At 63.0% G+C, this 112,694-nt stretch carries 117 protein-coding genes and 3 tRNA genes (2 of these 120 running past the window's edge); 65 read left to right on the top strand and 55 right to left on the bottom strand.

Annotation, left to right across the window (positions count from 1 at the left end):
* The 3 genes in view from BV95_RS00250 to BV95_RS00260 are tightly spaced (at most 42 nt apart) and all read left to right on the top strand, a layout consistent with a single transcriptional unit that may run on beyond the window.
* Positions 1-88 carry the final stretch of a GMC family oxidoreductase gene (locus BV95_RS00250; RefSeq protein ID WP_234703069.1) on the top strand. 1,541 nt of this gene lie to the left of the window's left edge, so the window shows 88 of its 1,629 coding nt (coding positions 1,542-1,629); its start codon lies beyond the left edge, outside the window; its stop codon occupies positions 86-88.
* Between the two features lie 42 nt (positions 89-130).
* On the top strand, positions 131-1,102 hold the full coding sequence (locus BV95_RS00255; RefSeq protein ID WP_037446230.1) for a prenyltransferase/squalene oxidase repeat-containing protein: 972 nt from the start codon (positions 131-133) through the stop codon (positions 1,100-1,102).
* 42 nt (positions 1,103-1,144) lie between these two features.
* Positions 1,145-2,587: an aldehyde dehydrogenase family protein gene (locus BV95_RS00260; protein WP_037446232.1), complete on the top strand. Its 1,443-nt coding sequence runs from the start codon at positions 1,145-1,147 to the stop codon at positions 2,585-2,587.
* 200 nt (positions 2,588-2,787) lie between these two features.
* Here BV95_RS00260 and BV95_RS00265 read toward each other — a convergent pair whose 3' ends face one another.
* Complete coding sequence (locus BV95_RS00265; RefSeq protein ID WP_013846988.1) at positions 2,788-3,423, bottom strand: 3-oxoacid CoA-transferase subunit B; 636 nt, start codon at positions 3,421-3,423, stop codon at positions 2,788-2,790.
* Between the two features lies 1 nt (position 3,424).
* Positions 3,425-4,129, bottom strand: a complete 705-nt coding sequence (locus tag BV95_RS00270; RefSeq protein WP_037446233.1) for a CoA transferase subunit A — start codon at positions 4,127-4,129, stop codon at positions 3,425-3,427.
* A 201-nt stretch (positions 4,130-4,330) separates the two neighbouring features.
* Here BV95_RS00270 and BV95_RS00275 point away from each other — a divergent pair, with 201 nt between their 5' ends.
* The gene (locus BV95_RS00275; RefSeq protein WP_234703070.1) at positions 4,331-4,999 is read left to right on the top strand and encodes a GntR family transcriptional regulator; all 669 of its coding nucleotides are present in this window, start codon (positions 4,331-4,333) and stop codon (positions 4,997-4,999) included.
* A gap of 2 nt (positions 5,000-5,001) precedes the next feature.
* Positions 5,002-5,448 carry an acyl-CoA thioesterase gene (locus BV95_RS00280; protein ID WP_037446237.1) on the top strand — a complete coding sequence of 149 codons (447 nt, stop codon included), beginning with the start codon at positions 5,002-5,004 and terminating at the stop codon, positions 5,446-5,448.
* 43 nt (positions 5,449-5,491) lie between these two features.
* On the opposite strand, the gene BV95_RS00285 is transcribed toward BV95_RS00280, so the two are convergent.
* The 4 genes from BV95_RS00285 to dapB all read right to left on the bottom strand — a co-directional run bounded on the left by BV95_RS00285 (position 5,492) and on the right by dapB (position 7,539).
* Positions 5,492-5,568: transfer RNA gene (locus BV95_RS00285), tRNA-Arg, on the bottom strand.
* 74 nt (positions 5,569-5,642) lie between these two features.
* Positions 5,643-6,026 (bottom strand): hypothetical protein, encoded by a 384-nt coding sequence (locus tag BV95_RS00290; protein ID WP_013846977.1) that lies wholly within the window; start codon positions 6,024-6,026, stop codon positions 5,643-5,645.
* Positions 6,027-6,121: 95 nt separating this feature from the next.
* The gene (gene nth, locus BV95_RS00295) at positions 6,122-6,772 is read right to left on the bottom strand and encodes an endonuclease III (RefSeq protein WP_037446239.1); all 651 of its coding nucleotides are present in this window, start codon (positions 6,770-6,772) and stop codon (positions 6,122-6,124) included.
* Positions 6,773-6,774: 2 nt separating this feature from the next.
* The gene (dapB, locus tag BV95_RS00300) at positions 6,775-7,539 is read right to left on the bottom strand and encodes a 4-hydroxy-tetrahydrodipicolinate reductase (RefSeq protein WP_037446241.1); all 765 of its coding nucleotides are present in this window, start codon (positions 7,537-7,539) and stop codon (positions 6,775-6,777) included.
* A 108-nt stretch (positions 7,540-7,647) separates the two neighbouring features.
* Between dapB and BV95_RS00305 the strand changes: the two genes are divergently transcribed.
* Positions 7,648-8,346, top strand: coding sequence for an NAD-dependent deacylase (locus BV95_RS00305; protein ID WP_037446243.1), 699 nt, complete (start codon positions 7,648-7,650; stop codon positions 8,344-8,346).
* 22 nt (positions 8,347-8,368) lie between these two features.
* Here the strand turns inward: BV95_RS00305 and BV95_RS00310 are convergent, their stop codons facing one another.
* From BV95_RS00310 to BV95_RS00320, 3 genes are all read right to left on the bottom strand, one after another.
* Complete coding sequence (locus BV95_RS00310) at positions 8,369-9,394, bottom strand: FecR family protein (RefSeq protein WP_037446245.1); 1,026 nt, start codon at positions 9,392-9,394, stop codon at positions 8,369-8,371.
* Complete coding sequence (locus BV95_RS00315; protein WP_013846972.1) at positions 9,312-9,917, bottom strand: sigma-70 family RNA polymerase sigma factor; 606 nt, start codon at positions 9,915-9,917, stop codon at positions 9,312-9,314. Before BV95_RS00315 ends, BV95_RS00310 begins: the two co-directional genes overlap by 83 nt.
* Before the next feature lie 151 nt (positions 9,918-10,068).
* A complete protein-coding gene (locus BV95_RS00320) occupies positions 10,069-10,260 on the bottom strand; it encodes a hypothetical protein (protein WP_037446435.1) in 192 nt (63 codons plus the stop codon).
* Between the two features lie 142 nt (positions 10,261-10,402).
* On the opposite strand from BV95_RS00320, the gene BV95_RS00325 reads away from it, so the two are divergent.
* The 6 genes from BV95_RS00325 to BV95_RS00350 all read left to right on the top strand — a co-directional run bounded on the left by BV95_RS00325 (position 10,403) and on the right by BV95_RS00350 (position 19,145).
* A tRNA-Leu gene (locus BV95_RS00325) sits at positions 10,403-10,487 on the top strand.
* A 70-nt stretch (positions 10,488-10,557) separates the two neighbouring features.
* On the top strand, positions 10,558-12,159 hold the full coding sequence (tig, locus tag BV95_RS00330; RefSeq protein WP_037446248.1) for a trigger factor: 1,602 nt from the start codon (positions 10,558-10,560) through the stop codon (positions 12,157-12,159).
* A gap of 157 nt (positions 12,160-12,316) precedes the next feature.
* A complete protein-coding gene (locus BV95_RS00335; protein ID WP_037446438.1) occupies positions 12,317-13,294 on the top strand; it encodes a glycosyltransferase family 2 protein in 978 nt (325 codons plus the stop codon).
* A 92-nt stretch (positions 13,295-13,386) separates the two neighbouring features.
* Entirely contained in the window at positions 13,387-14,022 is a 636-nt protein-coding gene (clpP, locus tag BV95_RS00340; protein ID WP_013846968.1) for an ATP-dependent Clp endopeptidase proteolytic subunit ClpP, read from the top strand.
* A 134-nt stretch (positions 14,023-14,156) separates the two neighbouring features.
* On the top strand, positions 14,157-15,425 hold the full coding sequence (gene clpX, locus BV95_RS00345; RefSeq protein ID WP_013846967.1) for an ATP-dependent Clp protease ATP-binding subunit ClpX: 1,269 nt from the start codon (positions 14,157-14,159) through the stop codon (positions 15,423-15,425).
* Between the two features lie 369 nt (positions 15,426-15,794).
* On the top strand, positions 15,795-19,145 hold the full coding sequence (locus BV95_RS00350) for a TonB-dependent receptor (RefSeq protein ID WP_037446251.1): 3,351 nt from the start codon (positions 15,795-15,797) through the stop codon (positions 19,143-19,145).
* A gap of 49 nt (positions 19,146-19,194) precedes the next feature.
* On the opposite strand, the gene mtgA is transcribed toward BV95_RS00350, so the two are convergent.
* The 4 genes from mtgA to BV95_RS00370 form a co-directional block, all read right to left on the bottom strand.
* Complete coding sequence (mtgA, locus tag BV95_RS00355) at positions 19,195-19,893, bottom strand: monofunctional biosynthetic peptidoglycan transglycosylase (RefSeq protein WP_037446253.1); 699 nt, start codon at positions 19,891-19,893, stop codon at positions 19,195-19,197.
* Between the two features lie 123 nt (positions 19,894-20,016).
* Complete coding sequence (locus tag BV95_RS00360) at positions 20,017-20,427, bottom strand: GFA family protein (RefSeq protein ID WP_037446255.1); 411 nt, start codon at positions 20,425-20,427, stop codon at positions 20,017-20,019.
* A gap of 88 nt (positions 20,428-20,515) precedes the next feature.
* On the bottom strand, positions 20,516-21,430 hold the full coding sequence (rpoH, locus tag BV95_RS00365; protein WP_013846963.1) for an RNA polymerase sigma factor RpoH: 915 nt from the start codon (positions 21,428-21,430) through the stop codon (positions 20,516-20,518).
* Positions 21,431-21,505: 75 nt separating this feature from the next.
* Positions 21,506-22,456: an RluA family pseudouridine synthase gene (locus tag BV95_RS00370; protein ID WP_037446257.1), complete on the bottom strand. Its 951-nt coding sequence runs from the start codon at positions 22,454-22,456 to the stop codon at positions 21,506-21,508.
* A gap of 17 nt (positions 22,457-22,473) precedes the next feature.
* Here BV95_RS00370 and BV95_RS00375 point away from each other — a divergent pair, with 17 nt between their 5' ends.
* Both BV95_RS00375 and BV95_RS00380 read left to right on the top strand, forming a co-directional pair.
* Complete coding sequence (locus tag BV95_RS00375; RefSeq protein ID WP_037446259.1) at positions 22,474-22,872, top strand: M67 family metallopeptidase; 399 nt, start codon at positions 22,474-22,476, stop codon at positions 22,870-22,872.
* Positions 22,873-22,969: 97 nt separating this feature from the next.
* Complete coding sequence (locus BV95_RS00380) at positions 22,970-23,623, top strand: histidine phosphotransferase family protein (RefSeq protein ID WP_037446261.1); 654 nt, start codon at positions 22,970-22,972, stop codon at positions 23,621-23,623.
* Here the strand turns inward: BV95_RS00380 and BV95_RS00385 are convergent.
* The 4 genes from BV95_RS00385 to map all read right to left on the bottom strand — a co-directional run bounded on the left by BV95_RS00385 (position 23,620) and on the right by map (position 27,762).
* Positions 23,620-24,672: an NAD(P)H-dependent flavin oxidoreductase gene (locus tag BV95_RS00385; protein ID WP_037446442.1), complete on the bottom strand. Its 1,053-nt coding sequence runs from the start codon at positions 24,670-24,672 to the stop codon at positions 23,620-23,622. The two genes, BV95_RS00380 and BV95_RS00385, sit on opposite strands and share 4 nt — an antisense overlap.
* 164 nt (positions 24,673-24,836) lie before the next feature.
* Positions 24,837-26,249 (bottom strand): type I glutamate--ammonia ligase, encoded by a 1,413-nt coding sequence (gene glnA / locus BV95_RS00390; RefSeq protein WP_037446263.1) that lies wholly within the window; start codon positions 26,247-26,249, stop codon positions 24,837-24,839.
* A 92-nt stretch (positions 26,250-26,341) separates the two neighbouring features.
* Complete coding sequence (locus BV95_RS00395) at positions 26,342-26,680, bottom strand: P-II family nitrogen regulator (RefSeq protein ID WP_007685085.1); 339 nt, start codon at positions 26,678-26,680, stop codon at positions 26,342-26,344.
* Positions 26,681-26,931: 251 nt separating this feature from the next.
* Complete coding sequence (map, locus tag BV95_RS00400; RefSeq protein WP_037446267.1) at positions 26,932-27,762, bottom strand: type I methionyl aminopeptidase; 831 nt, start codon at positions 27,760-27,762, stop codon at positions 26,932-26,934.
* Positions 27,763-27,842: 80 nt separating this feature from the next.
* On the opposite strand from map, the gene BV95_RS00405 reads away from it, so the two are divergent.
* Positions 27,843-28,604, top strand: a complete 762-nt coding sequence (locus tag BV95_RS00405; RefSeq protein ID WP_037446444.1) for a competence/damage-inducible protein A — start codon at positions 27,843-27,845, stop codon at positions 28,602-28,604.
* A gap of 200 nt (positions 28,605-28,804) precedes the next feature.
* Here the strand turns inward: BV95_RS00405 and BV95_RS00410 are convergent, their stop codons facing one another.
* The 12 genes from BV95_RS00410 to BV95_RS00465 form a co-directional block, all read right to left on the bottom strand.
* Entirely contained in the window at positions 28,805-30,487 is a 1,683-nt protein-coding gene (locus BV95_RS00410) for an acyl-CoA dehydrogenase family protein (protein ID WP_037446269.1), read from the bottom strand.
* Positions 30,484-31,359: an enoyl-CoA hydratase gene (locus tag BV95_RS00415; RefSeq protein WP_037446271.1), complete on the bottom strand. Its 876-nt coding sequence runs from the start codon at positions 31,357-31,359 to the stop codon at positions 30,484-30,486. Before BV95_RS00415 ends, BV95_RS00410 begins: the two co-directional genes overlap by 4 nt.
* Before the next feature lie 177 nt (positions 31,360-31,536).
* A complete protein-coding gene (locus BV95_RS00420; protein ID WP_037446273.1) occupies positions 31,537-32,319 on the bottom strand; it encodes an SDR family NAD(P)-dependent oxidoreductase in 783 nt (260 codons plus the stop codon).
* Entirely contained in the window at positions 32,316-33,569 is a 1,254-nt protein-coding gene (locus tag BV95_RS00425; RefSeq protein ID WP_037446275.1) for a CaiB/BaiF CoA transferase family protein, read from the bottom strand. The genes BV95_RS00420 and BV95_RS00425 overlap by 4 nt, the downstream gene beginning before the upstream one ends.
* Positions 33,570-33,701: 132 nt before the next feature.
* Positions 33,702-34,076: a c-type cytochrome gene (locus BV95_RS00430; RefSeq protein WP_037446277.1), complete on the bottom strand. Its 375-nt coding sequence runs from the start codon at positions 34,074-34,076 to the stop codon at positions 33,702-33,704.
* An 84-nt stretch (positions 34,077-34,160) separates the two neighbouring features.
* On the bottom strand, positions 34,161-35,357 hold the full coding sequence (locus BV95_RS00435; RefSeq protein WP_037446279.1) for an acetyl-CoA C-acetyltransferase: 1,197 nt from the start codon (positions 35,355-35,357) through the stop codon (positions 34,161-34,163).
* 109 nt (positions 35,358-35,466) lie between these two features.
* Positions 35,467-36,621: an acyl-CoA dehydrogenase family protein gene (locus tag BV95_RS00440; protein WP_037446280.1), complete on the bottom strand. Its 1,155-nt coding sequence runs from the start codon at positions 36,619-36,621 to the stop codon at positions 35,467-35,469.
* A 22-nt stretch (positions 36,622-36,643) separates the two neighbouring features.
* The gene (locus BV95_RS00445; RefSeq protein ID WP_037446282.1) at positions 36,644-37,468 is read right to left on the bottom strand and encodes an HTD2 family dehydratase; all 825 of its coding nucleotides are present in this window, start codon (positions 37,466-37,468) and stop codon (positions 36,644-36,646) included.
* Positions 37,465-38,673, bottom strand: a complete 1,209-nt coding sequence (locus BV95_RS00450) for a CoA transferase (protein ID WP_037446284.1) — start codon at positions 38,671-38,673, stop codon at positions 37,465-37,467. Before BV95_RS00450 ends, BV95_RS00445 begins: the two co-directional genes overlap by 4 nt.
* A gap of 4 nt (positions 38,674-38,677) precedes the next feature.
* Positions 38,678-39,703 (bottom strand): NADP-dependent oxidoreductase, encoded by a 1,026-nt coding sequence (locus BV95_RS00455; RefSeq protein ID WP_037446286.1) that lies wholly within the window; start codon positions 39,701-39,703, stop codon positions 38,678-38,680.
* Positions 39,704-39,713: 10 nt separating this feature from the next.
* On the bottom strand, positions 39,714-40,859 hold the full coding sequence (locus BV95_RS00460) for an acyl-CoA dehydrogenase family protein (RefSeq protein ID WP_037446288.1): 1,146 nt from the start codon (positions 40,857-40,859) through the stop codon (positions 39,714-39,716).
* A 26-nt stretch (positions 40,860-40,885) separates the two neighbouring features.
* Positions 40,886-42,067 (bottom strand): acyl-CoA dehydrogenase family protein, encoded by a 1,182-nt coding sequence (locus BV95_RS00465; protein ID WP_037446290.1) that lies wholly within the window; start codon positions 42,065-42,067, stop codon positions 40,886-40,888.
* Between the two features lie 251 nt (positions 42,068-42,318).
* Between BV95_RS00465 and BV95_RS00470 the strand changes: the two genes are divergently transcribed.
* Positions 42,319-43,545 (top strand): cytochrome P450, encoded by a 1,227-nt coding sequence (locus BV95_RS00470; protein WP_037446446.1) that lies wholly within the window; start codon positions 42,319-42,321, stop codon positions 43,543-43,545.
* Positions 43,546-43,558: 13 nt separating this feature from the next.
* Positions 43,559-43,750, top strand: coding sequence for a ferredoxin (locus BV95_RS00475; protein ID WP_013846942.1), 192 nt, complete (start codon positions 43,559-43,561; stop codon positions 43,748-43,750).
* A gap of 111 nt (positions 43,751-43,861) precedes the next feature.
* On the opposite strand, the gene BV95_RS00480 is transcribed toward BV95_RS00475, so the two are convergent.
* The gene (locus tag BV95_RS00480; protein WP_037446292.1) at positions 43,862-45,337 is read right to left on the bottom strand and encodes an aldehyde dehydrogenase family protein; all 1,476 of its coding nucleotides are present in this window, start codon (positions 45,335-45,337) and stop codon (positions 43,862-43,864) included.
* 10 nt (positions 45,338-45,347) lie between these two features.
* Complete coding sequence (locus tag BV95_RS00485; protein ID WP_234703071.1) at positions 45,348-46,748, bottom strand: MFS transporter; 1,401 nt, start codon at positions 46,746-46,748, stop codon at positions 45,348-45,350.
* Between the two features lie 347 nt (positions 46,749-47,095).
* Between BV95_RS00485 and BV95_RS00490 the strand changes: the two genes are divergently transcribed.
* On the top strand, positions 47,096-50,134 hold the full coding sequence (locus tag BV95_RS00490; RefSeq protein ID WP_037446303.1) for a TonB-dependent receptor domain-containing protein: 3,039 nt from the start codon (positions 47,096-47,098) through the stop codon (positions 50,132-50,134).
* A gap of 316 nt (positions 50,135-50,450) precedes the next feature.
* The gene (locus BV95_RS00495) at positions 50,451-51,794 is read left to right on the top strand and encodes a UDP-glucose dehydrogenase family protein (protein WP_037446306.1); all 1,344 of its coding nucleotides are present in this window, start codon (positions 50,451-50,453) and stop codon (positions 51,792-51,794) included.
* Between the two features lie 184 nt (positions 51,795-51,978).
* Here BV95_RS00495 and BV95_RS00500 read toward each other — a convergent pair whose 3' ends face one another.
* On the bottom strand, positions 51,979-52,218 hold the full coding sequence (locus BV95_RS00500) for a hypothetical protein (protein WP_037446308.1): 240 nt from the start codon (positions 52,216-52,218) through the stop codon (positions 51,979-51,981).
* 4 nt (positions 52,219-52,222) lie between these two features.
* Between BV95_RS00500 and BV95_RS00505 the strand changes: the two genes are divergently transcribed.
* A complete protein-coding gene (locus BV95_RS00505) occupies positions 52,223-53,419 on the top strand; it encodes a glycoside hydrolase family 16 protein (RefSeq protein WP_409372072.1) in 1,197 nt (398 codons plus the stop codon).
* On the opposite strand, the gene BV95_RS00510 is transcribed toward BV95_RS00505, so the two are convergent.
* From BV95_RS00510 to BV95_RS00590, 17 genes are all read right to left on the bottom strand, one after another.
* Positions 53,404-54,324 carry a glycosyltransferase family 2 protein gene (locus tag BV95_RS00510; protein WP_037446311.1) on the bottom strand — a complete coding sequence of 307 codons (921 nt, stop codon included), beginning with the start codon at positions 54,322-54,324 and terminating at the stop codon, positions 53,404-53,406. The two genes, BV95_RS00505 and BV95_RS00510, sit on opposite strands and share 16 nt — an antisense overlap.
* On the bottom strand, positions 54,324-55,409 hold the full coding sequence (locus tag BV95_RS00515) for an acyltransferase family protein (RefSeq protein WP_037446314.1): 1,086 nt from the start codon (positions 55,407-55,409) through the stop codon (positions 54,324-54,326). Before BV95_RS00515 ends, BV95_RS00510 begins: the two co-directional genes overlap by 1 nt.
* A complete protein-coding gene (locus tag BV95_RS00520; RefSeq protein ID WP_037446316.1) occupies positions 55,406-56,536 on the bottom strand; it encodes an endo-1,4-beta-xylanase in 1,131 nt (376 codons plus the stop codon). The genes BV95_RS00515 and BV95_RS00520 overlap by 4 nt, the downstream gene beginning before the upstream one ends.
* Entirely contained in the window at positions 56,533-57,501 is a 969-nt protein-coding gene (locus tag BV95_RS00525; protein WP_037446325.1) for a glycosyltransferase family 2 protein, read from the bottom strand. Before BV95_RS00525 ends, BV95_RS00520 begins: the two co-directional genes overlap by 4 nt.
* Positions 57,501-58,460: a glycosyltransferase family 2 protein gene (locus BV95_RS00530; RefSeq protein WP_037446329.1), complete on the bottom strand. Its 960-nt coding sequence runs from the start codon at positions 58,458-58,460 to the stop codon at positions 57,501-57,503. Before BV95_RS00530 ends, BV95_RS00525 begins: the two co-directional genes overlap by 1 nt.
* Positions 58,457-59,386, bottom strand: coding sequence for a glycosyltransferase family 2 protein (locus BV95_RS00535; RefSeq protein WP_037446331.1), 930 nt, complete (start codon positions 59,384-59,386; stop codon positions 58,457-58,459). Before BV95_RS00535 ends, BV95_RS00530 begins: the two co-directional genes overlap by 4 nt.
* Positions 59,379-60,773, bottom strand: coding sequence for an O-antigen ligase family protein (locus BV95_RS00540; RefSeq protein ID WP_037446333.1), 1,395 nt, complete (start codon positions 60,771-60,773; stop codon positions 59,379-59,381). Before BV95_RS00540 ends, BV95_RS00535 begins: the two co-directional genes overlap by 8 nt.
* Positions 60,743-62,035, bottom strand: coding sequence for a polysaccharide biosynthesis protein (locus BV95_RS00545; protein ID WP_037446335.1), 1,293 nt, complete (start codon positions 62,033-62,035; stop codon positions 60,743-60,745). The genes BV95_RS00540 and BV95_RS00545 overlap by 31 nt, the downstream gene beginning before the upstream one ends.
* A complete protein-coding gene (locus BV95_RS00550) occupies positions 62,028-62,840 on the bottom strand; it encodes a WecB/TagA/CpsF family glycosyltransferase (RefSeq protein WP_037446338.1) in 813 nt (270 codons plus the stop codon). The genes BV95_RS00545 and BV95_RS00550 overlap by 8 nt, the downstream gene beginning before the upstream one ends.
* The gene (locus BV95_RS00555; RefSeq protein WP_037446339.1) at positions 62,837-63,757 is read right to left on the bottom strand and encodes a P-loop NTPase family protein; all 921 of its coding nucleotides are present in this window, start codon (positions 63,755-63,757) and stop codon (positions 62,837-62,839) included. The genes BV95_RS00550 and BV95_RS00555 overlap by 4 nt, the downstream gene beginning before the upstream one ends.
* Positions 63,754-65,106 carry a GNVR domain-containing protein gene (locus tag BV95_RS00560; RefSeq protein ID WP_234703072.1) on the bottom strand — a complete coding sequence of 451 codons (1,353 nt, stop codon included), beginning with the start codon at positions 65,104-65,106 and terminating at the stop codon, positions 63,754-63,756. The genes BV95_RS00555 and BV95_RS00560 overlap by 4 nt, the downstream gene beginning before the upstream one ends.
* A gap of 2 nt (positions 65,107-65,108) precedes the next feature.
* Complete coding sequence (locus BV95_RS00565; protein ID WP_037446341.1) at positions 65,109-66,515, bottom strand: ATP-binding protein; 1,407 nt, start codon at positions 66,513-66,515, stop codon at positions 65,109-65,111.
* Positions 66,512-67,336 (bottom strand): polysaccharide biosynthesis/export family protein, encoded by an 825-nt coding sequence (locus BV95_RS00570; RefSeq protein WP_037446450.1) that lies wholly within the window; start codon positions 67,334-67,336, stop codon positions 66,512-66,514. The genes BV95_RS00565 and BV95_RS00570 overlap by 4 nt, the downstream gene beginning before the upstream one ends.
* A gap of 27 nt (positions 67,337-67,363) precedes the next feature.
* Positions 67,364-68,566 (bottom strand): hypothetical protein, encoded by a 1,203-nt coding sequence (locus BV95_RS00575; RefSeq protein WP_255265392.1) that lies wholly within the window; start codon positions 68,564-68,566, stop codon positions 67,364-67,366.
* 272 nt (positions 68,567-68,838) lie between these two features.
* Complete coding sequence (locus BV95_RS00580) at positions 68,839-69,036, bottom strand: hypothetical protein (protein WP_156028521.1); 198 nt, start codon at positions 69,034-69,036, stop codon at positions 68,839-68,841.
* Between the two features lie 297 nt (positions 69,037-69,333).
* Positions 69,334-70,725, bottom strand: a complete 1,392-nt coding sequence (locus tag BV95_RS24480; protein ID WP_037446346.1) for a sugar transferase — start codon at positions 70,723-70,725, stop codon at positions 69,334-69,336.
* A 282-nt stretch (positions 70,726-71,007) separates the two neighbouring features.
* Entirely contained in the window at positions 71,008-71,241 is a 234-nt protein-coding gene (locus BV95_RS00590) for a hypothetical protein (protein ID WP_037446455.1), read from the bottom strand.
* A gap of 158 nt (positions 71,242-71,399) precedes the next feature.
* Here BV95_RS00590 and BV95_RS00595 point away from each other — a divergent pair, with 158 nt between their 5' ends.
* From BV95_RS00595 to BV95_RS00615, 5 genes are all read left to right on the top strand, one after another.
* Positions 71,400-71,870, top strand: a complete 471-nt coding sequence (locus tag BV95_RS00595; RefSeq protein ID WP_037446349.1) for an Lrp/AsnC family transcriptional regulator — start codon at positions 71,400-71,402, stop codon at positions 71,868-71,870.
* 301 nt (positions 71,871-72,171) lie between these two features.
* The gene (locus BV95_RS00600; protein ID WP_037446354.1) at positions 72,172-73,464 is read left to right on the top strand and encodes a tyrosine-type recombinase/integrase; all 1,293 of its coding nucleotides are present in this window, start codon (positions 72,172-72,174) and stop codon (positions 73,462-73,464) included.
* Between the two features lie 380 nt (positions 73,465-73,844).
* A complete protein-coding gene (locus BV95_RS00605) occupies positions 73,845-74,054 on the top strand; it encodes a hypothetical protein (RefSeq protein WP_037446357.1) in 210 nt (69 codons plus the stop codon).
* A gap of 131 nt (positions 74,055-74,185) precedes the next feature.
* Positions 74,186-74,434, top strand: coding sequence for a helix-turn-helix transcriptional regulator (locus BV95_RS00610; RefSeq protein ID WP_156028523.1), 249 nt, complete (start codon positions 74,186-74,188; stop codon positions 74,432-74,434).
* A 199-nt stretch (positions 74,435-74,633) separates the two neighbouring features.
* The gene (locus BV95_RS00615) at positions 74,634-75,989 is read left to right on the top strand and encodes an AAA family ATPase (RefSeq protein WP_037446362.1); all 1,356 of its coding nucleotides are present in this window, start codon (positions 74,634-74,636) and stop codon (positions 75,987-75,989) included.
* A 150-nt stretch (positions 75,990-76,139) separates the two neighbouring features.
* Here BV95_RS00615 and BV95_RS23350 read toward each other — a convergent pair whose 3' ends face one another.
* The gene (locus BV95_RS23350; RefSeq protein WP_156028525.1) at positions 76,140-77,129 is read right to left on the bottom strand and encodes a hypothetical protein; all 990 of its coding nucleotides are present in this window, start codon (positions 77,127-77,129) and stop codon (positions 76,140-76,142) included.
* A 285-nt stretch (positions 77,130-77,414) separates the two neighbouring features.
* On the opposite strand from BV95_RS23350, the gene BV95_RS00625 reads away from it, so the two are divergent.
* The 5 genes from BV95_RS00625 (at position 77,415) to BV95_RS00645 (ending at position 79,704) form a co-directional block, all read left to right on the top strand.
* Positions 77,415-78,116: a hypothetical protein gene (locus tag BV95_RS00625; RefSeq protein WP_037446364.1), complete on the top strand. Its 702-nt coding sequence runs from the start codon at positions 77,415-77,417 to the stop codon at positions 78,114-78,116.
* Between the two features lie 212 nt (positions 78,117-78,328).
* Positions 78,329-78,652, top strand: coding sequence for a hypothetical protein (locus tag BV95_RS24975; protein WP_051749584.1), 324 nt, complete (start codon positions 78,329-78,331; stop codon positions 78,650-78,652).
* An 80-nt stretch (positions 78,653-78,732) separates the two neighbouring features.
* Positions 78,733-79,149, top strand: coding sequence for a hypothetical protein (locus tag BV95_RS00635; protein WP_037446367.1), 417 nt, complete (start codon positions 78,733-78,735; stop codon positions 79,147-79,149).
* Complete coding sequence (locus BV95_RS00640) at positions 79,139-79,468, top strand: hypothetical protein (RefSeq protein WP_037446370.1); 330 nt, start codon at positions 79,139-79,141, stop codon at positions 79,466-79,468. The genes BV95_RS00635 and BV95_RS00640 overlap by 11 nt, the downstream gene beginning before the upstream one ends.
* 5 nt (positions 79,469-79,473) lie before the next feature.
* Positions 79,474-79,704 (top strand): hypothetical protein, encoded by a 231-nt coding sequence (locus BV95_RS00645; protein ID WP_037446374.1) that lies wholly within the window; start codon positions 79,474-79,476, stop codon positions 79,702-79,704.
* 601 nt (positions 79,705-80,305) lie between these two features.
* Here the strand turns inward: BV95_RS00645 and BV95_RS00655 are convergent.
* A tRNA-Lys gene (locus tag BV95_RS00655) sits at positions 80,306-80,381 on the bottom strand.
* Between the two features lie 260 nt (positions 80,382-80,641).
* Between BV95_RS00655 and BV95_RS00660 the strand changes: the two genes are divergently transcribed.
* Positions 80,642-82,045: a tyrosine-type recombinase/integrase gene (locus BV95_RS00660; protein ID WP_013846918.1), complete on the top strand. Its 1,404-nt coding sequence runs from the start codon at positions 80,642-80,644 to the stop codon at positions 82,043-82,045.
* A gap of 167 nt (positions 82,046-82,212) precedes the next feature.
* On the opposite strand, the gene BV95_RS00665 is transcribed toward BV95_RS00660, so the two are convergent.
* Positions 82,213-82,551 carry a hypothetical protein gene (locus BV95_RS00665; protein WP_013846917.1) on the bottom strand — a complete coding sequence of 113 codons (339 nt, stop codon included), beginning with the start codon at positions 82,549-82,551 and terminating at the stop codon, positions 82,213-82,215.
* Positions 82,552-82,620: 69 nt separating this feature from the next.
* The gene (locus BV95_RS23355; RefSeq protein ID WP_126516758.1) at positions 82,621-83,067 is read right to left on the bottom strand and encodes a hypothetical protein; all 447 of its coding nucleotides are present in this window, start codon (positions 83,065-83,067) and stop codon (positions 82,621-82,623) included.
* Between the two features lie 34 nt (positions 83,068-83,101).
* Here BV95_RS23355 and BV95_RS22570 point away from each other — a divergent pair, with 34 nt between their 5' ends.
* From BV95_RS22570 to BV95_RS00735, 14 genes are all read left to right on the top strand, one after another.
* Complete coding sequence (locus BV95_RS22570) at positions 83,102-83,449, top strand: helix-turn-helix domain-containing protein (protein ID WP_030540648.1); 348 nt, start codon at positions 83,102-83,104, stop codon at positions 83,447-83,449.
* A 184-nt stretch (positions 83,450-83,633) separates the two neighbouring features.
* A complete protein-coding gene (locus BV95_RS00675) occupies positions 83,634-84,620 on the top strand; it encodes a DUF7146 domain-containing protein (RefSeq protein WP_013846915.1) in 987 nt (328 codons plus the stop codon).
* 36 nt (positions 84,621-84,656) lie between these two features.
* The gene (locus BV95_RS00680; RefSeq protein ID WP_013846914.1) at positions 84,657-86,294 is read left to right on the top strand and encodes a PRTRC system ParB family protein; all 1,638 of its coding nucleotides are present in this window, start codon (positions 84,657-84,659) and stop codon (positions 86,292-86,294) included.
* A 37-nt stretch (positions 86,295-86,331) separates the two neighbouring features.
* Positions 86,332-86,769 carry a PRTRC system protein E gene (locus tag BV95_RS00685; protein ID WP_013846913.1) on the top strand — a complete coding sequence of 146 codons (438 nt, stop codon included), beginning with the start codon at positions 86,332-86,334 and terminating at the stop codon, positions 86,767-86,769.
* A 49-nt stretch (positions 86,770-86,818) separates the two neighbouring features.
* Positions 86,819-87,025, top strand: a complete 207-nt coding sequence (locus BV95_RS00690) for a PRTRC system protein C (protein ID WP_013846912.1) — start codon at positions 86,819-86,821, stop codon at positions 87,023-87,025.
* A gap of 75 nt (positions 87,026-87,100) precedes the next feature.
* Positions 87,101-88,192: a hypothetical protein gene (locus tag BV95_RS00695; RefSeq protein ID WP_013846911.1), complete on the top strand. Its 1,092-nt coding sequence runs from the start codon at positions 87,101-87,103 to the stop codon at positions 88,190-88,192.
* Positions 88,193-88,200: 8 nt separating this feature from the next.
* Positions 88,201-89,031: a PRTRC system protein B gene (locus BV95_RS00700; RefSeq protein ID WP_013846910.1), complete on the top strand. Its 831-nt coding sequence runs from the start codon at positions 88,201-88,203 to the stop codon at positions 89,029-89,031.
* On the top strand, positions 89,028-89,687 hold the full coding sequence (locus BV95_RS00705; RefSeq protein ID WP_013846909.1) for a PRTRC system protein A: 660 nt from the start codon (positions 89,028-89,030) through the stop codon (positions 89,685-89,687). Before BV95_RS00700 ends, BV95_RS00705 begins: the two co-directional genes overlap by 4 nt.
* Entirely contained in the window at positions 89,677-90,435 is a 759-nt protein-coding gene (locus tag BV95_RS00710) for a PRTRC system ThiF family protein (RefSeq protein WP_013846908.1), read from the top strand. Before BV95_RS00705 ends, BV95_RS00710 begins: the two co-directional genes overlap by 11 nt.
* A 112-nt stretch (positions 90,436-90,547) precedes the next feature.
* Positions 90,548-90,823, top strand: a complete 276-nt coding sequence (locus tag BV95_RS00715; protein ID WP_013846907.1) for a hypothetical protein — start codon at positions 90,548-90,550, stop codon at positions 90,821-90,823.
* Positions 90,820-91,104 carry a hypothetical protein gene (locus BV95_RS00720; protein ID WP_013846906.1) on the top strand — a complete coding sequence of 95 codons (285 nt, stop codon included), beginning with the start codon at positions 90,820-90,822 and terminating at the stop codon, positions 91,102-91,104. The genes BV95_RS00715 and BV95_RS00720 overlap by 4 nt, the downstream gene beginning before the upstream one ends.
* A 60-nt stretch (positions 91,105-91,164) precedes the next feature.
* Complete coding sequence (locus tag BV95_RS00725; RefSeq protein WP_013846905.1) at positions 91,165-91,644, top strand: hypothetical protein; 480 nt, start codon at positions 91,165-91,167, stop codon at positions 91,642-91,644.
* A gap of 21 nt (positions 91,645-91,665) precedes the next feature.
* Entirely contained in the window at positions 91,666-92,904 is a 1,239-nt protein-coding gene (locus BV95_RS00730; RefSeq protein WP_013846904.1) for a hypothetical protein, read from the top strand.
* A gap of 121 nt (positions 92,905-93,025) precedes the next feature.
* The gene (locus tag BV95_RS00735) at positions 93,026-98,188 is read left to right on the top strand and encodes a lactate dehydrogenase (RefSeq protein ID WP_013846903.1); all 5,163 of its coding nucleotides are present in this window, start codon (positions 93,026-93,028) and stop codon (positions 98,186-98,188) included.
* A 49-nt stretch (positions 98,189-98,237) separates the two neighbouring features.
* Here the strand turns inward: BV95_RS00735 and BV95_RS00740 are convergent, their stop codons facing one another.
* Both BV95_RS00740 and BV95_RS00745 read right to left on the bottom strand, forming a co-directional pair.
* On the bottom strand, positions 98,238-98,534 hold the full coding sequence (locus BV95_RS00740) for a type II toxin-antitoxin system RelE/ParE family toxin (protein WP_013846902.1): 297 nt from the start codon (positions 98,532-98,534) through the stop codon (positions 98,238-98,240).
* A complete protein-coding gene (locus tag BV95_RS00745; protein WP_013846901.1) occupies positions 98,524-98,775 on the bottom strand; it encodes a type II toxin-antitoxin system ParD family antitoxin in 252 nt (83 codons plus the stop codon). The genes BV95_RS00740 and BV95_RS00745 overlap by 11 nt, the downstream gene beginning before the upstream one ends.
* Before the next feature lie 226 nt (positions 98,776-99,001).
* Here BV95_RS00745 and BV95_RS00750 point away from each other — a divergent pair, with 226 nt between their 5' ends.
* From BV95_RS00750 to BV95_RS23365, 20 genes are all read left to right on the top strand, one after another.
* Positions 99,002-99,478, top strand: a complete 477-nt coding sequence (locus BV95_RS00750) for a hypothetical protein (protein ID WP_013846900.1) — start codon at positions 99,002-99,004, stop codon at positions 99,476-99,478.
* Entirely contained in the window at positions 99,475-99,780 is a 306-nt protein-coding gene (locus BV95_RS00755) for a hypothetical protein (protein WP_013846899.1), read from the top strand. The genes BV95_RS00750 and BV95_RS00755 overlap by 4 nt, the downstream gene beginning before the upstream one ends.
* A gap of 187 nt (positions 99,781-99,967) precedes the next feature.
* A complete protein-coding gene (locus BV95_RS00760) occupies positions 99,968-101,215 on the top strand; it encodes a hypothetical protein (RefSeq protein ID WP_013846898.1) in 1,248 nt (415 codons plus the stop codon).
* Between the two features lie 166 nt (positions 101,216-101,381).
* Positions 101,382-102,191, top strand: coding sequence for a DNA methyltransferase family protein (locus BV95_RS00765; RefSeq protein WP_013846897.1), 810 nt, complete (start codon positions 101,382-101,384; stop codon positions 102,189-102,191).
* A 39-nt stretch (positions 102,192-102,230) separates the two neighbouring features.
* Positions 102,231-103,028, top strand: coding sequence for a DUF5983 family protein (locus BV95_RS00770; protein WP_234703075.1), 798 nt, complete (start codon positions 102,231-102,233; stop codon positions 103,026-103,028).
* 75 nt (positions 103,029-103,103) lie between these two features.
* Complete coding sequence (locus BV95_RS00775; RefSeq protein WP_013846895.1) at positions 103,104-103,751, top strand: hypothetical protein; 648 nt, start codon at positions 103,104-103,106, stop codon at positions 103,749-103,751.
* An 11-nt stretch (positions 103,752-103,762) separates the two neighbouring features.
* A complete protein-coding gene (locus BV95_RS00780) occupies positions 103,763-104,224 on the top strand; it encodes a hypothetical protein (RefSeq protein WP_013846894.1) in 462 nt (153 codons plus the stop codon).
* 43 nt (positions 104,225-104,267) lie between these two features.
* Positions 104,268-105,029: a hypothetical protein gene (locus tag BV95_RS24205; protein WP_013846893.1), complete on the top strand. Its 762-nt coding sequence runs from the start codon at positions 104,268-104,270 to the stop codon at positions 105,027-105,029.
* Positions 105,030-105,196: 167 nt separating this feature from the next.
* Positions 105,197-105,391, top strand: a complete 195-nt coding sequence (locus BV95_RS00790) for a hypothetical protein (RefSeq protein ID WP_013846892.1) — start codon at positions 105,197-105,199, stop codon at positions 105,389-105,391.
* Between the two features lie 131 nt (positions 105,392-105,522).
* On the top strand, positions 105,523-107,004 hold the full coding sequence (locus BV95_RS00795; protein WP_013846891.1) for a DUF3560 domain-containing protein: 1,482 nt from the start codon (positions 105,523-105,525) through the stop codon (positions 107,002-107,004).
* Complete coding sequence (locus BV95_RS24210; RefSeq protein ID WP_013846890.1) at positions 107,001-107,519, top strand: hypothetical protein; 519 nt, start codon at positions 107,001-107,003, stop codon at positions 107,517-107,519. The genes BV95_RS00795 and BV95_RS24210 overlap by 4 nt, the downstream gene beginning before the upstream one ends.
* 2 nt (positions 107,520-107,521) lie before the next feature.
* Positions 107,522-107,962, top strand: a complete 441-nt coding sequence (locus BV95_RS00805; protein ID WP_013846889.1) for a hypothetical protein — start codon at positions 107,522-107,524, stop codon at positions 107,960-107,962.
* Positions 107,963-108,281: 319 nt separating this feature from the next.
* Positions 108,282-109,811: an ATP-binding protein gene (locus BV95_RS00810; protein WP_232037381.1), complete on the top strand. Its 1,530-nt coding sequence runs from the start codon at positions 108,282-108,284 to the stop codon at positions 109,809-109,811.
* A 74-nt stretch (positions 109,812-109,885) separates the two neighbouring features.
* Positions 109,886-110,476 carry a DUF1419 domain-containing protein gene (locus BV95_RS00815; protein ID WP_013846887.1) on the top strand — a complete coding sequence of 197 codons (591 nt, stop codon included), beginning with the start codon at positions 109,886-109,888 and terminating at the stop codon, positions 110,474-110,476.
* 43 nt (positions 110,477-110,519) lie between these two features.
* Entirely contained in the window at positions 110,520-111,056 is a 537-nt protein-coding gene (locus tag BV95_RS22575; protein WP_013846886.1) for a hypothetical protein, read from the top strand.
* Between the two features lie 2 nt (positions 111,057-111,058).
* Entirely contained in the window at positions 111,059-111,529 is a 471-nt protein-coding gene (locus BV95_RS00825) for a hypothetical protein (RefSeq protein ID WP_013846885.1), read from the top strand.
* 84 nt (positions 111,530-111,613) lie between these two features.
* Complete coding sequence (locus tag BV95_RS00830) at positions 111,614-112,042, top strand: hypothetical protein (RefSeq protein WP_013846884.1); 429 nt, start codon at positions 111,614-111,616, stop codon at positions 112,040-112,042.
* Positions 112,039-112,239 (top strand): hypothetical protein, encoded by a 201-nt coding sequence (locus BV95_RS00835; RefSeq protein ID WP_013846883.1) that lies wholly within the window; start codon positions 112,039-112,041, stop codon positions 112,237-112,239. The genes BV95_RS00830 and BV95_RS00835 overlap by 4 nt, the downstream gene beginning before the upstream one ends.
* A 67-nt stretch (positions 112,240-112,306) precedes the next feature.
* Positions 112,307-112,495: a hypothetical protein gene (locus BV95_RS00840; protein ID WP_013846882.1), complete on the top strand. Its 189-nt coding sequence runs from the start codon at positions 112,307-112,309 to the stop codon at positions 112,493-112,495.
* A 28-nt stretch (positions 112,496-112,523) separates the two neighbouring features.
* On the top strand, positions 112,524-112,694 hold the 5' portion of the coding sequence (locus tag BV95_RS23365) for a hypothetical protein (protein ID WP_013846881.1). Its footprint extends 24 nt past the window's final position; 171 of the gene's 195 nt are visible here — the first part of the coding sequence; it begins with the start codon at positions 112,524-112,526; the stop codon falls past the right edge of the window.

The following is a 112,694-nucleotide window of genomic DNA, read 5'->3' on the forward strand; positions in this document are numbered from 1 at the left end:
GCCCACCATGCCGTCGTCCAATACCAACGCCGCCGCCTTGATGATCGGGGAAAAGGGGGCCGAACTCATCCGCCAGGCGGCGGCGTGAGGGCAGGCTGAACCAAAAATTCTAAAATCCTGGAGAGGATCATTGGCAGAGATCGTTCAGCGTTGCGAGGAAGCAATATCGCTCGGCCTGAAATGGCTTGCCGGACGCGTATCCGACAAAGGCGAGCTTGAAGGCAGCGAGTCCATATTGTTCGGCTATTACAAGGCTCTCCTGACCTTCACCGCTACCGGCCGCTATCTGGAGGCGGGACGCGTCGCGCACAAGATCAAGCGGGACTTCTACAAGGACGGCCAGTTCGGCGGCGAACAATATCCCGCCGCGACGGTCGGGCCGATCTACCGGGATTCATGGCTGACCTGGGGAGCGCATCTCGCCGGACGCTACGACATGTCCGTTCCGGCCGCGAACGCGATTCGCAGCCAGCTTTGCGGGATCACGGGCGGCGTCCTTGTCGACGGCCCGGGACGGATCATCGACGCCGGCCTGACATGCTGCGCGCTGACGGCCCTTCTCGCGGCGGGGAAGAGTGATGAGGTGATGAAAGGAGCCGAACTGGTTCGCGCCCTTGTCGAAGATCAGCCTGAACCCGAAGAGGCATTTTATTTCCGCTGGTCGCCTGAGACCGGCTATATAAAACCGGCGGTGGGCGAAGACGGAAAAGGCTGGACGGTCCGGCGGACAGACAGCGGGCAGATTTACTGGTATATCGGATATCTGCTTGCGCTGATGGCCCAGATGAACCTGCTGACCGGCGAGCGCAAATGGATCAATGCGGCGGAGAAGTTGCTGGCGTTCGTGAACGGCTGCCTTCCCGAAATATTCGGATCGACCTCCAACGGCAAGATTGCCTGGGGCTGCGCCGAGTTGTTCGCGGTAACGGGGGACGAAAGGTTCAGGGATGTCGCCGCGCGCATGACGGAATGGATATGCGATGTGCAGGCGGCGGATGGCCGCTGGTACAGATCGCCCGACCAGTCGATTCCTGTCGCGTTCGACGCTACATTTGAACGCGTTTTCTACCTCAGTCGGATTGCGCGGGCTCTCCAGCCGTAAATAAGAGAAACAGGATCCGCGGTGCGCCGGGGATGTGGGAGAATGGCCGTGATCAAACTCAACGACGTCTATCCGCTCTATCTCAACAACAGGGCGGTGCAGCCGAACGCCGACCTGGCGGTGACCGACAAATTCACCGGGGAAGTCGCTTTCCGCACCGCGCTCGCGACGCCGGAGATCATCTCGGAGGCCATCGCCGGGGCCGTGCGCGCTGCCGAGCCGATGGCGCGGCTGGCGAGCTTCGAACGACGCGACGTGCTCACCCATTGCGTCACGCGCTTTCAGGAGCGCTTCGACGAACTCGCCTATGCCTTGTGCGTGGAGGCAGGCAAACCCATCGCCGACAGCGAGGGAGAGGTGGGTCGCCTGATCGACACCTTCCGCATCGCCGCCGAGGAAGCGACCCGCAACTATGGCGAGGTCCAGCCGCTCGACATTTCAGCCCGCGCAAAGGGCTATATGGGGATGTGGAAGCGGGTGCCGATCGGCCCGTGCAGCTTCATCTCGCCCTTCAATTTCCCCCTCAACCTCGCCGCGCACAAGATCGCCCCGGCCATCGCGATGGGCTGCCCCTTCGTGATGAAGCCCGCGTCGCTGACGCCTCTGGGCGCGATCATCATGGGGGAGGTTCTTGCCGAATGCGACATCCTGCCGGAGGGCGCGTTCAGCATCCTGCCCGCATCGCGCGCGGGCGCGGATCTGTTCACCACGGACGATCGGCTGAAGCTGCTCAGCTTCACGGGTTCGCCGGGCGTCGGCTGGGATTTGAAGGCGCGGGCGGGCAAGAAGAAGGTCGTGCTCGAACTGGGCGGCAATGCGGCGGTCGTGGTCGACAAGGACGCCGACCTCGACCATGCGCTCGCGCGGATTATCTTCGGCGGCTATTATCAGTCGGGACAAAGCTGCATCCATGTGCAGCGTGTGATCATCCATGAGGATATTTACGACCGGTTCCGCGACATGCTCGCCGCGAAGGTCAAGGCGCTGAAATCAGGCGATCCCAAGCTTCGCGACACGTTCATCGGCCCCATGATCTCGGTCAATGAGGCCCAGCGGCTGAAAGGCTGGATCGACGATGCGGTCGCCGCGGGCGCGACCTTGCTCGCAGGGGGCGGATGCGAAGGCAATATGCTGGAAGCCGCCTTGCTCGAAAACGTCCCCAGCGGCACCGACCTGGTGCAGGAGGAGGCTTTCGGCCCGGTGGTCATGCTGTCGAAATTCGCCGACTGGAAGGCTGCGCTGGCCGAGGTCAACGACAGCAAGTTCGGACTTCAGGCCGGACTGTTCACGCGTGACATCCACAAGGTGCTGGATGCGTGGGATCATCTCGACGTGGGCGGCATCGTCGTCAACGACGTGTCGAGCTACCGCGTCGACAACATGCCCTATGGCGGGGTCAAGGACAGCGGGCTCGGTCGCGAAGGCGTACGCTTCGCCATGGAGGATATGAGCGAAATCCGGAACCTGGTGATCCGCCGGGCCTGATTGCATAGTCGCTGGGGGGATATGGGCGCGATCCTGCGCCCAATCGGAACCACCCCATCCCGTTTGGGCTGAGCCTGTCGAAGCCCACTCCTTTCCTGAAGGGAAGAACAGCCCCCTTCGGCTCAGGACAGGCTTCGAACAACTCAGGACGAACGGAGTGAGCCAGTTTTTCCCTGGCACCTCCGGATCGCTCCCATACGCTATATGTCGAAATCCGCTTCGGTAAGAGCGCGAACCTGATCGGGATCGACGCCGGGCGCGCATTCGATCAGGCGGAAGCGGGCGCTTCGGTCAGCCCGCGCAAAGACGGCCAGATCGGTTATCAGCATGTCGACGACCGCCGAACCCGTCAGGGGAAGGGTGCAGCTCTTGCGGAACTTGGGCGTTCCGTCCCGCGAGACATGGTCCATCAGCACGATGATGCGCCGGACGCCCGCGACGAGATCCATCGCGCCGCCCATGCCCTTCACCATCTTTCCGGGGATCATCCAGTTGGCGATGTCGCCATTTTCCGCGACCTCCATCGCGCCCAGGACCGACAGGTCGATATGACCGCCCCGGATCATGCCGAAACTGTCGGCTGAAGACACATAGCTGGTGCCGGCGAGTTCGGTGATCGTCTCCTTCCCGGCGTTGATGATGTCCGCGTCGACATGCGCGGCGTCGGGATAGGGACCCAGGCCGAGCATGCCGTTCTCCGACTGGAGCGTCACGTCCATGCCTTCGGGAATATTGTCCGCCACCAGCGTTGGAATGCCGATGCCGAGATTGACGTAGAAACCGTCGCGCAGTTCGCGCGCGGCGCGGGCGGCCATGTCGTTCCGGGTCCAGGGCATGTCAAACCTCTCCGCGCACGATGCGCTTTTCTATGCGCTTCTCATTTCGTTCCGCCAATATCATCCGTTGCACGAAGATACTGGGGGTATGAACATGGTCGGGATCGATCGCGCCCGCCGGGAGCAACTCCTCGACCTCGGCGACCGTGACGCGGCTGGATGTCGCCACCATCGGGTTGAAGTTGCGCGCCGTCTTCCGATAGACGAGATTGCCCTTTTCGTCGCCCCGCCATGCCTTGACGATGGCAAGGTCGGCCGTCAGCCCGGTTTCCAATATATAGCGCTCGCCGCCGAAGATCTTTTCTTCCTTGCCGTCGGCCACGATCGTTCCGACGCCCGTCCGGGTGTAAAATCCGGCGATGCCCGCGCCGCCTGCGCGCAGCCGTTCCGCCAGCGTACCCTGCGGATTGAATTCCAATTCGAGGACGCCGGTTAGATATTGTCGCTCAAACTCCTTATTCTCCCCGACATAGGAGGAGATCATCTTGCGCACCTGCCGGCTCTGCAACAGCAGGCCCAGGCCGAAATCGTCCACCCCTGCATTGTTCGAGATGATGGTGAGATCCTTGACGCCGCTTCGGCGGATCTCGTCGATCAGCGTCTCCGGAATGCCGCAAAGGCCGAAGCCCCCGGCCGCGATGGTCATCCCGTCGAAAAGCAGGCCCGAAAGGGCATCGCGGGCCGTGTCGTGGAGTTTTCTCGCCATGTCGTTGGACTCACATGCTGCTGAGGAAGTGGCCGCCATCGGCGGAGGAGATGTCTAGAGCAACCGATCGGCATGCGTCGACAGCGAGGGCGATCACGGTCCTGCCGCCAGGGTTCAGCAAATTGTCCATAGGCACTCTCCGTGGAAAAGTGTATGGAACATGATTGTAGAACAATCAAGAGGGCTAATATGGAGGCCGGGTTGGAATTCGAGCCGGCGGGCGCAGCGCGGAAGGTGGTCCTGGGCATCTTGTCGGGCCTGGACGAGCGGCAACTCGTTCCGGGACAGCGGCTTGCGGAAACGGAACTTGCTTTGCGCTATGATGTCGGCCGGAACGCGGTGCGGGAGGCTATGCAGCACCTGTCGGTGCGCGGCATCATCGAACTGGAGGCAAATCGTTCGCCCTCGATCCGGAAACTTGATCTGGCCGAGAGCATGGAGGTGCTCGACGTTGCCGAGGCGATGACCGCGCTCGCTGCCCGCACCGCGGCCGGCCGATATGAGGAGCGCCTGCACGGCAAGCTGCTGCGCGATGTTCTGCAGCGGCTGGATGTCGCAGCGGCCGAGCGGGAGGAGGGGGCCTTCAACGCGGCGCGGCGTCAATTCTACCGCGCTCTGCTCCGGATCGGCGACAATCGCGAGTTGCGCCGTCTCTTTCCATCCGTGGGCATGCACATCATCCACGTGCAATATTCGGCGTCCGACCTGCAACAGGTCCGGCATCGCGACTATGCCGACATGGCGGCCGCCATCATGAAGAAGGATGCGGGACCGGCGGAGGAGAGCGCGCGGCGCCACGTCGACAATGTCCGCACCGCCATCGCCGATTGGCATGCCCGGCGGAGCAGCAGAGTCATGGGGAGGCGCTGACCGTGCCCAGACCGGAAAGCTGGCGGCTCGACGCCACCAATTACCCCGTGCGCGGCGATTTCCAGACGCGTTTCCAGGATCTGGACGTCAACGGCCATATCAACAATGTCTCCTTCGCAGCGCTGTTCGAGGGCGGCCGCGTCATGTTGAACCGGCAGGTGGACGCCTTGACGAACCGGCCGTCGAACGAGCGCACGATGGTCGCCGACCTTCACATATGTTATCTGGGCGAGGGCAATTTCCCCGATCCTGTCGAGATCACGTCGGGTTTTGGCCGCCTTGGCGGCACAAGCTGGACGATCTGTCAGGCGATGTTCCAAAATGGCCGCGCCATCGCGACCTGCGATACCGTCATCGTGTGCCGCACGGATGATCAGGCGAAGCCGCTGCGCCCCGAACTGATAGCCGAACTGACCGCAAGGATGGTGAAGCAGTCGCGCAATGAATAAGGCCGCCGACAGGGGAAGCAAACGCCGTCCGGCATGGCAATTTTGGCGCACCCAAGAGGATTCGAACCTCTGGCCTTTGCCTTCGGAGGGCAACGCTCTATCCAGCTGAGCTATGGGTGCGTGTCGCTAGTGCGAAGGGCCGCTTAGCAAAGCCCAATCGCTCGCGCCAGCATCAAAATCGCCTCAGGCGAAAGTTATTTCGCCATTTTTTGCATCGGCTGGAATTTCCCCAGTCCGCAACTCGCGCCCGGTTGCAGCCCGCCGCCCTGATAGAGCACGGTGATGATGTCCACCGAACAAAGCTGGGACAGGCTGGTCTTGTAAAGGAAGCGCTTTTCGAAACCCAGGCTGGGGCAGCTATTGGGCAGCGTGTTGCGATAGACTTTGTTGCCGTTCATGATGAAGTCGATGGTGCGGTCGTCGCGGACCTGGGTGGAACTGATCGACCTGATCTGGACGCAATCGACCGGCTTGCCGACGGGCACCAGATTGTCGGGCGCGGTCTTGGCGCTGGCGAGGGTGGCGGTGCAGGCCAGCGCCATGGCCAGAGCCAGCCGGGGAATGGGGCGTGCGGACATGATGTCTCTCCTTGTGACTAAGGGAATGACGGCGCGCCAACGCCTCATCCGTTAATCCGCTCCCTTTACCATCCTTCGGCTGAACGGCGCGATAATCAGTTCGCGGTTCCGGGCGCCGGCGTCTTGGGCTTGAAGCGGCAGAGGTCGACCACGATGCAGCGCCAGCATTCGGGCTTGCGCGCCTTGCAGACATAGCGACCGTGCAGGATCAGCCAATGATGCGCATCGCGGCGAAAGGGACCGGGGACGCGCTTTTCCAGCTTTAGTTCGACCGCCAGCGGAGTCTTTCCGGGCGCCAGGCCGGTGCGGTTGCCGACGCGGAAGATATGAGTGTCGACCGCGAACGTCTCCTGCCCGAAGGCGGTGTTCATGACGACATTGGCCGTCTTGCGCCCGACGCCGGGCAGGGTGGTCAATATGTCGCGATCCTGCGGCACTTCTCCGCCGAAATCGCGGACCAATATTTCCGACAGGGCGATGACGTTCTTCGCCTTGGCGTTGAACAGGCCGATCGTCTTGATGTGGGTCTTCAGGCCCTCTTCCCCCAGATCGACCATCTGCTGGGGCGTGAGCACCTCCCGGAACAGGGCGCGGGTCGCCTTGTTGACGCCAACGTCCGTGGCCTGCGCCGACAGGACCACCGCCACCAGAAGCTGATAGTCATTGTCATATTCCAGCTCCGTGCGAGGGGCTGGATTGGCCTCTGCAAGGCGGCTGAAAAAGTCGAATATCTGACCTTTGTTCACGATCAGAGGCCCAGGACGCCCTTCATGTCGTATCGGCCTATGGGCTGGCCGATCAGCCACTGCGCGCCCTTCACAGCGCCGCGGGCGAAGATGATGCGGCTTTCGGCGCGATGGCCGATCTCGATCCGTTCGCCCTCGGCGGCGAAGATGACTTGATGGTCCCCCGCCACGGAACCGCCGCGCAGGGCCGCGAAACCGATCGCACCCCTGGCGCGCGCGCCGGTGATGCCGTCGCGGCCGCGTTCGCTATGGTCGGCCAGGGCGATGCCGCGTCCCTGCGCGGCGGCTTCGCCCAGCAGCAGCGCGGTGCCGGACGGGGCGTCGACCTTGTGGCGATGGTGCATTTCGACGATCTCTATGTCCCAATCGTCGCCTAGCCGCGACGCAGCCTGTTCCACCAAAGCCGCCAGCAGATTGACGCCGAGGGACGTGTTGCCGGTCTGGAGCAGCGGTATGCGCTTCGCGGCTTCGTCGATCAGCGTGTGATGCGCCGGTTCCAGCCCGGTGGTGCCGATAAGGACCGGCTTCTTCGCGGCGATGCAGGCGTCCAGATGGGCCGACAGCGCGCCGGGCACGGAAAAGTCGATCAGCACGTCGCTCCGCTGCGCCAGCGCGTGGGGATCGGTGGTAATGGAAATGCCGGGGGCTATTTCGCCTTCGCCGTTGCGGTCGGTGCCTCCGGCGATTTTCAGGCCCGCTTCCTGGACGATCTGCGCGATGGCGCGTCCCATGCGGCCGGCCGCTCCGAAAATCCCGATGCTGGTCATCACTGTCATTCCCTAAAAAGTCGCGTGGCGGATGCCAGAATGGGCGGCTCTTGTCATCCTTTTGCTATCGGTCCTTGCATTGGGAAATAGGAGGCATAGGGGACATATATGGACGACATTCGCAATATCGTGATCCTGACCGGGGCCGGGATTTCCGCCGAAAGCGGCCTGGCGACCTTTCGCGGACCAGACGGGTTGTGGGAAGGGCATCGGGTGGAGGATGTGTGCACGCCCGAAGCGTTGGCGCGCGATGCGGCACTGGTGCACCGCTTCTATGACGAGCGGCGTGCGAAACTGTCGGAGGTCCGGCCGAACGCCGCGCATGAAGCGCTGGCGGCGCTGGACGCGCAATGGCCGGGGGAATTGCTGATCGTCACGCAGAATGTGGACGATCTGCATGAGCGGGCAGGGGCGAAGCGGCTGATCCATATGCATGGGGAGTTGCGCTCGGCGTTGTGCGCGGGATGCGGGAAGGCGAGGCGCTGGACGGATGTCTTGCCGCCCGGATCGGTCTGCGATGGCTGCGGAAAGGCGCTTTTGCGGCCTGACATCGTGTTCTTCGGAGAGATGCCGTACGAAATGGACGTGATCGACGAGGCGCTGCGGCGGGCCGATCTGTTCGTTTCGGTGGGGACGTCCGGGGCGGTCTATCCGGCGGCGGGCTTCGTGCAGACGGCACGCCATGTGGGTGCGCGGACGCTGGAACTGAATCTCGATCCCTCGGTGGGGAGCCTTTATTTCGAGGAAAGCCGAATGGGACCGGCCAGCATGCTGGTGCCGGAACTGGTGTCGGAATTGCTTGGATGAAATCCGGAGCGGAAAGTGGGAATTATACGCCTGTCGCGTTTTCCGCCGGTTCCGGCTCGTCCTGATAGAGCAGCATGACCGACCCATCCTGCCCGGCGACCACCCGGATCGGCAGGCTGAGTTGCAGGGCGGAGAGGAATTCCTTGCTGTCCGTGATGCGGAACCGGCCGCCGATGCGGAGCGATGAAACCCGCGTATCCCCAATCAGGATGGGCGCAGCGCGATAGCGGTTGAACTCGCTGGCGGCCTGTTCGATGGTTTCGCCGTCCAGTTCCACCATCTGCTCGCGCCATGCGGTGCGCTGGCCGATCAGGCGCGAGTCGAGATGGGTGAGCGAAACGCTGCGCGGCTGGATGACGGCGCCGCTGCCCGCGCTGATCTGCTGGGTCAGCTTGTTGCCGGAATGGACGGTGACGGTGCCCTGCGTGACCGTCAGTTCGACCAGCGAAGGACGCAGGCGCACGTTGAACGCGGTGCCGACCGCCCTGATCACGGCGGACCGGGCCTCCACGTCGAAGGGGCGGGAACGGTCATGCGCGACGTCGAACGAAGCTTCGCCTTTCAGGACGCGGACCTTGCGGCCGTGATCGGTGAAACGGACTTCCGCGGCGCTGTCGCTGTTGAGGTGCAGGGTGGAACCGTCGTCCAGCGCGATATCGCTGATCTGGCCGATGCCGGTTTCATAATGGTCGACGCCGCTGAAGGTGCGGACGGTGACGATGGCGGCGACGATGAACAGCATCACCGCGACGGCGGCGGCGATCATGATGTTGCGCGACAGGCGGCGCTGCTGCTCCTCGCTGACGATGGCTTCCAGCGGGGGCAGGTTGACTTCGGCGGCGGCGCTCTTGAGCCGCTCCGCCGCTTCCCATGCGGCTTCGGCGCGGGCGAACGCTACGGCATGGCGCGGGTCCGATTCGACCCAGCGGCAAATCTCGGCTTCGTCCTGCGCGCTGGGATCGCTATTAAGCCTTGCCAGCAGGCGCGCGGCTTCCGCCGCGATCTTGTCCCTGCTTTCGTAGCCCGAATCTGGTCCCGACACCTGCACGTTCGAAATCCGTTTCCTCACGTTCCGCCCAGGCCCGCATAACTATTGCGATCGCTTTGGCCAGATGTTTTTCAACTGTAGAAACGGACAGGGACATTTCCTCCGCTATTTCCAGCATCGATTTTTCATGGATGCGGCGGAGAATGAAGACCCGTCGGCATTGTGTCGGAAGCGAATCGACGATCGTTTCCACCTGTCGCAATGCTTCGCGGGCGTGAAGCTGGGCCTCCACGTTATTTTCGCCCTGCAGCAGTTCCAGGTCGGCGATGGTTTCGAAACTGACCACCTTGTTCCGGCGGGCGGTGTCGATCACCAAGTTGCGGGCTATGGTAAAGAGATAGGCCCGGCCCGTAGTGACATTTTCCCAATTTTCAGTGGCATAGGCGCGGGTAAGAACCTCCGCGACCATGTCTTCCAATTCCTGATTGGCAGGAAGGATCCGCCTCAGCCGCCCGCGTAGAGCAGCTTCCTGTGGTAGGATCACTGTCTTGAACCATTGCAGTTTAGCGCGAACCGTGTGCACGTTGACCCCCTTGATGTCAGCCGCGCCTCTCCCGTTGTCTTAATCTGTTTGTCATAATTCAATCATGGATGCAGGGGCCTGTCCAGCGATTGCGCGGGCATTATTTTTCCTTTCTGTGGAAAACCGACTCGCTGTGGCAGAAATGCGTCGATCAGCCGGGCGGAATTTCCGGCGGGGCGCGATCCGGCTGGTCGAAATCCGGCCCCTGCGGCACGATTTCCGGCGGCTGCCCGGCAGGCGTCTCGTCCGGCGCATCGGGAGGGGGCGTTTCCGGCGGCGATTGTGGTTCGATGATGTCGGGCGGCGGGACGCCGTCAGGGGCGGGATCGGGCTGCGTGGCCATGACCATTTTCTCCTTCATGAAGGATACGTTTGGCCGCCGCGGGGGTTCCTGATCGACTTATCCACCAGTTATCCACAGGCTTGACCTCTTGCCCTTGCTTCGCGAGACTCTTTTCTCTATGCCGCGCCGACCGGCGACCGATGCGGGCGTGGCGAAATTGGTAGACGCGCCAGATTTAGGTTCTGGTATCGCAAGATGTGGGGGTTCGAGTCCCTTCGCCCGCACCAGTGCGCCAGACCGTGGAGCAGCGCCAGGCGCCAACGAAATTCAGCTTTTAGAAAGCGTTTGAGAGAAGAGATGCAGACTGTCGAGACGTTGAACGAGGGCCTGAAGCGCGCCTACACCGTGACCATCACGTCGAAGGACATCGACGCCCGCGTGGAAAAGGAAGTCGCCGCCATCGCGCCGCAGATGCGCATGCCTGGCTTCCGCCCCGGCAAGGTGCCGGCCAACCTCGTCAAGAAGATGCACGGCGAATCGCTGCAGCGCGACGCGCTCAACAATTCGATCCAGGACAGCATCCAGAAGCTGATCGCCGACCAGAAGCTGCGTCCCGCGATGCAGCCCTCCGTCGAGTTGGACGAGAATTTCGAGTTCGGCAAGGATGCGGAAATCAAGGTCGCGCTGGAAGTGCTGCCGGAGATCGCCGCGCCGAGCGTCGAGGGTCTGAAGCTGGAGCGCCTGACCGTCGAAGTCGCCGATGCGCAGGTCGATGAAGCCGCCGGCCGCATCGCGACGCAGCAGGGCGCGCTGGAAGAACATGCCGCCAGCCACAAGGCGAAGGACGGCGACACGCTGACCATCGATTTCGTCGGCAAGATCGGTGACGAGGCCTTTGAGGGCGGTTCGGCCGAAGACGTGAAACTGAAGATCGGTTCGGGCCAGTTCATCCCTGGCTTCGAAGAGCAGCTCACCGGCGTCAAGAAGGGCGATGAGAAGACCATCACCGTCACCTTCCCGGAAGATTATGGCGCGGCGCACCTCGCCGGCAAGGAAGCGACCTTTGACATCACCGTCAAGTCGATCCTGAACGCCGACAAGCCCAAGCTGGACGACGATTTCGCCAAGTCGCTGGGCCTGGAAGGGCTGGACCAGCTCAAGGAATTGCTGAAGGGCCAGATCGAGCAGGAACATAACGGCCTGACCCGCACCTATATGAAGCGCAAGCTGCTGGACCAGTTGGCCGCCGCGCATGATTTCGACGTGCCGCCGAGCATGGTGGAGGCCGAATTCAACCAGATCTGGGCGCAGCTTCAGCATGAAGCGACCCATGAGGAAGATCCGGAAGCCGCCCTGGCCGAGATGGAAGCGGAGAAGGAAGATTATCGCGGCATCGCGGTCCGTCGCGTCCGCCTGGGCCTGCTGCTCTCCGAAATCGGCCAGGCCAATGGCGTGGTCGTGTCGGATCAGGAAATGAACCGCCTGATCATGCAGGCCGCCCAGCAGTACAGCCCGCAGGACCGCGAGCGTTTCGTGCAATATGTGCGTCAGGATCCGATGGCCGCCGCGCAGCTTCGCGCCCCGCTCTATGAGGACAAGGTCGTCGACTTCCTGTTCGAAAAGGCGGAGATCACTGACCGCGCCGTCAGCCGCGAGGAACTGGAAGCCGCCATCGAGGCCGAAGACGGCGATCTGAAGCCGCATGTCCATGGTCCGGATTGCGGCCATGACCACCATGATCACGATCATGGAGAGAAAAAGGCGAAGAAGGCGGCTCCGAAGAAGAAGGCCGATGCTGAGGAAGCCGCTCCGGCTGCCGAGGAAGCTCCGGCCAAGAAGGCGCCCGCCAAGAAGGCAGCGGCCAAGAAGGACGAAGCCGTGGCTGAGGAAGCCGCAGCCGAGGACAAGCCCAAGGCGAAGAAGGCCCCGGCGAAGAAGGCTGCCGCCAAGGCTGAATAAGGCCTTTTCAGTCTGAATGGACAAGCGCCCGGCTTCATCAGGAAGCGCGGGCGCTTTTCATTTCGGGCGGGGCATGGCAGACGAAATGTTAATGACGTTCCGTCATCCCCACGTCGCGTTATTGGGCAATGGACGGGGCAATAAGGTTTATGCGTCGATGAAGGAATTTCCGGCAGTGGACAGCGGGGAGGGGATTGCAAGCCCGCGGATCGCGGTCATCCTGCCTTGCTATAATGAGGCTGGAGCGATCGTGCGGACGGTGGAGGATTTCCGCCGCGCCTTGCCCTCGGCCGAAATCTACGTCTTCGACAATAACAGCAGCGACGGCAGCCGCGAACTGGCGGCGGGGGCGGGAGCGATCGTCCGCCGCGTCGCGCAGCAGGGCAAGGGCCATGTGGTGCGCCGCATGTTCGCGGATGTCGATGCCGACATCTATATCATGGCGGACGGCGACGCGACCTATGAGGCCGCCGCCGCGCCCAGAATGGTCGCGGCGATGCTGGAGGATAATCTCGACATGGTCGTCGGTTCCCGGCGGAGCGAGATCGAGGAAGCCTATCGGCGCGGCCATCGCTTCGGCAATTGGGCGCTGACCAGCCTGCTGAAGCAGCTTTTCGGACGCAGCTTCACCGATATTCTGTCGGGCTACCGCGTCTTTTCCCGCCGGTTCGTGAAGAGCTTCCCGGTCCTTTCCGCCGGTTTCGAAATAGAGACGGAAATCAGCGTCCACGCGCTGGAACTGGGGATGCCGGTGGCGGAGGTCGTCACCGCCTATGGCGCGCGGCCCGAAGGGTCGGTGAGCAAGCTTTCCACCTATCGCGACGGCTGGCGCATCCTGCGTACGATTCTCACGCTCTACCGCATCGAACGGCCGGTCCTCTTCTTCGGGATCATCGCTGCGCTGCTGGCGGCAAGCGGGCTGATCCTGGCGGCGCCGCTGATCCTCACCTATATGGAGACGGGCCTCGTGCCGCGCTTTCCCACCGCCATATTGGTGACGGGCCTGATGATCCTCGCCACGCTTTCGGGCATGTGCGGGCTGATCCTGGACACCGTCGTGCGCGGGCGGCGGGAAGTGCGGCGGCTGGCCTATCTGGCCTTGCGGGCGCCATCGGATTTTGACCGGCGCGACTGACGATTCACCCGCGTTGCACGCGACCCCTTGAACAGTCTGCATTTTGTCCCGATGTAGTGGACGGGCAAAAGCAATCACCCTGAAAGAGCAAAATGACCGATATCATGTCCGATCCCATGGCCGCTCTGGTCCCCATCGTCATCGAACAGTCGAACCGGGGCGAGCGCAGCTTCGACATTTATTCGCGCCTGCTGCGGGAGCGGATCATCTTCGTGACCGGTCAGGTGGAGGATCATATGGCCTCTCTGATCGTCGCCCAATTGCTGTTCCTTGAGTCGGAAAATCCGAAGAAGGACATCTGGATGTACATCAATTCGCCCGGCGGCGTGGTGACGTCCGGCATGGCGATCCACGACACGATGAAATATATCCGCCCGCAGGTCGGCACTGTCTGCATCGGGCAAGCCGCGTCGATGGGCAGCTTCCTGCTGGCCGCTGGCGAGCCGGGCAAGCGCATCGCGCTCAGCAACGCCCGCATCATGGTTCACCAGCCGTCGGGCGGGGCGCAGGGCATGGCGTCCGACATCGAAATCCAAGCCAAGGAAATCCTGCGCATCCGTAGCCGCCTGAACAACCTCTACGTCCAATATACCGGCCGTACGCTGGAGGAAGTGGAGCGGGCGATGGACCGCGACACCTTCCTGGAGGCGGAGGAAGCCAAGGCGTTCGGCCTGGTCGACGAAGTGTTCGACCGCCGCCCGGCCGCTGCCGAAACGGCGGAAGGCTAAAAACCATGTTTGCCGCGACGCGCCCTTTTCTCCCCTTGTGAAACGGGCGCGTCGCGGTCTAGGATGATCCTAGGACCACCATATCCCTCGTCGCAGGCGGCAATCCGCCTGAAAGGGGGAAGAGAGATTGGCGAATGACTAAGCTTACGGGCTCCGATTCAAAAAGCACGCTTTACTGCTCCTTCTGCGGCAAGTCGCAGCATGAGGTGCGTAAGCTGATCGCGGGGCCGACCGTGTTCATCTGCGATGAATGCGTGGAATTGTGCAACGACATCATCCGTGAGGAGACCAAGGGCGGTCTCGTCGGCAAGAAGGATGGCGGCGTGCCGACCCCGCAGGAAATCTGCGATGTGCTGGACGATTATGTGATCGGCCAGAACCGGGCGAAGCGCGTCCTGTCGGTCGCTGTCCACAATCACTACAAGCGCCTGAACCACGGCACCAAGCCGGGCGAGGTGGAACTGGCCAAGTCGAACATTTTGCTGGTCGGCCCCACTGGCTGCGGCAAGACGTTGCTGGCGCAGACGCTGGCCAAGACGTTCGACGTGCCCTTCACCATGGCCGACGCGACCACGCTGACCGAAGCCGGTTATGTGGGCGAGGATGTAGAGAATATCATCCTCAAGCTGCTCCAGGCGTCCGACTATAATGTCGAGAAGGCGCAGCGCGGCATCGTCTATATCGACGAAATCGACAAGATCAGCCGCAAGGCCGAAAACCCCTCCATCACCCGCGATGTTTCGGGGGAGGGCGTGCAGCAGGCTTTGCTGAAGTTGATGGAAGGCACGACCGCCTCGGTTCCACCGCAGGGCGGCCGGAAGCATCCGCAGCAGGAATTCCTTCAGGTCGATACGACTAACATCCTGTTCATCTGCGGCGGCGCGTTCGCGGGTTTGGAAAAGATCATCGGCGACCGTCTGGAAGCCAAGTCCATCGGCTTTGGCGCCCATGTCGCCGCGCCCGAAGAGCGCAAGACCGGCGAATTGCTGCGTCAGAGCGAGCCTGAGGATTTGCTGAAATTCGGCCTGATCCCGGAATTCGTCGGCCGTCTGCCGGTGATCGCGACGCTGGAAGATCTGGATGTGACCGCCCTGGTCAAGATCCTGGTCGAGCCGAAGAACGCGCTGGTGAAGCAATATGCCAAGCTGTTCGACATGGAAAATGTGGAACTCAGCTTCACCGACGACGCGCTGACCGCGATTGCCAAGAAGGCTATCGAACGCAAGACCGGCGCACGCGGGCTTCGCTCGATATTGGAGGCGATCCTGCTCGACACGATGTTCGACCTGCCTTCGATGGAGGGCGTGGGCGAAGTGGTGGTCGACAAGGATGTGGTCGCGGGCAACAAGGAACCGATTCGCGTATTCAGTGAGAAGGACAAGCGGGCCGAAGACGCGGCCTGAATCGATCTTCTAACGGTTTGAAATTTGGGGCCGGCGATGTTTCGCCGGCCCTTTTTTGTCGCCTCTATCGCAAGCGCACAAAAATTCTCGCCGCGTTGCAAAATTGCACCACTGTCAAACAGCGGCGTCTCCTGGCAATTTAGTGCCTTAAAATCAAATGATTATATTCCCCAGCTGTGATGCCTTAGGGCGAATTCGACCCCCTGGGGGCGGTCGTCATCCCATATCTGTTATATTGTCGTAAAACTGTAATCAGAGCATCACAGGGCCGTCGTCACGCGCCGCTAAGGGGTGGCGCACTCAATAAAGTGAGTGACTTACGGGTTGTCTGGCCAGGGGTGGTCAGCAAGCCCCAAAGGGGAATTGAAGATGAGGGATCTCAAGATTTTTCTCGCCGCATCTGCGGCGGCTGTCGGTGTTGCGGGCGCGCTGGTTGCACCGGCACATGCGCAGGAAACCACGTCGACCATTCGCGGCAGCGTGACGAGTGGCGGCCAGCCGGTAGCGGGCGCTCAGGTCAAGGTGACCCATGTGCCGACCGGCACCATTTCGAACGCCGTTACGGACATGTCGGGCGGCTTTACCGCAGCGGGCTTGCGCGTCGGCGGACCTTATACGGTCGAAGTCAACGCAGCGGGCTATACGACCTCCACGATCACCGACATCCAGACCGCCGTCGGTCAGACCTTCGGCCTGCCGATCGAACTGGCGCAGGAAGGTGAAGCCATTGTCGTGACCGCCTCGCTCGTCCGCGGCGCTGGCAATATCTCTGCCGGTCCAGCCAATGTGATGACCGCCGAAGATATCAGCAGGATCGCATCGGTCAACCGCGACATTCGCGACATCGCCGCGCGCGACCCCTTCGCGACCCTGGATACCAGCCAGACGACAGGCCGTCAGGTGTCCTTCGCGGGGCAGAATCCGCGCTTCAACCGCTTCACCGTCGATGGCGTTCCCATCACCGACAGCTTTGGCCTGAACCCCGACGCCCTGCCGTCGCGTCGCGGCCCAGTGCCGCTGGATTCGATTGCCCAGTTCGAAACCAAGGTCGCGCCCTATGACATCCGTGAAGGCTTTTTCCAGGGCGGCGTTTCCAACGCGATCCTGAAGTCGGGCACCAACGAATTCCACGGCACAGCCTTCTACACTTTCAGTTCGGACGAACTGACCGGCAAGAAGACCAAATCCTATATTCTCAATCCGACCGGCCGCATCGTTCAGCCCAATTTCACCAGCAAGGATTTCGGCGCCGAGATTTCCGGTCCGATCATCCGGGACAGGCTGTTCTTCATGATCGCGGCGGAGCGCGTCCGCGCCGCCCGTCCCGTTGCCTTCGGCACGCAGGAAGATAATGCCGGCACGCCGGTCATTGGCGCTCGTGATGCCGATCTGGAACGGATCGCCCAGATCTCCCAGGACAGATACGGCTTCAATCCGGGCGGCATCCTGCGTTCGGACGGCGACAAGGACGACCGCATCGTTGGCAAGATTGACGCCAATCTGTCGGACACGCAGCGCGTCTCGCTGACAGGCCTCTACACCAAGGACGAACTGAACGTCAGCACGACCACCGGCACGCGCGACCTGGGCCTGGAGTCCAACGCCTATAAGAAGCCGAACAAGATGAAGGCGGGCATCGTCAACTGGAATGCCGACTGGACCGACCGCTTCTCGACCGAGGCGCGTGCCCTCTACAAGACCTATGACAGCGGCCAGTTCCCGCTGATGGGCCGCACCGCGCAGATGTCGATCTGCGCCGCGCAGACCTCTGACCGTGGCATAGCGCCCAACAACACAGCAGGAGGCACGGCGGCCAGCATCGTCTGTCCCACGGGCACGCCGCAATTCGTGCTGGGCGCCGGCGGCCCCAGCCAGTCCAACGTCCTGAGGATACGTACCTGGGGCGGTTCCGTCTCCGCCAAGCTGAAGGCGGGTGACCATAATTTCCGCATGCTGGCGGAATGGAACCATACCAAGTCTTTCAATATGTTCGTGAATCCCTCGGCGGGCACCTATTATTTCGACAGCATCCAGGATTTCGCGAACGGCACTGCGCAATCCTTCAGCTACAACAATGCCGGGTCGCTCAATCCCGCCGATGCTGCCGCGACCTTTTCCTATGACGCCTATACTTTCGGCCTGCAGGACGACTGGCGGGTCAATAGCCAACTGACGGTCGGTCTGGGTCTGCGCTACGATCTGTTTGGCATGGACAGCAAGCCGGCGGTAAACCCGAATTTCTCGCGTCGTTACGGCTTCACCAACGCCAGCAACATCAGCGGCATTGGCCTTCTCCAACCGCGCTTCGGCTTCACCTACAAGCCGACGCCGCGCCTCACGATCCGTGGCGGAGGCGGCATTTTCGGCGGCGGTTCTCCGGACGTCTACATCGCCAACAGCTTCTCCAACACCGGCGTGATCAACACCTCGATTACCGCGCGCCAGACCGATGGCGGCGTGTATCAGTTGAATGGGACGGCCAATGCATCTGCGGCGTCGATCCTCAACAACCCATCCTTCACGACGATCCCGGCGGCGGCCGATGTGGCGGTTCAGGCGGCGGCGGCGGGCCTGTCGTCCAATCCCAATGCGACGACCTCGCTCAACGCGATCGATCCGAATTTCAAGGCGCCCAACCAGTATCGCGGCACTTTGTCGGTGGATTACGAGGCCAATCTGGGCGCGCTGGGCGATGGCTGGCGCTTTGGCGCGGACCTGCTCTATTCGAAGGTGCGGGAACAGGTGATGGTGGTCGACCTGCGGTCGGTGCCGGTTCCGGGGTCCTTCACGCCGGATGGTCGCCAGCGTTATGCCAGCGCCATCGGCAATACAGGCGACACGGGGCAGGATCTGCTGCTGACCAACACCAAATATGGCCGCGGCTGGATCGGCGTTCTGCGTGCCGAAAAGAGTTGGGACTGGGGTCTGACGCTGGGAGGCGCCTATACCTATCAGGATGTGCGGGACGCCGGGGCGCTGACCTCGTCGCAAGCGGGTTCGATCTATGGCAACGGCGCCAATTATGATGCGAACTTCGGCGGTCGCGGTCATTCGAACGATGAGGTCCGCTGGGCCTTCCGATACAATGCGTCGTTCGAGCGGGCCTTCTTCGGCGATTACAAGACCCGTCTGGACATTTTCGGCACGACGCGCGCGGGCGCGCCCTACAGCTATACCATGCAGGATTTGTCGGGCGGGCGTTCGGGCGTGTTCGGCACGGCAGGCAGCGCGCTCCGTTACCTCTTCTATGTGCCGACCGGCATTAACGATCCCTTGGTCAGCTATGCCCCCACGGTCGTGAATGGCGTCACGACGCTGACGGCCGCACAGGCCGCGCAGCGTATCGATGATATCATCGAAAATTCAGGCCTGAAGAATTATCGGGGGCAAATCGCGCCGCGCAATGCCTTCCGGTCGAAGGCGTTCACGCGCATCGACCTGCATGTCGAACAGGAACTGCCGTTGCCGCTCGGCGCGCGCTTCTCCCTGTTCGCGGATATCGAGAATTTCACCAATTTTCTGAACCACAAATGGGGTCAGCAGTTGCGGTCCAGCTTTCCGTTCCGCAAGGTCGTGGCGAAGGTCAGTTGCGCCAATGCCCCCTGCACCCAGTATAGATATCAGGAACCGAGTTCAGACACCGTGCTGGCGGACGAACTGGTGACCACCAATGGGTCGTCACTCTACGCGGTTCGGATCGGCGCCCGCATCAGCTTCTGATCGATGACATGATGGAAAGGGAAGGGCGCGGAGCAATCCGCGCCCTTTCTCATTTCAGACAGCTATCCAGCCCGTCGCGCTGGACGATACCGATGCGGGCGGAGATGCTGTTGCCATAGCGGCGGGTGAAGCCATGGGGATCGATCGCCTCGCGCTTCTTCGGAAGCGGCAGGACAGCGGCGAGACGACCGGCTTCGGCGCGGGTCAGGCGCTGGGCCCCATGGCGGAAATAGCGGATCGCCCCAGCCTGCGCGCCATAGGTACCGATGCCGGTTTCCGCGACGTTCAGATAGACCTCCATGATCCGCCGCTTGCCCCAGATCGCTTCGATCAGGAGCGTGAACCAGGCTTCCAGCCCCTTGCGCGCAAAGCCGCCGCCCTGGAACAGGAAGACATTCTTCGCCGTCTGCTGGCTGATGGTCGATCCGCCCCGGATGCGGCCGCCGCTGGCATTGTGGCGCATGGCCTGGGCAATGGCGACCGCATCGAAGCCGTGATGACTGCAAAATCGGCTGTCTTCGGCGGCTATGGCGGCGCGGGCCATGTCCGGGTCCATCTCGTCCAGGCTCATCCAGTCCTTGGTGATGCCATGAGGGTCGAAGATCATCGTCCATGTCACCGGCGGCGGCACGAAACGGTAGATCACCACCATCAGCAGCGAGAGGACGACGAAGACACCCAGGATTTTGAAGACGATCCGAAGCCAGCGTGAACGGCGGTGAGGAGTGGCGGGCTTTTTGGCGATCATAGCGCTGTGGTAACGTGATCGCCGGGCGGTTCAAGTCCCCGCTTTTGCGAGAATATGGCTGCAACGCGAGAGGGAGCAGTAAGGGACTTGCATGATCGCCCGGGCGGGGACGGTTGCCGACGATTACGCCTGCCCGATGATGCGGGGCGGCCGGACATAGGTAAATTCTCCGTCACCCGTCCATGCCTTGCCGTCAGGGAAACGCAGTTCCAGCCCGGCAAGGTCGCGCTCATCCGCCAGCAGCATATTGACGCCCATCAGCGTGTTTCCGAATTTCGCGGCTGCGCTGGCGGTCAGGTTGAAATGAGTCGTCGAACCGCAATTGGCGCAGAAGCGGATTTCCGCTGCCGGGTCGTCCTTATCCTCTCTGCAATAGCCCGCCGCCACCCCTTGGACGCTCGCCTCCGACGGGTGAAAATAGCTCCAGCGGGCGCCGCTCTTGCTGCACAATGTGCAGTTGCATTCATGGATATGGTCCGGGCGCTTGGCGAGTTCGATGCGTATCTGGCCGCAGAGGCAGGAAAGGCTGATCATTCCGCTCGCTTATCAGCAAGGCGGAGCATTCCATAGCGCCAAAAAAAGCCCCGGAGTGATCCGGGGCTCTTGTTCGATCATGATGGGATCAGATGGTGGCGAGGCGGGAGATTTTGCCAAGCCTGTCGCCCGCAATCCGCATCATCGCCTTTTGCAGCTTTTCGAAGGCCCGAACCTCGATCTGGCGGACCCGTTCCCGCGATACGCCATATACCTGGGAGAGTTCCTCCAGCGTCTTGGGCTCTTCGGCCAACCGGCGCTCCGCAAGAATATGCTTCTCGCGATCGTTGAGGTCGTCCATCGCCTCCACCAGCATGTCGTGGCGCAATTCGCTTTCCTGCCGGTCGGCGACGCGTTCGTCCTGCAACGGATCGGTGTCGGCCAGCCAATCCTGCCACTGGCCCTCGCCATCCTCGCGCATCGGCACGTTGAGCGACGTGTCGCCGCCCATCGCCATGCGACGATTCATGGAGATGACATCCTCCTCCGTGACGCCCAGATCGGTGGCGATCTTCTTGACGTCGTCGGGGTGCAGGTCGCCATCCTCGAACGCTTCGATATTGTTCTTCATCCGGCGCAGGTTGAAGAACAGTTTCTTCTGCGCGGCGGTGGTGCCCATCTTCACAAGCGACCAGGACCGCAGGATGAATTCCTGGATCGACGCGCGAATCCACCACATGGCGTAGGTCGCCAGGCGGAAGCCGCGATCCGGCTCGAACTTCTTCACGCCCTGCATCAGGCCGATATTGCCTTCGCTGATCAGTTCGCTCACCGGTAGGCCATAGCCGCGATAACCCATGGCGATCTTCGCCACCAGGCGCAGATGCGACGTCACGAGTTGGGCAGCGGCCTCCGAATCCGCATGCTCGGCATAGCGCTTCGCGAGCATATATTCCTGCTCGGGCGTCAGAATCGGAAATTTGCGGATTTCCGACAGATAGCGGTTGAGGCTGGCTTCACCGCCCAGCGCAGGAACCGCGGGGACATTGGTCTTTCCGGCCATGTCGTCACCTTTCCCTTTCATGCGCGGCGGAACCCAGAAGAGGCGTTCGAAGCGCCGTCGCAAACTTGTTCAGATCTATACGTGAAGCTCGCTTAACAGTTCCTGCATATCGGCAGGGAATTGGCTGTCGAAGCTGAGCGCCTCACCCGTTACAGGATGTATGAACCCCAGCCTTTTCGCGTGCAATGCCTGCCTTTTGAAACCCAGCGTTTCCAGTATCGATTTGAAACCTTTTCTCTCTCTACCGTAAACCGGGTCGCCGATCAAGGGGTGTCCCAAATGGGTCATATGAACGCGCACCTGATGCGTCCGCCCGGTTTCCAGCCTGCATTCCACCAAAGCCGCGCCGCGCAGCTTCTGTATCGTGCGGTAATGCGTCACGGCATGTTTGCCGCGTCCTTCCCGATAAACCGCCATCTTCTTTCGATCGGCGTCGGAACGGCCAATCCACGTGTCCACCATGCCCGCGGCCGGTTGAGGCGCGCCATAGACGATCGCGGCATAAAGCCGGTCGATCGAATGGGCGGCGAACTGCTGCGCCAACCCTTCATGGGCGCGATCCGACTTGGCAACGACCAGCAGGCCGGAAGTATCCTTGTCGATGCGATGAACGATGCCCGGCCGGGCCACGCCGCCAATGCCGGACAATTGGCCTTGGCAATGATGCAGCAGCGCATTGACGAGCGTACCGTCCAGATTGCCCGCCGCCGGATGAACCACCAGCCCGGCGGGCTTGTCTATGACGATCAGGTCGGCATCTTCATGGACGATGGCAAGCGGAATGTTCTGTGCGACCGCCTCCGCCTCGACCGGGGGAGGAAGGGTGATGGCGAAGGCCTGCCCAATCGTGACCTTCAGCGAAGGATTGGGGGCGCGGCCGGAACTTGTCACCTGTCCGTCAACGATCAGGGCCTTCAGCCGCTCCCGCGACAGGTCCGGCACCAGTTCGGCAAGCGCCTTGTCGAGCCGCATGCCGTCCTGCGCCTCGCCGATTGTCGCTTCTATGATGGAAACCCCCGGAACCATTGCGTAATGATGTAGGAATGAGGGTTGAAATTTCAAGGGGCCTGTTGGAACAAATCATGTCCGAAGCGGCGGCCGACCCCAATGAGGTCTGCGGCCTGCTGTTGGGCGAACCCGGCCGGATCGATGCGATCCAACCCGCCGCCAATGTCGCGTCCGATCCCGCGCGGCGTTTCGAACTGGACCCGGCCGTGCTGATCGCGGCGCATCGGGCGGCGCGGGCGGGCGGGGCGCGGATCGTGGGGCATTATCATTCGCATCCGGGGGGCGCGCCGGTTCCCTCCGCGACCGATGCGGCCTGCGCCGTGGCGGACGGCAGCCTATGGCTGATCGCCGGGGGCGGCGCGGCGCGGCTTTGGGTTTCCGCGGGCGAGGATGAGAATGCACGTTTTGTTGAGGCTTCGCTCGTTATCTTGTGAGCGAAAGGCGGCGGGCCGGGCTTGCATCATGCGGCAGGGCAGCGCATTAGCCTTTTCATTCCTTTCCTGATTTTCTTTCCGGCGGCAACGAAACTTCATGACCCATTCGACCGATAGCATCGAATTCGCCAGCCTGCTCTGTTCGCGGCTGTGCCATGATCTGCTGAGCCCTGTGGGTGCGTTGAACAACGGGCTGGAACTGATGGCGGATGAAACCGACCCGGAAATGCGCCAGCGCTGCCTGGACCTGCTGGCGGACAGCGCCAAGACCTCCGCCAACAAGCTGAAATTCTTCCGTCTTGCCTTCGGTTCGGCGGGTGGCTTCGGGGACGCGGTGCCCACGCATGAGGCGCGAGTCGCGATAGAGGGCATGTTCGCCGCCTCAGGCCGGGTGAAGATCGGCTGGCTGGTCGAGGACGATATGCTCGACAAGCTGCCGGTGAAGGTGCTGCTGAACCTAGCGTTGATCGCGGGCGATGCTTTGGTGCGGGGCGGGCAACTCGACATCGGCGCGGAAAAGCGGCCCGGCGTCACCGAAATCGTGGTGCGGGCGGAGGGCCCCAAGCTGGTGCTCGATCCCGACCTGCGGGCGGCGTTGGCGGGCACCTTGCCGCCGGAGGGGCTGGCTTCGCGGACCTCGGCCGCCTGGATGGTGCGGGCGCTGGTGACCAGCACCGGGGGCGAGATTGCCCTGTCCCCCGCTGGGGAGCCTGTGTTGCTGTTCGGGGCATCCATTCCGGACGCGCGTTAAGCGGTTTCCCGCAATTCCTTGGCAAGCAGGGCGATGAGATCGGCTGCTGGCATGGCGCGTGCCAAGGGCGCGCCCTGGCCCGCCCATTGCGCGCCGAAGCCGCCTTCGCCCATGACTTTCGCGGCGGCGTTCAGCGTCTTTCCCGCATCATAGGCGATGGGATAGGCCGGGACTTCCGGTCCTGCCTCGGCTCCCCATGCGGTGAAGCGATTGGCAAGACAGCGGGCGGGGCGGCCTGAAATGGCGCGGGTCATGACGGTGTGACAGGCGGCCGGGCTGGCGAGGGCGGTGCGATAGGCTTGGTCGGCGCTGCTTTCCGGACAGGCGATAAAGGCTGTCCCAAGCTGGGCGGCGACCGCGCCCAGGTCCAGCGCGGCGCGGATGCCCCTGCCGTCCATGATGCCGCCCGCGGCGATGACCGGCAAGGAACAGCGGGCGACGAGCAGGCGGGTGAGGGCGAAGGCGCCAAGCTGGTCATCGGGCGCCTCGGGGTCGAAGGCGCCGCGATGGCCGCCCGCCTCATGGCCCTGGGCAACTATGGCGTCGATGCCCGCCTCCTCCGCAGCGCGCGCTTCGCCAAGATTGGTTGCGGTGGCGAGGAGCAGGCATCCGGCTTGCTTGAGCGCCGCGATGCGGGCGGGGTCAGGCAGACCGAAATGGAAGCTGATCACGGGCGGCGCCAGGTCGATCAGCGCGGCAAGCATTGCGTCATCCTCCACGAAGCTGCGGTAGATTTCACGGAGGGAAGATGGCGGCTGGGCGTCATAATTTTGGAAAAGCGGCGCCAGCGCAGCGATCCATGCCGCCTCTTTGGCCGGATTTCTGCGAGCGGGCGCATGGGTGAAAAGGTTGACGTTGAACGGACGGTCGGTCTGAGCGCGGACCGCCTCTATCATGGAGCGGGCGCCTGCCGCATCGGTCGCGCCGACGGCGATCGAACCGAGCGCCCCGGCATTGGAAACGGCCGCCGCCATGGCGGGTGTCGAGACCCCGGCCATGGGCGCCTGGATGATGGGATTTTCGAGGTTCAGCGACTCGATCAGCGACATGCCGCGATTTTGGGCCATGGCTGGACCATCATGCAACCATGGGATGAAGCGTGGACTTCAAGCGGGCCTGATCGCCCCGCTTTGCTTCCACCTGGCCGGAATAAAGGAAAAAGGCCCGGCCGCTTTTGCGGCCAGGCCCCTTTTCCGGAACAGTCCCGAAAAGATCAGGCGCTGTAGTACATGTCGAATTCGACCGGCGAGGGAGCCATTTCCCAGCGGTACACTTCGGGCCACTTCAGTTCGATATAGGCATCGATCTGGTCCTTGGTGAACACGTCGCCTTTCAGCAGGAACTCGTAATCGGCTTCCAGGCTGTTCAGCGCTTCACGCAGCGAACCGCAAACGGTCGGCACCTGGCTCAGCTCTTCCGGCGGCAGGTCGTACAGGTTCTTGTCCATCGCGCCACCCGGATGGATCTTGTTCTCGATGCCGTCCAGGCCTGCCATCAGCAGCGCGGCGTAGCAGAGATAGGGATTGGCCATCGCGTCGGGGAAACGGAATTCCACGCGCTTCGCCTTGGCGCCCGCGCCGTAGGGAATACGGCAGGAAGCCGAACGGTTGCGGGCCGAATAGGCCAGCAGGACCGGCGCTTCGAAGCCCGGCACCAGACGCTTGTAGCTGTTGGTGGTCGGGTTGGTGAAGGCGTTCAGGGCCTTGGCATGCTTGATGACGCCGCCGATGAAGTAGAGGCACATGTCCGACAGACCGGCATAGCCTTCGCCCGCGAACAGCGGCTTGCCGCCGTCCCAGATCGACATGTGGGTGTGCATGCCCGACCCGTTGTCCTGCGCGATCGGCTTGGGCATGAAGGTCGCGGTCTTGCCATAGGCCTGGGCGACCATCTGCACGACATATTTGTAGATCTGCATGCGGTCGGCGGTCTGGACCAGCGTGCCGAAGGTCAGGCCCAGTTCGTGCTGAGCGGCGGCCACCTCATGGTGGTGCTTGTCGCAGGGCAGGCCCATTTCGAGCATGGTCGAAACCATCTCGGCGCGGATGTCGGTGCAGGGATCGACCGGCGCGACCGGGAAGTAACCGCCCTTGGCGCGCGGACGGTGGCCCAGGTTGCCGCCTTCATATTCCTTGCCGGTGTTGGTCGGCAATTCGATGTCGTCGATCTTGAAATAGCTCTGCGAATAGTCGTTCTCGAAGCGGACATCGTCGAACATGAAGAATTCGGCTTCCGGGCCGACATAGACGGTGTCGCCGAAACCGGCCGACTTGACGAAGGCTTCGGCGCGCTTGGCGGTCGAACGCGGGTCGCGAGCGTAGAGTTCGCCGGTGTCGGGCTCCACGATGTCGCAGAAGATGATCAGCATCGGCGTGGCGCTGAACGGATCGACATAGACGGCGTCCAGGTCGGGCTTCAGGATCATGTCCGACTCGTTGATCGCCTTCCAGCCTTCGATCGACGAACCGTCGAACATCAGGCCCTGGGTCAGTTCATCCTCGCCCAGCACCGAAGACACCATGGTCAGGTGCTGCCACTTGCCCTTGGGATCGGTGAAACGGACATCGACCCACTCGATCTCCTTTTCCTCGATCATCTTCAGGATGTCTTTAGGCGTGTTGGCCATGTGAACTTGCCCTTCTTTCAAAATACCCCCCCGAAGGGGTCGGTTGATATGCGTCCGCCAATCCCTGTCCGTTGGCGAGAACCCGTTAAAAATCAGATGGCGTCGCTATCCCGCTCGCCGGTGCGGATGCGGACCGCGCCTTCAATGTTGGAGATGAAGATCTTGCCGTCGCCGATGCGGCCCGTCTGCGCCGCGGCCGAGATCGCCTCGACCACCCGTTCGGCGAGCGAGTCGTCGACCACGACCTCCAGCTTCACCTTGGGCAGGAAGTCGACCACATATTCCGCGCCGCGATACAGTTCGGTGTGACCCTTCTGGCGGCCAAAGCCCTTGGCCTCCGTCACGGTGATGCCCGAAACGCCGACTTCGTGAAGCGCTTCCTTCACTTCATCCAGCTTGAACGGTTTGATGATCGCTTCGATCTTCTTCATCTTCAGATATCCCAACTCAACGCGCGCAAATGGCGGGTATGACCCCGCCTTTCGTTCAACCAGAGTGACGATCCATGCCCCCCGAAGGCACGCGCCGCCACTCTTGCCAATCAATTACCGTGCCAAATAGCGAATCGCTAGGAACTGCTTTCCGCGATGCAGCAACTTTTGTCCATATTGCCCGGATTCCGGGCAACATCATGACGCATTGCCCAATTTTTGGGCAGGTCAAAAAGGCCTGACTCCGATGATCAGAGTTTATAGGGCGGCGCGTCGAGACCCGTCGGGCTCTTCGTGAATATCTCGCAGCCGGTTTCGGTGATGCCGATGCTATGCTCGAACTGGGCCGAGAGCGTGCGGTCGCGAGTAACCGCCGTCCAGCCGTCCTCAAGCATCTTCACGCCCGGCTTGCCGATGTTGATCATCGGCTCGATGGTGAAGAACATGCCGGGCTTCAGTTCCGGGCCGGTGCCGGGGCGGCCGACATGGACCACCTCCGGACTGTCGTGGAACACGCGGCCCAGGCCATGGCCGCAAAAATCGCGGACCACGCCGTAGCGATGCTTTTCGGCGTGGCGCTGGATGGCATGGCCGATATCGCCCAGCCTGTTGCCGGGCTTCGCCTGCTCTATGCCCAGCATCAGGCATTCATAGGTGACCTCGACCAGCCTGCGCGCCTTGATGGGCGCTTCACCGCAAATATACATGCGGCTGGTGTCGCCGTGCCAGCCGTCGACCAGGGGCGTCACGTCGATATTCAATATATCGCCGTCCTTCAGCTTCTGATCGCCCGGAATGCCGTGGCAGATGACGTTGTTGAGCGAGATGCAGCAGCTATGCGTATAGCCGCGATAGCCCAGGGTCGCCGGCACCCCGCCGCCGTCCAGCGTCATGCGGCGGACGATGTCGTCCAGTTCGCCGGTGGTGACGCCGGGCACCACATGGGGCACCAGCGCGTCCAATATTTCCGCGGCCAGCCGCCCGGCCCTGCGCATGCCTTCGAAACCGGCCGCATCATAGAGCTTGATCGCGGTCGAGCGGGAAATCGGCGCGTCCGCCGTCATCGTCATATATTCGGTCATGGGGGTGATTATAGGCAAGGGCGCGGCATAATGCGAGAGGGCGGCTAGGCATGGCGCGCCGCAGAGGCTATGGCCTGCCCATGGCCGACCCCACCCGCATATGGACCGCAGCGCTGATCGTGATTGGCGACGAAATTCTCTCGGGCAGGACGCAGGACAGGAATGTTTCCCAGATTGCGACCTGGCTGAACGTGCAGGGCATCCGTCTGCGCGAAGTCCGGGTGGTGGCGGACGATAATGATGCGATCGTGGAGGCGGTGAACGCGCTTCGGGCGCGCAACGATTATCTGTTCACGACCGGCGGCATCGGGCCGACCCATGACGACATCACCGTCGACGCCATCGCCGCCGCGCTGGGCGTGGAGGTGGAGATTCACGCCGGGGCGCGGGCGATGCTTTCTGGCTATTACGAGACGCGAGGGGGCCTCACCGAAGCGCGACTTCGCATGGCGCGGGCCCCCGCCGGTTCCAGCTTGATAGAGAACCGCATGTCGGGCGCTCCGGGCCTGCGGCACGGCAATATCTTCATCATGGCGGGCGTACCGCACATCACCGCCGGGATGCTGGACAGTTTGACGGGGACGCTGGAGGGCGGCCTGCCGGTGCTGTCGGCGACTATCGGCTGCTGGGTGGCGGAGAGCGAGATCGCGGACCTGCTGGGCGCGACGGAGCGGGCGCATGAGGGATGCCAGATCGGCAGCTACCCCTTCTTTCGCGAGGGGAAGACCGGCGCGAATTTCGTGATCCGCTCTGTGGACGCGGCGGTGCTGGACAGGTGCGTGGCCGATCTCAGCGCGGCGCTGGAGCAAGGCGGCTGGCCGGTGGTGGCCGGAGGGATTTGACGGCTTGAGTGCCGGTTCGGGTGTAGAGCGTACCTATCCCATTCCTCCCCATCGATAGATGGGGAGGGGGACCGCGCGAAGCGTGGTGGAGGGGAAAAGGCGAAACCTCCAAATCTTCCCCTCCACCAGCCTTCGGCCGGTCCCTCTCCCCACGCTTCGCGTAGGGAGGATTTAGCGGCGGCTATTACCCAATAACCCCTTCAATTCCCCCCATCCAGCAATCTCCGCGCAATAACTTGCGCCTGAATCTCCCCCGCTCCCTCGAATATGTTGAGAATCCGCGCATCGGCCAGCAGGCGGCTCACCTGATATTCGGTCGCGAAGCCGTTGCCGCCATGGATCTGCAACGCATTGTCCGCCGCCGCCCAGGCGACGCGCGCGCCGATCAGTTTGGCCATGCCCGCTTCCAGGTCGCAGCGCTTGCCCTCATCCTTGCGCCGCGCCGCGAAATAGGTGAGCTGGCGCGCCCCCATAATCTCCGCCGCCATCATCGCCAGCTTGTTGGCAACGCGGGGAAAATCGAAGATCGGGCGCCCGAACTGCTTGCGGTCGAGCGCGTAGGAAAGGCCGATGTCGAGCGAAGCCTGCGCCACGCCGATGGCGCGGGCGGCGGTCTGGATACGGGCGGATTCGAAGGTCGCCATAAGCTGCTTGAACCCCTGACCCTCGACCCCGCCGAGCAGATTCGCGGCAGGCACGCGGAAATCGTCGAAGCCGATCTCATATTCCTTCATGCCGCGATAGCCGATCACCTCGATCTCGCCGCCGCTCATGCCCGGCGTTGGGAAGGGGGCCTCCACCGTACCGCGCTGCTTGGGCGCGATCAGCATGGAAAGGCCGCTGTAATTCTTGGTATCGGGATCGGTGCGAACCAGCAGCGTCATCACATCGGCGCGGGCGGCATGGGTGATCCACGTCTTGTTGCCGCTCACCCGATATTCGCCATCGGCCAGCGTTGCGCGGGTGCGCAGCGAACCCAGGTCCGATCCGGTGTCCGGCTCGGTAAAAACGGCGGTCGGCAGGATCGACGCATTGGCGATCTGCGGCAGCCAATGCGCCTTCTGCTCGTCCGTTCCCCCTGTCAGGATCAGTTCCGCCGCGATTTCGGATCGGGTGGCGAGCGATCCCACGCCGATCCAGCCTCGCGACAATTCCTCCGACACGACGCACATGGCGGTCTTCCCCATGCCAAGCCCGCCAAACTCCTCCGGGATGGTCATGCCGAACACGCCCATTGCGCCCAGTTCCTCGACCAGGGGCAGGGGGATCAACTCGTCCTTCAGGTGCCAGTCATGGGCGAAGGGCGCGACCTTCTCGTTCGAAAGCGCGAAGAACTGCTCGCGGACCATGTCGAACATGTCGTCCAGCCCGCAATTTTCCAGCGTCGCATGACCCCGCTGCGCGACGAGATGGCGGGCTATGGCCGATTTCACCCCTTGTCCGCCGCCCTGACGGACGATGGTGCGGAAGGCGGGGGCGTCGAGCGCCGACAGATCGTCGGTCAGGTCCGTGGCGCGGATCACCTCGCCCTGGTTCATCGGGATGCCGCCCAGCATCTGCGCGCCATATTCGGCGAAGAGCAGTTGCGCGAGCAGCGCCTCTATTTCCCCGAAGGCGCCGTCCGCGTCCAGATTGGCGGCCCAATTCGCCACTTCCCGCATCATCTCCGCATAGGCGGCGAACCAGCCGAAGCCGTGGACGGCATGCTGCTCCACATCGGCCAGCACGCGGTCGACCTGGCCCTTGTCGTTGGCAATGCGCGCCTTCACCTGGGGTTGGGCCGCCGCGACGAATGCCTGGGCGGCATCCGCGGCACCCGACAGCAGCGCGGGAAGGCCGGGAAGGACCAACACCGTCTTTTCGACTTCCACCGTCACGCTCATCCCTCGCCAGCCTGTTTCTTGTTGGCCGCCGCCATGGCCTTGGCATCCAGCCCGCCGACAAGGTTGCCGGTCATCAACTGGTTATGCGCATGGGCCAGATGGTGCATATGGAACACGCCGTCCATCGCCTGACGCTTGCCGCGCAGATCCTCCACGAAGTTGAACGCCTGCTTGGTCAGCGCCAGGCCGAAACGGTCATGTTGGGCGATTTCGGCGGCGATCTTCGCCACTTCCTCGCGCAGCGTCTCGCGCGGGAAAATCTCGTTCACCATGCCGAACTGATAGGCGCGCTGGGCGGGCATTCGCCGTCCGAGCAACAGCAATTCCCGCGCCACGCGCGGCGGCAGTTCGAACGCATGGGCGAAATATTCGACCCCCGGCTGGGCCATGCGCTGCACCGGATCCTGGAAAAAGGCATCCTCCGACGCGACGATCAGGTCGCAGACCCAGGCCAGCATCAGCCCGCCCGCGATGCAGGCGCCCTGCACCATCGCGATCATCGGCTTGGGAATCTCCTGCCAGCGGCGGCAGAGGCCCAGATAGCCGTCCTGCTCCAGCACATATTGGCGTTCCGCGCCGCCCTTGTTCAGATGGTCCCACCACATGCTCGTGCGGAAGCGCGGCATGTGGCTGTCCTTCTCTGGCGTGCCGATGTCGTGCCCGGCGGAGAAATGCTTGCCCTCGCCGCCCAGCACGATGACCTTGACGTCATCATCCTCGACCGCATGCTTGAAGGCGTCGTCAAGCTGCCCCAGCAACCGGTAATTCTGCGCATTGCTATATTGCGGGCGGTTCAGCATCACCCATGCGACGCCGTTTTCGACCCTGTAGGTCACGAATTCGGGCTCGTCCTGTTGTCCGTCCTTGGTCATCTTGTCGGTCCCTATACTGATTTTACCGGCTAACCCTCCCCATCCGTTCGCCCTGAGTAGGGACTGAGCTTGGCGAAGGCCCGTATCGAAGGGGCTGTGCCAAGCTTTGATCCTTCGATACGCCGCTTCGACGGGCTCAGCGGCGTCTCAGGACGAACGGCTGCGTTGCCGCCTTTCTCACCTCGGCGGCATGCGCAGGCCGCCGTCCAGCCGCACATATTCGCCGTTCCAATAGTCATTCTCGATCATCGCCAGCGCCATGGCGGCGAACTCTTCCGGCTTGCCGAAGCGCTTGGGGAAGGGGACCGTGGCGGACAGGGCATTGCGCACCTTGTCGCTGGCCCGCGCCATCAGCGGCGTGTCGAAAATGCCGGGAAGGATCGCGTTGACGCGGATGCCTTCGCCCATCAGGTCGCGGGCCATGGGCAGCGTCAGGCTGACGATGCCGCCCTTCGACGCGCTATAGGCCGCCTGCCCGATCTGCCCGTCCACCGCCGCCGCGCTGGACGTATTGATGATGACGCCCCGCGCCCCGTCCTCCAGAGCGTCCAGCGTCAGCATCCCCGCCGCCGACTTGGCGCAGCAGCGGAAGGTGCCGATCAGGTTGATCTGGACGATCCGTTCGAACTGGTCGGTGGGAAAAGCCTTGATCGCGCCTGTCTCGCGGTCGCGGGAGGCGGTCTTGACGACATTGCCGGTGCCCGCGCAATTGACGATGATCCGTTCCTGCCCATGAGCGGCGCGCGCCTGCGCGAACCCCGCATCGACGGAGGCTTCGTCGGTCACGTCTACCTTGCAGAAGGCGCCGCCTATTTCGGCCGCGACCCTGTTTCCCGTCTCCTCGTTGAAGTCGAACAGGGCGACCTTCACCCCCCTGACGCCGAGGGCGCGGGCGGTCGCTTCGCCCAGCCCGGATGCGCCGCCGGTCACGATGGCGGAAACGCTGTTGTCGAGTTTCATGCTTCTGTTCTCTCCTGGACAGGGCGCTGGGCGATCGCGCCTTGCGCGGCCAGCGCATCCAGCGCCGCATCGCCCAGGCCGAGCCACTGGCCCAAAATCTCGCGGCTATGTTCGCCCACGCGGGGCGGACAATATCGATAGTCGGCGGGCGTGGCGGACAGCTTGCCCGGATAGGCGACGGTCGGAATTTCCACGCCATCCTCTTCCCGGCGGAATCGGTGGACGGTCTGCCGCGCCTCGACAAAGGGGTCTTCGAACACGTCCTTGATCGTGTTGACCGGCCCGGCGGGCACGCCTTTGGCCACGAAACGCGCCATCAGTTCGTCGCGGGGGAAGGGCCGGACGATCTCCTGCACCTTCGCCTCGATCTCTTCGCGGTTGATCAGCCGCTGGGCGCTGGTGGCGAAGCGCGGATCGGTGCCCAGCTCCGAATGGCCCATTTCCGTGCAGAAGGCGCGGAACTGCCGGTCGTTGCCGATAGCGATGATCATCACGCCGTCCGCGACCTCGAACGTCTTGTAGGGCACGACGGTCGGATGGCGATTGCCCAGCCGCCCCGGCACCACATTGCCGACCAGCCAGTTCATCCCCTGATTGGCGAGCATCGCGATCTGGGTATCGAGCAGCGACACGTCGATCTGCTGCCCCTCACCGGTGCGTTCCGCATGGCGCAACGCCACCATGATGGAGACGGTGGCGAACATGCCGGTCGACAGGTCCGCCATCGCCACGCCCGCGCGCAGCGGGCCGCCATCCTCTTCACCCGTGATGCTCATGAAGCCGCCCATGCCCTGCGCCACGAAGTCGTATCCGCCACGGTCGGCATAGGGACCGGTCTGGCCGAAACCGGTGATCGAGCAATAGACGAGGCGCGGGTTCACGCCGCGCAGGCTCTCATAATCGAGGCCATATTTCTTCAGGCCGCCGACCTTGAAATTCTCGACCAATATGTCGGCTTCGGCGGCGAGCTTGCGGATCAGTTCTGCGCCCTGCGGCGTCGCGAGGTTGATCGCGACGGACCGCTTATTGCGGTTGCAGGACAGATAATAGGCGCTAGTGCCGATCTCCGGCTCGCCATCCGCGCCGGTCAGATAGGGCGGTCCCCAGGCGCGGGTGTCGTCGCCATGGCCGGGCAGTTCGATTTTGATCACGTCCGCGCCGAAATCGGCCAGAATCTGCGTCGACCAGGGACCGGCCAGAACCCGCGAAAGGTCCAGCACCTTCACCCCTTCTAGAGCGCGGGCGTTCATGCCTGCGCTCCCATCGTCATCTTTCCGAAAAACCGCATCCGTTCCCATCTTTCCGCTGCATCGCTTGATTCAACAGATAGCGGGACCGGGCAGCTAGTGCAATGATTTTTGCACTGTGGGATAGTTTTCAGATCATTTCTTGGTCGCGCTGGCCAGATAGGCGATCAGATTGGCGCGATCCGCCGGATTGGGCAGACCCGCGAAGATCATCTTGCTGCCCGGCACCTTGGCGGTCGGCTTGGCCAGGAAGGCGTCCAACGTCTTGGCGTCCCAGCGGATTTTGGCGTTCTTCATCGCTGGGGAATAGGCGAAACCCGCCATCGTGCCCGATGTGCGGCCCATCACCCCGGCCAGCGATGGCCCAAGCCGGTTCGCGCCCGGATCGACGGAATGGCAGGCCATGCAACGGGCGAAGACCGCCTTGCCCTTGGCGGCGTCGCCCGCCTGGGCCAGCGCGGGGCTCGCGATCAGCATGGCGACGGCAAGCGCGGCGAATTTCGAAACCATCTATTATCCTCTTCCCTTCGCGACCGGACGGATTCCATGCCGGCGCGCATGACTAAACCGGAATGGGCCTGAACAATCCCTTTATCAGGCCCGCTCGAACACCGCCGCCAGCCCCTGGCCGCCGCCGATGCACATCGTTTCCAGCCCATAGCGCCCGTCGCGCCGCCGCAATTCGCGCAGCAGATTGGCAAGGATGCGTCCGCCGGTGGCTCCAATCGGATGCCCCAGCGAAATGCCCGACCCATTGACGTTCAGCTTGTCCCGGTCGTCCCAGTTCCAGCCCTTGAGGCAGGCCAGAACCTGCGGCGCGAAGGCCTCGTTGAGTTCGACCAGATCGATGTCCCCCCAGCCAAGCCCGCTCCGCGCAAACAGCCGCTCCACCGCCGGAACCGGCCCGATCCCCATGCGCGACGGGTCGCAGCCCGCCGCCGCCCAGCTATGCAGGAAACCCATGGGTTCAAGGCCGAGTTCGCTCAACCTGTCCTCCGCCACCACCAGGCAGGCGGCAGCCGCATCATTCTGCTGGCTGGCATTGCCCGCGGTGACGACGCCGTCCTTCTCGATGGGCTTGAGCAGCGCCAGCGATTCCGGCGTGGCGTCGGCGCGTATGCCCTCGTCCCTCGCGAACATGATGGGTTCGCCCTTGCGCTGCGGCACGGCGACAGGAACCAGTTCGTCATCGAACTTGCCCGCTTCCCAGGCGGCTGCGGCGCGCTGGTGGCTCATCGCGGCATATTCGTCGCAGGCTTCGCGGGAGATGTCGTAATCCCTGGCGAGGTTGTTCGCCGTCTCGATCATGCCGCTGATGACGCCATAGCGTTCGATGGGCTGAGACATCACCCGGCCCCGCGTCAGGCGGTCGTGGAACTGGGTCGAACCAGACCTCGCGCCCCAGCGATGGTCGAGCGAATAATATTCGACGTTCGACATGCTCTCCACGCCGCCCGCGATCACCATGTCTGCCGCGCCGGTCTGGATGCGCATGGCTGCGTCGATCACCGCTTGCAGGCCGGAGCCGCAGCGGCGATCCAGTTGCACGCCGGGGATGGATTCCGGCAGGCCCGCCGCCAGCGCCGACCAGCGGCCGATGCAGGGCGCCTCGCCATTGCCATAGCCCTGGCTGAACACCACGTCGTCGATCCGTTCGGGGTCGATTTTCGTGCGCTCCACCAGCGCCTTGATGATGACGGCGCCCAGATCGCCCGCCGTCATGGACTTGAGCGACCCGCCATATTTGCCGACGGCGGTGCGGATGGGGGTGACGATAGCGGCTCTGCGCATGGTTATGTCCTTCCAATTTGCATGCCCCCGTTCGCTTCGAGCGCAGTCGAGAAGCGGGGTGTGCAGGTTTCTCGACTTCGCTCGAAACGAACGGAGGTGGTTCCCATTATCAGCGGGCAGCTTCGGCCTGTCGGATCATCTGCTTGGCGATGATGGTCTGCTGGATCTGGCTGGTGCCTTCATAGATGCGGAGCAGCCGGACATCGCGATAGAAGCGCTCGACCTTATATTCGGCCATATAGCCCGCACCGCCATGGATCTGCACGGCGCGGTCCGCGATGCGTCCCACCGCTTCGGAAGCGTAATATTTGAGCGCCGCGCATTCCAGGCTGACCGGTTCGCCCGCATCGAACTTCGCCGCGACCGACTGCATCAGCGCCTCGGCGGTCAGCATGTCGACCTTCATATCGGCCAACATGCCCTGGATAAGCTGGAAGTCGGCGATGCGCTGGCCGAACTGCTTGCGCTCCAGCGCATATTGCAATGACATGTCGATCAACCGCTGACACATGCCCAGCGAGACGGCGGCGATATGGATACGCCCGCGATCCAGCACCTTCATCGCCGTCTTGAAGCCGCGCCCCGGCACGCCGCCGATGATGTTCTTCGCAGGGACCACCACATCTTCCAGAATGACGTCCGTGGTGACCGATCCCTTCTGCCCCATTTTCTTGTCCGGTTTGCCCAGGCTGATTCCCGGCGTGTTTGCGGGCAGGATGAAGGCGGATATGCCCGCTGCGCCCTTCACATCCGGTTCGGTGCGCGCCATCAGCGTGAAGACGCTGGCGCGGGGCGCGTTGGTGATATAGCGCTTGGTGCCGGTGATGCGATAATTGTCGCCATCCTTGATCGCGACGGTGCGCAGCGAAGCCGCGTCCGATCCCGCTTCCGGTTCGGTCAGGCCGAAGCTGGCGATGGCTTCACCAGTCGCGAATTTGGGCAGCCATTCGCGCTTCTGCTCCTCCGTGCCATCCATGACGATGCCTTGGCTGCCGATGCCGACGGTAGTGCCGATGATGGAGCGAAAGGCGATGGAGGCACGGGTGATTTCGCGGATGATCGCGGCTTCTTCCGCCATGGTGCAGCCCAGCCCGCCATATTCCTCCGGCACGGAAAGGCCGAACAGGCCCATGTCGCGCATCTGCTGGACGATGGTTTCGGGCATCGCGTCAGCCTCCTCGACTTCATCCTCGGCAGGGATCAGCTTTTCCGCGACGAAGCGCTGGACGGTGGTGCGGAACAGGTCGAACGTCTCGGCGTCCATCTCGAAAACTCCTTTTTCAAAATCAGTAGGCGACGTCCGCCACCATGGCGTCCAGACCGTCGCAGCGAATGGCGCGGAAGCGGCAACCCTCATTCTCGCGCAGCAGCACGCTCTGGCCCTGAAAGACCGGCGCGACGGCGCGGAAGGCAAAGCGGCTGGGCATGCGTCCGCCGCTGCGGGCATGGCCGAACAGCTTGGCGGCGGTGAAGGGGCCGTGGATCACCAGCCCCGGATAGCCTTCCTCCGCGCAAGCATAGGGCAGGTCGTAATGGATGCGGTGGCTGTTGAAGGTCACGGCGGAAAAGCGGAACAGGTCGACCGTGGACGGCGTCCAGATCGCGTCCTCCGCCTCGGCCGGAAAGGCGGCGGGTGTGATCGCAGGCGTGGCTGCACCGGCATCGCGATAGACGATGGTCTGCGTCTCCCGCACCCGTTCGCTGCCCCCCTGGACGATGCGATGATCGACGGTCAGCAGTATCAGCTCGCCGCTACGGCCCGATTTGTGCGCGACATCCTGCACGGTGGAGATGCGGGTCGCTTCCCGGTCGAGCGACAAGGGTTCGCCGAACGCCATGTCCGACGCCGCGAACATGCGGCGGGGCAGTGTGACCGGAGGCAGGAATCCGCCGCGCCTGGGGTGGCCGTCCGGGCCGATCTGGTCCGCTGCGGCGACGGGCAGGAAGAAGGCCCAATGGGCAAGCGAGGGCTGGATTTCCTCTACATTCAGCGGTTCACCGATGGCGGCGGCGAAGCGGGTGAGCGCCTCCCGGTCGAGCAATTCCGTGCGGCTTTCGGTCCTGCCGATCCAGGTGCGCCAATGGGCGATGTCGGCTTCGGCCACGGTCATGCCACCAGTCCCTCATCATGCAACCGCCCGATGGCGCCGCTGTCGAGGCCCAGCACGGCAGCGAGCACCTCGTCCGTATGCTGCCCCAGTTTTGGCGCGCTGGCGACCGGACCGCGCGCTTCATTGGCCAACGTGCCCGCAGGACCGGATGTCGGATAGCTAAGGCCGCTCGGATGGGTCAGCGTCTCGAACAGCGGATTGGCGGTGAACAGGCGCGGGTCGGTCGTCACCGCCTGATGCAGCGTCCGATATTCGCCCCAGGTAACACCGCCAGCGTCGAAAGCAGGCTTCAACGCTTCGGCGGAACGGCTCGCGAAAGCGGCCTCGAACAGCGGGAAGAGGCGTGCGCGATGGGTGAAACGGACGCCCTCATCCCTTGCAAAGCTGACGCCCAGGTCCGCTTCGACGGCCCCGACCGCATCGCCAAGGTCCAGCGTCTTGAGCAGGCCGGACCACTGGCGCGGCGTGATGGCGACGACGATCAGCCGCCTGCCGTCCGCCGTCACGAAATCCCGCCCGAAGGCCCCGAACAGATCATTGCCCATGCGGGGCCGGTCGCCAGCCGACAGCACTTCCGCCACCGATCCCAGATGCGACAGGCTGGATGCCGCCAGATCGGACAGGGGCACGCGAATTTCCGCGCCCTCGCCGCTGATCCTGCGGCGAAGCAGCGCCGACGTCATGGCGAAGGCGGCATAGGCCCCGCCCAGCAAATCCCAGGCGGGCAGCACATGATTGACCGGCCGTTCGTCATCGGCGGGACCGGTCATCTGCGGCACGCCAACCGCCGCGTTGATCGTATAGTCGACCGCAGGCGATCCGTCCGCCCAGCCCATCACGCGGACGCTGATGATGTCGGCGCGCTTCGCCGCCAGCGCTTCGTGGCTCAGGAAGCCCTTCACCGGATAGTTGGTCAGGAACAGCCCGGCATTGTCTCCGGGCGCAGTCGCCAGCGCCACGGCCAGTTCGCGGCCTTCGGGTCGGCCCAGGTCGATGGCGATGGACTTCTTGCCCTTGTTCAGTCCCTCCCAATAGAGGCTGTCGCCGCCGGGCGCGACCGGCCAGCGGCGATAATCCGGCCCGCCGCCGATGGCGTCGAAGCGGATTACTTCCGCGCCCATCTGCGCCAGATGCAGGCCGCAGGAAGGCCCGGCGATGAAGGCCGCGCCCTCCACGACGCGCAGGCCCTTCAATAGTTCGTACATCGCTCTACCCCAATTCCGTCCCAAGCCTCACCAGCGTCCGGCCGATATTCGCGCCGGTGAACAGGCCCGAAAAGGCATCCAGCGCCTGGCCGATCCCTTCATAGACCGTCTCCGCCGAGGCCATTTGCCCGGCGGCGTTCCAGCCGGTCATCCGTTCCACCATTTCGCCCTCAAGGTCCATATGGTCCAGCGCGATGAAGCCCCCCATGCGGATGCGCTTGGTCATGATCATGGTCAGGTTGCGCGGCACGACCGGCGCGTCGGTGACATTATATTGCGAGATCATCCCGCACACCGCGAAGCGCGCAAAATCATTCGCCAGCGACAGCGCCGCCTGCAGATGATCGCCGCCGACATTCTCGAAATAGACGTCGATGCCGCTCGCGCCCATGGCCTTGACCTCGCGGGCGAGCGCCTTCGTCAGATTGGGTTCGGCCTTGTAATCGATGGCGGCATCGACCTTCAGCACGTTGCGCAGGAAAGCGGTCTTTTCCGGGCCGCCGGCCGATCCGATCACCGTGCAGCCGATATTGCGGGCAATCTGGCACGCGATGGAGCCAACCGCTCCGGATGCGGCGGAAACGAACACGACATCGCCCGCCTTCAACCGCGCAATCCGCATCAGCCCGGCATAGGCGGTCAGCCCTGGCATCCCGGCGAAGCAGAGCCAGGCTTGGGCGGGCAGAGCGCTCCTGTCCCGTTGCCTGAGCGCGCTGGCCGGAGCGTTGAAAAGCTCCCGCCAGCTAAGCCGCGAAAAGACGAGATCGCCCGGCGCAAAAGCCGGATCGTTGGAGGCGATCACCTCGCCAATGGCCGGACCCTCCATCGGCGCGTCCAGCGCGAAAGGCGGGACATAGCTTTTGGCGTCGCTCATCCGCCCGCGCATGGCTGGGTCGACCGCCATCCAGAGGTTGCGGACCTGCACCTCTCCCGGACCGGGCGGCGGCACGTCGACAGCGACGGTCGCGAAATCTTCCGCTACCGGCGTGCCGACAGGGCGGCGCTTCAGGTGAATTTCACGCGATTGCATGCCGCTTGCCTCAATAGCCGTTGAGCCGCGCCCAGCGCTCGCGATGCCAGGCGGTCGAGCCATAGCATTGCGCCGCCACCCGCGCCCGCTTCAGATAGAGACCCGCATCATGTTCGTGCGTCATGCCGATGCCGCCGTGAAGCTGCACCATCTGCGAAGAAATGCCGTGCAGCGTCTCCCCAACGGTCGCCTTGGCCAGGGAGGCGAGAGCGGGGAGGGCGGTATCATCTGCATCGATGGCGTCCAGCGCCGCCTCCACCGCAGAACGGGCAAGCTGCAATTCCCCGAACATCTCGGCGGCGCGATGCTGCAAGGCCTGGAAGGAGCCGATGATCGCGCCGAATTGCACCCGCGTCTTCAGATAATCGAGCGTGGTGTCGAAGGCCTGACACGCATTGCCCAGCATTTCCGCCGCAATGCCGACCGCCGCCAGGTCGAACAGCCTGTCGAGCAGGTCCGCGCCCTTGCCCGCTTCGCCCAGCACGGCGTCGGCGCCCACGGCCACATTGTCGAAGCGGAAGAAGGCGGGCCTGCGCGCATCGATCTGGTCCAGCGCCTCCCGCGACAGGCCGGACGCGCCGCCTTCCACCAGGAACAGCGTGATGCCGTCCCGATCCCCCGGTGCTCCCCCGGTTCGGGCGGTGACGATGGCGAAGGTCGCGGCCATGCCGTCCTGCACCGGCCGCTTGACGCCGTTCAGCACCCATCCGCCGCCCGCAGCCGTGGCCGCCAGCGCGACATCTTCGCGCCCATGCTGCGCGCCTTCCTCCGCCGCCAGCGTGCCGATGGCCGACCCGTCGGCTATGCCCGGCAGCCAGCGCGCCTGCTGTGCCTCCGTGCCGCCCAGCCGCAACGCGGACGCCGCCACCAGCCCGGAACTCAGCAGCGGCGAAGTGCCCAATGTCCGGCCCAGTTCCTCCAGCACCAATCCCATGCCGCGATAACCGAAGTCGGACCCGCCATGCGCCTCCGGCACCAGTATGCCTGCCCAGCCCATCTGCGCCATTTCGGCCCAGGCCTCTGGATCAAAACCCTCCGCATCCGGCCGCCCGCCGCCGTCATGGCCATAAAAGGACCGCAGCGCCGTCACCGGCAGGCGATCATGCACCCATTCCGCCGCCATGTCCTTCAGCATCCGCTGCTCTTCGTTCAGCATCCTCCCGATCCCATCCTTATTCTTTCTCAGGCCGGCAGTTCCAGCGTACGCTTCGCCGTGATGTTGTTCTGGATTTCGTAGCTGCCGCCGTAGATCGAGAAGGCCTTGCTGTGCAGCCAGGCCCGCGTCGCTTCCCGTTCGGCATCCGTATAATGCTCGCCCGACCAGCCCAGGCCGTTGGCGCCCATCAGTTCGATCAGCAGTTCGGCCCGGTCCTGGATGATCCCGGACCAGAGATTCTTGAGCGCCGACACGCCATAGCCGGGGCCGCCGCTCTTCGCCTCCCGCGCCAGCCGCGATACCGTCGCCAGATAGGCTTCATGCCGCATCGCATTGCGCACCATGCGGGCTCTAAGGTCCGGATTGTCGATCCGCCCCATTACGTCCGTGCCGCAATATTGATGCGCGAGCGGGGCGAGCGGCGTGATCTCCGCCTTCACGTCCGACAGGCTGTCGCGCTCATATTGCAGCAGCCGCTTGGCGATGGCCCAGCCCTGATTGACCTGTCCCACCAGATTGCCCTTGGGCACCTTCACATCGTTGAAGAAGACCTCGCAGAAATGAGTCGATCCGCTGATCAGCACGATTGGCCGGGCTTCGACCCCTTCGGATTTCATGTCGATCAGCAGGAAGCTGATGCCACCCTGCTTCCGGCTGGTGTCGGTGCGCACAAGGGCGAAGCACCAGTCGGCCTGATCGGCGCCTGACGTCCAGATTTTCTGCCCGCTGACCAGCCAATGATCGCCCATGTCGATGCATTTCGTCTGGAGCGAGGCAAGGTCCGACCCTGCGCCCGGTTCCGAGAAACCCTGGCACCAGCGCCGTTCATTGGTGGCGATGAAGGGCAGATGCTCCCGCTTCTGCTCCTCGCTGCCATATTCCAGCAGCGTCGGACCCAGCATCATCGTGCCATAGCTGCGGATCGGGTTGAAACCGCCGATAGCCGCTAGTTCCTGGCCGATGATCTTGCCATGCGCCTGCGTCAACCCAGCGCCGCCATAGCGCTGTTCCCATGTGGGCACGCCCCAACGCTTTTCCGCCATGCGCTGGCGCCACAGGCACCAGTCCGCATTGGATTCCGCCGCATGCCGGTCGCTGACGAAATGGATGGACGGGGCATTGGTCAGCGAAGGCGGAAAATTCGCCTTCAGCCATGCGCGCGCTTCCTCCCGGAACGATTGCGCTTCCATTTCCTCCAACTCGGCCATTCATCCCGTCCCCGTGCTGCGCATTAGGCCATGCTGCCCTTCGATGACCGAATCCTTATGCCAATTCTGCACTGCTGGCTAGGAATAAATTGCACTAGGGGATAAAATTGGTGTCGGTCGGCGTTCATCATGGCTGCGATGGTTGACAGGCCCGTGCCGCGACATAAACTATACTCAAATGCAGAATTGATAAAGGCTGCCGCTTTCTCCGGCGATTCGCGGGCGGGGTGCGCATAGTGGAGAGCATGTATATGGAAACCTTCGCGACCAGCCCGATTCCGGCCCATGTTCCCCTGGCCATGGTGGGGGATTTCAGCCTGTTTTCCTCGCCTGGCATGCAGCCCACGCCCAATGGCGATCCGCAGGCAGCGGCGGCGGTCGTGCATGAAGGGCCGCGCATCTTCTATTCGCCGGTCAACACCCGCGACGGACGCGGCACCTGGGTCATCACCCGCGCGCAGGACCAGCGGAGGGTACTGCAAGACCCGGAAACCTTCTCCAGCCACCGCAGCATCTTCGCCTCGGCCCTGGGGGAAAGCTGGCCGATGATCCCGCTGGAACTGGACCCGCCGGATCATGGCAAGTTCCGTTCGCTGCTCAACCCGCTGCTCTCGCCCAAACGGGTGATGGCACTGGAAAGCGCCGTGCGGGAGAGGGCGGTATTCCTGATCGACAGGATCGCGGCGGCGGGCACCAGTTGCCATGTCATGGAGGATTTCGCCTTTCCCTTCGCGGTGAACATCTTCCTGCGCTTCCTGGGCCTGCCGGACGACCGGCTGGACGAATTCGTCACCTGGGCGAATGAATTGCTGCACGGCGACAATGTTCAGCGACCCGCGGCGGCGCGCACGATCATCGCCTTCATCGATGAACTGGCCGCCGAACGGCGCAAGCGGCCGGTGGACGATTTCATGTCCTTCCTCGTGCAATCGAAGATCGACGACCGGCCGCTCACCGACACGGAAATTCGCGGGACCGGCGTGCTGCTGTTCGTCGCCGGGCTGGACACGGTGGCGGCAGCGATCGGTTTCGACCTCAATTATCTGGCCCGGCATCCGCAGGATCAGGAAATGCTGCGCGGCGAGCCATCCCGCATCGTGCTGGCGGCGGAGGAATTGCTGCGTGCCTATCCGACCGTGCAGATGATCCGCGTCGCCACGAAGGACATTGATTTCGAAGGCGCGCCGATCCGCAAGGGCGACTATGTCTCCTGCGCGACGATGATCGCCAATCGCGATCCGCTGGAATTCCCGCACCCCGAAAAGATCGACCTGACGCGGGAGGATAATCGCCACACCGCCTTCGCCTATGGTCCGCATCGCTGCCTGGGGTCGCACCTCGCCCGGCGGGAGATCGTGGTCGGGCTGGAGGAATGGCTGAAGCGCATCCCCCCTTTCCGCATCAAGGAAGGAACCTCGCCCGTCACGTTCGGCGGGCATGTCTTCGGTATCGAAAATCTGATCCTCGACTGGTCCTGAGGAGGGACATCCCATGAAGATCATCGTGCACAACGACAAATGCCAGGGCCATGCGCGCTGCTGGGCCATGGCGCCCCATATCTTCGACCTGGACGATGAAGGCTATATCAAGCCAGGCGATATCGAAGTGGCGGAGGCGGATGAAAAACTCGCCTGGAAGGGCGCGAAATCCTGCCCCGAAAGGGCGCTGGAGATAGAGAAGTAAGCGGACATCATTTCCGTAAATTTCCGTCATCCCAGCGTAGGCTGGGATCTCAGGCGATAGGGCACGGACTGACCTCACGAGATCCCAGCCTACGCTGGGACGACGATATATTTACGTTCTGATCCACACCCCCTTGGTCTGCAAATAGGCGTCGATATGCTCCGCGCCGCCTTCCCGCCCAAAGCCGCTCATCTTGTAGCCGCCAAAGGGCACGGAAGGGTCCATCGCGAAATAATGATTGACCCAGACCGACCCGGCCCGGATGCGCTTCACCGCCGCCATGGCCTTGCCGATATCCTTCGTCCACACGCCTCCCGCCAGCCCGAAGCAGGTCGCATTGGCGCGGCTTATCACCTCATCGAAATCATCGAAGGGCATGATGCAGGATACGGGACCGAAAATCTCCTCCCGCGCAATGCGCATCTCGTCCTCCACATCGGCAAAGACCGTGGGGGCGACCCAATGGCCCTTGTCGAAATTCCCGCCCGTCACCCGCTCTCCGCCCGTCACCAGCCGCGCCCCTTCCTGCGGGCCGAGTTCCAGATAGGATGAGACGCGGGCATATTGTTTTGCCGACACCAGCGGGCCGATCTGGGTGTCGCTGTCCAGGCTGGGGCCGATCTTCAATTCCCTGGCGAAGGCAGCGATACGCTGAACCATCTCCTCATAGACGGGCCGCTCCACGAACAACCTCGTGCCCGCAGCGCAGACCTGCCCCGAATTGTTGAACACGCCCATCGCCGCCGCGGGCGTGGCCAAGTCCAGATCGGCGTCGGCAAAGATAATGTTGGGCGACTTCCCGCCCAGTTCCATCGTCACCTTCTTCACCGTCCCGGCAGAGGCTGCGATGATCCGTTGGCCCGTCTCGCAGGAGCCGGTGAAGGCGATCTTGTCCACGTCCGGATGCGCGGAAAGCGCGCCCCCGGTCCAGCCGGCCCCGGTCACGACATTGACGACGCCCGGCGGCACGCCCGCCTCGAGGCACAATTCCCCGAAGCGCAACGGGCTGAGCGACGCATCCTCGGCGGGCTTCAGCACCATGGTGCAGCCCGTCGCCAGCACCGGCCCGACCTTCCACGCCGCGCTGAACAGCGGCCCGTTCCAGGGAATGATCGCCCCCACCACGCCCACCGGCTCGCGCAGCGTGTAGGACAGCAGGTCCACGGGAAAGCTGTTGGACAGCGTCTCCCCATGGATCGCCGTCGCCGCGCCCGCAAAATGGCGCAGCGACCGTTGCAGCATCCCGCGCAGCCCTCTCGCCGCCGTGATCGGCCGCCCCATCTCGATGCAATCGAGCAAGGCGAGATCGTCGAACTCCGCATCCACCAGATCGGCCAGCTTCAGCAATACCGCCTGCCGCTCCGCAGGCTTGAAGCGGCTCCACGGCCCCTCGAATGCGGCGCGGGCGGCGCGGACGGCGCGGTCCACATCCTCCGCGCCTGCCAGCGCCAGTTCGGCCACCGATTCGCCGGTAGACGGGCTGAAGCTCTGGAACGTCTCGCCGGACAGGGCGTCGACGGGTTTGCCGTCGATCAGCAGTTTCTTGGGTTTGCCGTCGATGAAGGCGGGGCGGCGGGTCTCGATCATGGGATCATCCTCAAATCATATTTTCATGCGTGCGCCGCATAGAGGCGCGACCGAAGGCGAAAAGGAGCGCGGCGGGCAGCAAGACGCAGAACACGCTGATGACCAGCGACAGGCCGACCTTCATTTCGTCGCCCAATATCTTATCCGTGACGAGGCCGATAAAGGCAGGCCCGCCCGCCATGGCGATCAGGCCCGAAGCCAGCACATAGAGCGCCGACACCCGCCCGCGCAGATATTGCGGCGTCACGACCTGCACCGTCGCCGGTCCCATGCTGGATGTGGAAAGGATCAGCGCCATGAAGCACCAGTAGCAGGCGACGGTCGCCCAAGGGCTGCTCACCAGAAAGGCGGCTATGCCGAAGGGCGCGGCGGCCAGCACCGTGAGCAGGCACCAGAAGAGATGCGCGTCATGCTTCCCCCGGCGATAGAGCCGGTCCACGGTCCAGCCATGAACGGGGATCAGCGCCGCCGCCCCAATCTGGGCCAGGCCGATCACGGGACCGATCCGTCCCGGTTCCCAGCCATGGACCCGCGCCAGATAGACCGGCGTCCAGAGCTGGAAACCGATGGTCGCGGCATAGGCCAGGCCGAAACCGACAAAGGTGGCCAGATACAGCGCCTTATACCGGCGCATATAGGCCCATGCCTCGCCATAGCCCGCGCCCGCGCTGATCGCCTTGCGACGGGGCGGTTCGCGAAAAACGAAGACCAGGAAGGCCAGCACTATGCCCGGCGCGCCGGTCATGATGAACACCTGCTGCCATGGCTGGAGCAGGCCGAAGACCGGCCACACGGCAGGCCCGGCCTTCATCGCAGCGGCGACGATCGGCCCGCCGAACAGGAAGACGATGCCCGCGCCCATCACCCCGCCCATGATGAAGACCGACATGGCGAGCGACAGCTTGTGCGGCGGGAAACTGTCGCCGACCACCGAATAGCTGCCGGTGCCGAAGCCGGATTCCCCCGCGCCGACGCCCGCCCGCGCCATGGCCAGCGCCGCGAAGCTGCCCGCCAGGCCGCAACTCGCCGCCGCGACGCTCCACACCGTCACCGACAGATAGAGCACGACTCGCCGGCTGAACCGGTCCAGCGCCATGCCCAACGGAATGGCGCACAGGCAGAAGAGAATCGCGAAGGCCGGTCCCTGCAACAGGCTGATCTGAAGGTCCGACAGGCCCAGATCCTTTTTGATCGGCCCGACCATTAGGGCCATGATGTTTCGGTCGGTCAGTGATAATATGTACAGCAGGAACAGGATCGCCACCGTCAACCAGCCCATCGGCGGCGACGGATAGGCGGCCTGCGGGGGAAGAGGGATGGCGATGTTGGCTTCAGCATCTCCGTGCGGGCCGTCCGGTTCAGGCGATCCCGGTCCAGGCGATGACGCCATCGTCGCGGAAATGCCCGTCATGGCTGCAAATCCCCATGGAAAACGGCGCGCGCTGGCTGGCGGTCATGCGGCAAGGACACTCTCCATGATGTGCGGTCATATCTTGTCGGGCGATCGCCCGGTCCGGCGTCGCTGCTTCAGGTCGTATAACGCACATTTTTGCACAGTAGGTCAATATATGTTCGCGCCGCGCCCTTCCGGCGTATCAGGCGCAGAGGCGGGATTTTTCAATAAACCTTTCCCACTGGTGCAATATTTGTTGACATCGCCGCTGCGCGGGATAACTATAAAAATGCACATGGGGGTAATAATGATTAGACCGGGCGGCTTCGCCCGGCCCTGATCGTGCAGGGAGAGGAAAAGGAAAGATGACGAAGAACAGCCTGTTCATATCGTCGCTGGCCGTCGGCGCCAGCATCATCGCAATGGCTGTGCCCGCCTTGGCGCAGGAAGCGGCTCAGGAAGGCGCTGCGCCCCAGGCGGCGGCGTCCGCGAACAATGCTGACATCGTGGTCACCGGTTCGCGCATCGTGCGCGACGGCTATACCGCGCCGACTCCGGTGACGGTCGCTTCGACGGAGGAACTGGCCAAGACGACGCCGTCGGGCGTTGCCGACGCGCTCAACAAGCTGCCGCAGTTCAACAACTCGCTCAGCCCCTCCAAATCGGCCAACAACTTCTCGAACCTGCCGATCCACGGCAATGTGCTGAACCTGCGCGGCCTGGGCACGCCCAGCAACAACCCGAAGGGGCCGCTGCGCACGCTGGTCCTGTTCGACGGCATGCGCGTGTCGCCCACCGAATATGTCGGCACCATCGACACCAACGTCCTGCCGCAACTGCTGATGCAGCGCGTCGACGTGGTGACGGGCGGCGCTTCGGCCCAATGGGGGTCGGATGCGGTCGCGGGCGTCGTCAACTTCATCCTCGACAAGAAGTTCACAGGTTTCAAGGGCGTGGCCCAAGCCGGTGTCGACCAGCGCGGCAACAACGGCAATCAGCGTCTGGGCGCAGCCTATGGCGCGGATTTTGCGGGCGGACGCGGCCATGTGCTGCTCAGCGCGGAATATTCCAACAGCGAAGGCATGTTGCGGCAGGACCGCAACTTCGCGACCCAGGGCTATAATTTCGTCGGCAGCGTGACATCGACCTGCGGCCTTGCGCCCAACGGCCAGTCGCGGTCCTGCACGGCCGTGCCGGGAACGGCCGCCAATCCCTATGTCGTCGCGTCGGGCATCGGCATTTCCGCCCTGGCCCCCAATGGCCGCATCGTGGGATCAAGCGTTGCAGGCAATCCGTTCGTGGGACGGGTCATCAACAATGACGGCTCCACTCGCCCGTTCGATCTGGGCACCGTAGTCGGCACCACCGGTTTCCAGCAGGGCGGCGACGGCTACCAGATTCCCAACGACACCAACGCCATTTCGCCGTTGACCAATTATAACGGCTTCGGCCGCGTCAGTTACGACCTGACCGACGACATCAATTTCTTCGTGCAGGGCCTCTATGCCCGCAGCAAATATCATTATTTCACGCAGGGCAACTCGCTGATCCCGGCGACGGAATCGGCGCGCATCTACAAGGGCAATCCCTATCTCTCGACCGCGCTGGACAGCGCGTTGACGGGCGCGAACGACTATTATGTCGTCGGCCAGCAGGATGCCGGCCAGCCCAAGCCCATCGCCTATGAAAAGACCGATTACTGGACGGCGACGGCGGGCCTCAGCGGCAAATTTTCCGATTTCAATTGGCAGGTCACCTACAGCCACGGCGATTCCAAGCATTCGATGGACAATGTCGGGCTGTACGACAATCGGAAACTCTATGCGGCGCTCGACGCCGTACGCGATCCGGTTAGCGGGCAGGTCACTTGCCGGGTGCTGCTCGATCCGGCCTACGTCAGCCAATATGCCGGTTGCAAGCCGATGGACGTGATGCACGGCGACCCGTCCAGATCGACGCCGGAGGGTTATGCCTACGCCACCGGCACGTCCAGCTATCGCGCGCGCTTCAAGCAGGATGCGATTGCTGCCAATATCAGCGGCAGCCTGTTCGAACTGCCCGCCGGTCCGGTCGATATCGCCGTCGGCGTCGAATATCGCCGCCAGACCTTGAATCTCACCAGCAATGCCGATCCCGCGATGTTGCTGACCAGTGCTCAGAAAGAGGCCTATTTCGCCGGGCTGCGCGGTTTGCCCCGCGTGGAAAACGCCCAGTTTCCCTATCCGACCGGCCAGATCAACACGCTGGCCTACTGGCTGACCAATGTCGGCGGCAGCCACGGCAAGCTGAACGTCAAGGAAGCCTTCGCCGAAATCGCGGTGCCGATCCTCAAGGACACGCCCTTCTTCAAAGAGTTGAGCGTCAACGGCGCGATCCGCGTGACCGACTATTCGACGTCGGGCACGGTGAAGACGTGGAAGGCGGGCGCGACCTGGAAACCGGTCGACAGCCTGCTGCTGCGCGGCACCTATTCGCACGATATCCGCGCACCCAATCTCTACGAACTTTATGCAGGTCCGCAGAGCGGCATCGGCATCGTGAACGACGCCAGGAACACGGCGGGAACCTATGGCAGCGGCCAGAACGTCAACACCAACACGCTGACCGTCGGCAATCCCAATCTGAAGCCGGAAGTCGCGAACACCTATACGTTCGGCGCGGTGTTCGCGCCTGAATTCCTGCGCGGCTTCTCTGCCTCGGTCGACTATTATAATATCAAGGTCGACAAGCTGATCGACTCCCTGTCGGCGCAGCAGTTGATCGACAATTGCCGCAATGCGGGCGGATCGGGCGTGATCGAATGCAGCCAGATCGACCGGGCGTCGCCGACGACCTTCCCGTCGCTCGTCAATCTGATTCCGCAGAACATCGCCTTCCTGAAGACGGCGGGCATCGATTTCGACTTTACCTACCGCACGGCGGTGGGCAATGGCGGCCTCGGCTTCCGCCTGTACCTCAACTATCTCGACAGGTTCGATGCCCAGCAATATGCGACCGCACCGGTTGCCCATTATGCGGGCGTCAGCGTGGTCACCAGCAATCCGCAGGGCTTTCCGCGCTGGCGCGGCAACCTGACGGTCGACTACAGCAACGGGCCGTTCGGCATCACGCTGGGCGAACAATATATTGGCAAGATGCGGCTCGACATTCCGGGCGGCGCGACGCCGATCCAGTTCGTCAATCCGAAGGTGAAGCCGGTCTGGTACACCGACCTGACGCTGCGCTACACGATACCGCATGGCGACGGCGGCAATTTCGAATTCTTCACGACGGTCAACAACCTGTTCGACAAGGATCCGCCGCTGATCCCCGGCACGGTTCCGGGCGTCAATCCGCCGACCAACATCGCGGTGTACGACATTGTCGGCCGCGCCTTCACGGCGGGCGTGCGCGTCAAATTCTGACCGGCTTTCGGGCAAGGGCGAGAGGGGGCGGAGCAGCGATGCTTCCGCCCCTTTTCCTGTCGTTAACCTGCTGATCCGCGCCCATATGTGTCCATAGAGCGGCGGGCTGCGTTGCATCCATGCGCCGCCCGGCAGTATGCTGCGCTGCGTCAACAAGCCGGCTTTTCCCGGCGTGAAGGACGTCAGGCCGGGTCGCCTGGCGGCCAACCCATGATGAAGGAGGAGGGGGCCCATCCGGTTTTCCGGAAGCGGGTTCCTGCGTCCTTCGATCGTCGGTCGGCCATCGGTAAAAAGCCGTTGAAGAAGGAGAATGAAGATGCGGATCGTTATGACCGGATCGGGCTATGTCGGCCTGGTCTCCGGCGCATGCCTCGCGGATTTCGGCCATGATGTCGTCTGCGTGGACAAGGATGCCCGCAAGATCGATCTGCTCCAGGGCGGCGGCGTGCCGATCTACGAGCCTGGCCTAGCCGACCTGATCGCCCGTAATGTGAAAGCGGGGCGCCTGACCTTCACCACCGATCTCGCCGGATCGGTCGCCCAGGCGGATGTCGTCTTCATCGCCGTCGGCACGCCCGCCCGCCGGGGCGACGGCCATGCCGACCTCAGCTACGTCTACGCCGCCGCGCAGGAGATCGCCTCCAACCTCAGCGGTTTCACCGTCATCGTCACCAAATCCACCGTCCCGGTCGGCACGGGGGACGAGGTCGACCGCATCGTCCGCGAAACCAATCCCGACGCCCAGTTCGCCGTCGCCTCCAATCCGGAATTCCTGCGCGAAGGCGCGGCGATCCAGGATTTCAAGCGCCCTGACCGTATCGTCGTCGGCATAGAGGATGAACGCGCCCGCCCGGTGATGGAGGAGGTGTACAGGCCGCTCTACCTCAACCAGGCGCCGATCCAGTTCACCGGCCGCCGGACCAGCGAACTGATCAAATATGCCGCCAACGCCTTCCTGGCGATGAAGATCACCTATATCAACGAAATGGCCGACCTGTGCGAGAATGTCGGCGCCGACGTGCAGCAGGTGGCGCGGGGCATCGGCCTCGACAACCGGATCGGTTCGAAATTCCTCCATGCCGGGCCGGGCTATGGCGGCTCCTGCTTCCCGAAGGACACGCTGGCGCTGGTCAAGACGGCGGAGGATGCGGGCGCGCCGATCCGCCTCATCGAAACCACCGTGGCCATCAACGAAAGCCGGAAGCGGGCCATGGCGCGCAAGGTGGTCGCGGTCTGCAACGGATCGGTGCGCAGCAAGACCATCGCCGTGCTGGGCCTGACCTTCAAGCCCAATACGGACGACATGCGTGATGCGCCCTCGCTTTCCATCATCCAGGCCCTGCAGGACGGCGGCGCGCAGGTGCGCGCCTATGATCCGGAGGGCATGGACGCCGCCCGCGCCATGTTGTCGAACGTGGAGTTCTGCCAGAACCCCTATAGCGCCGCCGAAGGGGCGGAGGCTGTCGTCATCGTCACCGAATGGGACGCACTGCGCGCGCTCGACCTGCCGCGCCTCAAGGGCATCATGAGCGGAAACGGGCTGGTCGACCTGCGCAACATCTACCGGCCGGAAGTCGCGGAGGCGGCGGGCTTCGCCTATGTCAGCGTCGGTCGCGGCGCCACGCCGGAATTCGAGGAACTGGTTCAGGCGGCGGAATAGGCCGCCACCCAACTCCCCTCCCAAAGCGGGAGGGGAGTTCGCTACGCCCAAGCGCGATTTTTGTTCCAATCATACCGGTTCTGAAAGAAGGACCGGTCTTTCTTTGTCGTTTCGCAAAGACAAGAAACCGTTCATCGCAAATTCAGGAAGATTGCGACGAGTCGATATTGACCGGAGGTTTTTGTTAACCTTCATAGGAGACCCTACAGAGGATAACTTCGGGGGTCGCAAACATGCCTGTCAAAATGACTGGCTCCATTTTTGGAGCCGGAATAGCTATTTTATGCATCGTCGCTGCGGGAGCCGCCACGGTCATGACTAATGGGTCGATATCCAATATGGAGTCGACGGAAACCACAACCATATCGCAGTCCACCACGACTGCGTTTTCAACCCAAACGACGTCGACGGCGAGCAGTTCCACTACGGTGACCGCCGTTTCGGATTTTTCCGATTTCGATTTCGCCAATGGAACGCGGCTGCCGGAAAAGGCGACGCTTTCGCTGAGCAACGCCACGTTCCGGCCGGGCAGCAACGTCGCTTATGTGCCGGTGACGCTGGATCGGCCGACGCCCAATACGGTGATCGCGCGGGTTATCACGGTCAACGGTTCCGGCACTTATCGCGCCATTTCGGGCTATAATTACCAGACGGTCGATGCGGTCGTGATCTTCCGCCCGGACGATCCGCTGGTCCAGACCGTCGCGGTGCCCATCATCGGCGCGACGGAGGGGCAGCAGTTCCAGCTCAAGCTGCGCGAAGTCCCCTGGGGCGGGCTCCAGGGGCAATCCACGGCGACCGTCACGGCGTCCAGCGCTGCGCAGGCCACTGCAAAGGCCACCGGAACCTTCCGGGAACCGCGCAGCTTCGCCGCGACCGGCACGCTCCAGTTCGAACTGCTCAAGGCAACGCACAAGCGCTCGCCCGACGGCGGGTGGGATCGCTGGGCCACGTCGCTCGCCAACGGCCGGACGCAGCCGGGCAATGGCGAAACCGGCCTGTATCTCGATTCCACGATCTTTCCCGGCATCGAAGGCCCGGTCTATTGGGGAAGCAGCGGACTGGTGCTCCACAGCCAGAAGCTGAAGACGCCGATCAGCTATGGCGGCCAGACCTGGTATTATGGCGCTACAGTGCTGGACGGCCGCAACTTCCTGGCGTCGCAGATCGGCTATGGCCAATATGAATGGGTGGCCCGGATGCCCAACCGGCGCGGCTCATGGCCTGCCTTCTGGCTGGTCTCCACCAGCGGCTGGCCACCGGAAATCGATGTCTATGAGGGCTTCGGCTATCAAAGCTACTGGGATTTCGACCGCCATGTCGCCCATACCGTCCATGTCGGCGCGAACAGCACCCGCTACGACCAGCGCGGCGTCACGATCCAGACGCAGCAGGCCTATGGCCTCAGCGGCTATAGCCAGGATTTCCACCGCTTCGCCGTCGATATCCAGCGCGACTACATCACATGGTTCGTGGACGGCGTGGAAACCTACCAGTCGGTCAATCCGTTCAGGGGTTTTCGTTTCTATCCGATCATGGACGTCGCGGTGAAGACCAACAGCGCCTATGACGACGGCTCCGGCGACATGATCATCAGGAGCTTCAAGATTTACAGCGCGCCATAATGGCTCTGGGCGCCTCCCGCCAGGGCATAGAGGCGCCCCCAACTCTTGACCCACTGCCCGGCGATGTCGACGCGGCGCGCGCCGGGCAGCAGCAGGGCGGCCAGACCGGCCGTCCGCAATCCCAATATGGCGACCGACCGGGCCAGGAGCTTCGCCGTGCCGATCCGGCCGGGCAGGGCCTTGCGCCGCGTCATCGTCTCCGTGCAGCCGATGCGCCACATGCGCTTCAGCACCCAGGAAAGCCGCGCCCGCTCCGCAGGCACCCATTCGCTGACCCGCGCATCGGGCGACCAGCCGAACCGCGCACCAGCATCGTGCAGCCGGGCCAGAAAATCCAGATCCTCCCCGCCGCTGCGGTTGAAGCGCGGATCGAAGAAAGGCGCGGCGATCATCGCGAAGGCGCGACGGCTGACCAGCAGATTGTTGCTGGCCCACAGCATCCCGGTCGCCCCCCATGACCGTTCCTCCGGACGGAAGACCAATGTTTCCCGCGCCCAGCGCGGCGGCTGACCCACGAAGCAACTATCCACCGGCCCGGCGACCACATCCGCGCCCACCTGCGCCTGACAGATGAGCAGCGCGTCTAGCCAGCCCGGCTGCGGCCATTCATCATCGTCGAGCATCGCCAGAAAACGCATGGCCGGATCGTCCAGCGCGGACCCGACAATGGCGTTGCGCACCGCGCAAAGCCCCGGTTGCGCCACCGTCAGCAACGTCACCGGCAGCCGATATCCCTCCGCCAGCAGGGCGCGCACCACGGCTGCTCCTTCCTGCCCGACAGGATCGTTGTCCGCGACCAGCACCATCACGTCATGCCGCCCGGCGACGTCCGGCAGCGCCTCCAGCAAATGGCGAAGCTGCTCGGGACGGCGGAAGGTGGGAATGGCGATCCAGACGGCAGGCATCAGGCGGCGGCCTCCACCACGGGCTCGCGGCTGCGCCCGCCGCGCTGGAGCCATTTGATGAACTGATGCCCGCGCACCTCGACCAGCGCATAGCTCGCCCAGCAGAGCAGCCATGTCGCCACCAGCATGGCCGCGACGATCAGCCAGTCGAAGCCCATCATCCCATGCTTGTGCGCGACCCCCATGCCGCGCGCGAACACGTCGCGCACCAGCGGATGCCAGAGGTAGATGGAATAGCTGATGAGGCCCAGATGAAAGCTGACCGGATTGGCCATGACCGCCCGCGCCGCCGCGCCGTTATAATAGCAGCTCAGCACCAGCAGCGGCATCAGGCAGACCACCAGCACATCCGCCTTTCCGGGCAGCAGCAGCGCCAGCGCGATCAGCCCGCAGACCGCCGCGAAACCGCCCTTCCGGTCGATCATCCGCCTGCACCACGGCTTTTCCGCGCAGCGATAGCTGAGCACGCCCAGCGAGAAACCGGCGATGCAGCGCAGCAGCGTCAGCACCGTGTCGCTGTCGTTGACGTCCAGCGGCCCGCTCGATCCCCGGCCGGATGCGGCAACCAGCGCCAATATCCCGACGCACAGCAGGCCCTGGACCCAGGCCCATCGCGAAAAGGCGATGATCGCGATCAGCGGATAGACCAGATAGGCGGCGACCTCGGTGCTGACCGACCAGCTATTGCCCGCGATCGGCTCCGTGCCCCAACCCCAGCTTTGCACCATCAGCAGGTTGCTGACGACATTTGGCGCATCCAGCGCAATCGCTTGATTGCCTGAGATGTTGAACATGATCCGCGCCATGAACACCAGCGTAACGATCAGGTGCAGCGGCCACACCCGCGCCACCCGGTTGATCAGGAAGTCGACATAGCTCGCCCGACCAAGATGATTCACGACCCGGCCGTGATAGCCAAAGGAAATGACGAAGCCGCTGAGGATGAAGAACAGGTCGACCGCCAGATAGGCGCGCGAGAAAAGCGGCATCCGAAACGCTTCGAACGCCGGATTATGCGGGATGTGGTACAGCAGCACCGAAACCGCCGCGACACCGCGCAGGCCGGTGAGGGACGAAATTCTCATGCGCGGCTTCTCCCCATGGGTGGCGCGGCGTCGAAGGCGGCGGCGATGGCGTCCCACAGCGGCTTTCGGCGCATGTCGCCGTCCAGCGGCAGCACGCGCGAAAGCTGGCCGTCAGGCCATTTATAATCGGGATAGTTGGACAGCCAGCTATAACGGTCCGACAGGCCCCAGCAGAGCACGGACCGCATAGCCCGATTGTCCAGCGCCACGTCCAGAAATGCCTTGGCCACGGCGGCGATTTCACTGTCGCGCTTGTCGGGACTGGGCGGCCCGCCTTTGTCCGCGACATCGAATTCCGTCACCGACAGCGCCAGCCCATAACCGTTCAGATCCTCCAGGAACCGGGCGAAAAGCGCCTGATCGAACGCTTCCCTATAGGGCTTCAGATGGCCCTGTATGCCGACCGCATCGACCGGCACTTTCCGCGCCATCAGCCGGTCGAGCAGCTTCAGCATCGCCGTCCGCCGCCGTTCGCAACGGGGCGAGTCATGCTCCAGCCCGAAATCCGTCAGGAACAAGGTCGCCTTGGGGTCCGTCGCCCGCGCATGGTGGAATGCGATGTCGATATAATCCTCCCCCATCGCCTGCATCCACATGCTTTTGGCGCGCATGCCGTCGGCGCGTCCATCATTGGGTTCGACCGCTTCGTTGACCACGTCCCATTCGCCGATCCTGCCCGCATAGCGCGGCATGGCGACGTCGATATAGCTGGTCATCAGCTTTTCGCGGCCTGCCCTGTCGGCCTGTTGCAGCGCCGGTTCCAGCCATTTGGGCTGGGCCGCATACCAGACCAGCGCATGGCCGCGCGCCCGCATGCCATGTTCCTGCGCGAAGGCGATGATCTGGTCCGCGCCGCTGAAATCATATTTGCCGGGCTTTGGCTCGGTGGTGCCGCGCTTCAGTTCATATTCCTGGACCACCATGTCGCATTCGCGGGCGATGGCGGCGGTGAAATCGGGGTCTTCGCGCAACTGGCGGGACTTGATCGCCGCGCCGAAAGCGCGGCCCGACCGCCGCGCATGGGCGGCCAGCCCTTCGGACGAAATCCCGGCCTCCGCCCGGCTGGACGGCACCGGAGAGCAGGCCCCCAGCGCCAATGCCCCGGCCAGGAATTCGCGCCGCTTCACAGCCTTTGCCCCTTGCCCGCCAGCATGTGGGAAAAATCAATCCACCGGTCGGAAATGCGGCGATAGACGGGATCGGGCATGACGATCTGCAACAACACCGTCGCCGCCAGCCGTGGCCCGAAAGCGCCCCGGCACACCGCTTCCAGATAATAGCGCATCGCCTGCCGCCTGCTGGTCGGCCAGATGCTCTTCGCGGCATGCCAGCCCATATAGGCGGAAAAGGCGCGAGGGCTGATATGCGGGCGCAAATCGCGCAGCCAGGTCAGGCTGCCGATGCTGCCGCGCACCTGCGAAAGCCGGTCTTCGGCATCCCGGTCGGCCCAGATCGTGCCGGGCCGCTCCGTCATCAGGAATCGCGCGCCCGCCAGCGACAGGCGCATCGCGAAATCGGTATCGTCACCGAACTTCACATCCTCGCGATAGCGCACCCGCTTCGCCATCGCCCGGCCCAGCGCCATGCTGCTGGTCTGGATGAAGCCCCGGTCGCACATCAGATAGCGGTCCATCGTCTCGCCGCTGGCGATGGCGCGGGGTGGCTTCAGGAAATTGCGACCCTCGCCGCGATCCGCCAGCACCTGCCCATAGGCGACGACATCCTCGCTCTCCTGCACCAGCGGCAGCAGGTCGGCCAGATGATGCGGCAGGAAACGGTCGTCGCAATCGAGGAAGGCGATATAGCGTCCCCGCGCATGGTCGATGCCCTTGTTCCGCGCCGCCGCCGCGCCGCGATTTTCCTGCACGATGACCTTCAGGCGCGGGTCGTTGATCGCGCCCAGCGCAACCTCCGTCCCGTCGGTCGATCCGTCGACCACCACGATCACCTCTATGATCGCGATGGTCTGTGCCAGCGCGGACATGACCGCCGCCACCACCGCGTCGCGCCGCTGATAGGTGGGGATCACCACGGAAAAAAGCGGCGTGGCTGCGGCGGCCCGCAGACTGGATGGGGGCTGCCATGCGGTCATCACGAACCGGCTCCGCCATGGGCGGGTTCCGCCTTGCCGAACCGCAGGACGAAACCGTTGACCAGCGACCGGTAAAGCGGCTTGGGCAGGTAGGAACGCAGCACCTGCCGAGCGATCACGCGGGGCGGGACGCCGCCCGCCACCATGCCGACGGCCAAGTCCTTGATCGCGACGACTGGTTTGATCGGGGCCATATGATAGGCCAGCACCGTCGCCCGATAACCGCGCCGCGCCCGGTTGGTCAGCATATGACCGCACCGGTCCAGCCAGTCGAGCGAGGTCTCATACCCCTTCACATAGGAAGTCCGTCCCGCCTCCGTCGCGTCCAGCCACACCGTCAGCGCCTGATCGATCATCCGGAACCGCGCCCCCGCGCCCTGGAGCCGGACGCAGAAGTCCAGATCCTGCCCCTTCTTCAACGCCGGATCGAAGAGAACCTCCTGCGCCATGGCGGTGGGCACGATCATGGTGCTGGTCTGCATGAACTGGTTGGCGCAGAACAGATATTCGCCCACATCCTCCCCTTCGCGAATGCCGCGATCCGGGCGTATCCAATATCGGTCGACGCCCCGGTCCACCTTCATGCGGGAATAAAGGACGGTGCTGCCGTCATCCCCGGCCAGCGCCTTCGCCATGATGGACAGCTTGCCCGGCAGGAACAGGTCGTCGGAATCGAGGAAGGCGATATAGCGCCCCTCCGCCGCCAATATGCCTCGGTTGCGCGCCGCGCCGCCGCCCGCATTATCCTGCCTGATATAGCGGACGCGGGGGTCGCCTATGGCGTCAATAGCCGGACCGGGATTGTCGCGGGAACCGTCATCGACGACGACGATCTCGAAATCCTGCCAGTCCTGCGCCAGCACGGAACGGATGGTGTCGCCGACGATATCCGCCCGATTGTAAAGCGGGATGACGACGGAGAAAAAGGGCTGCTTGTTCAGGGGAGCGGCATCGCTCATGCGCCATGCACCTTTCGATATTCTTCATAATGAATCCCCGCCAGACCGGCGATCTTTCCGGCGGCGCGGTAAAGCTTACCCAGCCGCTCGACCCGCTTGCCTCGGTCGAACGTCGCGACCGCGCCCAGCGACCCGACCAGGAACCCCGCGACGATGCGTGGCGCTTCGCCCAGCGATGCGCGCAGGCGGCCCTTGTGGAAACTTTCCACCATCATGTCGGTCATGCCGACGCGATAGCCGCGCATCAGCAGCCATTTGGCGGTGACGCGGCTGGCGGGGATTAGTTCGGTGACAACGGCTTCCTCCGACCAGGCGAAGCGGAAACCCTTGCGCTGCATGCGGGTGAAAAGCTGCTTGTCCGACCCGCCGGTCAGCGCCATCCGCTCGTCGAACGGACGATCCCCCATGGCGCGCAGGGCCACAGCCGCCATCAGCACATTGGCGGTGCTGTCGACCAGCGCGACCGGCCCCGACTGCCCGCGCTGCTTGGGGGCGAGCAGGGGATGGCGCGCCGCCCATGGCGCGATGGCGCTGTCCATTTCCCGCAGCACCGCGCCGCCGACCACATCGGCTTCGCAGCGAAGCGCCGTATCCATCATGGCGTCGATCCAGCCGGGGGAGGCGGCCTCGTCATCGTCCAGCATGGCGACATGGCTCGCGCCCGGCCGCGCCAGCGCCGCCGCGACCAGCGCGTTGCGCACCAGCGGAATGCCGCGCTCCGCCACCAGCAGCGCCTCTATCGGCCAGCGATAGCCCTGCGCCGCCATCCGCTCGACGACGGCCATGCCTTCCTGCCCGGCGGCGTCATTGTCGGCCACCAATATTTCCAGTTCATGCCGCGTCTGCTGCGCGGCGAGCGATTCCAATGTTCGCCGTAAACCCTGCGGCCGGTTGCATGTGGCGATGCAGACGATGATTCTAGCCATTCACTGTCTCCGCCTGATTGAGGTGCCGCCTGCTCCAAATCGGGCGCGGCTTGGCCTTGAAGGTCGCGTGCGCGGTCGCGACCGCCGCGAGGAAGATCACCCAGACCTGGCGATCCTTGTCGAAGAAGCTGGTTTCCAGCAGATTCTGGTACATGACGAAGACCCAGATCGCGAAGGCCGGGACCATCAGCGTCTGGTTCTCTTTGGTCGAACCGGTCAGGAACCAGTAGGCAGGCAGCACCAGAAAGCTGATCAGCAGCAGGGCCAGGCCCAGCGGCCCGGTCGTCACCCAGATTTCCAGATAGCCATCATGCGAATGGGCCGTCAGCATCTGGAACTGCTGGTTCAGATAATCGAAGGCGGGGCTGTTCGCGCCCACCTGCCAGAACCCCCCGAAACCCGCGCCCAGATAGGGGTGGTCCGCCAGATAATCCAACGGCACCTGCCAGATCGACACGCGCCCCGTAAAGGATGTGGGATCGGCGAACAGCCGCTCTATCGTCGGCTGATAGGCGATATAGAGACCCAAAAACCCGACCATGCCGAAACCCAGCATCAGCAGCAATATCGCGCGTTTCTGGGTATTGTCGCTCAGCGCGCGATAGATGTTGCTGATCGCCAGCATGCCGACGCACAGGGCCAGCGAAGTCTTGCTCTTGGTCCCGATCACGAAGACAAAGGCCATCAGCGCGAACAGGGCGTAATACCATTTGCGGCGATCGATCCAGCTATTGCCGCAGACGATGAAGCACAGCGCCATGACCGCCCCGGCGATATTCTTGTGGAAGAAGAAGCCGCGCCACGCCCCGATCAGCGCCTTGTCGCTTTCCGTGGGCGGATGGACCGCCGCGGGCGTCAGCGGCAGCGACACCCAGCATATCACCAACGACACGATCAGCGCGGCGCGCAGCGCGTTGAACAGCCGCTCCGGCCCGATCAGCGACAGGGCGCAGAAGGTGATGTAGATCACGATCAACTGCTGCATCGCCCGTTTGAAGGACACGAACGGCGCGACGCCCCAGGTGCAGGTGATGAAGAACCAGACCAGCATGATCGCCAGCGGCCAGAAGGTGAACCGGTATTTCAGCGGCTCCTTGCGCATCACCTGCACGGCGGTCAGCAGCAGGGCGAAGCCGATGAACAGGGCCTGCTTGAACAGGTCCGATCCGTCATTGGCCTCGGCCATCGCCACCAATTCTTCCTGGGTGCGGGAAGCGAAAGGCTGCTGCCCGATGAAGACCATCATCAGGAAGACGAAGTAGAAGACCTGCGCGACCCAGACGAGCTTCGAACTGCCGCTGCCGCTCTGTGTGGCGGGTGCAGCGAACCCGCCGCGATGCCAGCTAGTCGCCATGGTCAGGCGGCCTCCCGCCGGTCGCGCCGCCATTGCCGGTCCAGCCGCCAGATACCCAGCATCATGACGAGTTGCGACAGCACGACGCCGCCGACGGAAAAGACAGGCGGCGCGCCCCACACCAGCAACGTCACGGCGATCAGCCCGACGACGCAACTGCGCATGCTCTGGGCGGCCAGGGGGCGGAAGGCGCGCCGGGCCTGCGTCATGACGCTCATCGGTGTCTGCACGCACTGGACGAGCGAGAGGAGGGCGCAAAGCCCCACAGCAATCGTCACCAGCCGATGGTCCAGCGTCGGCTTCAGGATCAGCCCCGGAAAGAAAATCAACGCCACCGCCGCCACGACGCAGGTCGCCAGCCACAGCATGACCAGCGCCGCCATGAACAGCCGTTCCGACCTGATCGCCGCGTCATGATCGCCGCGCGCGACGGCGCGGGTCATGCGGGGGCGCTCCAACTGGGTGAGGGCGGTGATGCAGACATTGACCGGGCGAAAGAACAGCATCCCCACCGCAATCGGCGCAAAGGCGGTCGGCCCGGCCAGCAGCGTCACGATATAGCTGTGCGAATTGGATGTCGCTTCGGTCGACAGCACGCCGACCAGCGTCCAGGCCGATTGCTCCTTCCACACGGGGCGATAGGCGCCAAGCGCCCGGCCCGGCCCCATGACGAAATGCCGCCGCAGATAGGCGATGCCGAAGGGCAGCAATCCCATCAGGCTCGCCGTCACCAGCATGCCGCCGATGGTGGACATGTCCGCGCCCGTCCGCATCGCGATCAGCAACCCGGCCAGGATCGTCCCCGCATAGGTCAGGTCCGACCGGGCAGCCCGCGCCGGGGCATGATGCGCATAGGCGTTGGACCGCCCGAACCAGCGGATCAGCGACAGCGTCCCCGCCAGCCCGAACAGCAGCGCCGCCGTCGGAGAAGCCGTGGCCCAGGCAATGACCGCGCAGATCAGCCCCTGACTGGCCGCCAGCATCAGATTGACGGGGAAGAAGAAGTCGAAACTTTTCGCCTCAACATCGTCGCCCTGGTTTACCGCGATGGTATAGGGCGTCGACACCAGCGCATTGGACAGGCTGTAGCCGAACTGGATGATCACCAGCAGGAAGGCCAGCGTGCCGATGGCCGCCGTCCCCAGATGGTGGATCGAGAAGATCTGGACCAGCAAATGGCTGACCGACACGATGGCGGATGACAGGCTGGCCAGCCCGAAGCGGCCGAACATGCTGCCCAACCGCTGGACGCGGCCCGTCATCGAGGGGTTTTCAGCCGCCTGGGCCTCAGCCATGGCGGTGTTTCCAGATCAGCCACAGCGCATGCGGATTGGTGGTGATATAGCGCCAGGCCAGTTCCTTGGGCCGCGTCGCCATCCGGTGCAGCCATTCGAACCCCGATTTCTGCATCCACATCGGCGCGCGCGGATAATCGCCGGTGATATAGTTGAACAGGCCGCCACAGGTGACGATCCACCCCGCCTTGATCCGGTGCCGGTTGCGCACGCAAAATGCCTGCTCGCGGGGCTTGCCGGTGCCGACCCAGAGGACGTCGGGCGCGGCTGCGTTGATCGCGTCGATCACCGCATCCTCTTCCTCCGGCTTCCAGAATCCGTTGCGGCGTCCGGCCAGTTGCAATCCCGGCGCGATCCTCAATATCTCGGTGGCGCAGGCGGAATTCACCTTCTCTTCCGCCCCCAGCAGATAATAGCTGACGCCCGCATCCGCCGCCCGCTTCAGGCTGTCGGTGAACATGTCCGTCGTGCTGGACCGGTTGGCGATATGCGGCCCGCCAAACCAGCGGGACGCCATGACGATGATCTGCCCGTCGGCATGGATCAGGTCCGCATGCGCCAGATTGGCCCGGAAATCCGGGTCGCTGGCGTTCATCGACAGGCCCTGTCCATTGGCGTCGAAGATCAGTTGGGGCGGATGGTTCAGGCCCCGCCGAAGCGGCGCCTCGACCAGCATCTTGTCGATCAGGGCATCCAGCGACAGGGTGGAAACGGGCAGGCCGCCCACCTGGGTCACGGGCGCTTCATGACTTTTTTCGGGGGTGGGGAGGGGCTGATGATGCGCCAGCGCGTGTTCGGCGCTCATGCGATCACCGTCCCGGCAATCGGCACGCCATGGCGGTCCAGATCGTCGATCACGCGCCGCATGTCGGCAATCGCCGTGTCCCCGCGCCGCGCCACGATGACCACCGCGTCGAAACCTGCCAATATGCTGCCATAGGGCGTCTGGTCCCCCTTCCGCTCCGCCAGATAGAACAGCATCGACGTATCGCGCAGCCCCCAGCCATTGGCCGTCTCCGCCAGCGGCCCACGGGTGATCAGGCTGGCCGCGCTGCCGGACGCCCGGCCCGCCGTCATCAGCCACAATCCTTCCACGGCAGTCCTGGCGGCGGGCAGCAACGCCGCACTGCCCATCAACTGTTCGGCAAGCCCAGCCTTGTTGGCGATGCGGAACAGCCGGTCGAGCGAGGGCCGTCCCATGTCGACGTCCACCAGCATCGTCTGCCCGTCCATCTGCGCCAGCACGACCGCCAGATTGGCCGCCATGATCGCCGCTTCGTCGCCCGCCTCTATGGCCAGCACCGCCAGCCGCAGCGATGCGGGATCGCCGTCCTTGGCCACCGCGCGCATCTTGGATCGGATTGTCCGCACCTTGGCGGCATAGGCATTGGCGGGGTCGAACGCCGCCACCACCAGCGGATCGACCCGCTGGTCGCCCTCCGGCAGCAAGGCGAAACCGCCCTGCAAGGCCGCGAGTATCCCCGCATCCTCCGGATTCAGCAGCCCCAGATCGACCGCCGCGTCATGCAGCGCCAGACCCTGCGATCGGGCATGGGCCTCCACCTTGTGCACATCGGCTTCGGCCAGAAAGCCATGCTCCACCGCGAGCCGGGCGAAATTATGGCTGTCGCGGGCGCGGGGGCGCAGCGTGCTCGCCCCGCCGCCAATGCCGCCAGAAGATGTCAGCTGAGGCGGTGCGCCTGCCGTCGAACGCAGTCTCATGCGGCCTCCTGCTGTTTGAAGAGCCAGCCGCCACGGACGGGGACCGGCATCAGTTCGGTGATGACGTCGACTTCGGTCGCGCGGGCGACGCCAGCGGCCGATCGAACGCGCGGATGGATGATTTCCATCAGGATCACGGCGGCGATCCCGCCGATCAGGCCGAGCGCGATCCCGCCGACCAGCCACAGCATGATATTGGGCTTGGCGGGCAGCAGAGGCACGGTCGCCTCGTCCAGCGGACTGGCGTTGGGCTGCGATATCTGGCTCTTGAGCACCGCTTCGTTGAACCGCTGACGCACCGTGTCATATGTTTGCCGCGCCGCATCGACATCGCGCTGAAGAACCATGAGTTGGTCCTGCACGTCGGACATGCGGATCATGCGATCCTCCTGGCCCGCCATGTTGGATTTCAGGTCGCCCTCGCGGCGGCTGGCCGCCACGCTGTTGGCGCTGACCGCCCCGGCCTGGCTGGATCGCGCCGACGCCAGCTTCGACTGAAGCTCCGACAATTGGGCGTTGGCCGCCGCCATGGTCGGATGATTGGGGCCAAGCGTCTTTTGCAGCTCGGACACGCGGGCGGATTGTTCAGCCACCTGCTGCTGCAAATTCTGGACGATCAGCGATCCTTCGATATCGGACACCGAACCCGCCCCGGCCTTCGACCGGGCGGCGGCGGCTTCCGCCTGCGCCTGCGTCAACTGATAGGACATGTTCTTCAGCTTTTCGGCCTCCAGGTCCATCCGGTTGATGCCGATAATGTCGTGCGCCCGCTGGAAATCGGACAGCTTGCGCTGCGCCAGTTCGTAGCGGCGGCGCACTTCCTCCGTCTGCTCGTCGAACCATTTGGCCGAACCGCGTGCCGGGGATGCGCGCAATTCCACCTGCTCGCGCATGTAGATTTTGGCGATCAGGTTCGCGACCTTCGCCGCCACCTGCGGATCGGGGTCCAGATATTGGATCTGCAGCACGTTGCTCTGCCGCCCCGTGGTGACGGTCATATTCTTGCCCACCATGGCGGCAGCACTTTGCAACCGCGCATCGGTCGGCATGTCCGCCGGCATGGCTTCGACGAAGCCCGCTTCCTTCGCGACGGCGTTCATCACCTTGCCGCTGCGGATGATGTCGGTCTGGGTGCCCAATATGGACTCCGTGTCCGGCTTCGTGCCCTGCGCCGTGTTGGTGTCGGTCGGGTCCGTCTGCGACAGGTCCAGCAACAGCGACGCCGTGCCCATATATTGGCGCGGCTGGCTGAAGGCGGCGATGGCCACCAGCAGGAACAATATGCCCCCGATCATCGCCGCCGTGCGCCAGCGCGCCTGCAGCGCGGCCAGCAAATCGATGGGGTTCATGCTCATAACCCGTCCACTCCCTTCAGCAGGGCGCGCATCTCCTCTGCGGGCGTCTGGACAGGCGGCGCGGCCTGCACCGGCTGCTTCGCCATCAGCAGCAGGAATTGCGGCGCCAGCGTATCTTCGAACATCCACAGTTCGCCATTGGGGGTCGCGACCAGCGCCGGTTGCAATCGCGCCATGGCGTCCCGCGCCTGGCTTTCGTTGATCGACCCGCCGCCCAGCACTTCATGGCCCAGCGTCACCAGCCGTTCGTAGCTGATGGCCGACATTTGCGACGCCACGATGGCGGACAGCGCGATCATCCGGCGCGCCGACCCGGCTTCCCACAGGATGCGGCGGAACAGCGCATGGGTCTGGCCGCTCATCTCCTCCCAATCCTCCAGCGCGGACGCCAGCCCCTGCTCGATATCGGAAAGCAGCATGCGGTCGCGCCCGGCGGCCTCCGTCACCAGCGCCGCCTGCATGCCGAACAGCCGGGCGTGATAGGGCGACCCCATGGCCGCGCTCGCCAGCATGTCCAGCGCGTCCTCATCGATGGCCAGCCGCGCATTATTGGCGCAACTCAGCAACAGCCGCTCCAACTCCGGCTTGGGGATCGGCGCGACCCGCTGCGGCGCGAGGTGGCGGCGCAGAGAGGGGTGGGCCGCGATCAGCCCGTCTATGTCGCTGGCGATGCCCACCAGCACGACCTGCACCGGCGAATGGATGTCGGTCAGCAGCTTCAACAGCGTGGCCACGTCCTGCTTCGCCGTTTCGGACTGCACCCGGTCATATTCGTCGATGATCAGGATGGACCGTTCCCGCACCTCCTCCACCAGCAGGGCGGACAGGCGGGATACGTCCAGCGGCTCGCCCATCATCTTGCGCGCCCGTTCCTGCCCCGCGCCGCTCATCGGCAATTCGGTCAGGAAGGGCCGGAAGAGGGAATCGAAATCCGCTTCCCCATTGGCGGAGGCATAGAGGGCGATGCAGCCCGCCTCATCCGCCAGATCGCCGAACACGCGGGCGAGCGACGTCTTGCCCGACCCCCGCGTACCGAAGATCACCGCATGCTTGCGCTGCACGACGATGGCTTCGACCAGCTTTTCCAGTTCGCTGTTGCGCCCCGCCAGTCCATGGCGGTCCGTCACCGGCATGGCGGTGTTGAACGCGGCATAGATGCTGTCGCGGCGCAGGCTGATCGGCTTGATCGGCGGTGCCATGGCGCTCATCGACAGGGGAAGGTGCGCGGGTTCCGGCTCGGCCGCGTCCTGCCGAAATCCCGGCAGCACAGGCGTGTCCAGATAGAGCGGCACATCGTCCGGAATGACGCGCTCCTGGCGTTTTTCGTTACTCCGCGTCAGGGACAGGAACCGGTCGAATAGTCCGGATCGCTGTTGCGCGAAGCCTTGATCGAGTGTCGTCAAAAGAGCTTCTCCCGGATGATGAGGACATCTTCAGGCTTCACCGGATCGTCCAGATTGGCCTGTATTTCCTTCCCCTCCCGGCGCACTTTTATGCGTTTCGTGGAACCCGCCAGCGTCGGTCCCCCGGCCAGCGCCAATGCCTGCCGGAAACTTTGCCCCGGCGCATAGGAAAAGGCGCCGGGCTGCTGGACTTGGCCGTAGACATAGATTTTCTCCGCAGGGGGCACGAACAGCGTGTCGCCTGCCTTCAGCGGCCGCATCGCCCCCGCCGCCATGTCGGCCAATGAAATGCGCACCGGCCCGCTGCCGTCGGCGGGGGTCAGGATGACGGCGTTGGCCCCATCCTTGGTCGACCCGCCCGCCTTGGCGAGCATCGACGCCACCGTGTAATCGCGGTCGAGCGGATAATTGCCCGCCTGCGGCACATTGCCCAGCACCGTGACGAAGCGGCTGACATAATTGCTGACCTCGACGCTCACGGACGGCTTGGTCAGGTATCCGCCACTGGCATAGCCCGCCTCTATATCCTGGGCGAGTTGCGACGTGGTCTTGCCCTTGGCCGACATGGGGCCGACCAGCGCCAGGACGACGGTGCCGTCCTCCTTGATGCGGGTGGTGGTCGACAGGTCGGGCTGGCCGAAGACGGATATCTTCAGCTCGTCGTTCGGGCCGAGTTGATAGCCCGCGCTGGCCGCCTGCGGGGCAGGGGCCGCCGTCGCAGTCGTCGCTGCGGCCCCTGCGGCATTCTGCGCAGTCGCCGCCGCCGGACCTGCAATCATCAGAAGGACGGAAAGGCTTTTGAAGAGAGTTGCAGCTTTCACAGCCATTGGCTCCCAAAGATATGAGGATCAAAAATGCAGGGCCGCACCCAACGTCACTTGCATGCCGCTATAGTTGGAGACGCTGGTATCGGTTCTGCGGATATAATGCTGGGCATCGAGCGAAAGATCGAAACGCTCCGAAAGTTTCCTGGTCAGCAGCGCGCCGAAGCGACGATTGCGATCAGCCGTGATCGAATAGGGACGAAGCGCCGCATCCTGCCGGAACTTGCGCCGGTCCCATTCCGCATAAAGCCCGGCGGAGGTCAGTTCGGAAATGGAGAACTCGCCCTGGATGCGATAGCTGGTGTCGATGGCGAAACCGCTGGCGATCAGGCTGTCGTTGATGATCGCCCGCTCCGTCATCGCCGTCAGCTTCAGGCGCGGAACGGCGGTGGTCGAAAGCGCCACCTTCCAGCCCAACCCATTATAGCCGCCGACGACCGCGCTATCGCTGTTCACGTCCAGCCAGCGGACATCCGCGTCGATCTGCGTGATCGGGCTGACGGACCGCTGGAAACGCAGGCCATAGCTGTTGATCCGGTTCTCTATCCCCAGCGCCGGCCGCCTGCTGTTCACCCGCCCATAATAAGCGGTCAGCGTGCCCAGGCTGGGCTTGCTATACCCCACGCCGCCCATGAACGTATCGCTGGTCTGGTCGGCATAATCGAATTGATCCGCGTTGCGCGTGGTGTCGCGCTGATAGCTTGCCACCGGGAACAGTCCCGGCCGCTCGCACGTGAAATCCGCGCCGACGGTCCTGAATTTCTGGAGGTTTTCGGTCGCCGAATTGATGTCGCCATAATCGGCCCGCTGTTGCCGATAGGCGGCGCGGGGCGTGATCAGGCAGGTCGCGCCGAAGCGGATATTCGCCTTCGCCTCCGTATCCAGCCGTAACTTGCTGCGCTGGCTTTCGGAAACGAAACGGTCGTAACCGATCTTGCCGCGCAGCAATATGTCATGCCGCCCGACGGGCATGCCGTAAGTCGCCTCCAGAGAGGGCGTGACGATCAGATCGTCCTTGGGATTTTCGACCCGGTCATCGACGCGATAGACATTGTCGTCATAGAGAAGGTCGAGCCCGGCTGTTAGATGAAGGCCATATTCCCTCAGCCGCCTCTGCTCGTCGGCGGACTGAACGCGTTTTTGCGCAATCGTGCCGTCCCCTTCCTGCGCATGAAGGACAGCAGGAATATTCGCGACAATTGATGCGCCGCCCAGCGCCATGACCATTGCGGCACGCGACCATTGAAATTCATCTTTGCGGGACGCACGAAAACGGCGCCGCAAATGCGGTTCATTGCATATTATCAATCTTATGACCCTTATTGCATTGCAGCAATCAGGCCATGCTAGAAGGATTTCGTCGTAACGCCACTGCCTGAAAAGCAGTTTGTCGCGCCAAAACAACGGCTCGGTTCATCGAAAAAGAGGGCGCGGCGGATCATTCCGCCACGCCCTGAATCCGTTAATCTGGGAGAAAGCTTAAGGCCCGGCGATTCCGCCTAGAGAAGCAGCCAGACGATCGCCGTCACCGTGCCGACAAAGGCCAATATCCCGGCCCAACGCGAAACCAACTGCACGCCGCGCTCCGCCCGGTCGGCGATGGTGACGGACTCGAAGCGCGCCGGCATGTCGCGGCGCACCTCACCCGTCTCGATCAACGAAGAGGCACCCGCAATCGCTGCAAATTCTTCAGCCACGTTTCCCACCATCCAATTTGTGAATGGCAATATTATCCGATTTCGCGGTTAACAAATAGTTGGGACGAGGGGCCGCCAGACCTCCATTCGTCGCATAAGACGGCGGAAATGCGCCGAACCGAGCGACAAACCGCCTTAAATCAACGGTTCATCGCAAATTTCATTTTCGGCTCGGAACCTTTTTCAACTCCCGGCGTGCGCGCTATCTTTCGAGTCGCCCCCACTTAATTCCTCCCTATCGAAGATGGGGAGGGGGACCATCCAAAGGATGGTGGAGGGGAAATGCGCAACGCAGCATCAATAAGCATTCCGATGCACCAGCACATTCAGCGTCCCGAACAGGATGGCGATATCCCGCATCAGGCTCCACCCATGCAGATATTCCAGATCGGCCTCCACGCGGTTTAGGATATCCCGCCGCGTCTCCGTCGCGCCACGGAACCCGCGGATCTGCGCCAGCCCGGTAATCCCCGGCTTCAACGCATGGCGGTGCCAATATTGCCGGTCGACCTGCCAGAAAAGCTGCTCCTCCGCCGTCGACCCCAGCGCATGGGGACGCGGCCCGACCAGGCTCATCTCGCCCAGCAGGACGTTGATCAACTGCGGCAGTTCATCGATGCTGGTCTTGCGGATGAAGGCGCCGACCCGCGTGATCCGGTTGTCGTCCCGCTGCGTGGAGGTGGCCCCCGCGGCATCGCATTGCTCCACCTTCATGCTGCGGAATTTCAGGATATGGAACAGCATGTTGCCGCGCCCGATCCGTTCCTGCCTGAAGAAAACCGGCCCCGGCGAGTCCAGCTTGATCAGCACCGCCACGACCGCCATCAGCGGAGCCAGCACGATCAGCACCGGCACGGTCAGCGCGATGTCCAGCAACCGCTTCTTCGCCCGGTTGGCCAGGTTCAGCGGTCCCCGCGACACCACCAGGGTCGGCGTCCCGCGATAGGCCTGCACGGCAAGAGGCGCCATCGGGTCCAGTTCCGGCACAATGATCTCACCCAATATATTGCCGCCTTTCAGCATCTGCGCCCAGTCGGCCTTGCGATCGGCGGGGCAGGAGATGACGGCACGGTCATAATCGCGCAGCAGCGTCCCCAGCCGGTGCAGCATATAGGGATCGTCCAAATCGGCCCGCAACCCGATGGCCCCGGCATCCACGATCACCATGCCGCTGACGTCGCCGGGAATGACGCCGTCATCGATGATCAGCAATTGGGCGAACAACCCATCGGGAAAGTTGCGGCGAACCGTCTGCACGATCATCAACCGTTGCAGGACGATCAAAGTCCCGCTGCACAAGATACCGCCAGAAATTCCCAGCCGCGACAATTGCCCCGTCGCCTTCAGCGAGAAGAGGACGAGCAGGAAGATCAGCAAAGTTCCAGCGAACGCCATCGTCGCGCTGCGGCAGGACTGGGTCATGCGCGTCAGGCAATGGGGATTATAGGCCTGATTATGAAAGGCCAGGACGGCATAGACGATCATGCCGCCCATCAGCGCCTGCCACTGCCCGTCCGACAGCCATGGCAAACCGGCCGCCCGCAATCCGAAGGCAAAGCCCGTGGCAAGCGCGACCATATCGGCGACCAGCAACAGCAGACACAGCCATAGCCGCGCGTTGCGTTGCCCGGCGGCCGTGGCGGGCTGGCGACTGGGGACACCTTCGATCGCCAGATCAATTTTCGACATCTGCAACCCTTTTTATGTCTTGACGTCAAACTGGGCACCGCCACCAGGCAGTGTGTCAACCATCAGACATCCGCAGTATTTTGATTATGTTGCATGGCAACAGGACATAAATGCAAAAGGCTGACAATCGGGCCTGGGGTATGCGGACCCGCTTTTCCGACGATCCGTTCGTCCTGAAGGACGTTCCGCCCCAGATTTGAGACGACCTGAAAAGCCGCCCCGCCGCATCCGCAGCATGGCCGCTCCCCGACCGACCCTATCCGTCCCGAATCATGAACCCGATCAGCGGATTATCCACCAGCCCAGCAAGCAGAGCGTCAGCAGAAGAGCGAGCGGCCCCGCCCAGCGCGAGAGCCGCTGGATCGCTGCCTCTGCTTCATCATGGGGAAAACGCCACCGGGACGGCGCATCCTGCGCCTTCCCCTGTTCCGGACGAACCAGATCGTGGTGGGGCACGGAAGGGGCCGCTTTCGAAGCGCCGCCCTTGTCTTGCGGCTGGGGAGAAAGGTCGATCATCTGCTCAGCCCCACTCGTCGCAATGCGATCCGTCGACAGAATAGCCCGACCGGCCGAAAAGGAAAGCCATTTCGGGCCATTCCGCCACGACAAAAGCATCCGGCCCGGATCATTCCAACAGGCTTGGATGAAATGCGCGGCATGCTATCCTGCCGATCATGAAACAGGATCGACAGATGGACCCGATCGACCGGAAGATCGTCGCGGCCTTGCAGGAGGATGCGACGCTCAGCCATGCCGATCTGGCCGAACGGGTGGGGGCCTCCAGCGCCTCCTGCTGGCGCCGGATCAAGGCGCTGGAGGCCGCGCGCATCCTTGCGGGCACGGTCCGGCTGGTCGACCCGGAAAAGGTGGGGCGCGGCGTCAACGTCCTCTGCAACATCCGCATGCGCAGCCACGCGCAGGAGGCCCGCCGCGCCTTCGAACAATTTGTCGACGGCAGGCCGGAAATCGTGGAATGCTTCTCCATGTCCGGCGAGTGGGATTATCTGATGCGCGTCGTGGTGGCGGATGTCGCGGATTATAACCGCTTCTTGATGATGACCCTGCTGGGCCATCCCTCGGTCGCGGGCGCCGCCTCCCACTTCGCCCTGTCCATGACGAAATTCACCACCGCGCTCCCGGTCTGACTTGGAAGGGGGCAGCCAAAAGCCGGTGGTGGGCGCGCGCTCAAAGGGCACGGCAACGCTGACGCCTAAACCCGTAAGCTATCATGTGGAAGATTATATGGTGGACGCACTAGGGCTCGAACCTAGGACCCGCTGATTAAGAGTTTTGGAATCACGTTCTTGTGCTAGATTGCGCTAGGTTGTTCTAGCCACAATAACATTGATAATTCAGTATGTTATTCGCTTGCGTGATTGTGGGTGATTGCCGTAACTTGCGCTTCATTGCTATAAATACGCTAGATTTTAGCGGCTAGAGAGCGTTATGGCGAAGATCACTAAGACCTTTGTGGACAAGGTCGCAGCGCCCGCCGAGGGCTACGAGATGCACTGGGATGACAGCGTGAAGGGCTACGGCCTCCGCGTCTCCGCACAGGGCAAGAAGGTGTTCATGGTGATGGGGCGGGTGCTGGGCAAATCCATCCAGTTCACCCTTGGCCCCTATGGCACGCTTACCGAGGCCAAGGCGCGGGAGCGGGCGCAGAAGGTGTTGCAGGACATGCGCGAAGGGATCGATCCCCGCGCTGTGGTCAAAGCGGACGCCGCCGCCAAGGTGAGCCTGCAAGACGTGCTTGAGGCATATGTCGGCAGGGTTGGCAAAATGAAGGACAGCACGGCGCGCGAGTATCGCCGCCATGTGGAAAAGACCTTCGCCAAGTGGGCACCGCTCCCCATCGCCAGCATCACCCGCGACATGGTGAAAGAGCGTCACGCCGCGCTGGTGAAGGGCGGTCTTGAGGGCAAGAAGGCAGCGCCCGCCAGCGCCAATGCGGCATTCGTCACGCTGCGCATCCTGATCCGTTTTGCGATGGACGAATACCGGCAGGCTGACGGTTCCCCGCTTATCCGCGACAATCCGGTGGACGCACTCAAGCACCATTGGGCCAAGCTGGGCACCCGCACCGAGCGCTATATCGACCGCCGCAAGATCGGTGAGGTTTGGAACAAGCTGCAAGAAATGCGCGGCGAAGTGCAGGGTTATGAAGCACTTGCCTCGGTGGACCTGACTATCTTCGCGCTGCTGACCGGAGCGCGCCGTGACGAGATGGCGGCCCTGACATGGGACCGCGTGCATATCGATGACCACAACCCGTCCGAGTGCTGGTGGCATCTGGACGACCGCAAGCGCGGCGATCCGATTTGGCTTCCGCTCAGCAGTCAGGCCGTGGCGCTGCTCAAGTCGCGCCCCCGCCTCAAGCTGGCGGATGGCACCGAAAGCCCGTTCGTGTTCCCATCGTGGGGCAAGACCGGGCGCATTATGGATGCCCGCGCTCCGATGGTGGCAATTGGCGAGATAGCGGGCAAGCACCTGTCGCTCCACGACCTGCGGCGGTCGTTCACAAACTACGCCATGCGCGAATGCCTCATTGAGAAGTTCCGCACCGACCTGCTGACTGGCCACAAGCCCAGCAGCGACGATGTTACCGCTCGCGCTTATCTCGACCTGGCGCACCTCGATTGGCTCCAGCCAGATGTGCAGAAGGTCGGCGATTGGATCGAGCAGCAGGCCGCTATCGCTGCCAGCAAGAACGTGGTGCCGCTGCACCGCACCGCGTGATGCTCGCGCTGGGCACCGTGCGCCGGGGTAGCAGGGGCGGCAGCAGCGCGCAGCAGGGTTAGGGCGGCAGGGTGGCGATCGCCCCTGTGCAGGCCCCGTAGCGAAGGTCGGCCAGCGACCCCAAAATCGCACCATTCCGGCAAAATCGGTCGATCAGGCCATCCCTCTCAAAATCGCCCGACCCCGGCTTGAAGATCAAAAATTCTCGGAAGATTTAGCCTCGACTCCGCCGACCGAATCAGCATATCAGGATGTCGCACATCGTAGCTTTCGACCGCATAATGCCGGTCGTCCGTGCGAGGCGGGAGTGCTAATCCGTCTCGTGCATATCTCGCTCACAGCGATTGATGTGTCACCAGCAAATAAGTTGGAGACACGATGTGATTTATACCGAGGATTTGCGCGCTATTGAGGCCTTCAACGACGAGCAGTTGAGGGCAATTTTTGACGCCTCCTACAGAGAAGTGTTTCGCCATCTTAGTGGTGATGGCGTTGTTTCCGCCGATATTATCATCAATGCCGTTGAGTCTCACACAATTTCTTTGTTGAGAGAGATGGCAATTGATGCGGTTGAAGGTTTGACTGCGTAATTTTATCAAACACTAGCGTAGTTATTTAATGTATAGCTACGTTACCGGCCCGCTTTATCAAGTATAGGGCGGGCCGGTCCCGTTGCTAAGCTGGGTTTCGCTCGCACCACATTCTGCGGGAGTCCCCTGCAATGAGTGAAATGTCCTTCGAGCAGCTTTGCGAGTTGTTCGCCTACACCCCGAAGCGCCGCCCCCTGTCGGGCGATGAGGTTGCCGAAATTCTCGGCGTCCATCCGAACACCATGAACCAATATCGCTTCCGTGGCGAAGGGCCGCGCTATTTCAGCCCGCCCGGAACGCGCCGCGTTTGGTATGCGGAACTTGATGTTCTGCGCTGGCTCGCTTCCGGCGCTCGTCACAGCACGAGCGAAGCCGCCTAATCCCCCTCACGAATAGAGGCAGGGCGCGAACCCTGCCTCTGGAGTATCGATGTGAACAGCAGCATTGTAACCGGCCTCGCGGAGAGGTCGCAATACCCGGCGCATTTTTGGCAATTTTCAACGCCGCGTAAAAATCGGCCCGATGTAAATGGCGACGGGCAGGATTTTACCCATACCCCCACCGGCAGGGAGGCGCGTCATGGTTGAACAGACCCCTCCATGGGAACCGGGCTGCCCACCGCAGACACCGGATGGGAAAACGGATTGGGACGCTATCGGTGTCCATTCGAACAGCAATGCCAATGTGGACTTCCGCACCTTTGAACAGAAGCGCGAGGACTCAGAGCGTCTGGCGAAGATCATGGAGGATACGCGGCGCGCTGAGGAAGCCAAGCTGGAGGCGGCGAAGCTGAAAGCTGGCGTTGCTATTCCGCCCCCGATGGCACCGATGGACGCAATCACAATGGAGGTCGCAATGAGCAGCGATACCGCCACCGTTTCCCTGCAATACCTCGTTGACCCATTCTTGCCGAGCAGGTGCGTCGTTGGCTTCTTCGGGCGTGGAAGCACTGCCAAATCATCCCTTGTGGCCACATTGGGCGCGCAAGTCAGCGGGGAGGCATCAACCCTCTGGATTAGCGTTGAGGAACCGAACGACTGGATCAGGGTGCGCCACATGAAGATTGGTGGCGATGAGGGCACCCTGTTTGTCGTCACCGCCGTTGCGAACAAGTCCGACACGCAGGGCCGCGTCACCGGGTCCAACTTCGACGTGTATGAGCATTTGGAAACAGCGATCCAGAAAGCGAAGCGCGGTGCCGACACCATGTACATCCCGCCGCGCCCGCTCAAGCTGGTCGTGCTGGATACGGCTGTCGGACTGACCGGCTGGCGAAAGGGGGAAAGCCCAAACGACGATGCCTCGGTGAAGAAGCTGCTCGCCTATCTGCAAGCGCTGGCGGAACGGTATGACGTCACCATTGCCATCATCGGTCACTCGAACAAGGGGAAGCACGAATACTTCGCTGACACCGTGGCGGGTGCGTCCGCATGGACCAATTCACCGCGCTTGTCGTTCGTCCATGCCCGCGACATTCGGGAGGAACATGCCAACGTGATGCGGGTAGCCAAGACGAACCTGACCACACGCTTCACGACGCTCTACAGCACCGAGCCGGTCCATACGCTGCATCAACGGAAGGAAGGTGCTGACTCGGTGCTGGTCCGCGTCAACATTGGGCTGACGTTTTGGGGCGAGGACGAGTCTATGGAGGTGTTTGAGGACGCGACCCGCAAGCCGCAGGAAGGCGACGGTGAAGGTGGCGCGAGCAAGAAGGAGAGCCTCGTCGAAAAGGTGATGGGCGTGCTGGTGGAAGCCGTTTACCGGACAGGCCAGCCCGTTACCCGTGAGCAGGTCCACAACCTCTTTGGCAGGGAAATCAGTCGCCGCGAATGGGCGAAGGTGGACGACCGGCTGAAGCTGATGCAGTTCCAATACCGCGTCGTTATTGAGACTGGCGCGCAGAATAAGGCGCTCTATGTGAAGCAGAATTAGGAGAAGCTGTTACATTCGCCCCTATGACCACAGCATGTAACAACGGTAACAACGGTAACGGTTGTTTGATAATTAGATGCTTTTTAAGCACTTGTTGTTACCGATGTTACCGTTGTTACCTTCATTGTCTCTAAGGGGTGTGGTAACAGATCAATAGTTCGTCAGCGGGGTGAAGCCAAAGCGGTCGCCAATGGCGTGGTAACAGCGATCCACTGCCTCAACGATGTCAGTCAAAACCTTGTCCAGTTCCTTGTCGTAAAGTGCCATGTCCATATCGCCCGCATGGACGAAAGCGTTTCGCCCCTCCACAAGAGCCTCAATCTGGTCATAGAGTGTGACTTTTCGACGCTTGTATGGCTTGCGCATCGCGGCTGCTAAGTCGAGGCGGTTGTCGAGCAGGCGAAAGTTCTCGCCGATGATGCTAGGACGCTGGAAGGAAAAACATTCCGATATAGTTTGCTCGACTGGCTTTCTGTTGATTGCGATTTGCTCAAGCTGCGTGTGGCTAAGCCGAGCCTTCTTTAGCACTTGTTCGCGTCTGTCGGCGTATTTGAGAACGGCTGCAAACGTAGATCGAAAATATTCCTCCCAGACCGCGACGATAAACGGAATGAGAAGGTTGTTGGAGAGCAGGCGCGGATTCATTTCGTCCATGAAATGGAACCCGGTAGGTTCCTCCCGCGCCATATTGCCCTCTAACTTTCTCGCCCAAAGGTAGATTTGCGATTTTATCAATGCGTTCTTGAATCGCCATCGAGCGATGTAGCATCCTGACACCAACGGTGATGGTGGCGGCTCGTCTGGATGCCAATAGCGGTTGCGGCCCGCATCCGTCTCAAAGTGGCCTCCGAACAAGTCTCGTAGCAGCCTGATTGTCTTATTCTGATGAAGCAAGTCCCAGTGACTACGAGCAACTGTCGATCTAGTATCTATCGCTATGCTGCCGTTTTCATTGTAGACTTGGAGTTCTACGCCGACCCACGAGCGATAATCATTGTCGTCATACCAATGATATGAACCGACCATGTTGGGCACGCGCAGGCTTTCCCGATAACGGCGGTATCCCAACAGGTCGATAACCTCTACGACTCTTTTCAGACTCGTTCCGCTGGGCAGTTCGTTGCGCGATGTATAGCTCATGGGGGCATTGCTATACGCTGAGCGTATGCGCTGTCACCACATCCAGCGAGCAGCGCCGCTACAGGGGCACCCCATGCGCGCCGCGCCCCAGCGTGCCCCACAGCGGCCCGCGCCAGTGTGGTCATCGCCCCAAAAGTGCCGACCCACAAATATGCTATATGGTGTTCACGGCGCGCAGAACTGAACTAAGTCATTGTTTTAACAAATAAAATACTTGCGGACCTTCGCACGGCCTCCCTAGCTTATAGCCAATGTCTAGCCGCATCCGACATTGGAGTTCGATAAATGGCCGATGAAATTGACACCCGCGTCACCCCGTCTTTTCATCCAGAGACGGTGCAGGCGATTGCGGAATACGACGACGACACTTCAAGCATTCTTGCCGGGACTGTTTCCGCGTTTACCGAGGCATATATTGCGGTCGGGCGCGTCCACGACGCCAGCGCGGCGTCCAAAACGAACCCGGCATGGAACGAAGCTGCCGCGCTCATCCACACGGCGGACTTTGCCGACAAGCTGACCATCCAGCTCGCCAAGCGGTTCGACAGCGCCACCGCTGGACTGACCCGCGTGATTGAAGGGCTTGAGAGCGAACTGTCCCAGCCCATCGAGGGGCAGGGGGTTGGCGCGATGGCGGGCGAGATTCGGGCGTTCGTGCGCGGCATGAGCGATGGTGAGCGCATGGGGTTCATCCGCAAGGCGATTGAGGCTGGCGACACCCGAACGGTAGGCGCGTGCCTTGGCGGTCCTGCCTACCTGTCCGGTCTGACCCCGGAAATGCAGACGGCGCTTCTCCGCGTGCATCACGAGAAGGCGAATCCCCGTGCCGCCAAGCAACTGCGGGCGGCGAAGGCGGGTCTCGAACTGATCGGCGAGCGCGGCGGCCTCGTCTTTGGCGAGATGGAGAAGGCGATCGGGGCGAAGCAAGCAAAAGTGCAGAAACTTCGTGCAGCAAAGGCGGCGGCTGAAAAGTCGTTCGTCGTCTGATCCTTGTTCTAAACAATCCGAGGCATCCGATGACCGAACAGATTGCACCGCCTTGGGGAACGGACTGGAAGCCCACCCCTCCGCCTATCCCGACCGAGCCGCGTGGCCCCGGCAACCCTGCATGGCGGGATGCCGATGGCAACGGGGTCAGCGGCAACCCTCGTGGCAGACCGCCAGGGCGACCGGATCGGCGTTTGCTGGCCACACAGCAAATGCTCGACGAAATGCGGAACATTGTCGCGGTGCTGGTCGGGAAGGCGCTTGAGGGCGACACGAACGCTTGCGCGATTGTGATGCAGAAGGTGCTGCCGTCGGTAAAGGCTCAGGCTGAAAAGGTGCAGTTCGACCTCGATACCAGCGCGCCGATCAGCGAACAGGTGAGCGCCGTCCTCGATGGTGTAGCACAGGGGCAGCTTGCGCCGGATGTGGCGCGTCTCATCATCGACAGCATCAAATCGCTCGCGGACGTTCGCGCCACCGAGGAGCTTGAGGCGAGGATCGCCGCTCTTGAGGAGGCTCGCGATGCCCGAGCGTAAAACCGAATTATTTGCACATTTTTTGCGAACGGGCCGGATGCGACCCGGCAAGCTGAAAATCCACTCCTAGGGGCACCGGCATGGCAATCATCCAAACCGAACGGAACCGCGTCCACGCCCATGCTGTTGGCGATGACGATGTGTTCGTGCGTATCTCGCTGTTGGGATACGACGAAGCGGGAGCGCGGGTAGTGCGCCACCTGCGCTACGAACCCATCACCGAATATCAGGCAGCGGTGGATTGGGCGGTCAGCATGGCGGACGTCATGGCGCACCCCATCCATGTCGTTCCGCTCAATGGCGATGACATGCGTGAGCCGAGCCGCTTCCTGCCCATCTGTGAAGCTGTCGCCCGCATGACCGATCAGGAACGCGGGGAAATGCGGCGGGGCATCGTTCAGAGCATGTGCGAGGTGATGCGCGATTGCGATGACTGGCGGGTCCGCGCCGACGCCTACGACATTCTGCGCCAATTGAAGGTGACATATGAAAGCTGACATTTCGCTGGCGGAGCGCCGCCGTATTGAACGGGAGCAGCAGGCGGAGATTCGCGCCATGCTGGCACCGCGCCACTTCGCTACCATGCGGGACCAGATGGCAATCGACGCTGCGCTGGCACGATTGGAGCTTGAAGCGCTCATTGACGCTGCACCTGCCATCTATGCCGCGATGGGGCGCACGGCGGTTCCCATGCCTGCACCTGTGGTCATGCCCGAACCTGAACCCCTCGCGCCACCCGTTCAGGTGCCGGTCGCGGTTCGCCCCGGTGCGCCAGACATGCCCTTTGACCTTCGCTACCATCTCGGACTGCGATAACCACAATGGCAGGCATCCGCGCCCTTCAACGCCGCATCAAGCGGATAGAGGAAGCGGAGAAGCCGAGACCATCCCCGTTCACGCTCCTGTTCGGTTCGTTTGACGCATGGGTTGAGCGGGAGGTGCTGCCGGGCATCGAAAGCGGCGCGCTTGCTGCTGACGATATGATCGCCGTGGTTGCTGCCCTGCGGGCATGGGAGCGCGACGGGACATGGAGCGGCGCATATGCACGCTGACGGTGAACCCGCGTGGCTGGTAGCATGGCGCGAGCGCGACCATCAGCCGCAACCTCCCAAGCAACCCAAGCCGCGCAGGCCCGCACCGCCGCGTGACGCTCCATATACCCCGCTCCGCATGAAGGGGCAGGCAGCCGCTATCGGTATCATCGAGCCGGACGCTTGGCCGTTCGACGGGTGCGTGCGCCGGGAGCCGGTGACGGACATGGACATTCCGGGCCGTGTGGTCAGGAGGGTAGGCTGGCACCGCTGCCTCAAGTGCCGTCGCCCATTTTTCTCAGAGGACGTGCTGCGCCTGCGACTGTGCAGCGGCACGGAGGGGTGCAGGGGAGACGAGGACCGATTTACGAGATGAGTTAGCGCGGGGGTCCATCTTGCTCACCGCGCCGGGGTTAAGGACACCGACCCCCGAGCCATAACATCGGGTCCAGCAGCGGGGACGGGTCTCCTCCCGCTTGACGCTGCCAGCACCCTGCGCCTTCGGGCGTGGGGTGCTGCTATGAACAGCTAGAGCGGCTAGAAATACGCTAGAGCGCTTACGAGCGCGGCCCGCGCTGTCACGCTAGACCTTCGCTAAGTGCTTGGTTTTGTTGGTGAAAAGTGGTGGACGCACTAGGGCTCGAACCTAGGACCCGCTGATTAAGAGTCAGCTGCTCTACCAACTGAGCTATGCGTCCACGCCCGCTTTCGGCTTGTGCCTCTGTCGCAGGAAAAGTGGTGGACGCACTAGGGCTCGAACCTAGGACCCGCTGATTAAGAGAAATTGGATTCAACGTCTCACCGCGAAATTTCATAGTACATCGCGTCACCATGTTACAGGAAATTCCCTTATGTTTCCTTGTATTAATGGTAAAATTGCGTCATCCTCCCGAACATGGAGGTGTGTGGCATCCCTTCCAATTTGTAGCGCAATTTGTAGCGCAAAATCGAGGCTGACATGGCAACGAAGAAATTTTCTGATCCTTGGATTCGCGGCCTGAAGGCCGCCCCAGAAGGGGGACGGGACGAGTGGCACGACGAGGCCGAAACAGGACTATTAGTTACGATCAATCCCAAGCGTCGGGTGACATTCTGGCTCTATGCGCGATACCCGAAAGGAGATGGGACGTGCGGAGCTCCTAGTCGCAGAGTGCTAGGAGATTTTTGTCCTGCGGACGCCAAGGATCGCATCTACATTGTCAAGAAGGGTGTGCCCGCCCTTGCCTTGGACGAAGCGCGGCAGAAGGCCCGAGAATGGAAGGCCGCGATTGCGGATGGCATTGACCCTAGTCGACCTGCTCAGCCGGTAGATGAAGAGCCGCAGGCGGTATTGGAGACGATTGCGACGGTTTTTGTCGAGTTTTTCAAGCGCCATGTTATGAAAGAGGGTCAGAAGGACGGCCGTGGTAGACCTCTGGCTCCGCTGCGTTCTGCAAAGGAGATCAAGCGGATTTTCGATCACTATATCTTGGAAGACCTAACCGGCAATGAGCGGTGGCGAAATCGTCCGATCGCTTCAATCACGCGCCGCGATGTAACCGAGTTACTCGATACAATTCAGGATAACAATGGAGCTACTCAAGCGGATGCCGTGCTCGCACAGCTCAGCTCCATGTTCAACTGGTACGCGGCGCGGGGAGACGATTTCGTGTCTCCAATTGTGCGGGGAATGAAGCGAACTAAATCTTCCGAGCGCAAACGCAAGCGTATTCTGAGTGACGAGGAAATCCGCATATTCTGGCAGGCTTGCGGGACGCAGGAGGTATTCGGTGTTTTCTGCCAGCTATTGTTGCTGACTCTTCAGAGGCGCGAAAAACTGCGGTTGATGCACCGGGACTATGTTACGTCCGATGGACTGTGGACGATCCCGACGGAAGATCGAGAGAAGGGTAATGCCGAGTATGTTCGGCTATCTCCCATGGCGATGCAGATCGTTAAGAAGCAGCCTACGACGCCGACCCGACCATTTGTTTTCCAGGGACGCTTGGCTGGTCCGATCAACGGCTTCACTGACGCCAAGGCGGAACTGGATGCCAAGATGGAGGAAATCGCCGGTCACCCTATCCCACACTGGGTCCTGCACGATCTGCGCCGGACCGGAAAGACGCTGATGATACGAGCAGGCGTCTCGCCGCATGTCTCTGAGCGAGTGCTTGGGCATGTCATTCCAGGCGTAGAAGGTGTCTATGATCAGCACGACTACCTCGCTGAAAAGACGGAAGCCCTTCGTCAGCTTGCGTCATTGGTGGCGCGGATACTCAATCCGAAGGACAACGTCGTTCCGATGAAGGCTCGCAGCCGGTCTCGATCGAACAGTCAAATGGAGCAAAAGGCAGAAGCAGAAAGAACTGCTATAAACTAGCTTTACCTACGGATGTGGAACTGGGCCTTCGGGGTAAAGCAGGGGAAGCAAGCCCTTGATTTGCGGTATGCCAATTGCCCCTGATTACCCTTCGTTTCCCTAAATGTGCCACGGAAATGCTGCTGGGCGGGCTCACGCTTCTCGTCCGTCGGGCACAGGACCGCGCGCTAGTTTGTCGACTTTGGCTTTCCGTTGGCGCGGTTCAGCTCGATGAGAAGCCAATCCCGAAACTTGCCCATATAGCCGCCTGCATCGGCAGCGATCTGCGCCAGCAGTTCATCGCTCAACTCATCTTGTTTGAGATCGAGATCACGCAGCGCACGTTTCACCATGTGGCTTTGGAAAACGAAAATCGCATTGCGCAAATATCCACGCACGATTTTTTCGATCTTTCTATCATCTCCTTTGGCGGCATGGATGAGCTTTTCTATGGCCAGAACGGTGGGATCGGGCTCAGCCATCGTCTGACGCATTTCCGGTGTAAGCTGCATCTCCTCGTCGTGCATGGATCAGTCCGGCTCTATTGCTTAAGGCATAACGACATGGTCGCATGGGCGACGCAGGCGGGCAAGGCATCAGTTGCGATGCTTTGCCAAGAAAACCAGCCGCATACGATTGGGCATCCCGCCATAGAGAAGGCGACGCGGCTGCCGGACGGGTATTGCCATGGTTTTGCGGTGTAGCGCGAGATGTTCTCCTGCATCGTTAAAGGGGCAGAGGACGTAGGAATATTCGTTTATGTTAACCAATTCGGCACCGAAATTCCCCTCCGAAAGGCACCTTGCCGGACGGATGAATTCGAGCATCATGCTCATTGGACTATTTTGTTCAGAATAGCCGGGGGGCAACCAGACGTTGGGGCATCGGCACGGTTCGCCCGATGCACCCGAATGGGATGGAGAGCGAATGCCCATGCGACAGGAAGCCCGAATTGAACCCATGCTGGACGACACAGGCCGTCCGGCTGTTTTTGCACCTCTTTGCAGGTCGATCATCAGCGCAAGAGCGGAGTCGGCCACCATGTTCGGCTCTTTATGCTCCGATCCAGGATGCGAAATGCTGCTCGATCTTTACTGGCGCGACAGCCAGGGATTGAAGACTTCTCTCACCAGCTTCTGCCTCGCGTCGAAAGCGTCGGAGATGACCGGTCGGCGATGCCTTGCCGAGATGGAGGCGCAACGCATCGTCGAGCGCTTCCCTGATCCCTTCGACAAACGCCGCATATATGTTCGGCTGACGGCGACTGGGCGGGATAAGATGGATGCCTGCTTCCAGACCTTGCTGTCCGGATATGCGCAAACCTGTCACGACTGCGCCCGCAAATGCGGAGACGCTCCAGACGGGGCCCGGCAGGAAGTCCCGTTCTGCATCGCGATTGACGGTGTCCGCCAGTTTCGGCGTTAGAAGCTCGGAGCCGATATCGGTAGTCGATCAATAGGCCGACGTAGCGTTCAGTGCTATGCCGGTGAAACGGGCACGCGCTACCCGTTGATACGACCTGCGATCATACTGACAGCGGGCGTCGGCCGCGGCCTGAAGAGAAGGAGGAGTGGGGCGAGGGAGTTTTCCCTATGCTGGAGTTCCTCCCATGGCCCTGTCGCGCACGAGCGCCGATCCGCGCCTGCATGCCGCTGCCGCCAATATCGTCAAATCACTCGGTGGAACATGGAAGCCATCGGGCGCGATGTGCCGTTGCCCTGCGCACGACGACCATCGCCCCAGCCTGTCGGTCCGGGTCGGCGAGCATAGCATATTGTTCAAGTGCTTTGCCGGCTGTTCCACGATTGATGTCATCCGCGCGCTGCGCAGCGACAGGCGGCCTATCCCGACGGCCGACGCTGAAGCGGAATTCGCACGCGCGGATGGCAGCGAGCGACGGTTGGCCGGCCGGATCCGTTCGCTCTGGAAGGAAGCGCGTGCCGTTACCGATACGCCGGCGGGCGTCTATATGGCGACGCGTGGTTTCAACGAGCCGCATCCGGCGCTGCGCTACCATGATCATGTGCCGCTCGGCCGGGGCGCCGACGTCCGTTTCCGTCCGGCGCTGCTCGCCGCCGTTGAAGCCGACACCGGCGTCATAGCACTCGAACGGCTGTTCCTCGACCCCCGGACCGGATTGCCGGCCACTGATCTCGATCCGCCCAAACTGATGCTGGGTCGCCCGCACGGTGGCACCGTCCGTTTCGGGGCCGCCACCGATGTGCTGGGGCTGGCCGAGGGCTGGGAGACCGCCTGGTCCGCTCATTTGCTGCTCGGCATCCCCGTCTGGGCCGCGCTTGGTGCTGACCGCTTCCCCCTGGTCACTGTGCCTGAGCGGGTTGAACGCCTCTTCCTCCTTCACGACAACGACCTTTCCGGTCGGCGCGGCGCGGCACGGGCGAAACAGGCGCATGCGCGAGACGGCCGGTCGATCGAGCCGCTGCCTCCACCGCCGGGCTTCAATGACTGGAACGACCTCTACCGGGCGAGGGGAAGGGGGAGGGGGAGGGAGATGGTTGCGGAATGCAGGCTGATGATCGGCCGCGTCCCGCACATTCCGACACGCGCAGCGGCATGGGCGTCCAGCCAACCCTGAACGCGAGCCTGCTACAATCCACACAGGAGACGAGCCTTGACCTCGCTACAACCGAGCTATCCCTCCACGCTGCCGCTCGCCAGTATCGTGAAGGGCGACAATCCCCGCCGGTATTTCGACCGGAAGAAGCACGAGGAGATGGTGGCTTCCATCCGGCAGCGCGGCATACTCCAGCCCATATTGCTCCGGCCGAAGGACGACGTCTATGCCATCGTCGCCGGCGAGCGTCGGTACAGGGCAGGGCTGGAAGTCTATGGGCTCGACGGCGAAGTGCCGGTCATCATCCGCGTGATGACGGACCAGGAAGCGCTCGATGCCGCGATCGCCGAGAATGACGACCGTGACGATCCGTCGGAGACCGAGCAGGCCGATGCCGCCGTCCGCTACCTCGCGGCATGCAACGGCGACCGCGCCGAGGCCGCACGGCGACTGGCCTGGTCCCGCGCCAAGCTTGATCGCCGCCTGGCGCTCGCTGAACTCACCGACGCCGCTAAGACCGCCCTCGATGAGCGCCGGATCAAGGTTGGTCACGCCGAACTGCTCGCCGTCATCCCCAAGGACAAGCAGGACACGGCCCTCGACACGATCCTGCGCCTGAATCTTGACGTGAACGATACGCGCAAGGAACTGATGCGCATCACGCATAGCCTCGCGAGCGCCTGTTTCGACAAGACCGAGTGCGCCACCTGTCCGTTCAACTCGGCGGCGCAGCAAGTCCTTTTCGAAACCCATGTCGATGATGGCCATTGCACCAATCCGGGATGCTTCAAGCTCAAGACCGAAGCCGCCGAGGTGATCCGTTTCGAGGAAGAGGAGCGCGCCGCGAAGGCGGCCAGGAGAGCGATGCCTCCTGCTGCCGATGATGCCGACGCTGATGCGCAGGACGATGTCACCGTCGAACCCGCGCCATCGATGGATCTCCAGCCGCAGCCGGAACGCGGCGCCATATCATCCAGTGCTGTCGAAAACCGCGAGCCTCCCCCGCCACGCACTGCCGAGACCGTGCCGGCCGCGTCGACGGCGCATAAGCCGACCGTCACGGCCAGGTCGATCGCGACCCGAACCGCCGAGCTTCGCGAGGCGACATGGCGAACCGCGCTTGCCCGTGCGCTCGCGGGCAATGCTGTCCACGCCCGGACCACGATCCTTGTGGCGGCGATGTCGGGCACGCTTTCGCAGATCAAGCCCGACACGCTGACGTCCCGCGCTGGCATCCTCGTCGGCGCCTCGTTCCCGGACCTCGACTTCAAGGGCAAGATCGCGGAAATCCGGGCGCTTGCCGATGCGCGGGCCGCCAATGTGCTGGCCGTCATCGGCGGCGCTTACGCCAAGGATGTGCTCAGCTTCGATCATGTCGCGGACCTTGCGAGAGTGTTCGAGGTCGACTTGCGCGAGACGTGGCAGGTCGATCAGACCTTTCTCGAGCGCTACACAAAGGAAGAGCTCAAGTTCATCGCCCAGGAATGCGGCCTGATCGCGCATGTCGGCGAGAAACGGTTCGCCAAGCTGCTCGCATCGAAAAAGACCGAGCTTGTCACCAGCATGCTCAATCGCATCGGGTTCGATTGGGCGGGACGTCTGCCGGGCTGCATGACGCTCGATGGCGCCTATGGACCGCCCCCGGATCGTGCTGCCCAGCCGGCCGACGCTCCCATCTCGCAAATCGCCGCCTGACCGACACCCTCACCCTTCCAGACAAGGACCAACGCCCATGTTGATTGCCAACCTGCTGCCGCTTCTCGCCAACTATTCGCTCGGTTTCGATCTTGTCGCCGGCCCCGACGATACCGTCACGCTGACCGTCATTCCCCGCAAGGCGGAAGGCGCGAAGCACGGTCTCGAATCCGGCGAGACCCGCCCGATCTCGATCACCGCAACCGCCGTGGAGATCGATGCGGAACTTGGCCGTGGATCGGACGGCGCACTCGGCCAGCTCATCGCTACGCGCAAGACCCTTGCCGACCAGATCGCCGATCAGCGCCAGGCGGCCGAGGACGCAAGGATCGCCGCAGCGGAGGCCGCGAAGGCCAAGGCCGCCACGAAGGCCGCGACAGCAAAGACGACGGTGCCTGTGAGTCCTCCGAAGCTCCAGCACGCGGTCACCCCGCCGGTCGACGCCAAACCGGACCAACCCGCCACCTTGTTCTGACCGGACTCCGCTCAAATCTCGCCACGACCCAAGCCGGGAGTTTTACCTCATGCAGATCAACCATCTCACCCGCGCGTACCGCTATGACGGCATCGACCTTCCGGTTCCGCCGCATCTCGCCAACGATCCCGACGGTCTGCGTGCCTACCATGCCACGCTCTACCCCGCGGTTCTCAACGCCGAGATGGTCGACGCCGGCGTGTCGGGCGGCGCTCACGTCACCGAATACCGGCGCGCCGTCGGCACCAAGGGCTGACCGTGGCGCGCGGCAGCAGCGCGGCGATCCCGTCCGCAGTTCGTAAAACGCTCATCGAATGGATCGAGCCCGGCAATGGCGACACATCCGAATTCACCCAGCCAATCTGCAGCGAGCAAACCCAGGCGCTCCACGCGTGCATCCTTCTCGCGTCCGGGGACGGCGGGAGCAAGGCTCCCAGGCCGCTCCCGCCGCCACCGGGCCTGCGCCTTCCACCCCTCGGCTGACCTCGCGGGGCGGGCCGTTGCACTGTCCGGCGACATTCCCGCCCTCTTCGATGCTCCACTGGCGTCCCATCACAAGCTGATAGGCCGCTGGGCCACGTCTCGGGAAACGACGGCTAAACGCTATACTCGCGACCAGGCGCGCCAGCGCATCGAACGACTGTTCGACAAGGCGGTGCTCGACATTCTGGGCTCCGTCGAATTCGCGGACTTCAGGGTCGCGGTTCTTCACGGGAACGAAGGTTATCCGCCGGCTATCGCGGTGATCTGCGACAGCATGGGGCAACTCGACCTCGGATGGATCGAAGACAGCGATGCGCCCATTCCCTGGCGCGCCGCAGCCTACAAGGCCCTCGACGATATGCTGGGCCGCGCCCTTCCGATCTTCGGCTACCAGGACCTCTTCGATGAAATCTCTATGTACTATTGGGACGGCGCGACCGATGATGAAACCGCGCGGCAGTGGATCGTCGAATATCAGGGCATGGATCCTGACGATATCGAGGAACTCACTCTGCCATCCAACATGGAGTCTCGCCGACCCGATTGGATGATCGCGGCAAACGCGGGGGCATCGGCGGAACTTCCGAACGGCTTACACCGGAAACTGGAGGAACTCCGCAAGGCGTACGCCGCTCTCGGGAAACTCCGACCGGAGCGCAGCGCCTGGCAATTCGATATCGAGATTGCCCAAGAGTATCTCCCCGGCATCGAGGAATGCTCGACATTGCCCCCGCTGACGCTCGTTCCGGTCGAGCAGTTCGCACGCGAGGTCGATGACGTCGGACGCCACGGGATGGAATACGGCTTCATGGACATCGCCGGCTTCTGCCCTTTGCCAGATTCAGTCCCGATCGACGACTGGTTCGCGTCCTTGCGTGTCGGCGCGCGGTTCCTGCTCGCCGCGCAGGACCTGATCCAGCTCGATCCAGCCAACCTTTGAGGTTCCTTATGTCCGACCACCGCACCCAGTTCGAAGCGACCGCCGGCGGCCTCGCGCTGACCAACGCCATTCTCCTTTACCGCAGCCAGCCGATCCGCAACGCCAGTCCCTATGCCACCGCTCGCGCGGGCGCCGCCGCATTCGCCAGCATCCATGCGATCGAGCATGACGATGAGGGAAAGCCGATCATCGGCGCGGGCACATCGCTGTCGCGCGCGCATCTGCGTCAATGGACCGAGGCCCTGGGCCGGACCGCTCTTCCCGAATTCCTGCCTGACAATGTGCTGGTCGCTCATCCCGACATGCTCGCATGGTGGATCCCGACCCAGGTTCGCCCGGCCTATTTCGCTCTCACGGATCCGCCCGCCGGCCTGCAGGTGCTCGCCGCGCGAACCACTATGCCGGTCCCGTATCCGCCGCATCTGTTCATCGCGACCCGATCGGGGTTCGGCGTTTACGCCTTGCCGGCAAACGAACGCCCCGGCATCGATACCCCGGTGCTGCACTCGCCGGTGCTCAATGTCTATCTCGACGGGCAACTTTGCTGGGGCAACATTCCGAAGCCAAAAACGCTGACGACAGCCTCCATCCCGGAATTCGAGCGCGGGGTGTTCGATAGCTGGTCCACCCACCCCAATCCCGGACAGGAACTGACCATCACCGGCAAAGGTGGTCTGGTTCGGCTCTGGGACGACCTCGCCGCGCGCAAGGCGAAGCGCTTTCCGGTCAGGCGTCTCAGGCCATTCGATCCCGGTCGGACACGACAGGCCTCCCGGCGAGCAACCCGGACCGATCCGATGACTCTCGGAAAGCTCATTGCGAGAGGGGCGAACCAATGACCGTGCTTGCTGACGATCCCACTGCGGCCGCGGTCCTTGCCGCCGTGCCCTGTTATCCGGTTCCGCCGCAGGGGCGATCGCCGGCCCTCGACGCGCTGCGCGCTGCCCGCGCCGGGCGCGGCCTTGCGATCGGGATAGACGGCGTCATGCTCGTCCTGCGCCGGCCCTGGCTGGAACTCGATTTCCCGATCACGACGCCGCTTTCCCTCCACGTGCCCTATGGCAGCACGGGCGCCTGCCGCGCCGAACTGCGCTGCGGGCTCATTCCACGCGAGCATCTCGATCATATTCTCGATCATTTTCGCGCAGCCTTGCCCAATGAAGCCGCGGCGTTTGTTCTCTGGAACGAAGCGACCCGGGAATTCGCAGTGGAGTTTCCGGTCATCGACGAAGCCACGCCCTCGCGCCTCGTCTACCGCACGCCGGTCCCGCAGCCCGATTGGCATGTCCTCTGCGATTTTCACAGCCACGGGGTCGGTCCCGCCTTCTTCAGCACCACCGACGATGCCGATGACGCCCATGCGACGAAGATCGCGATCGTCGTCGGCTGGCTCGGTGACCCCGGCGGCCCGGTGATGCTCGCGCGCCTTTGCGCCGACGGCATGTTCCTGCCGTTACCACGGAGCCCGTTTTCAGGAGACCGTCATGCCGACTGACCTCACGGATCGTCATTATCTGCCCGCCGGGTTCGATAATCGCACGATCAACATCCTGCTGGTCGGTTGCGGCGGAAACGGCGGGCAGATGCTGATGGGACTCGCCTCGCTCGACACCGCGCTGCGCGCGATCTCCTCGCGATCGCTGCATGTCGCCGTGATTGACGACGACATCGTGACCGAAGCCAATCTCGGCAGGCAGCCATATTACCGGGGCGACGTCGGCAGTTCCAAGGCCCGCACGCTCACCGAACGGATCAACCTCGCACACGGCCTGGCCTGGCAGGCAGTGCACGGCCGCGCCCCTGAAGCCATTAGTATGGATGGCGCCGACATCGTCATCACCTGTGTCGACACGGCATCGGCCCGCCGCGCGATCGGTGCCGCGCTCGCCGAATGCGGGACCGTTCCCGCCTATTGGATGGATCTCGGCAATCGCGCGAGCGACGGGCAATACCTCATAGGCTCCCCGGAGCACCGTTCCAACAAGCACCGCCATCGCCTGCCGACCGTGCTCGAATATTTCCCCGAACTCGCCGACGAAAACCTGCCCGACGACGATGCCCCTTCCTGCTCGGTCGCCGAAGCGCTTGAACGCCAGTCGCTGTTCGTCAACCGCGTCGTTGCGAGCCATGCCCTGGCGTTGTTGTTCGACCTTCTCGGACGCGGCTCCATCGGTCACGCCGGCGCATTCCTCAACCTCGCCAGCGGTCAGGCCGTCCCGATCCCGTTGCCGCGCGGCGACTGAACCTACCCGCATCACCCCGTGTCAGTCGGCCTGCACCGGCCGGAACCGCACGCCAGTCCGGCGGAGCGGCGGGAGAATCGCGCCTTCGCAAATTCACACAAGGAGACCAAACATGGCGTCACTTTCCCAGAGGGGCTGGACCCTTCATTATACCATTGGCCGGGTGCTGGCCGCCAAGGTCAGGCCGGGGGATATCGTCCCCATGCCGGGTGGGGCCAACGATTTGATGGTGCTCGGCGGACGCGCCCCGCAGCGTGCCAACGACCGCGGCAGCGTGTTCGTGCGCGATCCCCTCGCTGAGACCAGTGATTGCATGGAAATGCCGCTCCGGGCGCTCGGAATGGTTTGGATCAGCGACGCCGGTGGCTGGTCGGAGCTCCCGGCATGAGAGGGTTTCATGTCCATGTCTATACGACGATCAGAGTCAAGGTCGCGGTGACCGCCGATGATCATGCGGACGCCATGCGGCAGGCTGACGCGATCGTCGGACGCGGGATATTCCCCGTTCGTCTCCTTCCGAACGCCGCTGGTGTGCTGGAGGCGGAGCCGGCTGAAGAGGTCACCGGCTATCTGGTCGATGAAACCGACGATCCCGAATTCGAGAACAGCTGCTCTTACGATGCCGAATACCGGCCTTGCGGCGCGGGCGACAGTCCGGGCTGCGCCTAGAAAGGGGGAGAGGGAACAGGGGAGGGTGCTCCGCATGATGGAGCAGTCTGGAGAATCCCCATGCAAATCGAACTACGGCGTATCTCCTACAGCGCCGCGCTATCGCAGGAAACCGCGGCTTTCTCGGCGGAAGTCTGGATCGAAGGCGAACTCGCCTTTCATGCCCGAAACCAGGGAACGGGCGGAGCGGACTTCTATCACCAGGTTGGCCGGTGGACCGTGGCCGAGGTCGATGCCTGGCTCAAGGCCAACCGGCCGGTGCGCACCCTGGATGAAAATCTCGGCTGCGACCATGATCTCGAGATCGAGGTAGCCGACCTTCTCGCGCGCGAACTCGAGTCCCGGCGCCTAAAGCGCCTTTTACGCACCAACATCGTCACGATCGAAAACGATCAAATCCTGCAATATCCGCTGCGCAAGCGGCCGCTCGCGATCGTCGCCCGCGCCGTGTGCGCCACCAATCCCGCCGCGGTCATCGTCAACGACGCCGGCGACGCGGTGTTCGCGCGCGCGCTCGACCTGCTTCTCGCCAGCCGCTGACATTCCAGGCCGGAGATCGTCATGACCGACAGTTTCGATCCCGCCGATGCGGGATGCTGGATGGCGCGCGGCCGTCCGGCTCATCACGCCCATGCGTTGGCCGATGCCTGGCGCCGTTTCCCCGACCTGCCGAACGATGCGCCCCTCGACGCCCGCATGGCGCGTTCCCGCGAGCGGGTTCAGGCGCTTCGTCCCCTCAACGAAGCGATCGCCCAGGAAACCGAGCGCCAGCGCGTGGCCGCGAACTTTGCCTGCATCGAGCGCCAGATCGCCCAGGGCAGCACCGACAGCCGAAACCCCGCGATCCTCCACGGCCGTGACGTCCATGGCTATGGCTGGGATGCTGCCGTCGCCTACGCCGACGGACTCTACGCTGCCCGGGCGGGATGGGAATCCAGGCCGCCGTCGCCGCCACGACCGGGGGATCCCGATGTCCGACGACCTGCCTACCGCCACGGATTTCTGGATGGCGGCGGCCAACCAGACGACATTTTCGACGTCGCCCGTCGAGCTTTCGCTGCCACACCCTCCGAGCCCAATCGCACCGAGAATGCGCAGCCGGGACGGCCGCTCCCCAGCGAGTGGTCGCACCCCACCGACGTCCCGGCACCGGCATCCTGGCATCGCCGCGTCCTTCTGCTCGGCGCGACTGAACTCGCGACGGGCACAATCGGCATCCTGGCCATGCTACGCGAACGACCCGGACACGAAGCTATCGCGCTTTATGCCGTTAGCGCCGAAACCGGGCTCCGCCCCTTTTCGCTCTCGTCCGGGCCTACGCCTGCCGACGCGACGGTGACGCGCCAGACTCTGCGCCAAGGCGACTATTCCGATATTCTCGTCGTCGTGGACCCCACTGAACTCGAACGGCTCGATGCGGACGCCGATATCCTCCCGCTCACCCGAACAATGGAGCGCACGCGCAATTCGGCGCTGCAACAGCGAGCCCAGTTCCGCCTCTGGCTCGCACGAGGCCGAGCGCCCGGCGATCAATTTGCCGGTGGCCATATCCGCTGGAGCAAGATGGCCGCCGGGCTGTCGGGCCGCCTCGGGGATTTCACCGCGCGCTATGCCGGTCCGGCGCGGCCCCGCGGCCACCGGATCATCGTCGAGGACATGAGCGGCAGGTTGGCGCTCGGATACCGCACGCCGCTCGGCCGCGAACTCCAGCCCGAGATCGTGATCGGCAACAAGGCGCATGCCCGGACCGCGATAGCCGATCTGCTGCGCCAATATGCCGCGTCGCTTCGTCTCGGCTGACCTGACGCCTGAAACGACGCCCGACCCGGGGCTTCCCATCACGCCCTGATCCCCGACCAGCCCGACACGCTTGTGGGCCGCCGCGCTGCGCCCGCGAACCCACCAAAAAAGGAAGCATTCCATGCGAAACAGTGCATCCGCGCTGGCTCTCCAGCTATGCCTCGACTTCGACCAGCCCGCCAGACCGCCCGATCCAGCGCCCGATGCAGCGATCGTCTCCCAGCTTTGCGAGCCCACGCTCTTCTCGCTGGCACCGGCGGAGGTGCTTGCCGATCCGCCTCCGGCCGAACCCATCGATTTCTCCTTCGCCGCCGGTCGGGTGCTGGCGTCGTCATGGAAGGGCCGCGCGCAGGACAATATCGAGGCGATCCGGCTGCTGAACCTCTTGGACCGCGAACAACGAGGGGCGACGCCGGCCGAGCAGGAAGCCATCGCGAAGTTCATCGGCTTCGGCGCCTCCGAGCTTGCGAACAATATCTTCGCCGATCGCGCGGGCACATTCCGCGATGGCTGGGAGGAACTGGGGCAGGGCCTTGCCGCGGAGACGACCGATGCCGAACTCCAGTCGCTCAAGCGGGCGACGCAATACGCCCATTACACGCCCGAATATATTGTCCGCGCCATGTGGGATGCCGCCCGCATCCTCGGCTTCACCGGCGGCCAGGTTCTGGAACCCGGATGCGGCAGCGGCCTGTTCATGGGGCTGCGGCCCGACTGGCTGGCGAGCGACACGATGTTCGTCGGCATCGAGAACGATCCCGTCACCGCCCGCGTCGCGAGCGCGCTCTATCCGGGGCAGATCATCCGCTGCATCGATTTCGACAAGGCTTCGCTGCCGCGCGACTTCGACCTCGCCATCGGCAATCCCCCGTTCTCGAACCTCAGCATCCAGAACAAGACCAGCCTCGGCCGGCTTGGCCTGTCGCTCCACGATTTCTTCATCGCGAAATCGCTGGAGCATCTTCGCCCCGGCGGCGTCGCCCTGTTCGTGACCTCGCGCTATTCGCTCGACAAGAGCGACCCCAAGGCCCGCAGTCATATTGATACCATCGCCGATTTCCTCGGCGCGGTGCGTCTTCCCGGCCGGGTCATGCGGCAGGAAGCGGGCACCGATGTCGTCGTCGATATCCTACTCTTCCGCAAGCGCGAGCCAGACAACCTCGGCGCCGGACACAAGTGGATCGATCTGGCCGATATTCCCGATAGCGACGAGGGCGAGGGACCGCTGCGGATCAACCGCTATTTCCTCGACAATCCTGGTCATGTCCTTGGGCGCCATGAATGGAAAAGCGGCCAGTTCGGCATGGACTATCACTGCGCCGCCGAGCCGGGCATCGACCTTGGGCAGGCTCTCATCGCTACCCTGTCGGGAATCGCATCCCGATACGAAGGCACCTGCCGCCCCATCCATCGCACGACGTCGCTGCGTGACCGGGTCGACGTCTCGCTCGACCTTGAGATCGGTACGGCGGCGGATGAGGCCGAGTTCAAGGAAGGCAGCTATCTCGTATCGGGCGGCGTTCTGCACCAGATCGTCGACGGCATGCCGACCGTCGTCGATGTCAAATCAGGGCGAGGCACCACGGGCCTGTTCGCCAGGCACGCCAGTATCATCAAGGCGCTGATCCCGATCCGCGATGCGGTTCGCGCGATCCTGCGGGCGCAGCTGAACGACCAGCCCTATGCGGCGTCCCAGGAGAAGCTGCTCGCGCACTATCGGCAGTTCACGAAGAAATACGGCCCGATCAACCGGACCATCACCAGCATCCGCGCCGATCCCGACACCGGCGCCGAGAAGGAATATCAGCGCCGCCCGAACCTCCAGCCTTTCCTTGACGATCCCGACGTCTGGCTGGTCGCGTCGATCGAGGCCTATGACGAGGCGAGCGATACCGGCACGCCGGGCGCGATCTTCACCGAACGTGTCGTCAAACCGCCAGTCGCCCATGAAATCCACTCGGCGCAGGATGCGCTGGCGGTGTCGCTCCACGAGCGCGGCCGCGTCGATCTCCCGCTGATCGCCGGCCTGCTCGGCGTCACCGAGGCCGAGGCCCTCGCGGATCTCGCCGACGACGTCTATCTCGACCCCGTCCGCACCACGCCCCATTTCGACAACTGGGTTACGGCGGACGAAGCCCTGTCAGGACCGGTGCGGACCAAGCTCGCTCTTGCCCGCGAGAATGCCGAAGCCGATCCGCGCTTCCATGCCGTCGCCACCGCGCTCGAAGCGGTCCAGCCGGTCGACCTCAAACCCAGCGAGATCACCGCGCGTCTCGGCGCGCCCTGGATTCCTACCAGGGTCATCGAAACCTTCGTCGCGGAGATCATGGAGGTCGAGACCACCATCTATCATACCGTCGATATTGCGAGTTGGACCGTCGACAAGCTCCCATTCGCCGGACATGTCAGTTCCACCTCGACCTGGGGCACGGCGCGCCGCGGCGCCGCGGACCTGCTCGAAGATGCCCTCAATTCCCATATCCCCAAGATCTACGATGTTCACCGCGAAGCTGACGGTTCGGAGCGCCGCGAGCTCAACGTCACCGACACCGAAGCCGCCAAGGAAAAGCTTGCAGGCATCAAGTCGACCTTCGAGACCTGGGTCTGGCAAGACAGCGAACGCGCCGATCGCCTGGTCCGCATCTACAACGACGCCTACAACAACCTCGTTCCCCGGACGTTCAACGGCAGGCATCTGACGCTTCCGGGCGCGTCGACCACCATCCAGATGCGCGACCATCAGAAGCGCGTTGTCTGGCGGATCGTCGCCGCGGGCTCGACCTATGTAGCTCATAGCGTCGGCGCGGGCAAAACCTTCAGCCTGTGCGCCGCCGTGATGGAGCAGCGCCGTCTCGGCCTTGCCAACAAGCCGATGATCGCGGTGCCCAATCATTGTCTCGCGCAGATCGCGCGCGAGTTTCTGATGCTCTATCCCACGGCGCGCATCCTTGTCGCCGACGACACCAACTTCATCAAGGAGAAGCGGCGGCGGTTCCTGGCCCGCGCGGCGACCGGCAACTGGGACGCGATCATCATCACCCATGATGCGTTCAAGTTCATCCCCACCCCGGCAGCCTTCGAAAAGCAGCTGATCGAAGACCAGCTCGCCAGCTACGAGGTGCTGATCACGGGCATTCAGAGCGACGATCGCGTCTCGCGCAAGCGGGTCGAGCGCCTGAAGGAAGGACTCCAGCGGCGGCTAGAGAACCTGCAGGCCCGCAAGGATGACCTCGTTCATATCGGCGAGATCGGCATCGACCAGATTCTGGTCGACGAGGCCCAGCAGTTCCGCAAACTCACTTTCGCGACCAATCTGGGCGACCTCAAGGGCGTCGATCCCGCCGGCTCGCAGCGGGCATGGGATCTGTTCGTCAAGGGCCGATACCTTGCCGACATCAATCCCGGGCGCGAACTGATCCTGTCGTCGGGCACGCCCATCACCAACACGCTCGGCGAGATGTATACGCTGCAGCGGTTCATGCAGCCCGACGAACTGCACGCCAAGGGCTTGCACGAGTTCGACGCCTGGGCCGCGAACTTCGGCGACACGCGCACCGAACTCGAACTTCAGCCGAGCGGCAGCTACAAGCCGGTCACGCGCTTCTGCGAATTCGTCAACGTCGCCGACCTGATGGCGATGTACCGCAGCGTTGCCGATGTCGTACTCAAGGACGATTTGCGCCAATATGTCCGGCTGCCCACCATCAAGGGTGGCAAGCGCAAGATCATCGTCGCCCAGTCCGGGGCGCCCTTCAAGGCCTATCAGAAGGTGCTGGCCGGACGCATCAAGGCGATCGAGAACCGCAGCGGGCGACCCCAGAAGGGCGACGATATCCTGCTTTCGGTGATCACCGACGGGCGGCATTCGGCGATCGATCTCCGCTTCGTGGACCCCATGATGGGGAACGAGGAGGGCAACAAGCTCAATCTCCTGATCGAGAACGTCCATCGTATCTGGCGCGATACGGCCGACAATCGTTACACCGACCCGGAAACCGGGCGACCTTATCCGCTGCCCGGCGCCGTGCAGATGATCTTCTCCGATCTCGGCACCGAGAACGCCATCGAGACACGCGGCTTCTCCGCCTATGTCTGGATCCGCGAGCAGCTGATCGAGATGGGCATACCGGCCGATCAGATCGCCTTCATGCAGCATTATAAGAAGAACAGCGCCAAGCAGCGCCTGTTCAACGACCTCAATCAGGGGCGCAAGCGCATTCTCATCGGCTCCACGCCCACCATGGGAACGGGCGTCAACGCGCAGCAGCGCCTCAAAGCCCTGCATCACCTCGACGTTCCCTGGATACCCTCTGATATCGAGCAGCGCGAAGGCCGGATCGAGCGCCAGGGGAACCAGAACGACGAAATCGAGCTATACGGCTATGCGACCAGTGGCTCGATGGACGCGACCAACTGGCAGATGCTCGAAAGAAAAGCCCGCTTCATCAACATGGCGATGTCGGGCGATCGCTCCATTCGCCGGATCGAGGATGTCGGCTCCAACGTCAATCAGTTCGCGCTCGCAAAGGCGCTGGCGTCCGGCGACGATCGCCTGATGCGCAAGGCTGGGCTCGATGCCGAGGTCGCAAGGCTCGAACGCCTGCGCGACGCGCATATCGACGACCAGTATAATATCCGCAGGACCATCAAGCGAACCGCGGACGCCATCATCGACGGCGCCAACCTGATCGCGAAGCTGGAGGCCGATATCGCACGCCGGGTTCTTCCGCGTCACGACGAGGTCCTGTTCGATTGCGGCGGCACCATGGTCACCGACCGCAAGGCCGCCGGCGAACGCATTCTGAGGCAGGCCTTCGAATTGCGACTGCACGGCGGCCAGGCCCGGCAGTTGCTCGGCACCGTCAACGGCATCGATGTGGAACTTTCAGGCTATGAGGCCGTGGACGACGATGGCGAGCGCGGCATCCGCACGTCTGTCGCGGCACTCCACCACGGCGAGCGTAACGCGTTCGAAGTATCCGACAAGACGCGATGGACCACGGCGCTGGGCCGGCTCGAATCCTCCATTCTCAATCTCGACGCCGAACTTGCCGCCGTGCAGGCCGATCTCGAAGCGAACGAGCGGCGCCTTCCGGCCTTCGAGGCGCGTCTCGACCAGGAGTTTCCCGACGCCGCCTTGCTCGAGGACAAGTTGCGGGAACTCGCGGAACTGGAGGCTGACCTGGCGACGACCAAAGGGGAGTTCGAGCCGGGGAACGATGAGGACGCAATCCTGGCACCGCCTTCGAGCAACGAAGGCGCTGAGGTTCCGCAAGCGGCCTGACCGGCACCAGTCATAGAGCGAGACCTGTTCCACAGGCGTGAACGCAATTTCAGGAAAGCTGGTCGGATGCCTGCCAGTCTTCCCGTCCATGACGGACGCCGAGGATCAGGATGTCCTGTCCTTCGATGATATAGACGACGATATGGGACTTGTAGGGATGTGCCCGGACCGGTGGTGAAATTTCCGCGCGCGCTCTTGCCGAATAGGGAAAGTCGGAGAGAAATCCAAAAACCCGATGCAAACCGGCCTGATATTTTTCCGCGACGGCTTCTCCTAATTCTCCGACGCCGCCGACATATATACCGATGAGATCCTTTTCGGCGTTACGCGTGAGTCTATAGGCCATGACCGACGCCTGCGCGACGCCGGGCTTCCTTCATCATGTCATCGATGGAATTGGGACTTATGCCGGAGGCGAGAGACTCATCGACCATGGTCTGCATGGCTGCGATCTTCTCCCGCCGCTCCTGGTCGCGACGGATCAGGTCGCGCACATAATCGCTGGCATTGCTGTATCTGCCTGTCCCGGCCTGACCTTCGACCCATTCCTTCATCGCATCGGGGAGGGAAACATTCATTGTCGCCATGGGAACACCTCTAAGAGACTATATGGCATATTTGGCAAAGATTGTCAAAATCAGGCGGGCAACGAGAGCCGATCATAGACAAAGCGCATCTCTCAGCGTTGTCCGTATGCCTGCGGATGAGCGCACCGGCGAACCCACCACGATCCCGCAGCATAGTTGAACACTGGCCGCGGAAAAACCCGCTTCGCCAAACCTCTGTCCCATCTCCAATCGAGGAGTCACCCGCATGGAAATCACCTTCCACTTCGGTGCCGCCAGCCATCCCGTCAGCTGGATCCTCCACGCTGCCTACGGCTCCCACTATGGCGTGGCGCTGGCCGCGGCGCACACCTGGCATGAACGCATGATCGCCTCCGCGCGAAACGGAACCCCGGCCGGCGGTCAATTCGTGATCGCGGTCAAGGATGATGCGGTCGTTCGGACCGATCTCATCTTCGACGCCGATCATTTCCGGCGGCACCAGGAACCCGACGATTGCTCCTGGTTGTGCCAGTTTCAGTCCTTTCCCCTCGCCATTCCCGAAACCGTCAAGCAGACCGTGACAGAGGCGCTCCGGCGCGAACTGGTCGATGTCGGCTTCCTGATCCCTCGCGCCCAGTGGGAGGAACGATACCCCGAGCAAGCCGAGATGCTGCGCCAGTTTCGCCAGGCGATGCAAAACCGTCTCGGCCCACCCGAGGATGAGGGAATGGACGCACCATGAGCCGGCACGAACTCGATCCGCTCGCGCAAGCGGCCAGCACCCATGGCGCATTGAGCATCGCCATTGGATGGGACGCGCCCCTGAACAGCTATTTCGCGATCGTCCAGCGGGAGGACGACGATGTTGACGATGATGATCGCGACCTTCTCTGGATCGGAACCCGCTACGGCGAAATCCTGGAGCCAGCTACCGTGATCGACGTGGTCCGGCCCTTCGCGGCCATCCGCGATGACCTGGCTGCGACCCTGGGCGCCGATCGCTTCCGCGAGGGCAGCCGCCTGCGTGCGCCCTGGATTCGCTGAAGAGGATCAGCCTGTTTCTGACGTCTCGACGAGCTGACCGATCAGGGTGACGGCGAACACAACCAGGAAAGTCGCCCACGGCATGGACGGCAATAAAGAGTGGAGGGGGAAGCAGGGAGAGGAGCAGGCGAGTGTGTCCGAAGGGACCACGGACCACCAGGCTCTCCCTTCTTCGGAGACATTTCCCATGACCACTCCCAGATCCGCGCCATGGACGGCGCAGGAAATCGCCATTCTGCGCGCCTGGTATCCGGCCGAAGGACATGGCATCGCGCCGCGGCTACCAGGCCGCAGCGTCCATGCCCTGCAGGTCAAGGCCAACAAGCTTGGCTTGACGACGGCCCATAGAAGCTCCGCGCCCAAATCGCGCCTTCAGGGTGAAGCCCTCGATGAGGCCGTCAGACTGCGCGAGGTCGAAAACTGGTCGTTCAGCGCGATCGGCAAGCATTTCGGGGTCTGTGAGGCCAGCGCCTCCAACGCGGTTACGACGGCGCTGTGTGTCCGGCGTGGATACCGTCCCGCGGAGCGCGATCAGCATGGTCGCCTGACCGTCGAAGGTATCGAGCGCCTACGCTATGCCCTGAAGAAGGGCCTCAAGGGCATCGACATCCAGTTGCGCCTCGGCGTGTCGGCGGCCTGCGTTTCCGAGCAGCGTCGCCGATATAATCGGGAACTGCTTGCACGCGGCAAGGCGCTGCTACCACCGCCCGGAGGCGGCCAGGCCTATAGCGGCGCCAGGCTGTCGCCGGCGAAACGCAAACAGGTCGAGCAACTCTTCCTGCAGGGACTTGGCACCCAGAAGATCGCCGAGCACACCGGCGTGTCACGGACGAGCTGCACACGCATCAGGACCCGGCTCTTCCGCCGCCTGCGCCGCAGGGGCGAAGTGCTCCCCGGATGCGATGCCGCCGGGGTCCGCCATGTCCATGCCGAGAGCGCGCGCTTCGTCACCGATGAGCAGAAAGAGCTACTGCGCGCGATGCTCCTCGATCGCATGCCCGTCCAGCGAGCCGCGCGCGAACTCGTGATCGGCGCCTCGACCGCCTATCATCTTCGCGATGCATTTGCCGCTGAACTGGCCGCGGAGGGTCAGGCCCTGCCGCCTCCCCGGCGGCCCGGCCGGGTTCGCCGCACGCCCGTGCGCAATCCGTCCTGGCCTCCGGTCTCGTCTCAGGAAATGTACGCGTTCCGGCGTCTCCTCGGCACGATGGGCTTCGCCGAGGCGAAAGCGCATTGGCAGGACACCCGGCGCGAGGCGGCAAGGGCCGCACGCGAAGCCGCCGCGATGCGCAAGCTCAGTTTCGAGGAGCAGCTTGCCAGGGTCGCATCCGGCGAGCTGGGGATCACGAGCGGTTTCGTCCGGAACCACCTCGAGCCGCGGTTGCCTGTGCATTCGTCGCCGCGAAGCCGGTGCGAAACCCTGATCGACGCCTGATCGGTCGACCGTCATCGTCGCCGTTCCATATCGGCCATCCCGGTCTGGCATGGTGGCGTGCGTCTCGAACGCGTTGCCCGTTCTCGATGTGCGCCATGCACTTCGCGAACCTGGGTCTGCCGGCCCCTGGAGCCGCTGACGTGCGGCCGTCAATCAGGACATCATCATGACTCCTCACGAACGCCACGTCGCAGACGTGACCAGGCTGTTGCGATCCTGCGCCTATTGCCATGATTTGCACCGACTGTTTTCGGATTGCATGGAGGCGAGTGCGATCAGCATCTCCAACAGCATGGATCTGCGCAACCGCGAAGCACGCGAGAAGCGCTATCTCGATATCGTCGGCCAGTATGAGCGCGATATCGTCGAGCTTTTTCCTCAGGTCTTTGCGGAGATCATGATGGCGCTGGAGGCCGAACCCCGCGATGCGCTCGGCACGGTGTATAACAACCTTGAACTATCGAGCGCCGACAAGGGGCAATTCTTCACGCCGTGGCCCATATGTCAAATGATGGCAGAGGCGACGCTTGGGGGCCCGAAGCTGATCCAGGATCTGATAGCGTGCAAAGGTTTTGTGCGCGCAATGGAACCTGCCTGCGGCGCGGGTGCAACGGTTATCGCCCTTGCACAAACCATGCGCGCGCAAGGCATCAACTATCAGCGGCACCTCCATGTGACCGCCGTCGATATCGACGCGCGGGTCGCCCACATGGCGTATATCCAGTTCAGTCTCCTGCACATTCCTGCCGTGGTGGTCGTCGGAAACTCGCTTTCACTCGAAATACGCAGCTACTGGTATACGCCAGCGCACATCATGGGCGGATGGTCGGCGAAACTTGCACGGCGCGATACCGAGCTGATGGCAACCACCGGTCCAATCGAGAATCATCCCGTTCCGATGGACATACTTCTGCCGCCGTCCACAGTGGAACGCCCGGAACAACGTGCCGCGCCACGCCAGCTCAGCCTCTTCTGAGCCTGGCATTGCGACAATGAAATCGAGAAGACCATCGGCATGCCCAAGCCGCTGATGTCCCCCGGCGTTGCGGATCCCGCGACCACGACCGGGCGCGATCTCCGCGCAATTATTCAATCACCCATGAAGAAGGAGATTGTGATGAAAGATCATCCGCGATCCATGCACCTCGATTTGCTGGCGCGCGCCAGGGCTGCGCTGGCCTCCCATGCCGAAGGGGACGCCGACATTGCGGAGATCATCGCCGACCTCGATACCGCAATTTTATCGATCGACCGGGCGCCCGTGGCCTGGTCCATTCCCGTCTATCTCGCCACGATCGGGCATGGCCACGGAACCACCAATGTCGTCGCGGTCAGTTATCGAGGGCTGCAGGTGCAGGTCGCGACCTTCTGCCGCTCACAATGGGGCGAAATCAACGACAGCCGCGATCCGGGGTCCCTCGACGATGCCATGGTGATACGCGACTATTTCAACCTCCATCCCGAAGACCAGCTGACCAGCCGCATGGAATGGATCGATCCCGACTTCGGCTATGATCCCGAACGCCTCGAGATCGGGAACTATATCGCCTTGTCCTCCAGCCATATATCATGGCCGACGACGGAAAAGATCGACGAATGGATTACACTCGATCCGTGCCACCGTCCCGTCAGCATAGCCGATACCCATTATGGCTGGGTCATAGCCACGGCTCCGTCCTCGTTCGGGGATAAATCGGAAATACCGGCTGATCTCTTCCATGCGCTGACATTCGCGCGAGGACTGGGCTGCAACTACCTGATCCTGGACCGTGATGCTTCCACGACCGATCGGCTCCCCTGTTACGAATGGTGACGGTCTGATCGAGGGGGAGGGGGGAGAGATTGAGGCGGGCGTGTGGATGCGCCCAGGCCCCAGGAGTAGAACCTCATGTCCTATGACGCCGCGTTTCGCTTTCAACAGGCGCTCGACCCTTCCGCGCTGACCACGCTTGCCGGAGGGCTGAACGTCCTGATCCAGGCAATCGACGAGTGCCATCGCAACCAGGTCGATGCGGAGTGCGATCCGGCGGTTCTGCTGCTGGCGCGTCATCTCGGCAACATTGCGACCGAGAACCGTCCGTCCCAGGCCGAGTTGCGCCGTGCTTGCGTCGAAGCCGTCGGCGCTGTCGAACGCACGCCGATCCTGGTGACGCTGGCGCGACGCGGCGTCGACTATGACAGCGACGCGAAGGCCATTTTTCACAAACAGGGCCGCAAGGCGATGACGCGGCTCGCCAAGGCGCTCGGTCTCGAACGCGGGCAATTCGAGTTGCGTTCCAACATGGCGGGTATCGCCTGCTCGGGCGAAATTACGATTCATGCCGCTCATCTCTATATCCAGTTCGATCTGGGCTGCATGGGACCGGGCTACGAGGTCATGTTCCGCACCTGCTCGGGGACCAAGGACTATGTCGGTGGCCGCAACCATTTCGCTTCCGTAGCGGAACTGATCGAGCCTGCCAGGCTCGCTGAACGTATCCGCCGCGATCTCGATCTTCCCCAACCGGACGCCGCTGCGACCCGGCTCTTCGCCTGAGGACAGTCACCATGGAAATCATCGTCACCCGTTCCCGCATCGCGGGGACGCTGCCGCACTATGCCTATCGCGCGCTGGTCCCCGCCGACAAGGTCACGGCCGAACGCCGGGCACTGACCGGCACGGTTGCCGGGCCACAACATGTCGGGCGTCTCCCATGCGTCCGTATCGCACCGTTGCTGGCGCCCGACCGCTATTTCACGATGGCGCATGCCGAGCGAGCGGAGTTCGCCTCCGGCATTGCCGCCCTCGGGCGCCGGATCGAAACCTTGATCATCCAGGCCAGCTTCCCGGAGATGACCGCGGCCTTCACACCCATCGTCTTCCAGCTCGACTCCGATCCCGGCGACGCCTTCACCTGGATCGACATCGACGACCTGACGTCCGCTTTCGATCGTCTCGAGCCGAAATACGGCAACCTCACCGCCTTCGATCTCGGCCTTCGTCAGGACGCTGGCCGCTGCGCCGCCTGATGCGCGCACCGATCCCGCATCCACATTACCCGGAGAATTCGACATGGATATTTTCGTCGCCAACGGAACGCACTTCTCAGCACCGTCGAAGATCGCGAGCTATCACGCCAGCGAACACGAAGCACAGATCGCCGCGACCGATATGGTGAACCAGCTCCGCGCCGACCTCGATGCCGAGGGCTTGCCGCCAGTCGATACGAGCAGCTGGCAATTGGGGCTGGTCGGCGTGCAATTCCGCCACCTCACCGCACAGAGCATCGAAATTGCCGACATAGACCCCGATGATCTCGCCGAAACCGCAGGCTTCAATGTGTGGATCGAAAAGGCCGAACTCCAGGGGATATCGGTTCTCGCACTTAACGATCGGCAACTCTCGACCGTGCTTGCCGCGTTGCGCGACCACCAGCGACGCCACTGTGGGTCCGATCCTGACATTGCCAGCAATCTCGGCCGACACGAACCACTGAACCCGGACGAGATCGAGGATCTTTGCATGCGGATCAATGGCGCCGAGCAGCTCCCTCTCGAAGCCAATATCGTCATCACGCTTGATGGCGGTCTTGTTCAGGGTGTCGTCGCCGACCGGCCGATCACGGTGCGCATTGTCGATTACGATGTCGAGGGCGCCGATCCCGACGGCCTCCTCATGGTCCCACAGGACAATGGCGATCCCGTCTCCGCATCCGTCAGCTGTTGGGCAGTTGAGGGCGCCTGCATTGATCCGGAATGGATAGCCCGCCTCGATGCAGCCAATGCTGCGGACCACCGAGCCACGAAGCAGATGACGGCGGAATGCCTGCCATGAGCGTTAGCGGAAACCCGCGGTGAATGAGGTCGGCGTCGAATTCGCCTGAAATGGCGGTTGAGCCGGCCACCTAGAAATCCTGGTGCGACTGGTCGGACGCGCCGGATCGCATGACCCCTTGCGGGTCGTTTCCGACCGCAGCCCTCTACAATCTGGAGAATTTCTGCATGACCACTTCCGATATCGATACCGCAACCGCAGAGCAGCTCGCTCCGGTTGCCTATGCCGCCATTCAGCGTCTCGGTCAGCTCGGCCGCACGGGCGCTGTCGCGCTCGCCGCCCTGGTCGAAGATGACGACGCCGATTTCGAGGAGGGGGCCTCCTGGATTGGCGATCTCGCCGCCGGAGACCTGCGCGAATAGCTCCCCGACACCGACATTCCTTGTTTTCCATGAAGCCCGGCCATCGCGCCGGGCTTCATGATTCCGGGGAACACAGATGCACCGCTTCGCCCCGAAATCTGATGACCGCGGGGCCCTCGAAAGGACGATCGATGATCAGCTTTACCGCAACCTATAGTCCAGAGGACAACAAGATCCGCATTTACGCGTCATCGCGCCTCGATGCGGAAACCTATGCACAGGTCAAGGAGGCCGGATTCAAATGGGCTCCGAAGCAGGAGCTTTTCGTCGCTCCCAGGTGGACTCCGCAACGCGAGGACCTGGCCATCAAACTGGCTGGCGAGATCGAGGCGGAAGAGATGACCCTGGCCGAGCGCGCCGCGATGAAAGCTGAACGGCTCGAAGATCTTGCAGACAAGCGCCATGCGCAATCCAACGCCTTCGCACGCCGCGCAGACGAACTGTCGCAGGCCTTCTATATGGGCCAGCCGATCCTGGTCGGCCATCATAGCGAACGTGGGGCGCGCAAGACCCAGGAACGCATGCACTCGGCCATGACGGCGTCCGTAAAGGCGGAAAAAGCGGCAGGCTACTGGCTCGGCCGCGCCAGCAGCGCCGAGCATTACGCCAGCAGGAAGAATGACCCGCGCGTCCGCGCCAACCGGATCAAGACTTTGCTGGCAGAGCTGCGAGACTTTCAGCGCGGCATCAATAGAGCCCATACGGCACTGGCGATCTGGGACGAAATCACGACCGACGAACAGATCCGCGACGCGCTCCGCAACAGGGATTCCCGTGAACTCTGGTCGGGCTATGATCTCTACTACAAGGTCGACAAGGGCGAGATCGCGCCCGGCGACGCACGGCAACAGTGCATCGACGGGGCAATGGTCACCGTCAATGGCCCCAACCGCCGCCGCTGGATCGAGCACATCCTGCACCGGCTCGCGTTCGAGCGTTCCATGCTGGGCGATGTGCCTCGCTATGATGGCGAGTTCACCCCGGTCATCATCCAGGCCTTTGCCCGCGAGCATGGCGCCGAAAGCCCCAAATGCACCGTGATCGCTGCGGGCCGTTTCCGGCTCGAAAGCCCGGTTCCGCTTCCGGCGCATATCGCGTCGGCATCCTCTCTTGAACTGAACCAGGATGACTGGCGCGACCTGATGCAGGCTTGCGGCTACACCGTGCCGGAGAGAAAGGCTCGCCGGGCGGGTAAGCCGGGCACAGTACCGCTGATCAATCCATCGCGCGAGCAGGCCGAACAACTTCAGGAGATATGGAACCTGCGCATGATCGCAGCCCGCAAGGGCAAGCAAAGTGCTGCCAAGCCCAACGAAGTCCGTGAGACGGAGCAGGCCTTTTATTCGGCTAATTCAAAGGGCGACTATGACGTGTTCAAAACGGTGGAGATAGCTGCCGACGGTCGCCCCGTGCGAATGAAATGGCAGGGGCATGAGCGCGTGCGGTCCGGCGAGCCTGTCGCCCGCATCCGTATCGCTGGGCTCGGCCTCCAAATGTACCAGCCGGACGCCGTCGTCGTCATCACCGACAAACCGGGCAAGCCGTTGCCGATCGACCTCGACGCTCTGGAAGCCGATGCCCGCCATGCCGCGGCCGAGGAGGCCGCAGCATGAAAACCGGCGTCTCTTCCCGGCCCGCAGAGCCATCACGGATTGCGGTCCAGCCGCGCAGCGTTTTCGCACAGGCTGAGATCGTGCCCGCTGCGGAAACCCAACGCCGCGTCATGCCGACGGCCAGTGTCGAATCCGCTCTTGAGACCGCTGCCTGCCTCTGGGAGGCTGTGCTGACATTGCGCGATCATCCCAGTTCAGACCCGGGCGCCATCGCCTTGGCGCTGGCCATCTGCGGAACCTGCAATGCGGTCGGCACAGCTGACCTGCGGTTGACAGTCGTGGGTTGGACCAGCGCGGTCGAGGCGGCGTGGAGCGTGGTTGCCGACAGTTACGATCTGTCTTTCGATTGGGATTACGTGCCAGGCTGGATCATCGATCATATCGACTGGTCCGATCCTGCTCATCCCACGATCAGGCCGGAACCCGTGCCGAAAGATCCCGATCGTGCTCCGACCGACGAACCAGTCACCGCCCAGCCGCCCGCATGGCGGCCGTCTGCCGACGAGGGGAACTGATCATGGGGCGCTCGGTATCCTATCCCAGCGGAGCGCATGTCGCGTTCGCACAGTGGGACGCGGGCTGGATCGAGGACGATGACGATCCTGACACCCGCCATTTCGATGAACTTGCCGCACAGGACGATTGGGACTTCATCGTCGCGGATTTTCGAGAGCAGGTGCTCGCACTCTATCCTTCGGCATGGTCCCATGACGGCTGGATCGACCGTGAAGACCGGATTGTCGCCATGAACGGCTATGCCCGCTTCGGCATTTCGGAATATTGTGGCTGCATCGCATACTGGGTGGTTTTGCGGAACGACATCGACGCCGGCCGGGAAGGGCTGGCAGAACAATGGTTCGACCGGATCGGGCCAAAATTCGAGCAGCGGTTCGCGACGCTTGTCCGTCTGGGCAGCTTCTCCAACGGAGAGTCCGTCTATCGGCGCATCGCCGCCTGACTGCCCGGTCAGCCGATCCCATTTTCGCCCATTCCTCGATCGCAGGATTCCGTCGACTTCCCGCGTCTCGACCGCGCAATTGCGCCATGAAGGGGAGGGGGCGGGATGTGGGAGCGACGATGAGATCGCTGCATTTCCGGAGACTCACATGACTTTCCCCACCACTATCCAAACCACGGTCGGAGATTCCCTGCTGACAAGGATCACAAGGTTTTTTGACGGATCGGTCTCTGCGTGTCTCATCGAGGCCATCCAGAACGCACGCCGGGCTGGCGCCACCCGGATCGATATTTCCCGGATCGAGAGCGATCGGGGGCCTGTGCTGCGTATTCGTGACGACGGGTGCGGCATCGCCGATCCGGTCAAGTTCCTGACGCTGGGCGACTCCGGTTGGGATGAGAAGATCGCCCGATCCGAAGATCCAGCGGGCATGGGCGTATTCAGCCTTGCGGGGCGCCATGTCACGGTCCGTTCCCACGCGGCCGAACTGGACGCGGCCTGGCAGGTGACCATCACCCCCGACGCCTGGGAAAGCGGCATGCCGCTCGATCTTGCGCCGACGGCCATCGACAAGGGCACCGAGATCGAGGTCGACATGGCCGAAGACTGGGTGAACGCACTCGAGCAGGCAGTGAAGGACGCCGCGCGCTTCTGCCCGGTGCCGGTCTGGCTCGACGGCAAGAGGCAACCCCACGAAAGCTTCCTCGCCGGTGCGGCGCGCGTCGAGAAATGGAACGGGTGCAACATCGGCATCTACAGCGACACCATTCATGTTCCACGCGAATTGGCGCGGATCAACTTCCATGGTCTCACGGTGCCTTGCCGGCTGCCGCATATCCATGACGGGGATGGAGATCCTGGCTGGTATGCCAAGGTCGACATCATAGATGCAGGCCACCTGCAACTCGTGCTACCTGCACGCAAGGAAATGGTGCAGGGGCCCGCGCTCGAGGCGTTGCACGAGGCCTGCGAGGCGGCGATCTTCCGCACTATCGCCCACAAGGGTCACCATCGGCTGTCCCATGCCCATTGGCTGCGGGCCAAGGCGCTCGGCGTGTTCCTCCCTGAAGCCGCGCCCTGGCTCTCGGCCTGGACGCCGCGCACCGCGGAAGCGGATAGCACCATGTTCGGCGAGCGGGTGGCGGGTGAACCGATGATCCTGATGCCGACCGACCAGGCCCATATCGAGCAGTGCGCCGCGCGCGCCCTCGCGTCGGGACAATTGCACGGCGCGACCCCGGTCGAGCCCGTCGACGATTTCGCGGGATACGCCTGGTATGATCAACTTCCGCGCGTGCTCGGATGGTCCTTCCGGGTCGACCGGGGCGAGGGCGACGTCTTCGACTATGCGGCTGATACGCAGCTGTCGCAGGTCCTGGTCTCCGGGCGCGTCGACGCGATCGAACTCGAAATCGCCATGCAGGCGTCAGCCGTTTCCGAGGAACCTGCCGAAATCCTCTCGCTGCCTGCGGATGTGCTGATCGTTCCCGATGACTGCTCGACCGAATTGGAGAACGTCGCCATCCTGCTCAGCGCCGACTGTACGATCACACCCAGCGAACTCGCCTGGCTGCTCGAAGCCGCCTGCTTCTACCACGTCGACGATTGTGATGCCGACAGCTATCATACCCAGCAGGCGGCATTCGACATGCAGGCGCGCTTTACCGCGAACATGTTGCTGCTCGGCGAAGATGCCGCGGTCCTCGAACGAGTCCGCGAGGCGATCCGCGAGCATGTCGCCTGGCTGATCCCCAAGGATCGGGCAATCCGGATGCAGGCTGTCAATTATCTGGTCGAGGCCAGCTTCGCGGACAATGACGACGAGGCCGCTCTCAGCGCCGCCGAATAACCCATTCTCTTTCCGGCCTGCCCGGCGCGTCATCACGCGCGCCGCGGCACGCCATGTCCATGAGGAATCGTCCCATGACCCAGGCTCTGCCATTCAGGAAGATTTTCGACGGCGTCGCGACGCGCGAGCAGATGTTCGAACTGTTCAACCGCGTTCCCGATTGCCCGTTCGAGGATCGCATTTCGGGGAAGGCATTTGAGAATACATGGTTCGAGATTGAACTCGAATCCTACGAATCCATGCTCGGGGAACTGCCGCCGCTCTTCATGCGCGCCGGGATGTTCGCCTGGTCTGAACTCAAGGCCGGTTTCGTCGGTTCGGTCTTCTTCGCCATCACGATCGGACGCAAGCGCTGGTTTACCGGTTATTGCAATCTTGGAGATCGCCATAGCCCCGACGCGATGCGGGCGGCAATCATAGCCCATGAGACAGCCGCCGCTCGGGGCATGAACCGCGAGCAGAAGCTCGAACTGATCTGGTCGCGCACGCACGCTGATTTTCGTGGTCTTGCAGGCGAGGCCGATCCCGATGCGTGGCCCCCGGAAGACCGGGGCAAACGCACGATCGTCATTTGTGAACCGGACGGCGGTTCCGCTTTGAAACTGCTCGAACGCCTTACCGATGATGAGATCGACCACCGGCTGCCGTCCGGGCCGGCGATCTAGCCTGCCGGGTGCTGTTCCATCCTTTCCATCCAGGAGCTGAAAGATGGCCAATCACTATCTGCAAACGGCGTTCGCCATTCCGCTGATGCCGCAGGAAGCAATCCTGCTCAAGGAATGCTTCGCCGTATCGACCCAACTGTCCAGCGACTTCGCCGAACTCTCGTCTAACGGGATGCAAGCGGTGAAGACCTATTACGCGTCGCTTAGCGAGGGATTCAGGAACACCTTCCCGAACAAACCGGAGGAGGAAGATCCTTTCGCGGACTTTCTCGATCTCTGGTCGGATCCGGGCTTTCCCGAGTTCGATGCCGATCTCATCATTCAAGGCGACCCGGAGGCCAAGACACAGTTCGCGTTCATCAGCGGCCATGAAGCCGACGTTCCGGCCCTCGCATCGCTGATCCAGAAAGTCTGCAAATCCGCGCTGCCGTTCGGCTTTCAATGGGCGGAGGTGGCCGACAAGGACATCGCTGACGGTTTCGGAGGCGGCTACTATGTCGTCACCGATACCGAGATATTCGGCGGCTCGACCCGGTGGCTCATGAAGGAGACGCTGCAAACCTTGCGGGCAGGAGCATGATCATGGCGGAACGCATCAACGCACGCGTCACCCTCCATGTCGAGGTGTTCGACGCCAAGGAGCTCTGGCAGCACGCATACGGGACCTACGAGGAGCAGAACGGCACAGCCGATCAGGGCGACTTCGAGGAGATGTACGGGACCGAGGACGATCCCGACATCGGGGAATGCATTCGCATGATCTTCGATCCGGGTGAAAGCCCGCCCTGCCTCCAGATCGAGGATAGCTCGGTCGAGGTTACGCTTGTGCTGTTGGAAAACCGATATCCGCTCTTCATCGCAGATCGCGGCGAGCCTGGGATCATAAGCGCCGAGCCTAAAGGCGCGCATCACCCCGAATATGGCGACGCGCTCGATATGATCGAGCCGGATACCGAGAGGGTATTCGCGCGATCGCAGGAGTGCCTCGACCACCATAGCAACCCGGCGCAATGGATCGAGAGCGTCCGGGCCAGGATGATGAAGCGGCTCTGAGGCCGCCAACAATCCGTCCATCCCCGACATAGCACCGGACACCTCGTGCGCCGCGTCCGGTCGCGCCCGCGAAGGAGATTTTCGATGAACGACGATCAATTCGACGCGCTGGTCGATGACGCTACCCATGCGGTCAACGACCTCATTCCCGACACTGTGCTGGACGGTCTTCGCGATAGTGAAAGGTCGGATCTGCTTTTCCAGATCAATGACGCGCTGACGCCGATTCTGCGCGAGGTAATCGACAGGACCGACAGCGGCAGCGACAATCCGACCCGCTCCAGCACGATTGCTGCTCTGATCTCCGAGCTGCTGGAAACCCATGCCCAAAAGTGTGACGAGGGCGGCGATTGTGCCAATGACCGCCCGCGGCATGTGATCTCGGAAGTTTACGGAACCAGCGCCAATATCGACAGCCTCGCGATCTGCGAGATCGAAATGGGCACGCAAATCTACCTCGTTCTGGACGATCATTCCGCCTTCCGCATCGCCGTGGAGGCGGTCTCCCCATGATCGAGATGCACTTGGCGCTTAGCGCGCTCAGGCGAGTAGCGCTCGTTTCTACCCAGAGCGAACTCGATGCTGCCAGGATGGAAGCCGCCGATATCCTCGATCAGGCCGGTTGGGAGAAATCGGCTCGCATCGTGATCGACAGCATCGGTCGCCCGGTTGCCTCCGACGATCAGGAAGGCCCGTCCCGACAAGGCTGATCCCGCATCGGCTATGCCTGCCTACCGGGCAGCAAAGCTGCCTCACCTCAACATCATGGAGGATATCATGGCCCAACTCTCTCCCCTTCGCGAGCGTTTGGCGAGCGCCGAGCACGCATATGCCTGCGCGATTCAGCGCCGCAGCGCCACCGGCCGCAACCAGTATGTCATCCGCACCGGCAGCCCGCTCCAGCCGTTCCGCGTCACGGAGACCCGGCCGGCGAGGGACGAAAATCTCGTTCTGCACGTCGCCTGAGACAAATCCTATCGTCGAGGAGGCGCCAATGAACGCTGCCGATCGATACCCGATCGAGCCGGGTATGTGGATCAGGACCGAGGAAAACGAGAAGCTCTTCTTCCTGCGATATTCATCGACCGGCCATTGGGGCTTCTTTTCCGAGGAGCGTCATCACACCGCGCGGGAATACAAGCTCCCGCTCGCGGGCCTCAAACCC

Source organism: Sphingobium chlorophenolicum (genome assembly GCF_000722875.1).
Taxonomy (GTDB): domain Bacteria; phylum Pseudomonadota; class Alphaproteobacteria; order Sphingomonadales; family Sphingomonadaceae; genus Sphingobium; species Sphingobium chlorophenolicum.

Coding starts and splice junctions, on each gene's coding strand:
- BV95_RS00260 (WP_037446232.1), top strand. CDS start 1,145: ATGGCCGTGATCAAACTCAACGACGTCTATCCGCTCTATCTCAACAAC.
- BV95_RS00265 (WP_013846988.1), bottom strand. CDS start 3,423: ATGCCCTGGACCCGGAACGACATGGCCGCCCGCGCCGCGCGCGAACTG.
- BV95_RS00270 (WP_037446233.1), bottom strand. CDS start 4,129: ATGGCGAGAAAACTCCACGACACGGCCCGCGATGCCCTTTCGGGCCTG.
- BV95_RS00290 (WP_013846977.1), bottom strand. CDS start 6,026: ATGTCCGCACGCCCCATTCCCCGGCTGGCTCTGGCCATGGCGCTGGCC.
- dapB (WP_037446241.1), bottom strand. CDS start 7,539: ATGACCAGCATCGGGATTTTCGGAGCGGCCGGCCGCATGGGACGCGCC.
- BV95_RS00305 (WP_037446243.1), top strand. CDS start 7,648: ATGGACGACATTCGCAATATCGTGATCCTGACCGGGGCCGGGATTTCC.
- BV95_RS00320 (WP_037446435.1), bottom strand. CDS start 10,260: ATGGCCACGCAGCCCGATCCCGCCCCTGACGGCGTCCCGCCGCCCGAC.
- tig (WP_037446248.1), top strand. CDS start 10,558: ATGCAGACTGTCGAGACGTTGAACGAGGGCCTGAAGCGCGCCTACACC.
- BV95_RS00335 (WP_037446438.1), top strand. CDS start 12,317: ATGAAGGAATTTCCGGCAGTGGACAGCGGGGAGGGGATTGCAAGCCCG.
- clpP (WP_013846968.1), top strand. CDS start 13,387: ATGACCGATATCATGTCCGATCCCATGGCCGCTCTGGTCCCCATCGTC.
- clpX (WP_013846967.1), top strand. CDS start 14,157: ATGACTAAGCTTACGGGCTCCGATTCAAAAAGCACGCTTTACTGCTCC.
- BV95_RS00350 (WP_037446251.1), top strand. CDS start 15,795: ATGAGGGATCTCAAGATTTTTCTCGCCGCATCTGCGGCGGCTGTCGGT.
- mtgA (WP_037446253.1), bottom strand. CDS start 19,893: ATGATCGCCAAAAAGCCCGCCACTCCTCACCGCCGTTCACGCTGGCTT.
- BV95_RS00360 (WP_037446255.1), bottom strand. CDS start 20,427: ATGATCAGCCTTTCCTGCCTCTGCGGCCAGATACGCATCGAACTCGCC.
- rpoH (WP_013846963.1), bottom strand. CDS start 21,430: ATGGCCGGAAAGACCAATGTCCCCGCGGTTCCTGCGCTGGGCGGTGAA.
- BV95_RS00370 (WP_037446257.1), bottom strand. CDS start 22,456: ATGGTTCCGGGGGTTTCCATCATAGAAGCGACAATCGGCGAGGCGCAG.
- BV95_RS00375 (WP_037446259.1), top strand. CDS start 22,474: ATGAGGGTTGAAATTTCAAGGGGCCTGTTGGAACAAATCATGTCCGAA.
- BV95_RS00380 (WP_037446261.1), top strand. CDS start 22,970: ATGACCCATTCGACCGATAGCATCGAATTCGCCAGCCTGCTCTGTTCG.
- BV95_RS00385 (WP_037446442.1), bottom strand. CDS start 24,672: ATGTCGCTGATCGAGTCGCTGAACCTCGAAAATCCCATCATCCAGGCG.
- glnA (WP_037446263.1), bottom strand. CDS start 26,249: ATGGCCAACACGCCTAAAGACATCCTGAAGATGATCGAGGAAAAGGAG.
- BV95_RS00395 (WP_007685085.1), bottom strand. CDS start 26,680: ATGAAGAAGATCGAAGCGATCATCAAACCGTTCAAGCTGGATGAAGTG.
- map (WP_037446267.1), bottom strand. CDS start 27,762: ATGACCGAATATATGACGATGACGGCGGACGCGCCGATTTCCCGCTCG.
- BV95_RS00405 (WP_037446444.1), top strand. CDS start 27,843: ATGGCCGACCCCACCCGCATATGGACCGCAGCGCTGATCGTGATTGGC.
- BV95_RS00410 (WP_037446269.1), bottom strand. CDS start 30,487: ATGAGCGTGACGGTGGAAGTCGAAAAGACGGTGTTGGTCCTTCCCGGC.
- BV95_RS00415 (WP_037446271.1), bottom strand. CDS start 31,359: ATGACCAAGGACGGACAACAGGACGAGCCCGAATTCGTGACCTACAGG.
- BV95_RS00420 (WP_037446273.1), bottom strand. CDS start 32,319: ATGAAACTCGACAACAGCGTTTCCGCCATCGTGACCGGCGGCGCATCC.
- BV95_RS00425 (WP_037446275.1), bottom strand. CDS start 33,569: ATGAACGCCCGCGCTCTAGAAGGGGTGAAGGTGCTGGACCTTTCGCGG.
- BV95_RS00430 (WP_037446277.1), bottom strand. CDS start 34,076: ATGGTTTCGAAATTCGCCGCGCTTGCCGTCGCCATGCTGATCGCGAGC.
- BV95_RS00435 (WP_037446279.1), bottom strand. CDS start 35,357: ATGCGCAGAGCCGCTATCGTCACCCCCATCCGCACCGCCGTCGGCAAA.
- BV95_RS00440 (WP_037446280.1), bottom strand. CDS start 36,621: ATGGACGCCGAGACGTTCGACCTGTTCCGCACCACCGTCCAGCGCTTC.
- BV95_RS00445 (WP_037446282.1), bottom strand. CDS start 37,468: ATGACCGTGGCCGAAGCCGACATCGCCCATTGGCGCACCTGGATCGGC.
- BV95_RS00450 (WP_037446284.1), bottom strand. CDS start 38,673: ATGTACGAACTATTGAAGGGCCTGCGCGTCGTGGAGGGCGCGGCCTTC.
- BV95_RS00455 (WP_037446286.1), bottom strand. CDS start 39,703: ATGCAATCGCGTGAAATTCACCTGAAGCGCCGCCCTGTCGGCACGCCG.
- BV95_RS00460 (WP_037446288.1), bottom strand. CDS start 40,859: ATGCTGAACGAAGAGCAGCGGATGCTGAAGGACATGGCGGCGGAATGG.
- BV95_RS00465 (WP_037446290.1), bottom strand. CDS start 42,067: ATGGCCGAGTTGGAGGAAATGGAAGCGCAATCGTTCCGGGAGGAAGCG.
- BV95_RS00470 (WP_037446446.1), top strand. CDS start 42,319: ATGGAAACCTTCGCGACCAGCCCGATTCCGGCCCATGTTCCCCTGGCC.
- BV95_RS00475 (WP_013846942.1), top strand. CDS start 43,559: ATGAAGATCATCGTGCACAACGACAAATGCCAGGGCCATGCGCGCTGC.
- BV95_RS00480 (WP_037446292.1), bottom strand. CDS start 45,337: ATGATCGAGACCCGCCGCCCCGCCTTCATCGACGGCAAACCCAAGAAA.
- BV95_RS00485 (WP_234703071.1), bottom strand. CDS start 46,748: ATGACGGGCATTTCCGCGACGATGGCGTCATCGCCTGGACCGGGATCG.
- BV95_RS00490 (WP_037446303.1), top strand. CDS start 47,096: ATGACGAAGAACAGCCTGTTCATATCGTCGCTGGCCGTCGGCGCCAGC.
- BV95_RS00495 (WP_037446306.1), top strand. CDS start 50,451: ATGCGGATCGTTATGACCGGATCGGGCTATGTCGGCCTGGTCTCCGGC.
- BV95_RS00510 (WP_037446311.1), bottom strand. CDS start 54,324: ATGCCTGCCGTCTGGATCGCCATTCCCACCTTCCGCCGTCCCGAGCAG.
- BV95_RS00515 (WP_037446314.1), bottom strand. CDS start 55,409: ATGAGAATTTCGTCCCTCACCGGCCTGCGCGGTGTCGCGGCGGTTTCG.
- BV95_RS00525 (WP_037446325.1), bottom strand. CDS start 57,501: ATGACCGCATGGCAGCCCCCATCCAGTCTGCGGGCCGCCGCAGCCACG.
- BV95_RS00530 (WP_037446329.1), bottom strand. CDS start 58,460: ATGAGCGATGCCGCTCCCCTGAACAAGCAGCCCTTTTTCTCCGTCGTC.
- BV95_RS00535 (WP_037446331.1), bottom strand. CDS start 59,386: ATGGCTAGAATCATCGTCTGCATCGCCACATGCAACCGGCCGCAGGGT.
- BV95_RS00540 (WP_037446333.1), bottom strand. CDS start 60,773: ATGGCGGCGCGACCGGCGGGAGGCCGCCTGACCATGGCGACTAGCTGG.
- BV95_RS00545 (WP_037446335.1), bottom strand. CDS start 62,035: ATGGCTGAGGCCCAGGCGGCTGAAAACCCCTCGATGACGGGCCGCGTC.
- BV95_RS00550 (WP_037446338.1), bottom strand. CDS start 62,840: ATGAGCGCCGAACACGCGCTGGCGCATCATCAGCCCCTCCCCACCCCC.
- BV95_RS00555 (WP_037446339.1), bottom strand. CDS start 63,757: ATGAGACTGCGTTCGACGGCAGGCGCACCGCCTCAGCTGACATCTTCT.
- BV95_RS00560 (WP_234703072.1), bottom strand. CDS start 65,106: ATGAACCCCATCGATTTGCTGGCCGCGCTGCAGGCGCGCTGGCGCACG.
- BV95_RS00575 (WP_255265392.1), bottom strand. CDS start 68,566: ATGGTCATGGCGCTGGGCGGCGCATCAATTGTCGCGAATATTCCTGCT.
- BV95_RS24480 (WP_037446346.1), bottom strand. CDS start 70,725: ATGTCGAAAATTGATCTGGCGATCGAAGGTGTCCCCAGTCGCCAGCCC.
- BV95_RS00590 (WP_037446455.1), bottom strand. CDS start 71,241: ATGATCGACCTTTCTCCCCAGCCGCAAGACAAGGGCGGCGCTTCGAAA.
- BV95_RS00595 (WP_037446349.1), top strand. CDS start 71,400: ATGAAACAGGATCGACAGATGGACCCGATCGACCGGAAGATCGTCGCG.
- BV95_RS00600 (WP_037446354.1), top strand. CDS start 72,172: ATGGCGAAGATCACTAAGACCTTTGTGGACAAGGTCGCAGCGCCCGCC.
- BV95_RS00610 (WP_156028523.1), top strand. CDS start 74,186: ATGAGTGAAATGTCCTTCGAGCAGCTTTGCGAGTTGTTCGCCTACACC.
- BV95_RS00615 (WP_037446362.1), top strand. CDS start 74,634: ATGGTTGAACAGACCCCTCCATGGGAACCGGGCTGCCCACCGCAGACA.
- BV95_RS23350 (WP_156028525.1), bottom strand. CDS start 77,129: ATGAGCTATACATCGCGCAACGAACTGCCCAGCGGAACGAGTCTGAAA.
- BV95_RS00625 (WP_037446364.1), top strand. CDS start 77,415: ATGGCCGATGAAATTGACACCCGCGTCACCCCGTCTTTTCATCCAGAG.
- BV95_RS24975 (WP_051749584.1), top strand. CDS start 78,329: ATGCTCGACGAAATGCGGAACATTGTCGCGGTGCTGGTCGGGAAGGCG.
- BV95_RS00635 (WP_037446367.1), top strand. CDS start 78,733: ATGGCAATCATCCAAACCGAACGGAACCGCGTCCACGCCCATGCTGTT.
- BV95_RS00640 (WP_037446370.1), top strand. CDS start 79,139: ATGAAAGCTGACATTTCGCTGGCGGAGCGCCGCCGTATTGAACGGGAG.
- BV95_RS00645 (WP_037446374.1), top strand. CDS start 79,474: ATGGCAGGCATCCGCGCCCTTCAACGCCGCATCAAGCGGATAGAGGAA.
- BV95_RS00660 (WP_013846918.1), top strand. CDS start 80,642: ATGGCAACGAAGAAATTTTCTGATCCTTGGATTCGCGGCCTGAAGGCC.
- BV95_RS00665 (WP_013846917.1), bottom strand. CDS start 82,551: ATGCACGACGAGGAGATGCAGCTTACACCGGAAATGCGTCAGACGATG.
- BV95_RS23355 (WP_126516758.1), bottom strand. CDS start 83,067: ATGGTGGCCGACTCCGCTCTTGCGCTGATGATCGACCTGCAAAGAGGT.
- BV95_RS22570 (WP_030540648.1), top strand. CDS start 83,102: ATGCTGCTCGATCTTTACTGGCGCGACAGCCAGGGATTGAAGACTTCT.
- BV95_RS00675 (WP_013846915.1), top strand. CDS start 83,634: ATGGCCCTGTCGCGCACGAGCGCCGATCCGCGCCTGCATGCCGCTGCC.
- BV95_RS00685 (WP_013846913.1), top strand. CDS start 86,332: ATGTTGATTGCCAACCTGCTGCCGCTTCTCGCCAACTATTCGCTCGGT.
- BV95_RS00690 (WP_013846912.1), top strand. CDS start 86,819: ATGCAGATCAACCATCTCACCCGCGCGTACCGCTATGACGGCATCGAC.
- BV95_RS00695 (WP_013846911.1), top strand. CDS start 87,101: ATGGCGACACATCCGAATTCACCCAGCCAATCTGCAGCGAGCAAACCC.
- BV95_RS00700 (WP_013846910.1), top strand. CDS start 88,201: ATGTCCGACCACCGCACCCAGTTCGAAGCGACCGCCGGCGGCCTCGCG.
- BV95_RS00705 (WP_013846909.1), top strand. CDS start 89,028: ATGACCGTGCTTGCTGACGATCCCACTGCGGCCGCGGTCCTTGCCGCC.
- BV95_RS00710 (WP_013846908.1), top strand. CDS start 89,677: ATGCCGACTGACCTCACGGATCGTCATTATCTGCCCGCCGGGTTCGAT.
- BV95_RS00715 (WP_013846907.1), top strand. CDS start 90,548: ATGGCGTCACTTTCCCAGAGGGGCTGGACCCTTCATTATACCATTGGC.
- BV95_RS00720 (WP_013846906.1), top strand. CDS start 90,820: ATGAGAGGGTTTCATGTCCATGTCTATACGACGATCAGAGTCAAGGTC.
- BV95_RS00725 (WP_013846905.1), top strand. CDS start 91,165: ATGCAAATCGAACTACGGCGTATCTCCTACAGCGCCGCGCTATCGCAG.
- BV95_RS00730 (WP_013846904.1), top strand. CDS start 91,666: ATGACCGACAGTTTCGATCCCGCCGATGCGGGATGCTGGATGGCGCGC.
- BV95_RS00735 (WP_013846903.1), top strand. CDS start 93,026: ATGCGAAACAGTGCATCCGCGCTGGCTCTCCAGCTATGCCTCGACTTC.
- BV95_RS00740 (WP_013846902.1), bottom strand. CDS start 98,534: ATGGCCTATAGACTCACGCGTAACGCCGAAAAGGATCTCATCGGTATA.
- BV95_RS00745 (WP_013846901.1), bottom strand. CDS start 98,775: ATGGCGACAATGAATGTTTCCCTCCCCGATGCGATGAAGGAATGGGTC.
- BV95_RS00750 (WP_013846900.1), top strand. CDS start 99,002: ATGGAAATCACCTTCCACTTCGGTGCCGCCAGCCATCCCGTCAGCTGG.
- BV95_RS00755 (WP_013846899.1), top strand. CDS start 99,475: ATGAGCCGGCACGAACTCGATCCGCTCGCGCAAGCGGCCAGCACCCAT.
- BV95_RS00760 (WP_013846898.1), top strand. CDS start 99,968: ATGACCACTCCCAGATCCGCGCCATGGACGGCGCAGGAAATCGCCATT.
- BV95_RS00765 (WP_013846897.1), top strand. CDS start 101,382: ATGACTCCTCACGAACGCCACGTCGCAGACGTGACCAGGCTGTTGCGA.
- BV95_RS00770 (WP_234703075.1), top strand. CDS start 102,231: ATGCCCAAGCCGCTGATGTCCCCCGGCGTTGCGGATCCCGCGACCACG.
- BV95_RS00775 (WP_013846895.1), top strand. CDS start 103,104: ATGTCCTATGACGCCGCGTTTCGCTTTCAACAGGCGCTCGACCCTTCC.
- BV95_RS00780 (WP_013846894.1), top strand. CDS start 103,763: ATGGAAATCATCGTCACCCGTTCCCGCATCGCGGGGACGCTGCCGCAC.
- BV95_RS24205 (WP_013846893.1), top strand. CDS start 104,268: ATGGATATTTTCGTCGCCAACGGAACGCACTTCTCAGCACCGTCGAAG.
- BV95_RS00790 (WP_013846892.1), top strand. CDS start 105,197: ATGACCACTTCCGATATCGATACCGCAACCGCAGAGCAGCTCGCTCCG.
- BV95_RS00795 (WP_013846891.1), top strand. CDS start 105,523: ATGATCAGCTTTACCGCAACCTATAGTCCAGAGGACAACAAGATCCGC.
- BV95_RS24210 (WP_013846890.1), top strand. CDS start 107,001: ATGAAAACCGGCGTCTCTTCCCGGCCCGCAGAGCCATCACGGATTGCG.
- BV95_RS00805 (WP_013846889.1), top strand. CDS start 107,522: ATGGGGCGCTCGGTATCCTATCCCAGCGGAGCGCATGTCGCGTTCGCA.
- BV95_RS00815 (WP_013846887.1), top strand. CDS start 109,886: ATGACCCAGGCTCTGCCATTCAGGAAGATTTTCGACGGCGTCGCGACG.
- BV95_RS22575 (WP_013846886.1), top strand. CDS start 110,520: ATGGCCAATCACTATCTGCAAACGGCGTTCGCCATTCCGCTGATGCCG.
- BV95_RS00825 (WP_013846885.1), top strand. CDS start 111,059: ATGGCGGAACGCATCAACGCACGCGTCACCCTCCATGTCGAGGTGTTC.
- BV95_RS00830 (WP_013846884.1), top strand. CDS start 111,614: ATGAACGACGATCAATTCGACGCGCTGGTCGATGACGCTACCCATGCG.
- BV95_RS00835 (WP_013846883.1), top strand. CDS start 112,039: ATGATCGAGATGCACTTGGCGCTTAGCGCGCTCAGGCGAGTAGCGCTC.
- BV95_RS00840 (WP_013846882.1), top strand. CDS start 112,307: ATGGCCCAACTCTCTCCCCTTCGCGAGCGTTTGGCGAGCGCCGAGCAC.